The 115,343-nt window shown below is 48.7% G+C and carries 115 protein-coding genes and 1 pseudogene (2 of these 116 only partly in view); 18 read left to right on the top strand and 98 right to left on the bottom strand.

Annotated elements, in window-relative coordinates:
• The 8 genes from HZ996_12115 to recR all read right to left on the bottom strand — a co-directional run.
• Window positions 1–3,102, bottom strand: partial view of a T9SS type A sorting domain-containing protein gene (locus tag HZ996_12115; GenBank protein QTN39858.1) — the 5' portion only. It extends 2,193 nt beyond the left edge of the window; the window shows 3,102 of its 5,295 coding nt (coding positions 1–3,102); it begins with the start codon at window positions 3,100–3,102; its stop codon lies off the left edge, out of view.
• 115 nt (window positions 3,103–3,217) lie between these two features.
• On the bottom strand, window positions 3,218–7,630 hold the full coding sequence (locus HZ996_12110) for an immune inhibitor A (GenBank protein QTN39857.1): 4,413 nt from the start codon (window positions 7,628–7,630) through the stop codon (window positions 3,218–3,220).
• Window positions 7,631–7,737: 107 nt separating this feature from the next.
• Window positions 7,738–13,023, bottom strand: coding sequence for a T9SS type A sorting domain-containing protein (locus tag HZ996_12105; GenBank protein ID QTN39856.1), 5,286 nt, complete (start codon window positions 13,021–13,023; stop codon window positions 7,738–7,740).
• 87 nt (window positions 13,024–13,110) lie between these two features.
• A complete protein-coding gene (locus tag HZ996_12100) occupies window positions 13,111–13,716 on the bottom strand; it encodes a fumarylacetoacetate hydrolase family protein (GenBank protein ID QTN39855.1) in 606 nt (201 codons plus the stop codon).
• The gene (locus HZ996_12095; protein QTN39854.1) at window positions 13,713–14,486 is read right to left on the bottom strand and encodes a 3'-5' exonuclease; all 774 of its coding nucleotides are present in this window, start codon (window positions 14,484–14,486) and stop codon (window positions 13,713–13,715) included. Before HZ996_12095 ends, HZ996_12100 begins: the two co-directional genes overlap by 4 nt.
• A 34-nt stretch (window positions 14,487–14,520) precedes the next feature.
• Window positions 14,521–15,855, bottom strand: a complete 1,335-nt coding sequence (locus tag HZ996_12090; GenBank protein ID QTN39853.1) for a 2-oxo acid dehydrogenase subunit E2 — start codon at window positions 15,853–15,855, stop codon at window positions 14,521–14,523.
• Between the two features lie 71 nt (window positions 15,856–15,926).
• On the bottom strand, window positions 15,927–17,909 hold the full coding sequence (locus HZ996_12085) for a glycosyltransferase (protein QTN39852.1): 1,983 nt from the start codon (window positions 17,907–17,909) through the stop codon (window positions 15,927–15,929).
• Entirely contained in the window at window positions 17,906–18,526 is a 621-nt protein-coding gene (gene recR / locus HZ996_12080; GenBank protein ID QTN40050.1) for a recombination protein RecR, read from the bottom strand. Before recR ends, HZ996_12085 begins: the two co-directional genes overlap by 4 nt.
• A gap of 39 nt (window positions 18,527–18,565) precedes the next feature.
• Between recR and HZ996_12075 the strand changes: the two genes are divergently transcribed.
• From HZ996_12075 to HZ996_12050, 6 genes are all read left to right on the top strand, one after another.
• Window positions 18,566–20,008, top strand: a complete 1,443-nt coding sequence (locus HZ996_12075) for a sodium:solute symporter (GenBank protein ID QTN39851.1) — start codon at window positions 18,566–18,568, stop codon at window positions 20,006–20,008.
• A gap of 3 nt (window positions 20,009–20,011) precedes the next feature.
• Window positions 20,012–22,138 (top strand): S9 family peptidase, encoded by a 2,127-nt coding sequence (locus HZ996_12070; protein QTN39850.1) that lies wholly within the window; start codon window positions 20,012–20,014, stop codon window positions 22,136–22,138.
• Between the two features lie 29 nt (window positions 22,139–22,167).
• Window positions 22,168–24,582, top strand: coding sequence for a TonB-dependent receptor (locus HZ996_12065; GenBank protein QTN39849.1), 2,415 nt, complete (start codon window positions 22,168–22,170; stop codon window positions 24,580–24,582).
• A gap of 21 nt (window positions 24,583–24,603) precedes the next feature.
• Complete coding sequence (locus HZ996_12060; protein ID QTN39848.1) at window positions 24,604–26,322, top strand: glycosyltransferase family 39 protein; 1,719 nt, start codon at window positions 24,604–24,606, stop codon at window positions 26,320–26,322.
• Window positions 26,319–26,942 carry a LysE family transporter gene (locus HZ996_12055; protein ID QTN39847.1) on the top strand — a complete coding sequence of 208 codons (624 nt, stop codon included), beginning with the start codon at window positions 26,319–26,321 and terminating at the stop codon, window positions 26,940–26,942. Before HZ996_12060 ends, HZ996_12055 begins: the two co-directional genes overlap by 4 nt.
• Window positions 26,943–27,133: 191 nt before the next feature.
• Window positions 27,134–27,565, top strand: a complete 432-nt coding sequence (locus HZ996_12050; protein ID QTN39846.1) for an Hsp20/alpha crystallin family protein — start codon at window positions 27,134–27,136, stop codon at window positions 27,563–27,565.
• A 31-nt stretch (window positions 27,566–27,596) separates the two neighbouring features.
• Here HZ996_12050 and HZ996_12045 read toward each other — a convergent pair whose 3' ends face one another.
• Complete coding sequence (locus tag HZ996_12045; protein QTN39845.1) at window positions 27,597–28,955, bottom strand: alpha/beta fold hydrolase; 1,359 nt, start codon at window positions 28,953–28,955, stop codon at window positions 27,597–27,599.
• Between the two features lie 93 nt (window positions 28,956–29,048).
• Here HZ996_12045 and HZ996_12040 point away from each other — a divergent pair, with 93 nt between their 5' ends.
• Window positions 29,049–29,255: a hypothetical protein gene (locus HZ996_12040; protein QTN39844.1), complete on the top strand. Its 207-nt coding sequence runs from the start codon at window positions 29,049–29,051 to the stop codon at window positions 29,253–29,255.
• Between the two features lie 183 nt (window positions 29,256–29,438).
• Here the strand turns inward: HZ996_12040 and HZ996_12035 are convergent, their stop codons facing one another.
• The 4 genes from HZ996_12035 to HZ996_12020 form a co-directional block, all read right to left on the bottom strand.
• Complete coding sequence (locus HZ996_12035) at window positions 29,439–30,035, bottom strand: Crp/Fnr family transcriptional regulator (GenBank protein ID QTN39843.1); 597 nt, start codon at window positions 30,033–30,035, stop codon at window positions 29,439–29,441.
• Between the two features lie 76 nt (window positions 30,036–30,111).
• Window positions 30,112–31,623 carry an NADP-dependent isocitrate dehydrogenase gene (locus HZ996_12030; protein ID QTN39842.1) on the bottom strand — a complete coding sequence of 504 codons (1,512 nt, stop codon included), beginning with the start codon at window positions 31,621–31,623 and terminating at the stop codon, window positions 30,112–30,114.
• Between the two features lie 109 nt (window positions 31,624–31,732).
• Entirely contained in the window at window positions 31,733–32,587 is an 855-nt protein-coding gene (locus HZ996_12025) for a pirin family protein (protein QTN39841.1), read from the bottom strand.
• On the bottom strand, window positions 32,584–33,486 hold the full coding sequence (locus HZ996_12020; GenBank protein QTN39840.1) for a hypothetical protein: 903 nt from the start codon (window positions 33,484–33,486) through the stop codon (window positions 32,584–32,586). The genes HZ996_12025 and HZ996_12020 overlap by 4 nt, the downstream gene beginning before the upstream one ends.
• 186 nt (window positions 33,487–33,672) lie before the next feature.
• Here HZ996_12020 and HZ996_12015 point away from each other — a divergent pair, with 186 nt between their 5' ends.
• Complete coding sequence (locus HZ996_12015) at window positions 33,673–34,986, top strand: MFS transporter (GenBank protein ID QTN39839.1); 1,314 nt, start codon at window positions 33,673–33,675, stop codon at window positions 34,984–34,986.
• On the opposite strand, the gene HZ996_12010 is transcribed toward HZ996_12015, so the two are convergent.
• The 12 genes from HZ996_12010 to HZ996_11955 all read right to left on the bottom strand — a co-directional run bounded on the left by HZ996_12010 (window position 34,983) and on the right by HZ996_11955 (window position 47,379).
• Complete coding sequence (locus tag HZ996_12010; GenBank protein ID QTN39838.1) at window positions 34,983–36,119, bottom strand: hypothetical protein; 1,137 nt, start codon at window positions 36,117–36,119, stop codon at window positions 34,983–34,985. The two genes, HZ996_12015 and HZ996_12010, sit on opposite strands and share 4 nt — an antisense overlap.
• On the bottom strand, window positions 36,116–36,508 hold the full coding sequence (locus tag HZ996_12005; GenBank protein ID QTN39837.1) for an SRPBCC domain-containing protein: 393 nt from the start codon (window positions 36,506–36,508) through the stop codon (window positions 36,116–36,118). The genes HZ996_12010 and HZ996_12005 overlap by 4 nt, the downstream gene beginning before the upstream one ends.
• A 55-nt stretch (window positions 36,509–36,563) precedes the next feature.
• Window positions 36,564–37,313, bottom strand: coding sequence for a methyltransferase domain-containing protein (locus HZ996_12000; protein QTN39836.1), 750 nt, complete (start codon window positions 37,311–37,313; stop codon window positions 36,564–36,566).
• The gene (locus tag HZ996_11995; protein QTN39835.1) at window positions 37,313–38,470 is read right to left on the bottom strand and encodes an acyltransferase family protein; all 1,158 of its coding nucleotides are present in this window, start codon (window positions 38,468–38,470) and stop codon (window positions 37,313–37,315) included. The genes HZ996_12000 and HZ996_11995 overlap by 1 nt, the downstream gene beginning before the upstream one ends.
• A 42-nt stretch (window positions 38,471–38,512) precedes the next feature.
• Entirely contained in the window at window positions 38,513–39,163 is a 651-nt protein-coding gene (locus tag HZ996_11990; GenBank protein QTN39834.1) for a DUF2490 domain-containing protein, read from the bottom strand.
• Entirely contained in the window at window positions 39,160–40,053 is an 894-nt protein-coding gene (locus HZ996_11985; GenBank protein QTN39833.1) for a DUF302 domain-containing protein, read from the bottom strand. The genes HZ996_11990 and HZ996_11985 overlap by 4 nt, the downstream gene beginning before the upstream one ends.
• 26 nt (window positions 40,054–40,079) lie before the next feature.
• On the bottom strand, window positions 40,080–41,831 hold the full coding sequence (locus HZ996_11980; protein ID QTN39832.1) for an arylsulfatase: 1,752 nt from the start codon (window positions 41,829–41,831) through the stop codon (window positions 40,080–40,082).
• A gap of 91 nt (window positions 41,832–41,922) precedes the next feature.
• Window positions 41,923–42,690 carry a T9SS type A sorting domain-containing protein gene (locus HZ996_11975; protein QTN39831.1) on the bottom strand — a complete coding sequence of 256 codons (768 nt, stop codon included), beginning with the start codon at window positions 42,688–42,690 and terminating at the stop codon, window positions 41,923–41,925.
• A gap of 10 nt (window positions 42,691–42,700) precedes the next feature.
• Window positions 42,701–44,113 (bottom strand): DUF1501 domain-containing protein, encoded by a 1,413-nt coding sequence (locus HZ996_11970; protein ID QTN39830.1) that lies wholly within the window; start codon window positions 44,111–44,113, stop codon window positions 42,701–42,703.
• A gap of 16 nt (window positions 44,114–44,129) precedes the next feature.
• The gene (locus HZ996_11965) at window positions 44,130–45,848 is read right to left on the bottom strand and encodes a DUF1800 domain-containing protein (protein QTN39829.1); all 1,719 of its coding nucleotides are present in this window, start codon (window positions 45,846–45,848) and stop codon (window positions 44,130–44,132) included.
• A gap of 196 nt (window positions 45,849–46,044) precedes the next feature.
• Entirely contained in the window at window positions 46,045–46,953 is a 909-nt protein-coding gene (locus HZ996_11960; GenBank protein ID QTN39828.1) for a hypothetical protein, read from the bottom strand.
• A gap of 9 nt (window positions 46,954–46,962) precedes the next feature.
• Window positions 46,963–47,379 (bottom strand): DUF1801 domain-containing protein, encoded by a 417-nt coding sequence (locus HZ996_11955; GenBank protein QTN39827.1) that lies wholly within the window; start codon window positions 47,377–47,379, stop codon window positions 46,963–46,965.
• 88 nt (window positions 47,380–47,467) lie between these two features.
• Here HZ996_11955 and HZ996_11950 point away from each other — a divergent pair, with 88 nt between their 5' ends.
• The gene (locus HZ996_11950) at window positions 47,468–48,388 is read left to right on the top strand and encodes a HAMP domain-containing histidine kinase (protein ID QTN39826.1); all 921 of its coding nucleotides are present in this window, start codon (window positions 47,468–47,470) and stop codon (window positions 48,386–48,388) included.
• 40 nt (window positions 48,389–48,428) lie between these two features.
• Here the strand turns inward: HZ996_11950 and HZ996_11945 are convergent, their stop codons facing one another.
• The 4 genes from HZ996_11945 to HZ996_11930 form a co-directional block, all read right to left on the bottom strand.
• Window positions 48,429–48,965: a DUF4442 domain-containing protein gene (locus HZ996_11945; GenBank protein QTN39825.1), complete on the bottom strand. Its 537-nt coding sequence runs from the start codon at window positions 48,963–48,965 to the stop codon at window positions 48,429–48,431.
• Window positions 48,966–48,968: 3 nt separating this feature from the next.
• Window positions 48,969–49,148 (bottom strand): hypothetical protein, encoded by a 180-nt coding sequence (locus tag HZ996_11940; protein QTN39824.1) that lies wholly within the window; start codon window positions 49,146–49,148, stop codon window positions 48,969–48,971.
• 49 nt (window positions 49,149–49,197) lie between these two features.
• A complete protein-coding gene (locus HZ996_11935; GenBank protein ID QTN39823.1) occupies window positions 49,198–50,181 on the bottom strand; it encodes an SDR family NAD(P)-dependent oxidoreductase in 984 nt (327 codons plus the stop codon).
• An 84-nt stretch (window positions 50,182–50,265) separates the two neighbouring features.
• Window positions 50,266–50,721: a helix-turn-helix transcriptional regulator gene (locus HZ996_11930; protein ID QTN39822.1), complete on the bottom strand. Its 456-nt coding sequence runs from the start codon at window positions 50,719–50,721 to the stop codon at window positions 50,266–50,268.
• An 86-nt stretch (window positions 50,722–50,807) separates the two neighbouring features.
• On the opposite strand from HZ996_11930, the gene HZ996_11925 reads away from it, so the two are divergent.
• Entirely contained in the window at window positions 50,808–51,824 is a 1,017-nt protein-coding gene (locus tag HZ996_11925; protein ID QTN39821.1) for an aldehyde reductase, read from the top strand.
• An 88-nt stretch (window positions 51,825–51,912) separates the two neighbouring features.
• On the opposite strand, the gene HZ996_11920 is transcribed toward HZ996_11925, so the two are convergent.
• The 3 genes from HZ996_11920 to HZ996_11910 all read right to left on the bottom strand — a co-directional run bounded on the left by HZ996_11920 (window position 51,913) and on the right by HZ996_11910 (window position 55,780).
• Complete coding sequence (locus tag HZ996_11920; protein QTN39820.1) at window positions 51,913–54,291, bottom strand: arylsulfatase; 2,379 nt, start codon at window positions 54,289–54,291, stop codon at window positions 51,913–51,915.
• 68 nt (window positions 54,292–54,359) lie between these two features.
• Complete coding sequence (locus tag HZ996_11915; protein ID QTN39819.1) at window positions 54,360–55,421, bottom strand: hypothetical protein; 1,062 nt, start codon at window positions 55,419–55,421, stop codon at window positions 54,360–54,362.
• A gap of 14 nt (window positions 55,422–55,435) precedes the next feature.
• Window positions 55,436–55,780 carry a helix-turn-helix transcriptional regulator gene (locus tag HZ996_11910; GenBank protein ID QTN39818.1) on the bottom strand — a complete coding sequence of 115 codons (345 nt, stop codon included), beginning with the start codon at window positions 55,778–55,780 and terminating at the stop codon, window positions 55,436–55,438.
• 112 nt (window positions 55,781–55,892) lie between these two features.
• Here HZ996_11910 and HZ996_11905 point away from each other — a divergent pair, with 112 nt between their 5' ends.
• The 4 genes from HZ996_11905 to HZ996_11890 are packed head-to-tail and all read left to right on the top strand — an operon-like array spanning window position 55,893 to window position 58,785.
• Entirely contained in the window at window positions 55,893–56,756 is an 864-nt protein-coding gene (locus tag HZ996_11905; protein QTN39817.1) for a type 1 glutamine amidotransferase domain-containing protein, read from the top strand.
• A 53-nt stretch (window positions 56,757–56,809) separates the two neighbouring features.
• Window positions 56,810–57,418, top strand: a complete 609-nt coding sequence (locus HZ996_11900) for a hypothetical protein (GenBank protein ID QTN39816.1) — start codon at window positions 56,810–56,812, stop codon at window positions 57,416–57,418.
• Between the two features lie 9 nt (window positions 57,419–57,427).
• A complete protein-coding gene (locus HZ996_11895; protein QTN39815.1) occupies window positions 57,428–58,051 on the top strand; it encodes an NAD(P)-binding domain-containing protein in 624 nt (207 codons plus the stop codon).
• Window positions 58,048–58,785 (top strand): SDR family oxidoreductase, encoded by a 738-nt coding sequence (locus HZ996_11890; protein QTN39814.1) that lies wholly within the window; start codon window positions 58,048–58,050, stop codon window positions 58,783–58,785. Before HZ996_11895 ends, HZ996_11890 begins: the two co-directional genes overlap by 4 nt.
• A gap of 55 nt (window positions 58,786–58,840) precedes the next feature.
• Here the strand turns inward: HZ996_11890 and HZ996_11885 are convergent, their stop codons facing one another.
• From HZ996_11885 to HZ996_11810, 16 genes are all read right to left on the bottom strand, one after another.
• Window positions 58,841–59,389, bottom strand: a complete 549-nt coding sequence (locus tag HZ996_11885; protein ID QTN40049.1) for a carboxymuconolactone decarboxylase family protein — start codon at window positions 59,387–59,389, stop codon at window positions 58,841–58,843.
• Between the two features lie 102 nt (window positions 59,390–59,491).
• Window positions 59,492–60,082 carry a Crp/Fnr family transcriptional regulator gene (locus HZ996_11880; GenBank protein ID QTN39813.1) on the bottom strand — a complete coding sequence of 197 codons (591 nt, stop codon included), beginning with the start codon at window positions 60,080–60,082 and terminating at the stop codon, window positions 59,492–59,494.
• Window positions 60,083–60,132: 50 nt separating this feature from the next.
• A complete protein-coding gene (locus tag HZ996_11875; protein QTN39812.1) occupies window positions 60,133–61,140 on the bottom strand; it encodes a hypothetical protein in 1,008 nt (335 codons plus the stop codon).
• 16 nt (window positions 61,141–61,156) lie between these two features.
• Window positions 61,157–61,591 (bottom strand): cupin domain-containing protein, encoded by a 435-nt coding sequence (locus HZ996_11870; protein QTN39811.1) that lies wholly within the window; start codon window positions 61,589–61,591, stop codon window positions 61,157–61,159.
• A 9-nt stretch (window positions 61,592–61,600) separates the two neighbouring features.
• Window positions 61,601–62,626 carry a hypothetical protein gene (locus HZ996_11865; GenBank protein ID QTN39810.1) on the bottom strand — a complete coding sequence of 342 codons (1,026 nt, stop codon included), beginning with the start codon at window positions 62,624–62,626 and terminating at the stop codon, window positions 61,601–61,603.
• Window positions 62,623–63,813 carry an MFS transporter gene (locus HZ996_11860; GenBank protein QTN39809.1) on the bottom strand — a complete coding sequence of 397 codons (1,191 nt, stop codon included), beginning with the start codon at window positions 63,811–63,813 and terminating at the stop codon, window positions 62,623–62,625. The genes HZ996_11865 and HZ996_11860 overlap by 4 nt, the downstream gene beginning before the upstream one ends.
• Before the next feature lie 3 nt (window positions 63,814–63,816).
• Window positions 63,817–64,875 (bottom strand): serine hydrolase, encoded by a 1,059-nt coding sequence (locus tag HZ996_11855; protein QTN39808.1) that lies wholly within the window; start codon window positions 64,873–64,875, stop codon window positions 63,817–63,819.
• Between the two features lie 5 nt (window positions 64,876–64,880).
• Entirely contained in the window at window positions 64,881–65,168 is a 288-nt protein-coding gene (locus HZ996_11850) for a hypothetical protein (protein ID QTN39807.1), read from the bottom strand.
• 10 nt (window positions 65,169–65,178) lie between these two features.
• Window positions 65,179–66,063 carry an alpha/beta fold hydrolase gene (locus HZ996_11845; protein ID QTN39806.1) on the bottom strand — a complete coding sequence of 295 codons (885 nt, stop codon included), beginning with the start codon at window positions 66,061–66,063 and terminating at the stop codon, window positions 65,179–65,181.
• A 45-nt stretch (window positions 66,064–66,108) separates the two neighbouring features.
• A complete protein-coding gene (locus HZ996_11840; protein QTN39805.1) occupies window positions 66,109–66,501 on the bottom strand; it encodes a DUF1801 domain-containing protein in 393 nt (130 codons plus the stop codon).
• 50 nt (window positions 66,502–66,551) lie between these two features.
• Entirely contained in the window at window positions 66,552–67,754 is a 1,203-nt protein-coding gene (locus HZ996_11835; protein ID QTN39804.1) for a PAS domain-containing sensor histidine kinase, read from the bottom strand.
• 116 nt (window positions 67,755–67,870) lie between these two features.
• A complete protein-coding gene (locus tag HZ996_11830; GenBank protein QTN39803.1) occupies window positions 67,871–69,151 on the bottom strand; it encodes a sterol desaturase family protein in 1,281 nt (426 codons plus the stop codon).
• 144 nt (window positions 69,152–69,295) lie between these two features.
• Window positions 69,296–69,757: a hypothetical protein gene (locus HZ996_11825; protein ID QTN39802.1), complete on the bottom strand. Its 462-nt coding sequence runs from the start codon at window positions 69,755–69,757 to the stop codon at window positions 69,296–69,298.
• Between the two features lie 10 nt (window positions 69,758–69,767).
• Window positions 69,768–70,688 (bottom strand): AraC family transcriptional regulator, encoded by a 921-nt coding sequence (locus tag HZ996_11820; GenBank protein ID QTN39801.1) that lies wholly within the window; start codon window positions 70,686–70,688, stop codon window positions 69,768–69,770.
• Window positions 70,689–70,694: 6 nt separating this feature from the next.
• On the bottom strand, window positions 70,695–71,663 hold the full coding sequence (locus tag HZ996_11815) for an SDR family NAD(P)-dependent oxidoreductase (GenBank protein QTN40048.1): 969 nt from the start codon (window positions 71,661–71,663) through the stop codon (window positions 70,695–70,697).
• Between the two features lie 95 nt (window positions 71,664–71,758).
• Window positions 71,759–72,346, bottom strand: coding sequence for a hypothetical protein (locus tag HZ996_11810; protein ID QTN39800.1), 588 nt, complete (start codon window positions 72,344–72,346; stop codon window positions 71,759–71,761).
• Between the two features lie 160 nt (window positions 72,347–72,506).
• On the opposite strand from HZ996_11810, the gene HZ996_11805 reads away from it, so the two are divergent.
• Window positions 72,507–73,211, top strand: coding sequence for a CPBP family intramembrane metalloprotease (locus HZ996_11805; protein ID QTN39799.1), 705 nt, complete (start codon window positions 72,507–72,509; stop codon window positions 73,209–73,211).
• Here the strand turns inward: HZ996_11805 and HZ996_11800 are convergent.
• The 19 genes and pseudogenes from HZ996_11800 to HZ996_11710 form a co-directional block, all read right to left on the bottom strand.
• Window positions 73,184–73,969 carry a PhzF family phenazine biosynthesis protein gene (locus tag HZ996_11800; GenBank protein QTN39798.1) on the bottom strand — a complete coding sequence of 262 codons (786 nt, stop codon included), beginning with the start codon at window positions 73,967–73,969 and terminating at the stop codon, window positions 73,184–73,186. The genes HZ996_11805 and HZ996_11800 overlap by 28 nt on opposite strands.
• Complete coding sequence (locus tag HZ996_11795) at window positions 73,969–74,358, bottom strand: YccF domain-containing protein (protein ID QTN39797.1); 390 nt, start codon at window positions 74,356–74,358, stop codon at window positions 73,969–73,971. Before HZ996_11795 ends, HZ996_11800 begins: the two co-directional genes overlap by 1 nt.
• Before the next feature lie 18 nt (window positions 74,359–74,376).
• Entirely contained in the window at window positions 74,377–74,886 is a 510-nt protein-coding gene (locus tag HZ996_11790) for a hypothetical protein (GenBank protein ID QTN39796.1), read from the bottom strand.
• Window positions 74,887–74,895: 9 nt separating this feature from the next.
• The gene (locus HZ996_11785; protein ID QTN39795.1) at window positions 74,896–75,288 is read right to left on the bottom strand and encodes a DUF1428 domain-containing protein; all 393 of its coding nucleotides are present in this window, start codon (window positions 75,286–75,288) and stop codon (window positions 74,896–74,898) included.
• A gap of 85 nt (window positions 75,289–75,373) precedes the next feature.
• Window positions 75,374–76,597: a GTP-binding protein gene (locus tag HZ996_11780; protein ID QTN39794.1), complete on the bottom strand. Its 1,224-nt coding sequence runs from the start codon at window positions 76,595–76,597 to the stop codon at window positions 75,374–75,376.
• 153 nt (window positions 76,598–76,750) lie between these two features.
• Window positions 76,751–77,131, bottom strand: coding sequence for a hypothetical protein (locus HZ996_11775; protein QTN39793.1), 381 nt, complete (start codon window positions 77,129–77,131; stop codon window positions 76,751–76,753).
• Window positions 77,132–77,141: 10 nt separating this feature from the next.
• On the bottom strand, window positions 77,142–77,855 hold the full coding sequence (locus HZ996_11770) for a hypothetical protein (protein QTN39792.1): 714 nt from the start codon (window positions 77,853–77,855) through the stop codon (window positions 77,142–77,144).
• Between the two features lie 83 nt (window positions 77,856–77,938).
• Entirely contained in the window at window positions 77,939–78,391 is a 453-nt protein-coding gene (locus HZ996_11765; GenBank protein QTN39791.1) for a hypothetical protein, read from the bottom strand.
• Between the two features lie 26 nt (window positions 78,392–78,417).
• A complete protein-coding gene (locus tag HZ996_11760; protein QTN39790.1) occupies window positions 78,418–79,287 on the bottom strand; it encodes a hypothetical protein in 870 nt (289 codons plus the stop codon).
• Between the two features lie 205 nt (window positions 79,288–79,492).
• A complete protein-coding gene (locus HZ996_11755) occupies window positions 79,493–79,981 on the bottom strand; it encodes a hypothetical protein (protein ID QTN39789.1) in 489 nt (162 codons plus the stop codon).
• 122 nt (window positions 79,982–80,103) lie between these two features.
• Window positions 80,104–81,012 (bottom strand): helix-turn-helix transcriptional regulator, encoded by a 909-nt coding sequence (locus HZ996_11750; GenBank protein ID QTN39788.1) that lies wholly within the window; start codon window positions 81,010–81,012, stop codon window positions 80,104–80,106.
• On the bottom strand, window positions 81,012–81,959 hold the full coding sequence (locus tag HZ996_11745) for an SDR family oxidoreductase (GenBank protein ID QTN39787.1): 948 nt from the start codon (window positions 81,957–81,959) through the stop codon (window positions 81,012–81,014). The genes HZ996_11750 and HZ996_11745 overlap by 1 nt, the downstream gene beginning before the upstream one ends.
• Before the next feature lie 121 nt (window positions 81,960–82,080).
• Window positions 82,081–82,176: pseudogene (locus HZ996_11740) on the bottom strand (VOC family protein).
• Between the two features lie 52 nt (window positions 82,177–82,228).
• Complete coding sequence (locus HZ996_11735) at window positions 82,229–82,849, bottom strand: DUF523 domain-containing protein (protein ID QTN39786.1); 621 nt, start codon at window positions 82,847–82,849, stop codon at window positions 82,229–82,231.
• A 50-nt stretch (window positions 82,850–82,899) separates the two neighbouring features.
• Entirely contained in the window at window positions 82,900–83,436 is a 537-nt protein-coding gene (locus HZ996_11730; protein ID QTN39785.1) for a hypothetical protein, read from the bottom strand.
• Between the two features lie 105 nt (window positions 83,437–83,541).
• Entirely contained in the window at window positions 83,542–84,453 is a 912-nt protein-coding gene (locus tag HZ996_11725) for an AraC family transcriptional regulator (protein QTN39784.1), read from the bottom strand.
• A 7-nt stretch (window positions 84,454–84,460) separates the two neighbouring features.
• Complete coding sequence (locus HZ996_11720; GenBank protein ID QTN39783.1) at window positions 84,461–84,946, bottom strand: SRPBCC domain-containing protein; 486 nt, start codon at window positions 84,944–84,946, stop codon at window positions 84,461–84,463.
• Window positions 84,943–85,821, bottom strand: coding sequence for an alpha/beta hydrolase (locus tag HZ996_11715; GenBank protein QTN39782.1), 879 nt, complete (start codon window positions 85,819–85,821; stop codon window positions 84,943–84,945). Before HZ996_11715 ends, HZ996_11720 begins: the two co-directional genes overlap by 4 nt.
• 190 nt (window positions 85,822–86,011) lie before the next feature.
• Window positions 86,012–86,965 carry an aldo/keto reductase gene (locus HZ996_11710; protein QTN39781.1) on the bottom strand — a complete coding sequence of 318 codons (954 nt, stop codon included), beginning with the start codon at window positions 86,963–86,965 and terminating at the stop codon, window positions 86,012–86,014.
• Between the two features lie 205 nt (window positions 86,966–87,170).
• Here HZ996_11710 and HZ996_11705 point away from each other — a divergent pair, with 205 nt between their 5' ends.
• Both HZ996_11705 and HZ996_11700 read left to right on the top strand, forming a co-directional pair.
• Window positions 87,171–87,926, top strand: a complete 756-nt coding sequence (locus HZ996_11705; protein ID QTN39780.1) for an SDR family oxidoreductase — start codon at window positions 87,171–87,173, stop codon at window positions 87,924–87,926.
• Between the two features lie 86 nt (window positions 87,927–88,012).
• Complete coding sequence (locus HZ996_11700; protein ID QTN39779.1) at window positions 88,013–88,594, top strand: TetR/AcrR family transcriptional regulator; 582 nt, start codon at window positions 88,013–88,015, stop codon at window positions 88,592–88,594.
• 14 nt (window positions 88,595–88,608) lie between these two features.
• Here the strand turns inward: HZ996_11700 and HZ996_11695 are convergent, their stop codons facing one another.
• The 28 genes from HZ996_11695 to HZ996_11560 all read right to left on the bottom strand — a co-directional run bounded on the left by HZ996_11695 (window position 88,609) and on the right by HZ996_11560 (window position 111,144).
• Window positions 88,609–89,454: a carboxypeptidase-like regulatory domain-containing protein gene (locus HZ996_11695; GenBank protein QTN39778.1), complete on the bottom strand. Its 846-nt coding sequence runs from the start codon at window positions 89,452–89,454 to the stop codon at window positions 88,609–88,611.
• 115 nt (window positions 89,455–89,569) lie between these two features.
• Window positions 89,570–90,268, bottom strand: coding sequence for an alpha/beta hydrolase (locus HZ996_11690; GenBank protein QTN39777.1), 699 nt, complete (start codon window positions 90,266–90,268; stop codon window positions 89,570–89,572).
• Between the two features lie 8 nt (window positions 90,269–90,276).
• On the bottom strand, window positions 90,277–90,864 hold the full coding sequence (locus tag HZ996_11685; GenBank protein QTN39776.1) for a TIGR00730 family Rossman fold protein: 588 nt from the start codon (window positions 90,862–90,864) through the stop codon (window positions 90,277–90,279).
• A 112-nt stretch (window positions 90,865–90,976) separates the two neighbouring features.
• On the bottom strand, window positions 90,977–91,372 hold the full coding sequence (locus tag HZ996_11680) for a VOC family protein (protein ID QTN39775.1): 396 nt from the start codon (window positions 91,370–91,372) through the stop codon (window positions 90,977–90,979).
• 63 nt (window positions 91,373–91,435) lie between these two features.
• Window positions 91,436–92,104: an HAD family hydrolase gene (locus HZ996_11675; protein QTN39774.1), complete on the bottom strand. Its 669-nt coding sequence runs from the start codon at window positions 92,102–92,104 to the stop codon at window positions 91,436–91,438.
• Entirely contained in the window at window positions 92,101–92,577 is a 477-nt protein-coding gene (locus HZ996_11670; GenBank protein QTN39773.1) for a GyrI-like domain-containing protein, read from the bottom strand. The genes HZ996_11675 and HZ996_11670 overlap by 4 nt, the downstream gene beginning before the upstream one ends.
• Window positions 92,574–93,116, bottom strand: a complete 543-nt coding sequence (locus tag HZ996_11665; protein ID QTN39772.1) for a GNAT family N-acetyltransferase — start codon at window positions 93,114–93,116, stop codon at window positions 92,574–92,576. Before HZ996_11665 ends, HZ996_11670 begins: the two co-directional genes overlap by 4 nt.
• 4 nt (window positions 93,117–93,120) lie before the next feature.
• A complete protein-coding gene (locus HZ996_11660; protein QTN40047.1) occupies window positions 93,121–93,774 on the bottom strand; it encodes a phosphoribosylanthranilate isomerase in 654 nt (217 codons plus the stop codon).
• Between the two features lie 70 nt (window positions 93,775–93,844).
• A complete protein-coding gene (locus HZ996_11655; GenBank protein QTN39771.1) occupies window positions 93,845–94,621 on the bottom strand; it encodes a TlpA family protein disulfide reductase in 777 nt (258 codons plus the stop codon).
• Window positions 94,618–95,139 carry a GNAT family N-acetyltransferase gene (locus HZ996_11650; protein QTN39770.1) on the bottom strand — a complete coding sequence of 174 codons (522 nt, stop codon included), beginning with the start codon at window positions 95,137–95,139 and terminating at the stop codon, window positions 94,618–94,620. Before HZ996_11650 ends, HZ996_11655 begins: the two co-directional genes overlap by 4 nt.
• Window positions 95,136–95,558: a VOC family protein gene (locus tag HZ996_11645; GenBank protein QTN39769.1), complete on the bottom strand. Its 423-nt coding sequence runs from the start codon at window positions 95,556–95,558 to the stop codon at window positions 95,136–95,138. The genes HZ996_11650 and HZ996_11645 overlap by 4 nt, the downstream gene beginning before the upstream one ends.
• Window positions 95,555–96,535 (bottom strand): carbon-nitrogen hydrolase family protein, encoded by a 981-nt coding sequence (locus HZ996_11640; GenBank protein QTN39768.1) that lies wholly within the window; start codon window positions 96,533–96,535, stop codon window positions 95,555–95,557. Before HZ996_11640 ends, HZ996_11645 begins: the two co-directional genes overlap by 4 nt.
• A 60-nt stretch (window positions 96,536–96,595) precedes the next feature.
• Complete coding sequence (locus tag HZ996_11635) at window positions 96,596–97,336, bottom strand: hypothetical protein (GenBank protein ID QTN39767.1); 741 nt, start codon at window positions 97,334–97,336, stop codon at window positions 96,596–96,598.
• Window positions 97,337–97,417: 81 nt separating this feature from the next.
• Window positions 97,418–97,771, bottom strand: coding sequence for a hypothetical protein (locus tag HZ996_11630; protein QTN39766.1), 354 nt, complete (start codon window positions 97,769–97,771; stop codon window positions 97,418–97,420).
• 128 nt (window positions 97,772–97,899) lie between these two features.
• Window positions 97,900–98,520 carry a hypothetical protein gene (locus HZ996_11625; GenBank protein QTN39765.1) on the bottom strand — a complete coding sequence of 207 codons (621 nt, stop codon included), beginning with the start codon at window positions 98,518–98,520 and terminating at the stop codon, window positions 97,900–97,902.
• Window positions 98,521–98,569: 49 nt separating this feature from the next.
• A complete protein-coding gene (locus HZ996_11620; GenBank protein QTN39764.1) occupies window positions 98,570–99,487 on the bottom strand; it encodes a helix-turn-helix transcriptional regulator in 918 nt (305 codons plus the stop codon).
• 21 nt (window positions 99,488–99,508) lie between these two features.
• Window positions 99,509–100,264 (bottom strand): SDR family oxidoreductase, encoded by a 756-nt coding sequence (locus HZ996_11615; GenBank protein ID QTN39763.1) that lies wholly within the window; start codon window positions 100,262–100,264, stop codon window positions 99,509–99,511.
• A 211-nt stretch (window positions 100,265–100,475) separates the two neighbouring features.
• Window positions 100,476–101,165: a hypothetical protein gene (locus HZ996_11610; GenBank protein ID QTN39762.1), complete on the bottom strand. Its 690-nt coding sequence runs from the start codon at window positions 101,163–101,165 to the stop codon at window positions 100,476–100,478.
• A 94-nt stretch (window positions 101,166–101,259) separates the two neighbouring features.
• The gene (locus HZ996_11605; GenBank protein ID QTN39761.1) at window positions 101,260–102,417 is read right to left on the bottom strand and encodes a helix-turn-helix transcriptional regulator; all 1,158 of its coding nucleotides are present in this window, start codon (window positions 102,415–102,417) and stop codon (window positions 101,260–101,262) included.
• Between the two features lie 249 nt (window positions 102,418–102,666).
• Window positions 102,667–103,962, bottom strand: coding sequence for a serine hydrolase (locus HZ996_11600; protein ID QTN39760.1), 1,296 nt, complete (start codon window positions 103,960–103,962; stop codon window positions 102,667–102,669).
• Window positions 103,963–104,136: 174 nt separating this feature from the next.
• Window positions 104,137–105,228 (bottom strand): hypothetical protein, encoded by a 1,092-nt coding sequence (locus tag HZ996_11595; protein QTN39759.1) that lies wholly within the window; start codon window positions 105,226–105,228, stop codon window positions 104,137–104,139.
• A gap of 246 nt (window positions 105,229–105,474) precedes the next feature.
• Window positions 105,475–106,338, bottom strand: coding sequence for a tyrosine-protein phosphatase (locus HZ996_11590; GenBank protein ID QTN39758.1), 864 nt, complete (start codon window positions 106,336–106,338; stop codon window positions 105,475–105,477).
• Window positions 106,339–106,700: 362 nt separating this feature from the next.
• Window positions 106,701–107,207: a hypothetical protein gene (locus tag HZ996_11585; GenBank protein ID QTN39757.1), complete on the bottom strand. Its 507-nt coding sequence runs from the start codon at window positions 107,205–107,207 to the stop codon at window positions 106,701–106,703.
• A gap of 324 nt (window positions 107,208–107,531) precedes the next feature.
• Window positions 107,532–108,344, bottom strand: coding sequence for a hypothetical protein (locus HZ996_11580; protein QTN39756.1), 813 nt, complete (start codon window positions 108,342–108,344; stop codon window positions 107,532–107,534).
• A gap of 123 nt (window positions 108,345–108,467) precedes the next feature.
• Window positions 108,468–108,755 (bottom strand): type II toxin-antitoxin system RelE/ParE family toxin, encoded by a 288-nt coding sequence (locus tag HZ996_11575; protein QTN39755.1) that lies wholly within the window; start codon window positions 108,753–108,755, stop codon window positions 108,468–108,470.
• Entirely contained in the window at window positions 108,718–108,996 is a 279-nt protein-coding gene (locus HZ996_11570) for a type II toxin-antitoxin system ParD family antitoxin (GenBank protein ID QTN39754.1), read from the bottom strand. Before HZ996_11570 ends, HZ996_11575 begins: the two co-directional genes overlap by 38 nt.
• Window positions 108,997–109,036: 40 nt before the next feature.
• The gene (locus tag HZ996_11565) at window positions 109,037–110,245 is read right to left on the bottom strand and encodes a tyrosine-type recombinase/integrase (GenBank protein QTN39753.1); all 1,209 of its coding nucleotides are present in this window, start codon (window positions 110,243–110,245) and stop codon (window positions 109,037–109,039) included.
• A 65-nt stretch (window positions 110,246–110,310) separates the two neighbouring features.
• Window positions 110,311–111,144: a class I SAM-dependent methyltransferase gene (locus tag HZ996_11560; GenBank protein ID QTN39752.1), complete on the bottom strand. Its 834-nt coding sequence runs from the start codon at window positions 111,142–111,144 to the stop codon at window positions 110,311–110,313.
• A 49-nt stretch (window positions 111,145–111,193) separates the two neighbouring features.
• Between HZ996_11560 and HZ996_11555 the strand changes: the two genes are divergently transcribed.
• Window positions 111,194–112,078 carry a flippase-like domain-containing protein gene (locus HZ996_11555; protein QTN39751.1) on the top strand — a complete coding sequence of 295 codons (885 nt, stop codon included), beginning with the start codon at window positions 111,194–111,196 and terminating at the stop codon, window positions 112,076–112,078.
• A 2-nt stretch (window positions 112,079–112,080) separates the two neighbouring features.
• Here the strand turns inward: HZ996_11555 and HZ996_11550 are convergent, their stop codons facing one another.
• The 3 genes in view from HZ996_11550 to HZ996_11540 are tightly spaced (each overlapping or abutting the next) and all read right to left on the bottom strand, a layout consistent with a single transcriptional unit that may run on beyond the window.
• Window positions 112,081–113,715, bottom strand: coding sequence for a glycosyltransferase family 39 protein (locus HZ996_11550; GenBank protein ID QTN39750.1), 1,635 nt, complete (start codon window positions 113,713–113,715; stop codon window positions 112,081–112,083).
• Window positions 113,712–113,951, bottom strand: coding sequence for a hypothetical protein (locus tag HZ996_11545; protein ID QTN39749.1), 240 nt, complete (start codon window positions 113,949–113,951; stop codon window positions 113,712–113,714). The genes HZ996_11550 and HZ996_11545 overlap by 4 nt, the downstream gene beginning before the upstream one ends.
• On the bottom strand, window positions 113,948–115,343 hold the 3' portion of the coding sequence (locus HZ996_11540) for a TonB-dependent receptor (protein QTN39748.1). 1,052 nt of this gene lie beyond the right edge of the window; 1,396 of the gene's 2,448 nt are visible here — the last part of the coding sequence; its start codon lies off the right edge, out of view — the gene reads right to left on this strand; its stop codon occupies window positions 113,948–113,950. Before HZ996_11540 ends, HZ996_11545 begins: the two co-directional genes overlap by 4 nt.

The following is a 115,343-nucleotide window of genomic DNA, read 5'->3' as shown; positions in this document are numbered from 1 at the left end:
TTGATGGCGCACATATGGATTGATTTCACTAGTTTGTATCTGACCGGTCAAAGTATCTACCGTGTTCCAAACTCCTCCAGAATATACCTCGATAAACACATCAGGCAGTTGGAATCCGAAACGGTGTATATGAAATTCGACTGCTGGGCTTGATAAGTTGGCAAAGTCGACACATGGGCTTGTAAGAGTTGCTTCGTCAAAGGTCACCCCACCATTTGCTTCAGTGTAGAGGTACTTTCCAGAACCGTTTTGTCCAGGGGTGTTGTCACCACTGGGTCCAGTTCCAAAACTACCCGTTGGTCCAACTTGTACCAACCACCCGTAGTCGCCAAACTGAGTTGGCTCAGGGCTGCGCTCCCAATCATTGGCGAGCACTCCCGGAACTGTTCCATTTCCTCCACCAGCTGTAAAAGATTCAAAGTCCTCGAGGTGAGGGAAAGCAATGATCGAATTCGGGTTAAAGATGGAATATCCAGATAGGGTATCATTGACCGTGTTCTGATCGTTTGGAAGCCCTGTGAAGAAATCAAAGTTGTAGGTCGTTCCAGTCACAGACAAGTCTGCGGTAGTAGAGAACGTGAAGATGACCGTATCGCCGGGGTTCAGCGTCGTGTACAATGTATCCCAGACCGTTGTATTGGCGTCCAAGTCGTATCCAACCGGGATGGTGTCCTGAGTGAGTGTTCCAAAGTTCGATACCATAACACGAACGCTGTCCGCTGCTCCGTAGCCACAGCCGTTCGGGAAGGGCTCTACTACACCAGCAAGCACAACGTCATTCGGTTGAGGCTCAAAGATGAAAATGTCATCCAAAGCTGTCTCGCCACTAAATGCGACGTTCGTTCCGATGAATCTAATCTTAGTGACCTGACCGGCATAAGGAGCGAGGTCGACTAGGGCCTCGTTCCACTGATTCCCTTGATCTCCGGATAAGCTCCAAGCGGGAACCCATACATTGTTTGTGTCTCGGACTTCAACCGTCAAGGTTCCGATACCCGTTCCCCACATGTGGTACCAAAACGAAAGTTTTGGCGCCAACGAAGTACTGAAGTCTAAACAAGGAGAGGTCATCGTGGCTGTTTGCTGGGCGAAGTTCTCGGGTAGGTAGACATAGTTTCCTCCAAAGCCCGGAGTATGGTCACCTGAAGGTCCAGTGTTAAAGCCTGGACTGGTACCTGTGCCTACTGTCCATAATGTTCCGCTAGCGCTGTTTTCCCAGAAATCACCAAACACTGTTCCAAGTGCCCATCCATCGATGTCCTGTGTAAGTGGAACACCTGTCAATGTATTCTCGATTACCGTAGTGGCTGAATCGTTGAAGAAATTAAAGTCTCCGGGAAGATCCGTCCAAACGGTAAGTGTGTAGGATTGTCCTCCGGTACTGACGTCAACGGTGCTGTTAAACGTATATGGAAGTGTATCTCCTGCCGCCACGAGCTGATAAATGGTGTCGGTTACTTGTGGTCCATTATCAAAAATGTAGTGCACATAGATGGTATCCTGGTCATCCGTACCATTGTTCTTCAGCAGAACTTCAACGGGTTCCGCTGCAGAAAGCCCACATCCGCCATTTACGGGATTTTCTATGGCTAGAACACCAAAGTCCTTTGGTTGAGGGCTTCCGATGTTGAATCGCATATTGGGGCGATTGTTGGACTGTTGAACAAATCCATTCGGATTGGTACAGAGGGAACCATCAGTATCGCTGATGTAAAAAATGGTTCTTGTTGCGCCATATCCGGTTTGGTTAACAATGGCATTGTTCGTGAAACCATTGGGGAAGTTGTTAAAACATACTTCGACAATGATGTTGCTAACACCGTCCCACTGGAATGGAGTTTGGAAGGTGTGGGTATTCCAACCAAGAGTTTCCGTATATGAAGTGGTCGAAAAAACACTGGTCATTCCTGCCGTGACAAAAGAGTTCAGGGCTGTGCCAGAATAGTTCCCCATTTTAATCTCAAAATCTGTCAAGGCAACTCCGTTGACCTGGACGACATCGAAAGCTAGACTTTGAAAGTCTATGGATCCATTAACACCAGCTGCAGCCATCTCTGTCGCCGTGATTAGCATTTGATGTCTTGCGCCGTTAAACCAGTTTCCATAGGGTGCGGGATAAGACGTATTGGTGTTTTGAATGGTTCCTGTCCCCAATGTGATTTGGCTAGGCGCAGGTACAACGATGAATTGGTTGCATCCTGTGGAAGGGGCAAAGGCCTCATTCAATGCAGGCGAGGCATCAACCGCACGAACTCGATAGCAGAAGGTGTCTCCAATTACGGCAGCAGGAAGAATACCTTCAAACGTAGATCCCATGGTGTTGGTCATGCCAACCGTATCATCTGGAGCACCATTAAAGGAGTAGATGACCATCGCAGTATCAATTCCAGAGGCATCAGTTATATCAGCCGAAACAGTGAACGGTCCCGTATTACTGACACCCCCTAACAGTACCGGGGCATTCAGTGTGACTACTGGAGGGTTCAATTCTGAAGGAGCAGCAGTTACTTTAATGTCGTCAATCAACCATCCGTAGTTACCAGAAGCACCGGAATTGTTGCCGTCTTGAAGTTTGAAACGAACTTTTGCCTGGGCCGTATTGGCAAGTAGTGTTGAAACATCAAAGGTTTCATTTTGCCACCATGTATTGGTAGGTACGGTTCCTGGATTGGCTGGATCCCAGACTAAATAAGCATTGGACGCGAATTTATTTCCGGATTGGCAGAATGTTCCTGTTCCCAAGTACTGGGGGCAAGTAAGCTGAGTCCAAGTAGTACCTCCGTCATCGGAAACTTCAATGGTACCCGCGTCAAAGAATTCGATTTTACAAATGTGACTGAATTCTAAAATGACGAAGGTGTTACCTACCGTTGAGAAGGTATTCGTTTCCAAGAAATTTGAAGTAGACAATCCAACTTGATTCCCCATGCTGTTGGGTGTGCTTACGCTCAGCGTATTGTCGATTGCCCAAGCAGGTGAGCCTGTTGAGGTCACACTGTCAGCCAAAGAGGGTGGATCAAAGTTTTCTTGAAATACGATGGTTTGGCCAAAAACAGCCATTGAGGTCAAAAGCGTTGCAAAGGAGAGTAGTAGCTTTTTCATATAGTGAACTCAGGTTAAGGTCGTAATCAACAAATATAACAGTTAGGGGGCAATTAAGCCGAAACAAAAAGCCCGGTCCAAATTGAACCGGGCTTCTGTGTATGATCAGGTCTAATTATTTAGATATCAGCAACTTGCGTGTGGTTCTGTGTTCGTCAATGTGAATATCCACGTAGTATATTCCATTGGCGATGTCTTCCATTCGCAGATTGATCTCGTTTGTTCCGCTTACCCCGTCAAGTGCTCCAGAAAGGACAACTTCCCCAAGCGTATTGACAACGGAATACCCAATAGTCTTGGCAGCATCCAGTTCAATACTAAGTACGGATGATCCGTTTGATGGGTTGGGCCAGAGACCAATCGCGTAGGCCGATGGAGCTTCCTCGATGCTTGTTGGCGTACAAGATCCGATGTTTTCAATACAGATGTCGTCTATGGCCCATCCTTCCGTTTGTACCGAGAAGTCAGCTCCAAAACGCCAGCGAATTATTGTAGTTCCTGCCTGCGGGAACTTCACGGTGCGTTCAGCGTATTCCCAACCATTGGAAGTTCCCGTCCACCCGGGATTTCCTGGAGATTGATTTGATAGTCCAATGATGAACCATTCATTGTACCAATTGGCACCAGGGCTACCTATGGAAGTCCATGTGACCCCGCCATCTTGACTAAACTCGACGGCTCCACCGTCTTGATAGGGTTCTGTATGGTAGGCATGGAAAAAGCTGATTTTGTAACATGAATCAGGATTTACATTGAGCACAGGAGAAAAAAGTGCAGAACTATCTCTTGATCCGTAATCTGAATTCAGCCCCGTCATCCAAGCGCCTGACCCACTGTAAGCTCCATTGATAATGGTCTGATTCGGCGTACCCGATTCCCAGAGGTTTCCTCCGGGTTCATAAGTGATGTAATTCAAAGCGACCAGTGGAGCTTGACCCCCGTCAAAGTCATTACAATAAGGGAATGAGCTTGTTGAATCGAATACGGTTGCCACATAACAAGTAGTGTCATCTGATGTGAATTCATCAAGCACACCTGAAGGATTAGAAGAATAGGCACAAATGGTGTGTGCACCAGGGTCGGCTTGCCAAGTTGAACTAAACGTGTGGGTTGTGCTCGAACCTTTCGCCAATGGAACTGCAAAATACAGCGAGTCCGTGACAATTGTGTTGTTATCGATTTCCAGTGTTACCAGCACGCTGCTCAAATCTTGTTCCCCAGTATTAGTAACGTCTACACTCACAGGGCTTGCCGCGGGAAGGATGAAGAAGTTACTCGGAGAAACGACAATATCAGAAGTGGCCGCTGAGAATTGAACAGGAACTTCAATTTCGAAGTCATCGATTCCCCATCCATCACCGCCTATGACGGATCCATCAGAAGTATACTCATATCGGAATTGAACCAGACCAGTGACTCCATTCAATTGCGATAGGGGGTAATAGGCATCAAGCCATCCATTGGAGGATCCGGTCCAACCCGGTTGGCCGGATGACGTAATGATGTCATCGTTGTACCAAGTTGAATCTTGGAATGCTCCCAGAACGGACCACGTTTGGCCGCCATCGGTTGATATATCCAATCGACCTCCATCCCAGCTATTCTCGGTACTGTACCAATGCTTGAACTTCAAGGCCGTATTGATTAAAGTTCCGAAGTCAAAGTAGGGAGAGAAGAGATAAGCCTGACTATTGTTGACATAAGGCGCATCCAAGTCCGTAACCCACGCGTTTGTGGGGGAGGCTGCAGCATTAATTACGGCTCCCGTGGGTTGACCCAGTTCGAATAAATCGGTATTCCCCCCGGTAGTCCAGCTTCCTTGACCGTTTTCAAAGTCGTCAACGTAAGGCGGCATAAAGGTTTGGATCCCTGTAGCGGTAGTGCAAAGAGAGTCATTGGATTGAAGGCCATCTCCTGCCAGATCGGTAAAGGCACAAACATCAAACGTACCTCCAGGCACCGTGAAGTTTGTAGTGAAAGTGTAGGTAGCAGACGTGCTCGGAGCTAAGTTTCCGGTCCATGTCTCTATTACCGGTGCAGAAGTCCCAATGATGTATCCCAAGTCTAAACTGGTGATGTTGTTGGAGCCATTGTTAAAGAACTCCACTTCCACAACTTCAGAAGCCCCTGCAGCGAGCTGCGGGAAAGGCTGGATGATGTTGTTCATGATTGCATCGTCCGCCGCAGATTGATAAATAAAGATATCATCGATTGCTAACTCGCAACCAAACCCTGCGGTCGTATGTGAGATTCGAATTTTGCTCACTTGGTTGGCCAACGGGGCTAAATCGACAATGGCTTTTTGCCAAGCTGTTCCTTGCTGCCCCGAAAGGGTCCAAGCATTCACCCAGGTTCCCGTACTATCCAAATAGTCGACCGCAAGCGTTCCGATACCGTTCCCGTTCATGTGATACCAGAAATCCATCTTCGGATAGGTATTCCCGGAAAAGTCCAAACAAGGAGAGATTAAACGGGCTAGAACAGCAGTAAAGGTGTTTGCCGTATACAGGTAGTTTCCTGTTCCAGAAGTGTGGTCACCATTTGGACCGGTGTTGGCTCCTGGAGAGGCCCCTGTACCTACGGTCCAATTGTAATTGTCTGTAGGATCCTGCTCCCAGAAATCTCCAAGTGCTTGACCACCTGCCACCCAGCTGTCAAAGTCCTGGGTTAAGTTGGTCGCATTGGTCAGGGTATTTGTGATCGAGTAATTAGAAATGGTGTCATTGAAGGCATTGTTGTCTCCAGGCAGAGATGTCCATGCCTTAAAGGTATAGGTAGTGCCCCCCGTACTCAAATCCGCTGGTGTTGAGAAAGTATGAGAAACGGTGTCACCTGCGATTACGGTTTGGTAAACAGTGTCCGTAACAACGGGATTTGCATCTAGTTGATAGTTGAAAATAAGGGTATCCTGATCGACCAAGCCAAAGTTTTTAAAGACCACTGTTACAGGTTCCGAAGCTGTGAGATCACAACCACCTTCAACAGGAGTTGTGAACGACAGTGAGCCAAAGTCATCATCTTGTGGCAAGGCAAGATCGAACCGCATGTTGGGCCGATTATTGGAGGTGGTAACAAAAGCAGAATTGTTGGCGCAAAGGTTACCGTCCGAATCACTCCGATAATATATGGTTCGCGTTCCACCATATGAGGTTTGTTGAACGATGGCATTGTTCGTAAATCCATTGGGCCAGTTATTAAAGCACACCTCTACGATGATATTGCTTACACCATCCCATTGAAAGGGCGTTTGGAAGGTGTGTGTATTCCATCCAGCTACCTCCGTGTATGTCGGCGCATAGAATACACTGGTCAGACCAGTAGTTACCCAATTTGTCAGCGTGTTGCTGGAGTAATTGCCCATTTTGATCTCAAAATCACTCAAGGCTGTTCCGTTCACTCCGGTAACATTAAAGGCGAGAGATTGAAAGAAAATGGGAATGGATACACCGGCCGTATTCATTTCGGCCGCAGTGATCAGCATCTGATGTCGTGCTCCATTAAACCAGTGCCCGTAGGGGGCCGGATAGGATGTTCCGGTGTTTACAATGGTTCCATTGCCCAGTTGAATCTGAGGTGGTGCGGGAACAATAGTGAAGGTGTTGCAGCCGATTGTTGGTTCTACTGCCGAGTTTGCGGCAGGGCTAGCGTCTACAGCGTAGATGTGATAGCAAATGGAATCTCCAATCACGGCACTTGGGATGGTGTCTTCGTAAGTGTCTCCGACCGTGTTGATCAATCCGATGGTGTCGTTTGGAGCACCGTTGAGTGAGTAAACACACATCACGGTATCAATTCCCGATCCGTCAACAACATCAGCAGAGATCAAATACGGTCCAGGACTTGAAGTGGGTCCCAGCCAAACTGGGGCGTTCAGGGAAATAGTAGGAGGGAACAGTTCTGAAGGGTCCATGGTGACCTTGATATTGTCTACCAGCCATCCGTAATTGTTCCCAGCGCCGTTGTTATTGTTGTCGGCCAATTTGAAGCGGACCTTTGCAGTCGCGGTGTTCCCGAGCCACTGGGAAACATTGAAGGTCTCTGTTCGCCACCAGCTCGCTTGAGGAGGAGTAGTAGGGTTGGCTGGATCCCAGTCCAAGTAGGCATTCGAGGCAAATTTGTTCCCGGAGCCGCAGAAGGTTCCTTGACCAAGATAGACGTCTCCTACAGGGTTGGAACACTGCAGTTGAAACCAGGTAACTCCGCCGTCGCCGGACACCTCGATGGTTGCGGCGTCGAAAAACTCAATTTTACAGATGTGATCAAACTCGAGGATTACGAAGGTATTTCCGACTGTAGAGAACGTGTTGGTTTCGAAGTAGGTATTGCTTGCAAGAGGAGGAGTGTTGAGGTAACTCTGGGTAGGGCTAGAACTATAGGCTGTGGTTGTCGCCCAGGCTGGAGTACCCGTGAAGAAAATGCTATCCGCTCCAGATGGTAAGTCAAAATTCTCTGTAAAAGCGACCGTTTGTCCAAAGCTAAATGACCAACAAAGGGACAAAATTATGAGTAGTAAAGATCTCAATCGCATAGGTTTAGGTTAAAGAGTAACTACCAAATATAGCGAAATAGAATTGTGACCAATAAAAAAGCCGGCACCTCGGAAGGGCCGGCTTTGTGTGTTATCTAGACCAGGTGTTATCGCGAAATCACGAATTTTTCGCTCTGGTGATAGCGTCCTTGGCTGATTTGGATGAAGTAGACTCCCGCTGCCCACTGACGAACATCGAGTTGTACATCACTCATCGAGCCGTTAGGCTCTAAGGCAAATTCCGTAACCAATGATCCGTATGCGTCCACAACTTGTGCGGTCACGGGTTCGGTCAGATCGGGAACGGTGATTTGGATTTGATCGGAAGCAGGGTTCGGATAAATACTGACCGCAAGCAATGCTTCTTCTTCGACGCTTGTTGGATTACAAGAGCCGATGTTTTCGATACAAATATCGTCGATGGCCCAACCCTCATCTTGAATAGAGAAGTCAGCTCCAAATCTCCAGCGGAAAATTACTGGGCCTCCAGAAGCGAATTGGACAGTGCGTTCAGCGTACTCCCATCCGTTTGAAGTTCCGGTCCATCCCGGATTTCCAGGGGTGGTGTTCGACAATCCGATGGTGAATTGAGTGTTGTACCAATCGGCTCCAACGCTTCCAATAGAAGTCCAAGTGGCTCCGCCATCCGTAGAGTATTCTACAGCTCCACCGTCTTGGAAGGATTCCGTTTTGTACGAGTGATAGAAGCTAATTTTATAGCAGCTGTCCGGATTAATGTTGAACAGGGGAGAGAATAGAGCTGAGCTATCACGAGGCTCATAATCGGCATTCAGTCCAGTCATCCAAGCATTTGGTGCACTAAACGCTCCGTTGATCACGGTTTGGTTTGGCGTACCCGCTTCCCAAACATTTCCTTGAGGTTCGTAGGTGATGTAGTTCAAGGCTACCAAAGGTTCTTGACCACCATCGAAGTTGTTACAATACGGGAAGACTGATGTAGAGTCAAATACTGTAGCAACGTAACACAAGGTGTCATCACTAGGGAATCCGTCGATCTGCAGGTTCGGTTCCTCAGTGAACACACAAATGGTGTGCGCCCCTGGATCTGCTTGCCAGATCTGGCTGAAGGTATGTGTTGTTGTCTGTCCTGGACCAAGAGGAACAGGGAAGAACAAGCTGTCGGTAACAATGGTGTTGTTGTCAATCTCAAGAGTCACTTTAAAGTGATCCAAATCCAATAATCCGGTATTCTCAATCTCTGCACTTACGGGGCTTGCCTGCGGCAAGATGAAGAAGTTGCTCGGAGAAACAGTGATTTCGTTGACTCCAGCACTTGGATATACAGGATATACATTGATGTCATCCAAGGCCATATCTCCAGATGTGAATCCAGTTTTCTGGGCACGGAAGCGCAACTTCACAAATTGTCCTACATAAGCACTCAAGTCAATCGAGTTTAGCTGGTACGGATCCTGCTCGCTTGTTTGCTGCTGTCCGGCCAATGTCCAGAGGTTGGTCCAAACACCTGTGGTGTCCTGGATGTCCAAGAACATGATTCCGGTTTGAGCCCCAAACATGTGGGTGTAGAAATCTACTCGGGCAGAGTACCAGTTCAAATCAAGACAGGGCGAGGTCAAGGTCGCCACTTCACCGGTTCCTCCAAAAGAGGATTCTACATACATATAGTTCCCGGTTCCCGTAGTGTTGTCTCCATTCGGTCCTGTGCCAAAGCTTCCAGTAGGACCTGATTGAACGAGCCAATTGTACCCACCGTCACCTCCGGTCGAAGAACGTGTCCAGAAGTTATCCAGTGTTCCTGGAAGTGCTGGAGTACCTCCACCTTGTGTAAATGTGGTGAATGGCTCTACGTACGGAAGAAGCTGTAGGCTGTTCTCAACCACAATACCACTGATGGTATCGTTCGAAGGAACTTGATCACCTGGTAAATTGGTAGATCCACTTACGTTGTAGGCCGTGGCTGGTGTACTCATATCAACTGTTCCTGGCAGCGTGTAGAGTACGGTATCGCCTGGGTTCAGTGTACCCGTCCATGTTCCAGTAACCGTTGGCTGTCCCGCAACAGTAACCTGAACAGGAATGCTAGTTTGTGGATTGAGTCCGAGGTTCACAATTTCGACGATGACAGCTTCAGTAGCACTCAAATCACATCCTGTAGAGCTCGGAGAGACTATGGCGCTCATCGAGACATCGTTTGGCTGTGGTTCGTAAACATTAATGTCATCAATGGCGATGTCTCCTGCACAACAACCGAGAGATTGTGCGCGGAAGCGGATTTTGGTAATGGTACCAGCATAAGCGGTCAAATCGACAAATCCTTCGCGCCACACATTGCCTTGGTCTCCTGAAAGGGTCCAAACCTGGTTGTATACACCATTGGTATCCAGGATATCAACGGATAGGGTTCCAATTGTAGTTCCCCACATGTGATACCAGAAGCTCAGTTTAGGTGCAATCAGATTCGTAAAGTCAATACAAGGGCTAATCAGATTAACCACTTCACCATTTCCGACAAGGCTTACTTCCATGTAGGCGTACATACCCAATGCAGTTCCCAGTGTATGGTCGACGGTAGGCCCGGTATTGGCACTCGTGGTTCCACCGGCTTGGAACGTCCAGTCGTCATCGTCTAGATTGTCCTGTTCCCAGTTGTCCGAAGGAACCTGGCCAGGGCTGAAGGATTCAAAGTCTTGAATGAAAGGAGGAACCAGCAAGGTATTCACTACTGTATATCCGTTTATACTGTCATTCAAGAAGGTTTGTTCCGTAGGAAGATCGGTCCAAGTATCCAAGTTGTATGTCGTTCCTGGTGTACTCAAGTCAATGGTCGTGGCAAAAGTAAAGGCCACAGTATCCCCTGGATTAAGCGTGGTAAATAATGTATCCGTTACGACTGTTCCATTATCCAGGACATAACTGACTGGAATGGTGTCCTGAGTACTGGTACCGTAATTGGTCACTTGCACGGTAACAGGTACCGCAGGCCCAAGGTCACATCCGAAGTCCAGAGGCGAAAGAATATCTGCAACACCTACATCATTCGGTTGCGGTTGGAAGATGAAAATATCGTCAATAGCGATATCTCCTGCACAACATCCTAAGGATTGAGCACGGAATCGAATTTTTACGTTTTGGAAGGCATAAGGGGTAAGGTCCACCAAAGCACTGGTCCATTGATCTCCTTGATCACCACTGAGGCTCCATTCATTCACCCAAGTACCTGAGGTGTCTTGTACATCCAAATTCAAGGTTCCAATTTGAGGTCCGAGCATATGATACCAGAACTCCACTTTCGGCGTTGGGGAAAGTGAGAAGTCCAAACAAGGTGAAATGAGTTCTACCGTTTCACCATTGGCTACTTGAGATACCTCCATGTAGGCGTAAATCCCTGCAGCCGTTCCTGTGGTATGATCGAACTGAGGTCCTGTTCCGCCAGAGGTGGTGGATCCTGAAAGGAAGGTCCAGTCGTCGTCGTCCGTAGTACTCTGAACCCAACCTTCAATGGCATTTTGTGATCCAGAACTGAAGTTTTCAAAGTCCTGAATGTAAGGTGGAGGAGTCAATGAGTTCAACACATTGTATCCGTAGAGGGTGTCGTTACCAACTCCTTGTTCTCCGATGAATTCAGTCCAAGAAAGGATGTTGTAGGTAACCCCTCCTTGACTCAAGTCAGCACCTTGGCTAAAGGTGTGAAGCAAGGTGTCACCCGGCAATAGGTTTTGATAAATGGTATCGCGAATGATTACACCAGACCCATTAATGGTATAGGCCACAGGCAGTGTGTCCTGGGCTGTTGTTCCCGCGTTGAAGACTTGTACAATGACGTCTTCATTCGTGCTGAACCCACAAGATTCTACAGGTGGAGCAGTAATGCCGATAATTGCACCGTCAATCGGCTGTGGTTCAAAGACGGAAACGTCGTCAATAGCAATGTCTCCAGCAGTATTCGTTGTCGCTGTTGTGCGGAATTTGATTTGTACGATATTTCCTGCGAAGAGGAAAAGAGGGATATTCACTTTAGTCCAAGGACTGGTGGTGGTAGGTTGCTGCTGACCTTGAATGGTAAACACATTCGTCCAGGTTACCCCGTTATTCACCAGTACTTCCAAAGTACCACATCCTGAACCAGTCATATGGTAGTAGAATTCCATTTGAGGAGCTACCATACCGTCCAAATCCAAGCATGGGCTTGTCAAGGTCGCCGTATCCCCACCTGAGCCGAAAGGAACCTCCGTGTACATGAAGTTTCCATTTCCAGAGGTGTTGTCGAAATCAGGACCTGTACTAAAGCTCGGTGTGCTTTGAGCACGAACACACCACCCATATCCCGAAGATGCGCTCGCTAAGGGGAATCGCTCCCAGTTACAGCAGATGGATCCCCATACGCCTGCCCCGAAGTTGGCCGTTCCAGGAACAAATGCCTCGAAATCATCGGTCCATGGGAATGTTGAAATTGGAGCGCCTACACAGTTGGGGGGTGGGGCATCGCTGATGTAAAAACAGTTGAAACCTGGATTCGGTGTCTTGGTGATGTTACCACAAGCTGAAGAATCCCAAGCCACAACTTGATAGCACACTTGATCCAAAAGCAATTGAGCTGGAATGACCCCGTTGTAGATGCCACCTGCTCCGGCAGTCATCGGAATAGTATCGTTGGGTCCGTTGTTTACGTTATATACCACAACTGCGGAATCAATTCCTGAAGCATCAGTAATGGTTGCTCCAATACTGAATGGCCCGGTGATGTATGCTGTATCCTGAAAAACCGGTGAGTTCAAAGTGACGACTGGTGGAATGAGCTCACATGGTGCTACAACCACGCGAATATTGTCTACAAGCCATCCGTAGTTACCTCCTGAGCCGTTGTTATTCCCATCTGTAAGCTTGAAGCGAACCTTTGCCGTTGCCGTATTGGACAAGAAGGTTGACATGTCAAAGGTCTCGGTCTGCCACCAAGTGTTGTTGGGTTGCGCCGATGGGTTGGCAGGATCCCAAACGAGATAGGTGTTACTCGCAAATTTATTTCCCGATCCACAGAAGGTTCCAGTCCCTAGGTATTCTGTACAAGTGAGCTGGGTCCAAGTAGCCCCACCATCACTCGAAACCTCAATGGTACCGCTATCGAAGAACTCAATCTTACAAATGTGGTCAAATTCGAGGCGAATAAAAGTATTGCCAATGGTGCTGAACGTGTTCGACTCCAAGTACGTTGTGGAGGCCGTTCCAATGGTGCCGAGCATGCTCTGTACCCCTTCGGACGCATAGGTGGTGTTGATCGTCCAAGCAGGTGTACCGACAGAGGACACACTGTCGGCGCCTCCAGGTAATTCGAACTTCTCAGTGAATGCCTGGGTCTGTGCGTTGGAACAAAGGAATGCACCGACCGCGACGGCCAAGAGTAGAATCTTTTTCATAGATGTAGTCTTCTTTTCAGGATAGGATGCCAAAAATAACGATTTCAGCGTCCAATTAAAAACGGGAAATATCGCGCCAGCGTTGGGTCACTTAATCCGCAACCTGAGGTTCTCATCGCCGGCCAAGAAAGCAACCAATTCGTCGCCAATTTGCACGGGACCAACGCCCTCCGGAGTGCCCGTGAAAATAAGATCTCCAATTTTAAAGGTGTAGAATTTGGAGAGGTAGGAAATGAGCCGGTCAATAGAGAAAATCATGTCTGAGGAACTTCCCACTTGAACTTCCTCACCGTTTTTCTCCAAGCGAAAGCCATACGGCTCCTCCAAGGTGTCCTTATGAACAAAGCTTCCAAGAGCCGCACTTCCGTCAAAGGCCTTGGCTTTTTCCCATGGCAGCCCTTGCTTTTTACATGCGGATTGAATGTCTCGTGCCGTAAAGTCGATGCCCAGGGCAATTTCGTCGTAGTACTTGTACGCAAACTTCTCTTGAATGTGCTTTCCCACTTTCTTGATGCGAACGACCAATTCACATTCGTAGTGAAGATCTGACGTGAATTCGGGGTAGAAGAGGGGTTGATTCGGGCGGAGAAGCGAACTATCTGGTTTTCCGAAAAAGACGGGTTCAGTAGGTACCTCGTTGCCCAATTCTGCCGCGTGCTTGGCGTAATTCCGTCCGATGCACAGGATTTTCACGACTGACCGAATTTGCGCAGTTTAATGCGCGTGATGGTCTGCTTGGTATACAGCGGGAAATCTGCATCCTGCAACCAGGCGAAATATCCCGGATTCTCGTCGAGCACTTCCTCTACAGCGCGTCCTCGATACTTTCCGAATCCAAAGACTTCACGCCCATTCTTGTCGTAAACAATAAAACCTGCCAAATCCGCTGGTGCGTTCTTGCGCTGGCTGAAATCACTGAGGAACTTTACGTCGTTCTCCAATTCATCATAACGCTCCAATTGTCCCAAGAGGACTTCATAAGTAGCTCGAGTATCCGCGTCTGCACTGTGCGCGTTCGACAAGTCTTTCTGACAATAGAACTTATAAGCGGCAACCAGCGTGCGCTGCTCCATTTTGTGAAAGATGTTCTGGACGTCCACGCTGCGAAACTTACTCATGTCGATATCTTGTCCCACACGAAGAAACTCCTCAGCCAACAACGGGATGTCGAATTTCATGGAGTTATACCCAGCCAAGTCACTGTCCTTAATAATGTCCATGACCCTGGGTGCCAGTTCTTTAAACGTCGGAGAATTCTGAACATCTTCATTACTGATACCATGAATGGCGGTGGTCTCCGCAGGAATCGGCATTTCTGGATTTACCCTCCACGTATAGCTTTCTTCGCTGCCGTCCGGAAATACCTTCAAGATGGCCATCTCGACAATACGGTCACGGGCAATTTGCGTCCCGGTCGTTTCGAGATCGAAGAAACACATGGGGCGGTGGAGGTTCAGTTTCATAGGCGTTCTAAGAATGTGGCCCTGCGGGCCGATGTTAAATTTCGCGGTTCACATCAAACTGCTCCAAGTAGTCCGCCACTCGACGCACGAATTGGCCACCTAAAGCACCGTCTACAACACGGTGGTCATAGGAGTGAGACAAGAACATCATGTGGCGAATACCAATCATATCACCGTATTCGGTCTCGATAACCGCTGGCTTTTTGCGGATGGCTCCTACCGCCATGATGGCAACTTGGGGTTGGTTGATGATCGGAGTACCCATCACATTTCCAAAGGTTCCAACATTGGTAATGGTGTAAGTTCCTCCTTGAATCTCATCAGCGCTGAGCTTATTGGCGCGTGCTCGTGACGCTAAGTCGTTGACTTTCGCCGTAAGACCTACCAAATTCAATTGATCCGCGTTTTTGATGACCGGAACAATCAAGTTTCCGCTTGGAAGGGCAGCAGCCATTCCAACGTTGATGTCTTTACGCTTGATGATGTTCTCTCCATCTACAGAGATATTGATCTGAGGGAAGTCTTTAATCGCCTTGACAATGGCTTCAATAAAGAGTGGGGTAAAGGTCATTTTTTCCCCTTCGCGAGCCAAGAAGTCATTCTTGATCTTATTTCTCCAGTTGACGATGTTGGTGACATCGGCTTCAACGTAGCTCGTCACATGTGGAGAAGTCTGCACGCTCTCGACCATGTGGTGCGCAATGAGTTTGCGCATGCGGTCCATTTCTTCAATTTCATCTCCGGGGTTAAGGGCAATATTGCCACTCTTTGCCGGAGCTGGTTTGGCTGCTGGGGTTGCTCGGGTTGAGGGCTCTACGGGAGCAGCCGCTGGAGTCACAGGAGCTGATCCTCTGTTGGCCACGTAGTTCAGCATATCCTTTTTGGTCACCCGACCACCTTGTCCGGTTCCTGCAATACCCTCCAGTTCTTCAAATCCAATCCCTTCCTTCTGTGCAATGCTGCGCACCAGCGGAGAATAGAATCGCTCGCTATCTGAGTTCGCTGGAATGTCTGATGCCGGAGCAGTCGCAGCTACGGCTTCGGCCACGCGCTCTTCAACGGCCGCAACAGGTGCTGGTTCTGGAGTGGATTCGGCTGCGGCTTCCGGAGCTGCAGAGGCGCCGCTGCCTTCGGTCTCGATGACGGCGATCGCTTGACCTACTTGAACGACATCGTCTTCGTTAAAGAGTCTCTTAACGAGTACACCTTCTACCGGAGAAGGGACTTCGGAGTCAACCTTATCTGTAGCAATCTCGAGAACGGGCTCTTCCAGCTCAACCGTTTCTCCTTCTTCTTTTAACCATTTGATGATCGTTGCCTCGGCAACACTCTCGCCCATCTTGGGCATGATCAATTCTTCTTGAGCCATGGATGTGTTTCTTCTTTTTGTGCAGGCCGCAAAATTACGCTTTCTTTTTAAGGACCTAAAACCGAAATGGTTCACCCTCCGGGCTTTCTTCCCAGCTTTTTCAGATTGCGGAATATCATGCTTATATCCAGCCAAATACGGTAATCTCGTGCGTAAAGGGCATTGAGTTTTTGCACAACCTCAATAGACTTTTCCTCGGTTGTCGGTTTTCGATCTCGTACGTCGAGTATCCCAAGGGGAGTCGCGCTAATTCCTTGAACAGGAGCTACACCCACCCAAGAGTATGAACCGCGGAGGACACCAAAAATGTTTTTGAATAGCCCTGGACCGGCAATAAAGACGAGTACAGGACTAAGTAGAAGTGCTACAAGTCCAATGAAGAGGTCCAGAAGACGCTTGTTGCGTCGAACGGGATTGCGAAGAAGCGAGCTGAGATCGACCGAACTCAAGTCATCTGGCGTAATGATTTGCTGGCTTCCGATCATAAAGTCGGTTCCCGAAGGAACTATTCGAAACTCTACTCCAGGGCGTCTAAGCCGTTCCATGTAGTCGATAATCTGACTGTGGCTCAAGTCTGATCCGCAGAAGACTAGCTCTTCAATATCAAAGACCTGGACAATTTCTTCGAGTTGATGGAGGCCGCCGAGGTAATGGTCGTCGCGTAATTCCGTGGACAAGGAGTCTACGGCCACGTAGCCCATCCATCGTTGATGCCCGTCTGCGTGGGAAAAGAGACCTCTCACGCGCTGGACCTCCGCCGGGTTTCCAATGGTCACCATGCGTTTTTGATCATTTTCGAAGGCAAACCCTTTCATTTTCAGTGCATGGAAAAGCCAGCGACTGAGCGGGATGCCCAAAATAGCCCAAATACTACCCAGTAGAATGAGTGCTCTAGAGGTCCGAAGACTTTCGGGTAGGAGGGAATAAATGACCAGAATAGCCAAAGAGCCACCGACTAGGCCGCGAATGATTTTGGCGATGCGTACCGGTTTGTCATAGCCGCCGGCCAGGAACATACTCACAAGCCAAAAGGTAATATATACGGGCATGTAGATATAGTCGTATTCTGGTGGATAACCCCCACCATCCACGAAACGGTGGTTCACTTCCCAGTATTCCTTTTGGTACTGCATCCCGCCGTAAAGTAAAAGAGCGTCAAAAAGAGGCAAGGCAATGCGGTCGAAGAATCGGCGAACAACAGCGAGTCCAGCACGGAAGTAGATGGCAGTGTTGATCAATAAAGAGTATAGTGCGGCGTTGCGAGAGCTAAAGTGCTTTTTGGCGAAGATGATCATCGCCTGATAAAAAACGAAGACATAGTTTAAGGAGCCCTTCTTGGTGCTCTCGCCTTTGTAATGGATGATTTTCGAATCGGCGAAGTAGGCATTCTTTTTGCCATCGAGAATGATACGATAGCTCAGATCAATGTCCTCGCCGTACATGAAGTAGTCCTCGTCCAAGAGTCCTATTCGGTCAAGGACATTCTTGCGCATGAGCATAAAGGCTCCGGCCAGAATCTCAACTTCGTGATTTTCGTTCTCGGAAAGATGCCCCATGTGGTATCGAGAGAAGGTAGGGCTCTTAGGGAAGAGGCTGGACAATCCAAATATCTTGTAGAAGGCGGTCATCGGTGCCGGGAGACCGCGCTTGCTCTCACGCAGGAAGTTGCCTTGTCCATCGAGCATTTTAATTCCGAGGCCTCCGACGTCTTCGTGCTCCTCCATGTAATCCAGTACCGCGTAGAAGGTGTCCTCTTGAACTACGGTATCCGGATTGAGCAAAAGAACGTATTCTGCTGAGCTCTCTCGAATGGCCTGGTTGTTCGCTTTGGAAAAGCCCGGGTTGTCTGAATTAGCGATGACACGTACCTGGGGGAATCGATCACGAACCATGTTTAGAGAATCATCCTTGGAGTTGTTGTCCACCACGAATACGTCTATGTCGTATTGTGCGTTGTGGGACTTCGCCGCGTCAATAGCTACATAGACCGAGCCGAGGCACTGCTCCAAAAAGAAGCGCACATTGTAGTTGACAATGATGACGCTTAGTTTCATAGGCGATTCAGTGAATTCTCATAGGGTATTCGATGCTGCAAGGAGCGGCCGAGGGTGACTTCGTCTGCGTATTCCAAATCATCCCCTACAGAAACCCCTCGAGCCAAGGTCGTCATCTGAACGTCTAAGTCTCGCAGTTTCTTGTACAGATAAAAATTCGTGGTATCCCCTTCAGTCGTGGCACTCAAGGCCAGGATGACTTCTGAAACATCGTTTTCGGCGCATCGCTTTACCAATGATTCAATATTGAGGTCGCTGGGTCCGATACCGTCCATGGGCGAAATGAGTCCTCCCAGCACGTGGTATCGACCTTTGTATTGAGAGGTGTTCTCAATAGCCATTACATCGCGTGTGTCTTGCACCACACAGAGGACTGATTCCTCGCGGGAGGGGTTGGCACAGATGGCACAGATATCAGCATCGGATATGTTGTGGCATTTGCGGCAAAATTTGACATCGCGCCGTAGGCGCAAAAGAGACTCCGAAAGCTGGGCCACCTCGCGCTCTTCACGCTGGAGCAGATGCAGCGCCAGACGCAAGGCAGTCTTCTGTCCGATGCCCGGAAGCTTGGCGATCTCGTGTACCGCGTCCTCGATGAGTTTTGAACTGAAGTTCACGAGGTAAAGGTAATTCATCCTTTTTAACATCTTTGCACCATGTCACCGCTCCTCGTATTGAGTCTTTTACTCGGCTATTTTGCCGTCCTGATCGGAATTTCCGCGCTGACTGGGCGCAAAGACGACAACAACACGTTTTTCCTCGGGAATCGCACCTCTCCATGGTATGTGGTAGCCTTCGGAATGATCGGAGCCTCGCTTTCTGGAGTCACGTTTATTTCGGTTCCGGGCTGGGTGGCGGACAGTCAGATGAGCTATATGCAAATGGTCCTGGGGTATTTGGTGGGGTATGCCGTCATCGCTCAGGTATTGCTCCCCTTGTATTACCGCCTTCAGCTGACGTCCATTTATACCTATTTAGATCAGCGTTTTGGTTTCTGGAGTTACAAAACCGGGGCCTTCTTTTTCTTGGTTTCGCGAATTATTGGGGCGTCGCTGCGGCTCTTCGTTGTGGCCACTGTTTTGCAAATCGCCTTGTTTGACGCCTTTGAGATTCCTTTTGAAGTCACCGTGATCGTGACCATTGCCTTGATTTGGATCTACACCTTTCGCAGTGGTATTAAGACCATCATTTGGACCGATACCTTGCAGACTGCGTTTATGCTGCTCGCTGCCGTGATAACTGCTGTGCTTTTGGCCCAACATTGGGATTATTCCTTCAGTGAACTCGTGGCGGCGGTGGACGGGGATGCCCGAAGTCAAATCTTTTTCTGGGAAGACTGGAAAGACGGTCGTCATTTTGCCAAACGCTTTTTGGCCGGTGCCTTTATCACTATTGTGATGACTGGATTGGATCAAGATATGATGCAAAAGAATTTGAGCTGCCGCTCGATTGGTGACGCGCAAAAGAACATGTATTGGTTCAGCGCCATCTTGGTTTTTGTCAACCTGCTCTTTCTTTCCCTTGGTGTCTTGCTGTATCAATACGCGGCGGAAACGGGAATTGACGCAACGGGAGACGATCTGTTCCCGACTATTGCCACACAAGGTGGTTTGGGCTTGGCCGTAGGTATCTTCTTTTTGTTGGGGTTGATTGCCGCGGCCTATTCGAGCGCGGATTCCGCACTGACATCTCTGACCACGAGTTTTAGTGTTGATTTCTTAGACATCGAAAAGATGGATGCGGATCGCCAACCTCGATTGCGAAAGATGGTCCACATCGGATTCAGCGCTGTTCTGGTCATTGTGATCCTTATCTTTAAGCAAATCAATGATCAAAGCGTCATTGCTGCGGTCTTCACGGCGGCTGGATATACCTATGGTCCCTTGCTTGGTTTATACGCTTTTGGCCTCTTTACCAAAAGAACGGTGATCGATCGCTGGGTCCCCGCTATGGCTGTAGCTTCGCCCGTGCTTTGTTATGTCATGAATAGCAACGCGGACCGCTGGTTTGGATTCTCCTTTGGTTTTGAACTACTCATCATAAACGGTGCGCTGACCTTCCTGGGCCTTTGGATGCTTAGCCGCCGTGTTAATACTTAGACTATGAATCGTTTTTTATTCCTTTGCGCGATTTTCGGCCTCACGGCCGGATGCAGCCCTACTGTTGATCCCGCAAATCAATCCACTCAAGACATGAACGCACCCGTTGCAAAGAAGATCAATAAAGACCTCACCATTCACGGCGATACGCGAGTTGACCCTTACTATTGGCTCAATGAGCGCGAGAATCCCGAGGTGATTGCCTATCTGGAAGCGGAGAATGCCTACACCCAATCCGTATTGGGGCACACAGAGGATTTTCAAGGAGCACTCTACGAAGAAATGGTTGGTCGTATACCGAAGGCCGACGCGTCGGTTCCCTATTTCTTGAACGGTTACTGGTACTACACCCGTTTTGTGGAGACTGGAGAGTATCCGATTTACTGCCGTAAAGAAGGTTCTCTGGACGCCGAGGAAGAAGTCATGTTGAATGTCAACGAGATGGCGGAAGGCTACGACTACTATCAGGTGACTGGGCTCAGTATGTCTCCGGACAACAAGATCTTGAGCTATGGTGTCGACACGGTGAGTCGCCGAATCTACACCGTGTATTTCAAAAACCTCGAAACCGGAGAGCTCTACGAGCATTCCATTCCCAATACCACGGGACGCGCCACTTGGGCCGCTGATAATGAGCACACCTTCTACGCCATTAAGGATGAAAGCTTGAGAAGCTATAAGATCTTCCGTCACCGCTTGGGTTCACCAGCGAGTGATGATGTAGAGGTCTTTCACGAAGAGGACGCCACTTTCTACACCTACGTGTACACGACTAAATCCAAAGAGTACATCGTTATTGGAAGCGGTTCAACCGTTTCGGATGAGTATCGCGTACTGAAGGCGGACGATCCAACAGGAGAGTTCCGCGTTTTGCAGCCTCGTGAACGTGATCTAGAGTTCCGCATTGCTCACTTTGAGGATCATTTCTACGTGTTGACCAATTGGGAAGCCAAGAACTTCCGATTGATGCGCACCGGGGTGGACCAAGGGGGTAAAGATACTTGGGAAGAAGTCGTGGCCCATAGAGAAGAAACGCTGCTCGAGGGCATCGAGATCTTCAAGGATTACCTGGTACTCGAGGAGCGCACCAATGGGCTCAATCAAATCCAGATTCGTCCATGGGAAGGTGAGGCTCACTACATGGCCTTTGACAGTGAAACCTACACGGCTGGGGTTGGAAACAACCCTGAATTTGACTCTCAAACGCTGCGTTACGGCTATGGTAGCTTGACCACGCCGAACAGTGTGATCGATTACGACATGGTTACGCGCGAGCGAACCGTCAAAAAGGAGCAACGCGTGCTCGGTACATTCAACAAAGAAGATTATGCTGAAGAGCGCATATGGGCGACCGCGGATGATGGTACCCAAATTCCGATGAGCGTAGTCTACAAAAAAGGCGTTGAGAAGAATGGTGCTAATCCTACCTTGATCTACGGCTACGGTTCTTATGGAGCCACGATTGATCCGGGCTTTAGCTACAGCAGGCTTTCCTTGTTGGATCGTGGGTTTGTCTTCGCTATTGCCCACATCCGAGGTGGCCAATACCTCGGTCGAGATTGGTACGAGAACGGAAAGATGCTGACCAAGAAAAACACCTTTACGGATTTTGTGGCCTGCAGCCAACACCTGATTGAAGCGGGGTACACCAGTGCTGATCACCTCTATGCCTTGGGTGGTTCAGCAGGAGGTTTGTTGATGGGTGCCATCATCAATATTGCTCCAGAGACCTACAACGGAGTCATTGCGGCCGTTCCTTTTGTGGATGTTGTGACAACCATGCTGGACGAAAGCATTCCGCTGACGACAGGGGAGTACGATGAGTGGGGGAATCCGAACGACGAAGAATACTACAACTACATCTTGAGTTATTCACCCTATGATCAAGTAGAGGCCAAGGGCTATCCACACTTATTGGTGACTACAGGACTTCATGACAGTCAGGTGCAGTATTGGGAGCCGGCCAAATGGGTAGCCAAGTTGCGCGAGATGAAGACGGATGATCACAAGCTTTTGCTGCACACCAATATGGAGGCGGGTCACAGCGGTGCATCGGGCCGATTCCAGCGCTTCAAAGAGACCGCTATGGAGTACGCATTCATTCTTGATCTAGAAGGGATTACCGAATAAGCGGCTTGGTTTTTGTTTAAAAAACGCCAATGAAACAACTTATCGCCATAGTGCTGGGCTTGGTGGGCTTCGCGCATCTGGCCGTAGGCCAAAGCATTCAAATTCTCGATGCTCAAAACCTTGAGCCCATCGAGGATGCCTATGTCTACAGCGATTCGGTTTCGGCGATTTCAGACTTTCAGGGCAAGGTGCCGTTTAAACTGTTCAACCGTGCCTCTTTGAGTGGCGAGGCCAAGCAGCTTTTTGTGCAACATGCCAGCTATCAGGCCACGACCATCAGTTTGGATGAGGTCGTGAATGCGGGCTATGTGGTTTATCTGCAGGAGAGCAAAGTGAATCTGGATGAGGTAGTGCTTTCGGCGAATCGCTGGGAGCAAGACAAGGCCGATGTGCCGATCAAGATTACTCAAGTATCCTTGAAGGAGGCACGATTGCAAAACCCACAAACCGCTGCAGATTTGCTGGGCTCCTCAGGAGAAGTATATATCCAGAAAAGCCAGCAGGGTGGTGGTTCGCCGATGATCCGCGGCTTCAGTACGAATCGAGTGCTCTTAGTAGTTGATGGTGTTCGGATGAACACGGCCATCTTTCGAGAGGGGAATGTGCAAAACGTGGTTTCCTTAGATCCGTTCGCCACACAAAACACAGAAGTCATTTTTGGCCCTGGATCCGTTATTTACGGTTCAGATGCCATTGGTGGCGTAATGGATTTTCACACCCTGGATGCCGGGACTTCACCCAACGAGGCATCATATCTGTACGGCCATGGCGCGGCGCGCTTCTCTTCCGCAAATATGGAACAGACCTACCACGGGGATATTCGCTTGAAGAATGATCATTGGGGCTTTGTGACCAGCTTTACCTCCAGCACCTTTGGAAACTTGAGGATGGGTTCTGAGGGTTCTGAGTCACTGCTTCGGCCAACTTGGCAAGCGCGAATCGATGGAAAGGATACCGTCATCACCAACGAAGATGCCCAGGAGCAGGTCCCTACGGCCTACGATCAGTGGAATTTCATGCAGAAGCTGATCTACGAGCCCGGTGAAGACTGGGATTTGACCTACGCCTTTCACTATTCTGAAACCAGTGAGGTACAGCGCTATGATCGCTTGATTCAAAAAGAAGACGATGGTTCGTTCACCAATGCAGAATGGTACTACGGTCCGCAAAAATGGATCATGCATCATTTGCGCGCTCGTTTATCGAAACCCACTGCGCTTTATGAAGAAGCGCGCTTTACGGTCGCTTACCAGCATTTTGAAGAGAGTCGCCATGATCGCAAATTTGGAGAGGACCTCTTGCGCGAGCGCTTTGAAGAAGTAGATGCGTATTCCATTAATGTCGATTTTGAAAAGGCGCTGAGCGATAGACATCAACTCTATTACGGTGGAGAGTATGTCTTTAATCGGGTGAACTCCACGGGTCGTAGCTTGAACATTGTCAGTAATGAGGTTGATGAGGTTGCCTCTCGCTATCCGGATGGTTCGAGTTGGAAGACAGCAGCGCTGTACGCCAGCCTTGAATACAAGGTCAGTGAACGGCTCTCGATGTTGACGGGTCTGCGGATTAACTACGTAGGTCTTTATGCGGAATTTGACTCCGCGTTTTTCCCTTTTCCCTTTAGTCAAGTGGAGCTGAACAACAACGCATGGAACGGGAGCTTTGGATTGGCCTGGCGCCCGACTGAGGCGTGGCAGTTCAATACCAATCTAAGCAGTGGATTTCGCGCTCCGAACATCGACGATATGGGTAAAATCTTCGATAGTGGGGATGGAATTGTAGTGGTGCCCAATCCGGATTTGCGTCCAGAGTACGCCTACAACCTCGACCTGATCGCTACGCGACGCCTTGCGGATCGTTGGAAAGTAGAGGCGGCTGGATTCTTTACGTTTCTGGATGACGCGATGGTCCGAGACGACTATACCTTCAATGGTCAAGACACCATCATTTACGACGGAACGCCCAGTCAGGTACAAGCCCTTCAAAACGCGGAAAGTGCCACGGTTTATGGGTTTCAGCTTAGTGTTATGGGTGACCTTAACCGCAATTGGTCTTTAGAGGCTCATTACAATTTTACACGGGGTGAAACCAAGGCTGGAGATGCCTTGAGGCATGTTGCACCAAGCTTTGGATCGGTTCACGTAACCTATCAGGCGAAGCGTTTCAAAGGCGATCTCAACGCGCAATTCAATGGCGAGATGCCCTGGGACCGATTGGCGCCCAGTGAGCGTCGTAAGCCAACGATTTATCAGTTGGACGAGAACGGAAACCTCCACAGTCCTTCGTGGTATACGCTAAATTTTAAGGCATTTTATCAAGTGCACCCTCGGGTACAGATCAACGGAGGAGTGGAGAACCTATTTGATCTCCGGTACCGAACCTACAGCTCTGGTGTAGTAGCTCCGGGTCGAAATTGGATGGTGGCCCTTCGGGTCGATTTCTAAAGGTTTGGTAACTTGGTTCCAATGCGCCTAATGTCTTCACTACCCAAATCCACTCCTTGGATTCTATTGAGTTGGTTCCTGCTGAATTTGATTCAGGCAGGGACAACTGGGTTAATGAACGATGAGACCTATTATTGGGTCTACACGCAATTTCCCGATTGGGGCTATCTCGATCATCCGCCGGCTATCATGGTGATGATTGCCATTGGTGAGCTCTTGGGTCATGGCCCTGTGTTCACCCGACTACTCACAGCAATTTTGTCCACGGCTAGCCTATCGATGCTGATGCAGCTCATGCCGGGCAAATCGCTGGACTTGCGGTTGTTTCTGCCACTCTTTTTAAGCCTTCCCCTTTTTCATGTCTTTGGATTCATCACGGTTCCAGATGCGCCCTTGCTCTTCTTCACGACACTTTACTTTTTGGCCCTCAAGGCCTTTCTGGAACGGGAGGATTGGCGCTCTACACTCTGGCTTCTGGTCGCTGTTACGGGAATGATCTACGCCAAGTATCACGCCGTCCTGATTATCTTCTTCACCCTCATAGCTCTGCCAAGGCTCTTTGTGCATCCTAAGTTCTACTTCATCGCAGCAGTCTCTGCTGTACTCTATGCTCCGCATATACTTTGGCAAGTACAAAACGACTACCCGAGCATTCAATACCACCTCCTGGAGCGGGCGGATGTCGACTACCGCATCGATTTCACTACAGGATATCTCTTAACCCAGATCCTAGTCTTGGGCCCGCTGAGTTTTTGGATCGTATTCCGGGCGGCTGGCCATTTTTTAAAGCGATTCCCGACCTACAGCAATGACCCCGCAAAGCGATTCCTCCGGGTGATGCAGGTGCAGTTTTGGGGCTTCTTGGGTTTCTTTTTACTCATGAGCTTTCGCGGCCTGGTGGAAGGGAACTGGACGGCACCCATGCTCATCCCGGCCGTGGTGCTGACCTACGTTTATTTGAGCAAAGAGCGGAGTGCCAAGCTCCGCCGCATAAGTATTCCCTTGTTTTGGGGTTCCACTGGATTTGTAATGTTGCTGCGGTTCCTGGTCGCTGTACCTCTGGGTGAGTTTTCCACCCAAGGGCAGCTCAAAGAGTTTCACTTCAACAAGCAGAAGGCTCTAGAAATACAGCAAGAGCTTACCGAATACCCCATTGTTTTCTACGACGGATACAAGCACCCGAGCCGCTATTGGTACTATACAGGCATTCCGGCACATGCCGAGAGCAGCATCCGCTATCGTTTGACCCAGTACGATGCCTGGCCCTTGGACACCCTGCATTGGGGTGAAACCGTTTATTGGGTTGGGGGCATGCCCAAGAAAGAGAAGTTTGGCTTCCAGCACAGTTTTGGAGACAGCACCCGATATATGATCGACTCCGCTTATTATTCTTTGAATACCCTACGGGTCGATGTCGAACTTCCCGCCGAGTGGTCTGCCTCTTCCTCGTTGCCCCTTGTGGTTCAGGTCACCAATGAATCAGCCGATTCTGTGCATTTCCCAGATGCTTACCCTGTTTGGATCACCTCAAGCCTCAAGGTGAACAAAGCAATCATAGATACCGTAAAGCTCGCTCGAATGCGCCAACTCGATTGGGGGCCGGGAGAAACGCGTAGTTACGAAGTCGTTGTGGACCGTTGGCCTGAGCCCGGCGCCTACCTGGCTCGTGTAAGCCTGCAAAAGGACTATTTTCATCCGACACTCACTGGCCCTGCCGTCAACATGATTCTTACGGAATGATGTTGGAGCTCTTGCTGCAGGGAGCTTTGCTCGGAATCCTTCTGGCCTTTCTTATTGGCCCGGTCTTTTTTGTGTTGTTGGATACCAGTATTTCCAAGGGGCCACTTGCTGCGGCAGTTTTGGACTTGGGAATACTGACCAGTGATCTCTTTTGCCTAATCCTGGCCTACCTAGCCTCGCGTCAATTGGAGCATCTAGTACAGGACAACCCTTGGTTTTTCATCGTCGGGGGAGTAGCCATCATGGCCTATGGTGTCTATCTTTTTGTCAAGCCCTTTCGCTATCAAAGACCTTCTCAAAAGCACATACCCAGTACTCGGAAAATGCTGGGCTTATTCACCAAGGGTTTTTTACTGAATATCGTGAACCCCGGAGTCATCTTGTTTTGGGTGACTGTGGTTCTTCTCGTAGGAAGCCGATACAACATGGAGCCTCGGACACTAGGGCTTCATTTTGGTGCTACTTTCTTCTTTTTCATTCTGGCCGACGCCTTCAAAATTCTCGGCGCAGAGCGGCTTAAAAAGTTGGCTCGACCACGACAGGTCTTTCGCTTCCAGCGACTCTTAGCTGGAGGGCTTGTTCTATGGGGTGCGCTGGTCTTGCTCCGCGGACTTTGGTAGGGGCAGGACTCCTGAAACCGCCAAAAAGGCATATAAATCGAGCCAAAAACGCCATAATGACATGTAAATCGGTCATTTTATCGGACCGTGAGGCCCAAAAACCCACTGGCACACATCTTGACTTAAGGAGGGGGAAGACGCGAACAAGGGTCTTCAACAAACCAGATAATCAACGATTAAAACATACAATGATGACATTGATCAAACACAACCGCAAACCGGCTTTCCCCAGCATCTTCGACGACTTTTTTATGCGTGATCTTTTTCACGACGACTTCGTGACTCGCGCAAAAGGAACGTCACCTGCTGTGAATATTGTCGAGCACGACGATGCCTTTGGATTGGCTTTTGCGGCCCCAGGACTCAAGAAGGAGGACTTCAAAATTGAGTTAGAAAACGAAACATTGGTGGTCTCTGCCGAGGTTAGCACGGAGGAGGAAACCAAGGGCAAGTTTGCGCGTAAGGAATTTAACTATGGAAGCTTTGAGCGCCGTTTTAAACTTCCCAAAAGCGCAGACATGCAGGAGATCGGAGCCACGTATGAGGATGGAATCTTGAATATTTCGATTCCTAAGAGAGAAGAAGCGAAGGTGCAGGCTCCGCGTCAAATCAGTATCGCCTAAGCACAGGCGTCTATATATCCCCAAAAGACCGCTACTGGACTCCAGTGGCGGTTTTTTTATGAATGAAATCGATGATTTCCTCGTAGACCCCAGGAGCAACGCGATCAAACTTGTAGTAGGAGGGTTTGAACCAAAGGTCAATATCCAATTCAACTTGACGATCCCCGTGTTCCATTCCGTGACTCGCCTTGGGCATTATGACACAACGAGCATACGGATTATTGGCCATGACTTCCATGAATCGAGCGCTGTTGGTTTCCCAGGGTACCACAGGATCACTGCCGCCCAAGAGGCTCAAAACAGGTATCTGAAGACTTTGGAGATCTGGTCCAGGATCATAGCTAAAACGCTGAACCCAGAGTTCCGAAATGGCCTCAGGACTGGAGGGAATATCGGTGTCCTCAAGCCAGTTCAACCAAGATTTACCCTGACCTTCATCGAGCAATCTGCGCATTTCTTTGTAGGTCTTGGAGGGGTTGCGGGTTTCGAAGGTCAAATTCGTATAGCGCTCAATGGCCAGGGAGTCCGCTTGTGAATAGCCGTACACCTTTCCAAAGGCTCGAGCTCCGTCGAGTTGTTGTCCTTTCACCGAGGTTGCCGGCCCCACTACGGTTATTAGAAAACCGGGTTTCGGATTGCATTTGGCCGAGGCCGCCGGACTGATCCAGCCGCCTGCGCTGTAACCGATAAATCCAGAACGTCCGGGCGTAAAGGCCTCTTGACTGGTCAGGGTGTCGAAAACAGCTACGGCGTCAGCCACCAATTCATCGTGGACGGCCAGTGCGCAATCTCCGGTGCTTTGCCCGGTTCCTCTCTTGTCGTACATAAACACGGCAATTCCCTGCTTGCTCAAGGCTTCCGCTTTACCGATAAATCCGGATCGATCGCCGCAACCTCGTCCATGGATGAGAATAGCGAGGGGTAGCGGTTCTGTACTCGCGGGAACCCAAAGCTCTCCGTTTAGTTGAACCTCACCTCGATTGATGGTCCAATCTGTCTTTTCAACGGGATTGTTTTTTCCCGGACGAACGACGGCTTTCATATGGAAGTCAAGGCGACTTAAGTCGTAGTCCACATGACCAATCCACTCTCTGTATACGGAGTCGAATCGGGCCGTTGTCTTCCCCCAATAAGTATTGAAGGTATAGAGGCCAACGCTGTCCCTTTGCATTTCACTTTCGAGGAAGCCGTAATCGGTCCATTCCGGGATACGCGAACGGATCATAAGGGCGTCTCCTTCTCGATATATTTCAGCATCGATAAACTGCAGGGAATGCTCCCATTGGTAAGCTCCTCGGTAATGTCCTTCCGGCTCCGTTTTCCAGTGCAGGACTTGGCCTGAAACAAAGAATGAGGATAGGAGGAGGGCTAGGATTCCGACAATACGCATGGTCTAGGGTTGAAGGTTGACCAATAAGGTATTCTTTTTCAGAGAACTAACTGCGCCGATGAACCAATAAAACCTCGCGGATGTTCACTGAATATGGAAAACGTCAAAGGCCCGATTCTCCTGGCCACACTTTACTTAGTACTCTATGCCCTTTCTCCATTCCTGGGTATTGTACCCCTAACTTCGCTATTGTTTTTCTTAAGTCCGATTCCGGTCTTTTGGATGGTCTATAAAGTCCTCAAAGATGGTGTCGAAAGCGATAAGCGATGGGAAGACGGTCATTTTTACGACCACCCCTGAAGTCCTCAGGCCGCTATGGCGTGCCCAATGAGGTACATCAATGGAAAGAAAGTGGCGCAGGCGATTTTGATGAGAAGTTGTTGGGTGCGCGGGGTGGTGAAGCGGTTCATAGTGGGGATTTGTTTGTTCTACGAAGCAAAACAAGGGCAAATCGTCGGGAACCGAATTAACGTCTGTTAATTCTCAATCATTTTCTTCTTCTTTGAGCCGGTTCTTGATCCGCGAGAGCGATACTGGCGTCATTCCGAGCATAGACGCCAAGTTCTTCTGAGAAACGCGATCCAATAATTTGGGATGACGTTCGGCAAAGACTTTGAAACGCTCCTCCGGTTTGTATAGGATGTGGAATTGAACCAAGTCGATCATCTTATCCAGAGCCCGTTCCATACCCCGAACCTTGAACTGTTGTAATCTTGGATTCCTTTTCTCGAGCTCGTCCATTACTTTGGAATCGAACTGAAGGCACTGAATGGGCTCCATGACCTCCGCGTAGAACAGACCGGCTTCTCCACGAAGTACCGTTTGAACCGAAGCGACGTGATCACCGCGCTCCATGTAGGCCAGAGTTTTCTCTTCTCCATCGCTCTGCATGGTATACAAGCGCACAAGTCCACTCATTAAAATACGCACGTCTGTTTCCTTTTCACCTTGATGCAGCAATAGGGTCCCCGCTTCATACTTCCGGATTTTCGAGGCCTTAACAATCTCCGTGAGGTCGTTGAGGCTGACCGTGGTGAAGGTGTCTTTTAAAAACCGTACAGTGGATGCCAAATCGGCCATAGGTGGGTGTACTGATGCTGTTAAAATAAAAAGGCCCTGCGGAAATCGCAAGGCCTTCACTTATGCTAAGAGCGTTTTACTCGCCTTGTCCAAGACTAAAACCGCGATCTCCGTCAAAGAAGTACAGGTTTTCCGTTTTGATGACATCAAAACCATGCTCAGTCAGCGTTTTCTGAAGCTCGATGACTTCAAGGGCGTGAACAGGTCGGTAATCCGGTGGAGATACTTGAATATTGGAGTCCAAACTCACAAAACGGCATCGCCAGTGGTCCGTGCAGAAGGTCTCAGGATTGCCATTCGGGAAAACCTTTACCCCGCGGTTTGTAATCATCTTCAATTTCAGTGGCGCGCCTTCTAAAGAACTCAAGGCCTCTCCGAGTTTTTGAGCATCCTTATTCGCGTGGTCTAAAAAGACATCCACTCCCATTAACTCCTTGCTCGGAGTTGGAAGCGATTCTTCTACAACCTCGTTTTGCGCCTCACGGCGCGATGAAGCAGCGTACTTCGCAGGCTCGAATGTGCTGGGGCGTTGACCCAATCGAGCAATGACTGCGTCGGCAAATTCTTGAGTGCCAACTTTCTCGGTACTGAAGTTCTCGCTGAAGATGTCCGCAGTGTGAACCCCGTCTTCTAAGGTCTTCAACCAAGCGTTGGTAATATTCTCTGCGATGTCTGTGGCGCCGATGTGCTGGAGCATCATCACTGCTCCGTTGAGCAGCCCGCTGGGGTTGGCGATGTTTTGCCCGGCAATGTCTGGGGCCGATCCGTGAATCGCTTCAAACATGGCGAAGTTCTTTCCGATGTTCGCCGACCCAGCAAGTCCAACAGATCCTGCAATTTCTGCCGTGATGTCTGAAATAATGTCTCCGTAAAGATTAAGGGTGACCACTACGTCGTAGTTCAGTGGATTGGAGGCCAAGCGCGCCGCGCCGATGTCGATGATTTGAACTTCCTGTTCGATATCGGGATACTCGGCGCCAATTTCTTTGAACATATCGTGGAAGGCGCCATCCGTTAATTTCATGATGTTGTCCTTCACCATGCAGGTCACTTTTTTGCGACCATTGGTTCGGGCGTATTCAAAAGCCTCACGGACAATCTTGCGACTTCCCGGGATGGTGATGAGCTTCAAGCATTGAAGCACTTCTGGCGTTTGGCGGTGCTCGATTCCCGCGTAGAGGTCTTCTTCATTCTCGCGAACGACCACCACATTCATATTGGGGTGAAGACTGGGAACAAAGGGCGTAAGGGAACGACAGGGTCGAATATTGGCGTAGAGGTTTAGCGACTTCCGCAGGGTTACATTCAAACTCTTGTATCCTTTACCTTGAGGAGTGGTAATAGGCGCCTTGAGGATGAGTTTGTTTTTGTTGATGGTTTCCCAGGCATCTTCGCCAATACCCGAGGCGTCTCCATTCAAATAGGTTTTCTCTCCAATCTGAATGAATTCAGGGTCAATGGGGGCTCCTGCAGCTTCTAGAATCCGCAGCGTAGCAGACATAATCTCCGGTCCAATCCCGTCGCCTTGTGCAACGGCGACTTTCGTCAATGTTTGGGTCGGAGGAGGTGTAGTTTGTGTAGTGCTCATGATATAATAGTATTACTATTGATAAGACAAAAGTAACTATTATACGGTCAACTCAATTAAAGGTTCTTGATCCTCAGAAAAATGTCGATTTGAAATCCAGTAGGCCTTCTTACTCTTCAATTAGGACTCCCATTTTCCCCATCTGGTAGTCGCGAAGCGCTTCCATAATTTCCGTTTGTGAATTCATCACGTAAGGCCCCCATTGGGTCACTTTTTCACCAATGGGCGCTCCGGCCAAAACAAGAAATTGCCCAGATTCAACAGCTTCTATACTTAATTGATCGAGCCCCTCCTGTGCAACAGCGAGGGTGCGGGCATCCACCCGTCCAAAGCCTTCTATAGAAATGCCGCCTTTGATCGTGTAAATCGATGCGTTCATCTCGGTGGGGATGTCGAGGGTCCACGTACTTCCGGCTTCCGCTTCAACCCATAAAATCAACAGTGGGCTTTGCGTCTCTGTAGCTATCTGATGTCCGTCGTACGTTCCGGCTACAAGCTTGATACGGATACCTTCTTCGGCGGACCATGTAGGTATTTCTTCCTCGGCCAAGTACTGATACGTTGGCGTTTTCATCTTTGCGGAAGCAGGAGAATTGATCCACAGCTGTATGATCTCTTGGTGACCTCCGGATGCAACTAGTTCTGGGGTTGGTCGCTCGCTGTGCACAATGCCCGCACCCGCGTGCATCCATTGGACTTCACCTGCCCGGGCAATTTGGTTATGGCCTCGACTATCTCGATGGTGAATTGCACCTTCGATGACAAAGGTGACGGGAGAAAAGCCGCGGTGGGGATGCGGCCCGACTCCCTGGTGCATGGCGTCTGTCAGCGGGTTGGTGTGGATGACGCCATGATGTAGTAGCAAGTAAGGGTCTACTTGCTCCACGCGTTGCGTGGGTAGTGCTTGTAGGATGGGTATGCCACCCATGTCTATTTCCTGTACAGGAAGGAGGTATCGGATCATTTCACGAATTTACCAACCAGCTCGTCAATTTCCTCTGGTTTGGCTTTCGGATCTACCTCATTCAAGTGTTGGGTGAGTGTTTTTGCATCGACCTCTTCACGAAGAATAAGGTCTTCGTGCTTGGCGTAGTACTGCTCCCATGTGGTACGAACATGACTCCACATATCCTTATTCTGTTTCCAGTATTTTCGCGCCGCTTTGCATCTGTTAGGGTCCGTCAATCGATAGGTGTTGTATCCTTTCTCTTGTGCGACGATGAGGTCCTCTTCACCTTTTGTGCGGATAATTTTATCGTTGTCTTGATCGTGGATCCACCCTTCTGAAGTTACCTCGTGGCGATTGCGGCGGTAAGTGACATTGTAATCATCCCTAATGGTGTATTCGCGTCGAGGAAGAGGCGCTGAGCATTCCGCTTCCCAATAACTGCGGCCGTCAACATGGACCCAAGAGGCACTTGCGCTATAGCGTGGACGGTCATCAGTTTGATAAACCCGCTGGGTCCATTGACCAACCACTTCTTCCGGAGTGCGCTCAAGGTGTACCCACTCATTATCCGCGTAGTAGTCGTAGAAATCGGTGTTCTGAAAGAGCCAGTCCTGACGCCAATGTTTCACGATGGTTGGCGCGTGAGGAGGTCCTACAATGAGCAAGTGCTGTAAACTCAGCTTGTCGTCCGTATCTTCAATAAGCTCCACCCATTCCAGTGCAGACGCTTGTTTAACCGGGCTAGAGGTATAGGTGCTGTCCTCAGCGTAGACAAAGGTTTCAGCGAAATTGAATTCAACTTCAAAACAGCCACACATGCCTTTAATGGCTTCGGCGTCTTGATCTTGATGAGAGGTCTGAGCGAATGATGCAGTAGTGATTGACAGAAAGGAAAGGAGAATGAATCGTTTCATATTCACCGCAGATTTTTTAGCTTATTGAAGATTAGACTAATTCTAAATAACGATGCAAAAGTGATGGTTTCTTTTTACTTCCGCAAGACCCAAATCGAAATTTTAGTAAGAATTAACCTTGAGCCGATGGATGTATTATTATGAGTTCGAAGACTCTTTTCACTGTTGGGAATTGTATCTTGGAGCATGTCCGATTCTCCAAGTCAAAATAGATTACTCCCCATATTAATGGTCAATTTTATTGGGGTCTTGGGTTACAGCGTGGTCATGCCCATTCTCATATTCATGGTGCGCGACTTGGGCGGAAATGCCTTGCTCTATGGAGCTCTGGGGGCTGTTTATCCCTTTTTTCAATTCTTTGGTGCACCTCGCTTGGGCAAACTGTCTGACCGAATCGGTCGAAAACGAGTTCTTTTGTTGAGTCAAGGGGGGACACTGTTGGCTTGGATCTTGTTTATCACGGCATTGCTCTTGCCTAAATGGACCTTGTGGGAAGGAGGGCAGTCCGATTCCTACGTTATGACTGTTCCGCTTGCCCTGATTTTCTTAGCCCGAATGCTGGATGGATATACCGGAGGTAATGTTTCGGTAGCCAATGCCTATTTGGCTGATGTGACGGATGAAAATGATCGTGAGGCAAATTTTGGAAAGATGGCATCGGCCAGTAGTTTAGGAATGGTCATAGGGCCGGCCTTTGCAGGTTTATTGGCTTCCACGGTACTGGGGACTTTGCTCCCCGTGATAGCCGCTGCGGTCATTTCTCTGATTGCTCTATTTGTCATTCAATACCGCATGTACGAAAACCGGCCATGTGAAGGACCCATCCGCGAAGGAAAGGCGAAGTCCATCCGTCAATTTTTCCAAGTAGAGCAGAAGGATTGCTATACCAATAATGAGGCTTCTGAGGCGAAAACGACTTGGTCAGAGGTGTTGGCGATCAAAGGCATGCCGGTCATGTTCGCCGTATATTTTTTAACGTGGTTGGCCTTTAGTTTCTATTACCTAGGAATGCCCTTGTACGTCAGTGATGATCTGGGCTGGACTACTACAGAGCTTGGTCTCTTTTTAACCGGGACAAGTCTGATCATGATCCTGTTTCAGGGCCCTGTACTCAGATGGCTCAGCAAACATCGTTCGCCGCAGTGGATTCTGATTTCTGGGGCTGTCATCTTGACCATTGGGTTTGGGGTCATCGCAACCGGAAAGCTGCCTTTAATCATTCTGGCGGGCATCTTGTTGGCTGCGGGTAATGGGATCATGTGGCCCACCTACCTTTCTCAGCTATCGCGCATGGGAACTCCCCAAGTTCAGGGAGCCGTTCAAGGGTATGCCAGCAGCTTGGGAAGTGTGGCATCGATGATCGGAATGCTCGGTGGCGGCCTGCTTTACGCGGAGCTTCATACACAATTGTTCGCCTTGAGCAGTTTGCTCTTTGCGATTCTCCTTGTTCTATTGTTGTTGCCCAAGGATCGGACCCCAAAGCTGACTCAACCCGTTTAAGGGTTCCAGAAGAGATCCTCGGTTGGAATCTCCTTGTCGAGGCCAAGGGCAAAAGGATTGAAGCCGCGAAGCGCAAATACGTACCACGCTCCCGGGGAAATTGCGATTTCCGTATCGGCACCTGCCCAATAAGGATCAGAGCCATAAGCTGTTCCCGGATTGGAAGCATAGGGGAAACCCCCGGCGTCCTCATGCAGTGTGCTCAAGACATAGCCCTTATCGAGCTCAGCCATAAAGCGATCGTATTGGAAGGAATTGCCGGATATCTTCCAAGCCACGGCCATTTGTCCAGTTCCTTCCATGAAGATGGCATCTCGATCTTCGTCAATATCATACCCCTCTATTGAGGCGCCGGTTAAGGTAGAGGTCTGTGTGTTGATGAATCGCTGTGCTCGACTCAGCGTGGTGTGGGGGTAGCCTGGAAACGCGCAATACGCCCAACTAAAGCAATCCACAGCGTATTTATAGGGAGGATTTTCCGGCCAGGACATCAGAGCTTGATCTGGCTCGTTCCAACGATGGGCGTCAAAGAATCTCATCAAGCGAACGTGGAAATCGGTGTAGCCATCTATGGCGTTGAAGGCGTCGAGATTGCCTTCCGTGACTTTGTAGGCGAGCAATTCATCATCGGCATTGTATCCCGCCCACAGCCCACCGTCGACGGTATCCTGAAGGGAGATCAACCAAGATGACAGATCGGCGATGAGGGCATCGTAATCTGATCGGCCCGTGAGGGCCTTGTGGTTATTCAAAGCCAAGAGGAGCCAAGCATTATCCCCCATCCATCGATGATTTCCGGGAACCCCATTGCGATCTCTGAATTGCGAGAATCCTCCAACGCCCGAATTGAGCTCCGAGGCCCGGCGGCCTTTGAAGAAATCAAAAATGGCCTCTGCCCGCTGGAAATCGTCATGCAACATGAAGCACATCGCGGCCAGGCTTTGGTCATAGGTCGAAACAAAGTTGTTGTTTTCAGTGCTTTCCAAAAGCCCGTTGGGCAGTTGTTGCTGTTCCAACCAAGACATGATTTGCAGCTCGCGTTCGGTGGGCTCATAGGGAGCATTGCCCGTGGGTTCATCTTTACCGCAGGCAACGATCATAAGGGCCAAGAATAGAATCCATGCCGTTCTCATGAGCTGAAGTGTTTTTTCATGGGCGTGAAGTAGTGTTCTATCCAGCCTTTTCGGTAGCGTTCTCCATCGCCCGTTGGGATATCTGTATGGCTTAAATGGAGCCGGGTTCCCGAGCCTTCAGGAGTTAAGGTGATGGTCACGACGGAGTCTTCCTCGTTGGGCGCAAATTCGGTCGATCGCCAGGATTGAACGATGCGTTGATCTGGAACTAGTTCGAGGTGCTGCCCCCAGATGTATTCATCCCAAGCCGTGTAATCCGTTCCCACTTCAGGTACAGACTCGGCGGCTCCTCCGGTCATCGCTGCATGCTCTTCTCCAGTCAGCCAAGCGGTGTACAGCGCAGATGGGCTAATGTCAAAGTATTCGTCTAGTTCAATATGATCCCGCATGACCTTCTTTTTTGCGAAGGTTAAGATACGGAAATCAGGTCGTGCTATGGGGTGGTCAGACCTTTTGTGCTATGTAGAATCCGTAGCTGTAGTAGGCCTGATAGGTACGGTAGAATTCAATCTCGTCCCGGTGGAGCTGAACAACTTGAAGAGCTTCTTTTGAATGCTGGTGTCGATCCAGAAAGCCCTCAAAGCTTTGCTCCAAAGGAAGATAGTATTCATCGAGCCAATCGGAAGGAGGGAGGAAGAAATGCTCCAGGACCTGGTACCCCGCCGCACGGAGATCGGCCATTTTCTCTTCAGCAGTCCCCACTTCAGGATATTCCGCACCCCAGAACTCCTCCAATGCTTGGGGTCGATCCGTTGTGGTCCACGTGATTTCGCTCACCGCCAAGACGCCATTGGGACGCAGGAATGGACGCCAAGCCTGGAGCCCCGCTTTAAAGCCCATGCTGTAGATGGCCCCTTCCGACCAAATGAGATCCACGGATTCCGATTCCAAGGAAAGGGCCTCCATAGATTCATTAGCCGTTTTGATGGAGTCATGAAACCCTGCGCTTACGGCGCGATGATTCAGTTCTTCCGTAAACTCAGGAAACAGGTCCACGGCAACTATATCCGCCTCGAGCTCCTCAGCCAGTACTAGGGTTTGCGCCCCTGAACCGCAACCGATATCCGCTACCCGAAGCCTTTGCTCGCGAGGAAGGCCACAGGCCTTTAAGGCCCTCAGCGTACTCGCTGTGCTTCCCGGTCCTTGACGAGGATTGCCTCGATGCAGGTCGATCAATAATTCCATTTGGTCCATTATCGAGGCAATTTACGTTCGTACCGACGTCCGTTCAAGAAAGCGCCGATAAAGGTGGCCCGTACGATGTAGTGGTAGGTCACAAAGCAAAAGACGGATGTGATGGCGGCCACGGTCAAAAACTTAACCGTAGAAGGAACAGCCCAATCCGCCAGTAGCCCAGGCAAGAAGGCCGTCCAGCTCAGGTGCACGAGGTACACCCAATAGGAGGAGTCGCTCACATAGCGCATAGTGGGGGAGTGGTCACTTCCGTATCGAATAAAGGCTCCCGTGATTCCGAAAATCAAGCCCCATACCATCAGCGATTTTATTGCCACGTGCTCCCAGAAGCTCCACGAATCATACAGGAAGAAGTGAATGCAAAAGAGCACCATACCTAGGGCGAAGTTCCAGCCAAAGCCCCGCTCCATCTGGCCTAGGAGGTCCTTGGATTTGAAGAGGACCCAGCCGATGAGATAGAAAAAGAGGTAGTATACGATGGACAAAAAGTTTGGAATGAACGATCCGGACACCGGAGCGGACCACGTATTGATGCTCCCGTAGACGCCCATGGTCAATAGCCCCAAGACGAGCAGGCGTAGCAGTGGTCGCTGTAATACGAAACGAAAGCCCTGATGGATTTTAGAGGCCATCTTCTTGAACCGCACAAAGAAGAAGGCAAAACCAATGCTGAACATAGTGATCCAGATCAAGGTGTACAGGAACCACAGGTGGAAGGTGTTGTTGGGGAGGATCGAGCCGAGGCTCCAAAGATCAGTCACCGCAAGGCCCCAGGATTCAGGTTCTCCAGAAAATACCGACCCTGTATAGACAAAACCGAATTTGATGCTTGGCCACAGAACAAAGAGAAAAACGATAAAGGGAAGGGCAATGCGCTTCACGCGATTTTGAATCATGCGTCCTGGCGATCGATCGTAAAAGAGCAGGGCGCTAAAGAAGCCTGAAACCAAGAAGAAGATTTGCATGCGAAAGGCGTGGATAAAGGCAACGATAAAATCATTGGACCAGTGATTTACGGGATCCTTCAAACTCCAAGCACTCCCGTAGTCGACTGTTCCATAAGTGATGGCGGAATGAATGACGATCCCCAAGAGCATCATGATGGCGCGCAAGGCGTCTAAGGCGTGAAGTCGTTCCGATTTTGAAGGGTGTGCCATATGGACTTGAATTTGCGCCTACGGCGCGATGCCTCATTTCCCCTAAAAGGTCAAAAAGGAGTTGATGTTGATTTGATCCCGATCCAATCCCGGTAGGTATTGGTTCATGTAGCCTACTTCTAAACGGAATTTCTTGGAGAACTGATGTCCCAAGGCTACGTACAAGCGGTTACGGTCAAACACATTTTCTCCCGTATTCAGGAAGATTTCATTGTACACCGAACCGTACCAACTTCCGTCCGTGATGGGCTTTCTGTTGAGTGGAATATTTAGGGACAGGAAGTAGCGAAGACGCATCTTGAAATCGGACTCGACCCAGCGTTGCTCAAAGCGATATCGGTGCTGTACGTTGACCACGCCGATCGCATGTTTGGTGATGAATTGCTGAAAGATTCGGTGTTCGTTAACACTTTCTTTTTCCTCTTCGCCCACGTAGTTTTCACTGAGGATATATCCATATCCAAGCAAAACGTTGTTGTTGCCCTCGGTCAGGTTGTAACCCACACCCGTTCGGATCAGAAGCTGTTCTAGATCACCAATAGCGTTATAATTCCGGTATTGGACCTCGTTATGCCAATTCCACTGTTCGTTGATGACCTTGTTTCCGAAGTAATTGATCCAGTTTCCCAATGGACTGTCTTGTGCCACGGACCAAAGAGGAAGGCAAAGGAGTAGGGCGAGGAGTTTTTTCATTCTTCGGTATTGCGGGTTATGGCACTCGTAAAGGTAGCCTCCAATCGCTGACGGATGAGCTCTTGAGGCTTGGTTTGTAGACCGTAGTAGAGTTGGGCAAAGGCCGGGATGTCGTTGTAAATGACATGGACGTGACCGTCTTCTGCTTCGTATACGAGTAGCTTTTGGCAAAAGGCATCAAGACCAATGCGCGGTGTGGTCATCATTGCCTTTCCACCGGGTGCGGGTCCTCCAAAGAGGAGCAAGGTACAAGGCTGTATGCTGTCCCCAAGGGCCAGGGCATCGGCTCGATAGTCTACCTCCCCAAACCACCGAGTGTCGGATTGAGCATTGACGATGGCCTTAAGTTGGGCCACCGTTGTATCAAAGTTGTAATCCGATTGCAGCTCTACAATTCCGAAGTTGAGTCCTACGGAGTCCAAGTCCGTTTCGCGAGGCTCTAAGCCTGTGGAATCGAGCAAAGACTCAAGCGCCGCGTTGTGGTCGTTTGCGGCTTCGAAAGGCACATCGTGCCGTAGGCACAAAAACGCACCAGAAGTTTCGGCTACAAATACCTCGTTGGTGTCGGGTTCCGAATAGATGAGAACTTTGAGCGGGAGGTCCAAACCGGTCCTCGGGTTGATCTTGATGAGCGGGGTGTTGATTTCCGGATCTGAATACAGATGTAAGATGGCCGGAGGCGTGTACACCCCTTCCTCAGCCGCCATTTTGTGGTGATCGAGAACCGCTACTTCTCGGTAGTTTTCAGCCGATTGGCGCAAGATTTCACTCTGTTCCAGGACTTGCTGCGCAATCGGAGCTTCGGAGGTTTCTTGACTCGAAGAATTGTCGAGGAGGAGGCATGAACTCAGGCCAAGACTTAAGAAACTAAGAAGAATTGTGGTTTTCATAGTCGGTTATTTTGAGCCCCGCTCAATTAGTTTCCTTCGCTCGCCGCTTGGAAAGCATTCCATTCAGAATCCACTGCAACCAGATTGTGCTCTGCTTCGTAGGCGGTGTAGAGAGCCATCATTTCATGAAATCGCTCAGGAAGCTCCTCTTCGAGTGGGTGTTGTTCAGAAGGGTCGTCCACAACGTTGTACAGATGCCAAATGCCATCTCCGAACATGCCAGGACGAACTTTCATCAACTTGTAATTGCCTTTCATCAAGTATGCGTTTCCGAACAGTTCAAAGGCGTACCAGTCATCCTCAGAGCGAACGATATCTGAAGTACCTTCCAAGTAGGGGCGTGCACTGATACCGCTCGGAGCGGCCACGGTTTTACCGTTGTATTCACTGCCCGGATGATCAATTCCCGCGTAGTCCAGTATAGTCATGGGAAGATCCTTGACCGACATCACGGCATTACTCATCTCTCCCGATCGGTCGTAATCGCTGCTGAAGGCGCCAGGAGGTACAATGACCATAGGAACGCGAACGCCTCCTTCGCCAACAAACCACTTCCACCAAGAAAGCCCGCCAGTCGCGGCATTGGCCCAAGAAGTGCCGATGTAGTTGCTCGAGTTAGCGGTTCCAATCCCTTCAAAGGAAGTGTCGTAATTGTTGGCGATCCACTGACCGAACTCTGCATTTCCTGTGTGCGGATTTTCCGCCTCCATTCCTTCCGGACCGTTATCCGAGATGTACACGATCATGGTGTTGTCCAATTGACCCGTTTCAGACAAGTAGTCCAAAAGCTGGCCAATACGATTGTCTTGGTCCTCAATTTCCGCGGCATAGGTAGCAAACACTCGTGCTTGAAAACGCTTTTCCTCCTCGCTTAATTCGTCCCATTTTTTCACCAGGTCGTTTTCTGGAGAAGGGTCTGCCTCGGTTGAAATCAAGCCGTTTTCTTTGAGGCGTTCGTAGCGGAACTGCTTGAGACCTTCATATCCTTTCTCAAGGTAGAATTCGTAGTGTTTGTCGATAAGTTCGGGCGGTGCTTGAATAGGGAAGTGCGCCGTGGTAAAGGCCATATAGGCGAACCAAGGGTTGCCGGCTTCTCTTCCCTCCTCAATGAAGTCGATCATTTGATTGGTGTAGAGTTCTCCGGAGTAGATGCCCTCGGGCCGGTCGTAGTGCTCCCCATCGAGGGTCCAGTGCTCCTCAAATTTCTTGTTCATATAATCCGGATCCGTGAAGTCCGGAGTCATTCTCAAATTATTCCAGTGGTTCGATCCCCCAGAAAGAATCCCAAATTCACGGGTGAAGCCCCAATGGAGCGGTCCGTAACCGCCGGCGGCCTCGCCTCCCAAGTGCCATTTACCCGCTTTGTAGACTTCGTATCCAGCATCCTTAAAGAGCTGTGTTATGGGAAGCGCGTTGTCTGTTAGATAGCCCTCGTATCCCGGTTGTCCTTTTGACGGTGGATAAAAGGAGTAGTCGAACGAGCCTAGACCAACTTCTATGTTGTTGCAACCCGTAAGCAACATGGACCTCGTGACTGAACATACAGGAGAGGCATGAAAATTCGTAAAGCGAACACCTGATTCCGCTAGTCGACTAAAGTTCGGTGTGTTGATTTCAGACCCGTATATGCCGAGATCTCCAAAGGCAATATCATCCCCAACGAGGAGGAGAACGTTCATCGGGGTCGCCGCTTCGGCTTCCTGACTTTCTGATTCTTGTGGGCTTCCGCAGCCAACGACCAAACTAGAAATCACTAAAAGTGCGAGCAACTTTTTCATAGAAGAGGGTTTAGGTGCCCTAAGATAATATCTTTTTGACCCTACGGGCCGATATGTAGCCCTCGTGGATTTGCCGTTCGTACCGAAATGCCTAGCGATTGACCACTAGTTTTCCCACAAGCGGCTCCTGATCGACATGAACATGTACGGAAACTACATAGATCTGACTGGCCCAACCTTCTACGGGTAGGGTGTATCTATTAGGCCCTTCAAAGACCTCAAGGTCAGCACCGAAGACTCTTTGTCCCAAGAAGTTGAACACCTGAATATACCCTTCGCCTTGGGTGGCGGATTGGAAAACCAGCGAAGCTTGATCTCGAGCAGGATTGGGGTAGATGAGTAGGGCATCCTCATCCTCCATGGCGCTGAAGAACTCTGTCAGAGCATCGTCGTTGTTCCGCATCAAATTGAACTTGACCTCAGTCAGTCCCGAACATGCACCACCCCAGTTTTCGTGAGCATATAGAAGGACGTACCGTGCAGATTCGCCGGCGAAATCCGCTCCTTCAAACCCTCCGTAGATGTTGGAGCCCGAAGCCATAGGCCAAGAGTAGGTCCCGAGCTCGGTCCAATGACGCCCATTGGAAGAGAAGTCTACAGAGACGCTTTTGAATCCGTGGTTCACGATGGAGGTTTCATTGATGTTCCAAACGTGCATTTTTGAAATCCGTCGCATTTCTCCAAAGTCGTACATGATCCAATGACCATCGGCCCGATTGCGATTAGGACATTGCTTCACTTCACAGGATTGCCACGGGTTATCCCAAATGGAGGCATCCGGTTCCACACATTGGCCTTGAGCCCAGCCGGTGACGAGCATAACACAGAGGAAAGTGACGATAAACTTGTTCATTTTCATGGGAGGGGGCTTAAATATTCATGAATCCAATGGGCGGAGTGGAACTCGGTAAATAGAAGTTAGATAGGTTCGGAAAAATGGAAAGCAAGTCGCTGTTCGATACGCCAAACCACTTGGCCAATTCAGCGAAGTATTCGTCGGTCGAAAGGGTGGGGATGAGCACCCCGTTCCCAACATCAAGAGAACTACCGATGGCTAAATCTGGGTACTGGCCATAGATTTGACCGCCGTTTACTTGATTGCCGCCCATGACCATGACATTGCCTCCCCAGCCGTGATCGGTCCCATTTCCATTGGAAGTAAGGGTTCGGGCAAAGTCAGAAATGGAAAAGGTGGTCACTTGGTCCCCGACCCCCAATTCTTGAAGAGCAGATTCAAATTCGCCCAGTGCCTTGCTAACGACGGTGAGCATGGCGTTTTGATTGTTGAGGAGTTCATCGTGATGGTCCCATCCTCCGTAATTGATGAAGAAGGTCTGGCGCGAAAGTCCCAGCGTGTTCCGAGCCCCGATGGTTTTGGCCACCATGGCTAAGTTTTGGGAGAGTTCATTTTCAGAGAAGGCCGTGCTGAGTTGTATATTACCTGTAGCCGAACTAAAGACTTCATGCGTATCCTGCGCGTTGCTCACTACATTGGCGTAGGTGTTTTTGAAGATGTCATTGTAGTGATGGTCCATCAGGCTGTCCACGGCAGCGGTCCCCACTTCGTGGATGAAATCTGGCCCGTTATATCCCTCGATTCCCACGCTTCCAGTCCCGCTGTTGGTGATGGTGTATTCCGTTGTGGCATTACCTGCTTGAAATACATTCCGACCTGAAAGCGAAATATTCATAGAGATGTTCTGGTTCTGATTCATGCTTTGAAGCATATCGGCCAGTCTTCCTCCCCAACCGAGTGCGCCTCGTGATTGTGGAACGGAGGTTTGCCACTGCTGAATCTGGTCGGCGTGTGAAAACAAGCCTAAGGGCATTTGAGCCGAGCCATTCAGAAACTGTGATAAAGTCGTTGGTTCTACCAAGGTGCCGACATTACTAATGAACGCTAGCTTGCCGGAGTTAAAGAGTTGTTGCACCTCGATCATTGCGGGATGAATGCCCAATGCAGGGGAGTTCCCGCCCAGAGGATTCAAGCTGAGCAGGCTGTTCAGGGCCAATGCCTGATTCGAGCGCGTGTGGGCATACGCTTGATAGGCCGGATTGTCCGTCGGTACCAGCATATTGAAGGAATCATTTCCCCCTTCAAGTAAGATGCAGACCAAGGCTTTGTAGTCATTCATTCCCGCACGCGGTCGAGGAGACTGTGCGGCGGCAATATTGGTCATGCCTAAATTGAACAAGGTCGAGTAGAACGTGGTGGAGCCGATGGCCGCACAACTCATGGTGCCCAGGAATTTGCGACGACTCATTTTTCTTTTTTCGGACATGGTTTCGGTTTCAAGATTATTTCAAGACAGCGTAATCGGGGGCGATCATGGTCAAGTATAAGGCCATGTTCAGGCGATCTTCTGGGTCATCGAGTTGAGATATGGCGTTGAGGATGATGTTCTCTGTTCGCGCACTTAGCTGACCACAAGCGAGGATGAGATTGAGTCGCTCTACCAAGGCAATGGGGTCATTGGCGAGTGTCATTTCATCCGAATAGTCCATATAGGGGTTAGCCCCAGGGATATATTCCTGATCAAAGTGCCAAGCACCCACTGCGTTTACGAAGGAGACGGAAGTAGTGGAATTGTGAATTTGGAAAACTGGGCCCACCAGGCCAGCCGCCGTCATATCACCTTGAGGTTGAAAGTCAGGCAAGAAGAAGTTGAATACCGTTGGGGAATACATGGGGACCTGTCCGATTTGCTCGCTGAACAGTTCCATTTGATCCAAAATGACGTCCGTTTGATCCCACTGCGGATTAAAGGCTCGCAAGAATCCCGTGTAGCGCAACAAGGGTTCCCGAAGCTTTCCAGATTGGGTTTGTGATTCTGGATTGCAGGTACGGGCCTCGGGATCAAGCAAGACTGCCGACACGAGCGCCTGCATATCTCCCCGTGCCCCATTCGCATTCGCAACGAAGGCGTCATTGACCCGTTGTACATAAGCTGGGCTGGGGTTCGAGGATACGAGAAACTGAATCAAGGCCCGACCAAAAAATGGCCCCACATTAGGGTGATCGAACAAGTTGTCCAGAGCGTCATTAAAATCTTGAACTCCGGACTGACCCGCGGGAACAACAAGTCCGTTCAACAGGTTTTTAGGTCCCGGTTCGTGGTAATCCTCGTACATCCTCATGGGGTAGATGGCAAAGATGTCTGGGTCTTCGTCTTGTGGTCTTCCCCAATAGCCATCGGGTGCCCCATCGCCCCAACCCGTAAAGATTTTGGCGAATTGTCGAATGTCTTCATTGTCGTAGGTGGGAATCTCATTGCCGTTCACATCCAGCTTTCTTGTCCCATCCGGATTCAGCTCATATAGGCCAATAGAAAAGAGCTGCATGATTTCGCGGGCATAGTTTTCGTCTGGGTGAATGTTGTTGATTGAATCCGTCTTTGGGTTATGCATGTGGCTGAGGTAGACCCCCATGGAAGAATTGAGGCTGACGTCTTCCAAGAGTTCTCGGTAGTTGCCAAAGGCGTTTCGCTGCAAGACGTCGTAGTAAGCGCCAGACAAGGTTCCGTAGTCTTCAAATAGATCAGAACCAAAGCCAGATACTACAAAGAACTCGCTCAAGTTGTACGCTAGACGTTGACGGAGCTGGTCAGGAGTGGTCAGACTGTAGGTCAGCCAAGTGGAACGGAACTCCGCGATCCCTAAGTAATCATCAGCTGCCGTTTCGGCGATGTATTCGCCAAGGGACAGAAAGGTTTGATGCGGGAGGGAGAACTGCTCCTCTATCCAGGCCTCAAACCCCATCGCCGCGACCATTTGCATGGTTTCGTAGTCATATCCCAAGGTGGCTTGCGCCAAGAAGCGTGAAGCATCTGCCAAGGCCACGGGATCTGAAATCTCGAATCCGTCAATGGTACCGTATCGGCTCGATACTCCAGCGGCATCATCACTCGACAATACGCGAATACCCTGGTCGTGGCCAGCGCCTAAAAAGTCTAAATGGGTTTGACTACTCAGTCCCAAACTGAGGCATACAGCAAGAGCAGTGATCGTCCGATTCATGAGGTTTAGAGCGGTTTCATTCATGACCGTCATCCCTGTGGATGACATCCGGGACCAATGCGAAATAGACGGGTAAGGGTTCGGGTTAATGGACTCTTTTTGAACGCATTAGTTTCGAACCTTCGTATAATGCAAAGGGAATATTTGGAAAATGACCTGGCCCTACGGGCCGATAAGTGGCCTCAAGGGCCAGGCTTTATCGCTCGAGTTGGGATCGGTCCCAGCCGAGGGTATTTGCAGCGGCCAGATAGGTCGATTGCAAGAAATCGTACAGGGTTTGATCTGGGTTTTCAGAACTCTGAACGTCTTCGTACGTCAGGAAGAATTCTCCCATATCATCGCTCCAAAAGGCCTGCTCCGGTTCAATGGGCTGATCCTTGAAATCATCCGCCGTCGGATAACTGTAGGCGTAGAAGGCCGGATGCGGAGACTCCGGGGACCCCAACCAAAGACCGGCACTGCTTACCTCTTGCGAATACGCTTCCTGCATCACTTCTAGAGGCATGTTGGGCATTCCTCCTGGGTGGAGTGGAGCCGATTTTCCAGAGAATCGGGTCACCGCTAGGTCAAAGGCGCCCCAGAACAAATGAACAGGGCTTGCCTTGCCGACGAAATCTGTTCGAAAACGGTTGAATACATCATTCGCGGCCAACATTGCCTCCCAAATAGTCCGAGCCGCTTCTGGATCATAAGCCGATTGATCCGTGTTTTCAGCGAAGGGAATGGCGGGATCCATCTCATTCGGACGGGCATAGATAGAGACTGGGAGATCAATCGCTTCCAGTTTCTCCATGATCTGAGCATAGAAATGAGCCACGCTCATGGGTTCCAATTTAATTCTTAGTACATCGGTGTGCGCACATTGAAGGAGCAGTTCGTGGTGCTTGAAGTCGAGATCGATTTGAAAAGTGGTTCCCTTGTACGGTATGGAATGGGTAGAAAATCCGTTGTGCGTAATGTACAAGGCTGTGTGCCAGGAGTGGTTTTGCCAAGGCATGGTTTTGAGCCGAATCTTCCCGATGATTTGAATCCACTGATGGAGCGTGGCGAGGGTAGGAGCAATGTCTTCAAATACAATTTTAGGCCAGTGGTGAGTGTTGCGCATAGGAGTGCATTATGGTGTCGTGCTTTTGGCAATAAGCTTTTTCAGGACTTCAATGTTTACATCAGCGAGTTTGTTGAGGTAAAGACAGCCTTTGCCAAAGGTGCACTTGCCTAATTCTTTAAGTAGATCCGTCTCTTGACTTACATCAAAGTTCAGGTAGATGGTCATTTTGGTTTTTCGGGCCGCAAATCCAACGGGGAACCAGGTGAATTCTTCTTTTCCCCCTTTACGTGTATAGGTGTATTCACCAAATCCAATGAGGAAATCGGGTACTTTTTCATTACCCCATACCACGGCTTTCTGACCGGTGATCTCCTCCATGAGCTTAACCAATACCCGGCTGTCCGATTGCTTCGATGCATTATTTATGGATTGAATGAATCCCTCAATGGGGCGATTGGTTGGTTGCGTTACAAGACCGGCCATGGTAGTTGTATTGAGCCCCGTTTGCGGGGCGGATTACTCTAAGGTACAAAGAGATATGCGTATATTCGTCAGGTACGCACTGCGGTTCATGAAAGAGTTAAATAAGCGAGACGATTTATTGACCAAACCCCTTTGGGTGGCCCTTATATCCATAGGGGCATCGGCGATCTCCTACGGGATCATTTTGCTGTTTGTCGATGTGCCTGACCCTCGGATTGGGTGGGTCCTATCCTTGAGTATTCCCGCCTTTGTAGCGCCCTCTATTACGTTTATTATTCGTCGTTACGTGGTGATGATTAAGAAGCAGAATCAAGAGCTCGAGGAGTTGAATGCGCTGAATAAAAAGCTCTTTTCATTGATTTCACACGATGTTCGCAGCCCAATTGCGTCTTTAAAGAGTTTAATAGAACCCTTGCGAACGGGGCAAATCTCCTTGGACGAGGTACAACCATTACTGGATCATCTGGACGCTCAGACGGATGAGCTCTTGACTTTTTTAAACGAGCTCTTGGTTTGGTCCAAGGACCAGCTCGACCCTGAGGACCAAAAGGAGGGGCTCTTTCGCATTGCTCCGGCCATTCAGCGGACCATTCGGCTTTTTGACGAGCACCGCAAGGACAAGAAAATCAAGCTTGAGCTCGGAACCATTGACCTTCAGGCATACGGACAGGCGGAGACCTTTTCATTTGTCTTTCGCAATCTATACCAGAACGCCCTCAAGTTTACGCAGTCGGGTGGCCAGGTGACTGTCCATGCTGCGATCGAGAATGGTCATTGCCTCGTGCATATTGCCGATTCGGGGCCGGGAATGAGCGAAGAATCCATGCACAAAGTGCTTAATCCTGCAGAGCACTACAGTACCCTTGGCTCCAACGGAGAGAGAGGTACGGGATTGGGTATCAGTAGTTCGATCAACTATTTACGGGATCATCGAGGAGAGCTTCGCGTAAAGAGTGAGCAGGGTAAGGGGACAACCTTTACGGTGGTACTCCCGATAGCGGCGGCCTAGGTTGGCGAAGCAAAGCATCGCGCCGTAGGCGCTGAACCTTTTATTCAGACGTCTTTCCGTTTCGCCGTTTTCTCTTTTCTAGGTAATAGGCTTTGTTAGCCACGTAGAGCACTTTTTGAACCCGGGCAAAAGTGCGATTTCCATCCTTGTCTTGGAGGTCAATAGATTTCTTGATTTCAATCTCGTTTTCCTCCGCGATGCGCTGTTGGATTTCTAGTATTTCCGCCGCCGTGTACGTGAAATCCGCATATACATCGGACTTGGCCGGAATGCGAAAAGTAATCTCGGCGGATTTGTCCCAAACTACGTAGTCGTCGCCGAGAATATTGATGAGCTGAACCATGTGAATGGGGTCTGTTGCGGAGAACAGACTCCCTCCAAAGATGGAATTGACATAGTTCCGGTTCCGGAAACTGATAGGAATCCGGACCCGAACCATGTGGAGATCATCAGAAACGTGGACAATGCGACCGGTACTTCGCCGATACATCGGGGAGAGGTTGAAGCCGTGTTTAAACAGCTTGTCTCGACCGATGAATTTGGTGCCGATCTTGGCCACCTTCTGATAAATGGACATGTATTAGCCTTGGTTTCGGTAGTACGCCCAGATGCCGCCCATTGCGATAAAGCCAACGCCCATACCAATGGCGCCTCCGATGTGAATGGCGTGGTAGATGAAGCCCACACCGGCACCGATAAACATACATCCGACGAATACTACACCGCCTATTGCGGATCCGCTTTTTGGTTCTTCTGCCATGCTAAATAGGTTAGGTTTTCAGAAGAAATGTACGAAAGTTCCGGCGACTTTAGGCGATCTCAAAGGGTCCAACGGCCGCTTCACATGCGGACCACAGAAGCTCTATTTGACCGGGGTCCGATAGGTTCTCTTCAGGCTCAAGTTTGTCGGGATAGCCTTGCCACCCGGCCGTAGGGCCATAAAAATCACCGCTTTGAGCTTCGGGGTCAATACTAGCCCGAACGATGCCTCCGGCGCCGTCCTCTGCAGATTGTGCACGACTCATGAAATCACTGTCGCCATCCATACCGCCAACCGCAGCTGTAGTCACCTGTAGGTTGGTAGCCGAAAGTCCCGGATGAGCAATCATACATAGGATGTTGTTCTTTCCAGCGGCTTCTAGCTTAGTTTTAAGGCCATAGTTGAAAACGCAGTTGGCTAGTTTAGTTTGGTGGTAGCGCGACCAACGCGGTCCTTGGAATTGGTCGTTTTCCTCTTTTGTTCCATCTCCACCCAGATCTCCTCCGCGAGCTTCGAAATACATGCTTTCCAATGGCGGGCCTAAACGGGCCATAGATGTGTGATTGACAATGCGCGCTTGTTCGCTTTTCTCGAGCAAGCTTAGGAGATCTCGAGTCAACAGGAAGTGCGAAATCACGTTGGTTTGAATCTGAACGTCGTAGCCGTCTTTGGTGGCCAAGTCTTGTAGTGCCATAACACCGGCATTGTTGACCAAGATGTCGAGGCGGTCGTGTTTTGTGCGAATGGCTGCGGCCGCATCCCGAACGGAAGCGAAATCTTGAAGATCACAAGCTACAGCTTCGAAGGATCCGTTAGGAACGGCTTCTTGAAGTTTTGCCAAAGCCGCAGCCGATCGATCACTTTCACGATTAAGGAGAATGACGTGAGCTCCTAGTTTGGCCAACTCTCGAGCGCAAACAAAGCCCGTTCCGCTTGTTGTTCCGGTTACGGCCGCTATTTGGCCACTCAAATCTCTTTTGTGGTTCTGAATGACTTGAGGGAGGTGAAGGGTTTCTGGATTGTATACAGGCATTTTAAGTCTAGTTTTTTAGTGAACACGTGTATACGAGTTCTTGAAATTAGGAATGAATCGTTTTTGCAGGTAAAGCCAATGTCATCATTGCTTCATGAATAATTCTTCATCGGTCAGTTCCTTTGCTTGACTTCTATAGCGTTCAATGACGCGGGCAAAAGTCTCTTCCTTATTCTTACGGATGTCCGTTAAGTCGTATTCGTCGTTTAAATTGGGATGTACATCTTGCAGATGATCCCGACTCCAAAACGTCAATTCCATAATAATGGGAGTTAAGGAAAGCCCTTTTTCTGTGAGCACATAAAGCTTGCTCTTTTTGTTGTTGGGCATGGAGAGCTTTTGAACAACACCGAATTCCTCAAGCATTTTTAATCTAGAAGACAATATGTTGGTGGCAATTCCTTCATCTCCTTCGGTAAAGTCCTTGAAGGTGAAACGCCCTTCCAAGAGCATTTGCTTTACAATGACCAATGACCACTTGTCCCCGACTAAATCGAGGGCAGAGGTGATGGGACATCGAGTGCGAAAGAAAGACTTCATGAAAAAACTCTTTACGTTTTACTTGCAATACAAAAGTAATTATTTATTTTTGCTTTCAAATTAAAAGTAAAAAAATATCTCCCTATATGAAAAAGGTATTACTCACAGGTATTTCAGGATACATTGGACAGCACTGTGCTGTCGAACTTTTGCGTCATGGTTACGCAGTCAAAGGGTCCGTTCGAAACTTAAATAAGGCCGAGAGCATTTCGGCACATATTGAACGCCATGTAGATCCAAAGGGAAATTTGAGCTATGTGGAACTTGACCTGCTGTCCGATAAGGGATGGGACGCCGCTCTTGAGGGCGTTGACTTTGTGATGCACGTTGCTTCGCCATTTGTATCTCGTGAACCCAAGAATGAAAATGAATTGATCAAGCCGGCAGTAGAAGGCACCATGCGTGCCCTTCAAGCGGCTAAAAAAGCAGGCATCAAACGCGTGGTGCTCACCTCCTCTATGGTAGCTATGTTGGGCGACCTCAATGGAGACATGCACATCAACGACAAGAGTTGGACAGAACTCAATGCCAAGCATATCACGGCCTATTTGAAAAGTAAAACCATGGCCGAACAAGCGGCGTGGAAGTTTATCGAGGAGCAAGAAGGTGAGGATCGCATGGAGTTGGTAACGGTTCATCCTGGTCCGGTCTATGGTCCAACGCTATCCGATAATTTGAATGGCGAATCCATGTCTCTCTTTAAAGGACTTATTACCGGTAAGATCCCTCGTCTTATGGATGCGTCCATTAACATGTCGGATGTTCGTGACGTTGCTAAAATTCACGTGTTAGCTCTGGAAAACGAGAAAGCTGCCAATCGACGGTTTATCGTAGCCAGTGAGAAGTCTTATTCGTACAAAGATCTGGCTCAGGTATTGAGCGATAATGACTTTGATCGTGTGGGAACTAAATTGGCTCCAACCTTTTTAATCAAGTTATTAGCTAAGGTGAGTTCCGAATACCGCGGGTATATGCCGTATGTCGGAAAGGCCTACCAAGGGAATGTGCAACCAACGATGGAAACTTTCGATTGGACGCCAATGCCTTTTGATAAGATGATTGTGGATACCGGTCAATCGGTACAGCGGGTGTTAAGCGCATAACTCAGAGAAAAGGAATAGTTAAAGCCCCACGCCATATGGTGTGGGGCTTTATAGTATACGGTGTAGTTATGGGTTTAGAGGTGCCCTATTATTCCGGAATACTAATCGTCACGGAATTAACATATCCCGTAAACTCGGAGTCCTCAATATCCGTAAAGACGAGATCGGCGACTTGCGTGGCATCGTCTTTACCCACATCAGCCGTTTCATCCGCTGAGAAAACAGCAGGCTGCGTTTTTTCAACGCGACCCTCAGCTACCAAGGCACCATCCACGTACAATTTCGCTGTACCTCCCTTTCCAGTTCCATCTCCGTCGTAGTCGAATTGTAGCTTGATTTCGGCTTGATCCCCTTGAATCGCAGAGGGCGCAGAAATAGTGTAGCGCTCTAAACCAAAGTAATTGTAGGTGTAGGCAGGAACTCCATTATCCATGTACAGCGCCCATCCACCGAACTTACCTCCTTGGCATAGGATGACTCCTTTGTCGTTTCCGGAAAGATCGACGTTAGCTACGATGGTTTTCGACGTGTTCTTAACGTTCAGGAACGTGTTCTCCAAGATTCCATCCATGCCCTGTGCTAGGGTCAGTGTCTTGCGATCACCCATTAAGTCAGGGCGACCAGCGATGCGGGCGTTAAAGCGCTCATACAGACGATCGTCCAGAGGATATACGTGATTCTCGATGGCCTCTTTTTCGAAGAGTTCTTTGAGCTCTGCAAGTTTTTCTGGGTGCTCATCGGCAATGTTGTTCACGAGGCTGAAGTCCTCTTCAATGTTGTAGAGTTCCCACTTCTCATCGGCAAAAGGAGCTTCGGGCTTGCCCACCCAAGGAATCATGTGCACCACCCGGGCCAACCATCCCTCGCTGTAAATAGCGCGGTTCCCAAACATTTCGAAGTATTGTACCGTGTGTTGATCCGCAGCATCAGCATTGTCCACTGCGTAGAGCATACTCACCCCATCCATGGGAATTTGCTGAACACCATTGATAGATGTTGGTGCCGGGAGATTGGCTGCTTCGAGGATGGTTGGTGCTACATCATTGACATGATGCCATTGTGTACGTACTTCTCCTTTGGAGTCAATTCCGTTAGGCCAGTGCATGACCATCCCGTTTCGTGTTCCTCCAAAATCTGCGGCCATCTGCTTGGTCCATTTGAATGGAGCATCGGTAGCTACCGCCCAAGCAGCAGTCATGTGCGGGAAGGAGTTAGGGCCTCCCCAATCATCAGCGTGCTCAAGCATGCCCTCAACAGTCTCTTCGGCAAACAAACCGTTCAAGTGAACTAGTTCATTAAAGGTGCCTTCAAGTCCTCCTTCGGCACTAGAGCCGTTGTCTCCCATCACGTATACGATGAGTGTGTTTTCCAACTCCCCAATTTCGTCAATCGCGTCGACCAAGCGGCCCACTTCGTTGTCCGTGTGCTCCGCAAAACCGGCAAAGGTTTCCATTTGAATAGCAAAAAGTCTTCTTTCATCATCGCTCAAGCTTTCCCATTCTTTAATATCTGAAGGCATAGGGGCTAGTTGAGCATTTTCTGGGATCACACCCATTTCTTTTTGTCGAGCAAACGTCGCTTCACGAAGGGCCAACCACCCATCATCAAATTGCCCTTTGTACTTGTCAATCCACTCTCTTGGCGCGTGGTGAGGTGCGTGTGTCGCACCTGTTGCGTAATAGATCATGAAGGGCTTATCCGGCGTCATGGCTTGTTGGAACTTCACCCATTTGATGGCCTCATTGGTCATGTCCGTGGTGAAGTGATAATCCGGATCGTCTTTCTTAGGCACTTTGGTCACCCCGTCAAAGATGACCGGATCCCACTGGTTGGTTTCTCCTCCGATAAAACCGAAGAACTTATCGAATCCCGAATTGGTCGGCCAACGCGTGTACGGGCCAGATACGGAGACTTCCCAGGTAGCCGTTTCATGCCATTTTCCAAAAGCCGCCGTGGAGTAGCCATTCTGGCGCAAGGTCTCCGCGAAGTATTTGGCGTTGTCTGGACGAGTTCCTTGATTCCCGTAGAATCCTGTGGCAACCTCCATAACCGAACCCACATTGACATTGTGATGGTTTCGACCGGACAAGAGTGATGCACGAGTAGGGGAGCAAAGCGCTGTGGTATGGAAACGATTGAATTTCAAACCATTGTTCGCCAAGCGATCGAAAGTCGGCGTGTTGATGGCTCCACCAAAGGTGGTGGTTGCACCGAACCCAATGTCGTCAATCATAATGACGAGGACATTTGGGGCTCCTTCAGGGGCACTGACCGTGAACGGCTCTGGCTTTTCGGCATTTCGCGCATCCATTTCCGTAATCTTTGGACTTGCCGGAGGTTGGATGGGCAGTACCGTACGGTCTATTTCCCCACTATTATTGGCTGTATTGGCGTCTGTTTCCTGTGTTGGGCCTGCGCAAGACCACAGCAATGTAGTCAGGGTCAGGATCGATAAAACTCTAGTCATGAATTGAATATTGGGTTATGTTGCTTTGTAAAGTGGGTCCCTAAGATAAGGGATGAAGCGCAATGCATCTACATCTGTGTGTCGTTGATGACTTCAAATTGATCCGGAATTTCTTCGCCTGTCTCGCCCAGGTTCTGACGAAGATCAATCTCGATGCCCCGTGCAATGGTCGAAATGGGAACGTCGTTGGCTGATCCTTCAAAGGGATTTTCGCCCGTTCTTCCAATCCGCTCCATCGTGTGGAATACCCAAGCGACTATGACGTAGAACGGCATGGCCAGCCAAATAAACTGGTTTCCAACGATGGGGTGATGTTCGGCAATTTCAGCGCCTATTTCGGCAAATTGAGGAACGATCGCGAAGGGGAGGAGCCAAACAAAGATCCACATGAAGTAGTGATTCAATGTGGCAAAGTGACGAGGATATGGGAAGTTCTTGATCCGCTCACTCTTTCCTTGGAGGGTAAAAAGTTCCTCCAGGACTCGCTCCAACTGTAGAAAGGCGAATTCCCAAATCAGGCCGCGCTCCTTTAAAGCCCGTAGGTGATGAGATTGGCAATAAAGAACAGCTGTTTGCTTGTTCCCCTTGCCCATGACGTACTTAAGATCTTCTTTTCCCAAATAGGGCATTAAATCATCTTCAATGTAGACGTCCCATTCGGGAGGGTGGACTATTTGAGTCCACTCTCTATTCGACTTTTCGTTCAGTACGGTTTCCCATGGTTTAGAGGCCCGCATGGAGTGCCGAAGAGCCGTCATCCAAGCAATGTGTCGATACGTCAAGACGCGCACCTCTTCTTTAAGCTCATCTGGATCAACACCTTCCTTTGCTCGTTCGGCAGTGACCATATCTTGGACGAACATCCCGAAGGTGCGAGAAGTATTGACCACACCACCCCAAATTTTACGGGCCTCCCATATCCGGCCGTAGGCCGCGTTATTCTGAAATCCAATAACAAAGGCAACAGCAGTACCGATTAATGCTAAGGGCGTCCATGGAATTTTGAGCCATTGAATATCGAAGAAGAAGTAGACGGAGGTGATGACGACGACGTAGATAGCGAAGCCGTAGATTTCGAAGCGGGTCCATCGCATCATGTCGCGGCCGCGAAATACTTTCTGAGTATACATAGGTTAGGTTTGATTTAGTGATGGATACCCTCTTCATCAATAAGGAAGAGGCCATAATTGCGTATGGTTTCAATAATGGGAATACAGGTTTTTCCCTTTTCGGTCATAGAGTATTCCACCTTTGGAGGTACCACGGGATAGACTTCTCTGTGGACAAATCCTTCATCCTCAAGTTCCCTCAATTGGGAAGTGAGCATTTTGTCCGTGATGTGTGGAATATCTCTTTTTAACTCACTGTAGCGCATTACTTGATCTTTTAAACGCCACAGAATAGGCATCTTCCAAGTACCGCCGATTCGGTCCATGGCGAATTCTACTGGATTGTAGTAGAGCTTGTTCTTGTAGAGAAATTCAGGCATAACGTATTGATAAACAGTATACTTTCTAAAAAGTGAGTACCTCTATTCGGGGTAAGTATATTGTCAAATATACGGTATAGTCGGAATTTTGGGTCATCAAATTAGAATGATCATGAAAGCAATTAAATTATCCTTTTTAGCCGTGGTTTTGGTGTTGGCTGCGTGCGAATCTAAATCTCAAACACCCGAAGTACAAATAGAGCAAGAGGAGACTTTAAACATCGTCGAGAAGCAACACTATGTCCATGCACATGGCATGCCGACAAAGGGAAAGATTTTGATGGTGGCCAGCAGTCCAGCAGTTTCTGAACAGACTGGTTGGCCTATAGGATTCTGGGCAGCAGAGCTGACTCATCCATTGCATGTTTTTCAAGAGTCCGGGTATGAGGTCGTTCTCGCTTCTACGGAAGGAGGAGCCATTGTTATGGATGGGTATTCCAATCCAACAGACCCAAGCGGGTATTCGGCGCATGACGTCGTATCCTTGGGCTACATGCAGCAGGACTGGTTCAATGAAATGCTGCAAAACACACCCAGGTTGACGGATATTAACCCTGATGAGTACGACGCGATATTTTTGGTTGGAGGTCAAGGGCCTATGTACACTTACCGAGGTAATGAGGACCTAGAAAACCTGTTTGCCACGTTCTACGAATCTGACAAGCCGAGTGCTGCCGTCTGTCATTCCACGACCTTATTGCTCGAAGCAAAGGGCAGCAATGGAGAATTATTGGTCAAAGGAAAAACCTGGACCGGGTTTGCCAATGCCGAGGAAGATTTTGCGGATCAAGCAGTAGGCATGAAGATTCAGCCTTATCGCATAGAGGATGAAGCGCATAAAATTGAGGGTACGAACTTCAAAGTAGCCCAAGCATTTTCATCCTATGCCATAACCGATGGAAATCTAGTTACGGGTCAACAACAAAACTCGGGAGCTGCCGCCGCGCGTATGGTGGTCAATCTCTTGGGAGAGTAAGTTTCTCCAAAAGGCGGGTGGCATTTGCCACCCGCCTTTTATTTATAAGAACTATGAAATCATTTTTCACCTTTTTGGGCTTTTTCCTTGGGACCTTTTTCCTTTCGGGGCAAAGCTTTGAGCTAATGCCAGGAACCGAGCGCGTTTTCGTCGACGCACAATGGCTCAAAACCTTTGATGAGGACCGGCATTGGTCGCTCTTCAGCCGCTCCCGAGCCACCGTTAATTACGATGAGCAAACGAATCTTTTTATGGGGGCGTATGCCAACTACACGACGAGCTCTGGATTTGGAGGTACCGTGGTTGGTCGAATATCCTCAACAGGAGCCGGTGGAGACCTCGGGATTCACTTCTTTAAGGCCAACAGAACCTTCTTGGTTTATGCACTGGCATCTGTGGAGTTGCAGTCAGAGATTGGGCTATCTTGGTTTTCAATTCTGAGGTATACCGCCCAAATTAATGATCGGTGGCGAGTATACTCGAGTCTCGAACTCTTCTCTAACTTTAGTATCGAAGGGCACGTGGCCAGTGTACAACGCTTGCGCGCAGGACTGGATCGAAATGGATACCAATTTGGTTTGGCCTTGAATATGGCAGGGCTTGGACCAAACTACGAGACTCGCGATCAGAATCCTGGGGTATTTGTTCGGAAGCAATTTTAATTTACAACCATGAATATTGCCATAATTGGGACGGGAAATGTTGGAGGGGCGCTTGCCTATAAATGGGCTAAGGCCGGGCACCATATTCACCTAGGATTGCGCTCAAGGGAGTCATTTAAAAGAAAGCACTTGCTCCAATTGAGCGAGGTTCAGGCGCATTCGATTAAGGAGGCCGTTGCTGTTTCAGAAGTTGTGCTTATTGCAACTCCGGCTACAACTGTAGAATCTGTAGCCAAGGGGTTGGGAGACACCAACGGAAAGGTTTTAATCGATGCGATGAATATTGTCCGGGGAAATGGGCCTGAGGGATTTCAAAATACGGCCGATGCACTCAAACACTATACGGAAGGAGCGGAGGTAGTTAAGTGCTTCAACACAACGGGTTTCAACAATATGCTCAACCCCTTGTACGGCGATCAAAAGCTTGACGCCTTTGTGGCTGGTGATAGCCAAAGGGGGAAAGACCTGGCTTCGCAATTGGCTTTAGATGCAGGTTTCGCTGCTTGCTATGATATTGGCGGAGATGCGAATTTCAGTATGATGGAACAGTTCGCACGATTCTGGATCAACTTGGCGATGGTCCAAGGTCATGGACGGGAAATTGGATTTAAACTATTGAAGCGAGAAGAATGAAGACAGCATTGGTGACTGGAGCAAGGAAGGGATTGGGGTTTGAATGGTGTCGTCAACTCGGCCAAAAAGGCTATCGGATTGCCTTAACTGCACGTAGAAAGGAACAGGCTAAAGAAGCTGCTGAGATCCTAGCGAATGAAGGTATTGACGTCTTGCCCTATGGTGTTGATGTGACAAGTGAAAAAGAGCTCCAAGAATTGGCCCGTCAAGTCCAAGAGGACTTTGGACATCTGGATGTATTGATCAATAACGCGGGTATTAATTCGAAATCTCGAGCCGGTGAAGATCGAGAGTTGTTGCTCAAGAACGTCGCCTTGGATCAACTAGCAAAGGAAGAATTATTGAATATGCTGGATGTAAACGCCCTCTCTCCAATATTGGTTGGACGCGCCCTAAGGCCTTTGCTAGCCCGATCTAAAGAAGCAAAAGTGATTCAAATTGGATCTTGGTTGGGGTCCATTTCCATCAAGAGAAATGGTGGGAACTATAGCTACGCCGTCAGCAAATCCGCTTTGAATATGATGAACCGGGCTTTCGCTTTTGATGTGATTGAAGACGGTATTGTCTCCGTCGTGGTTAATCCCGGATGGGTTCAGACGGATATGGGTGGTCAAAAAGCAACCTTTACTCCTAAAGAATCCGTGACTTCCGTTATTGAGCATGTCCTGGAACGAGTAGGGGACCAGGACGCGGGCGAGTTCTTCAACTTTGATGGCGAAATCCATCCCTGGTAAATTAAAAGGAGCGGTGACCAAAAGGCCCCGCTCCTTCATTTTTTGTGTCATTCGATCACAATTCGGCGGCCAAAGGAAAGTCGATGTCGAATTGAGTGAGATTATGAATGTAGTTGCTGATGGTTTTATCTCCAACAACGATGATTACGTCGATGAGATTTGCTTCCGTATATCCGGCTGCAAAGAATTGATCAACCGCTATTTCCGAAGCGCGACCGCGATTTTTAACCACGGAGGCTGTGAATTTGGCCAAGGCATCAAACTTGGCGTCGAAGCTCGCAGTCCCGGACCGAAGTTCTAGGATTTGCTCTTCAGTGAACCCATTCATTTTTCCCAGTGCTGTATGTGCTGATTGGCAATATCGGCATCCATTAACCTGACTGGTAACGAGGTTTACGATTTCACGCTCTTTAGCACGCAAGGTACTTTTGCGGTTTTGAAGGGCTAAATAATCCCCGAGCGCCGTATTGTTCTTGGCGTAATAGGCATAGAGGTTCGGAACAAAACCCAGTCCTTTTTGAAGATTGTCGAAAATCAATTGGTTATTCTCGGACACTTCTTCACGAGTGGGCACGGTAAAAGTGTGTTCTGTAGTTGCATTCATGATATTCTGCGTTTTATTCTGTGTCATTATTGACAAGACAAAGTTGCGCCGAATACCTTCTATCCTTCAATGAAGTAGCTTAGGAAAAATGCTTGAAGTAGTTCAACTTTTGCGCTTGACCTTATGGTTGCGAATCTTTGAAAGGAATTCAGTGGTCATACCCAAATAGGAGGCCATTGCATACTGAGGTACACGTTGGACAATTTCCGGATAGGTCTGAAGAAAGTGGTCGTAGCGTTCTTCTGCATTCATGGTAAGGTTCGAAATGATCCGTCTTTGATAAAACGCCAATCCTCTTTCCGCCATTTTACGAAAGGCCGTTTCAAAGTTGTGCCTTCCTTTCTTAAGCTGTTGCTCTTGGGCAAAGCTCAAGCGCATGATCACCGAATCTTCCAGGGCCACCACAAACATAGTGGCCGGCCTTTGAAAAATATAGCTGTTGTAGTCCGTAATCCACCAATCGTCAATGGCAAAAGATATGGTGTGATCGGTCCCTTTTTCGCCAACCACGTAAGCGCGAAAAGCTCCGTCTACAACGTAGTGTCGGTGGGTAGCTGTAAAATTTGGCTGAACCAAAAATTGACGCTTTTTCACGCGCACCTCTTCAAAGGCTCCGACAAACTCGTCCACTTCTTCAGTCGTCAACTCACTGAACTTTTCGATGTACTGCCTGAGTCGCTCTGCTCCAGTCATAGAATCCTTTAATTATGAGTATTGCGCCTACGGCGCGATGCCTTTACCTGCTATAACTTCAGTCCCAGCCCTAGGTTTCCACCAATCCAGAATATACCAACACCATCATCGAATTCTGATACGGTGAGCTCGTAAGGAATATCCAAGGTTCCGTATTCACCTTCGACCAATACTTCCGTTACATAGTAATTCACTGAAGGCCCAACCATTATGGAGAACTTGGGGGTGATGGCAAATTCATAGTTGAGGTCTAGTTTTCCTAGGATGTTGATTTCAGAGTCCCATTCGTTGTCGTACACCACTTGATTCCCTGTTAAATCGAGCATGAGTTGATGACGCTCGGACTGAATCAAATAGCTTCCAAAACCAATACCAAAACTGTATACGGAGTTGTCCAAGTAGGAGGAGAGTCCTACATGGTAAACCGTGTAGAGTCTTTCCACCCCCATTTTGTAGTTCAAATTCGCAAAGAAGACTTCGCTTCCGTAAGCTTCGAATTTGAACAAACCGCCCTTAGCAATGCTCACGAGTCCAATGGGAATGGCTGTATTGTCTCCCTGATAATTGATAACGCCCAGTTGAACTCCATTCGCGGTTGAAGCGTAGTTGACCACACCTCCTTGGAAACCGGTGAACGAACTTCTGGCGATGTTGATCGTGGACAGGTGGAAGCCGCTAGCCTCATCATTCACATAGTTTCCAACACCACTAATTAAGGCTCCTTTTGAAGTTCCATTAACAAGATTGGCCACCCCGGAAAGGGCTACTCCGTCAACGGGACCCCAGTTCATGTTTCCGACTCCGCTGAGCTGGAAGCCCTTCATTCGGCCATCGTTGTAATTCACCAGGGCTCCGATTTCGGCGCCGTCGACACCGCCGTTCAACCCAAAGAGTAGATTGAAGGAGAACTTGTTTTCATAGTCCATGGATTCCTGACCATGGGTCCCTAAGGGATAAATGAAGGTGACTTGAGCATCACTTTCTTGCTTTACATCGGATTCTTGTGCGAGCGCTCCAAAGGCCGAAAAAACCAGAACAAGGGGTAAGAGTCGTTTCATTTTTATTGAGGTCGTTTTATGATTCGTAAATATCGAACTCTGCCGAGACAGCTGCCATTTTTGCCTCGTCTGCAAAGTCGGCATCGGACAGCTGCGACAAGCGCTCCAGGTAGACATCGAACTGCCCATTCTTGAAAATGGTCAACATCTTTCCACCGGCTTCACAACGTGCAGCGTGCCATACGTTCGGTGGAACGGTAATGGTATCCCCAGGTTTCATGATGACTGTTTCATCGTCGAAGATTAAGTGGACTTCTCCTTCAATGATGTAAAACACTTCGGTCATGATTTTGTGGTGATGACGACCCAAGTAGAATCCAGGTTTTAGCGTGTCTTCAACAAAACAGAGCTCCCCATTGGTCTCTCGGGAGCTGAGCTTCACAAAGCAATGGTCTTGGCTGTAGTTGTAGTTCTCGCCGTGTCCCTGAGGAATGTATTGAAAGTTGTCCATGATATGAGCTTAGGGAATGTATAAGTTGATTTGCGTTGCCGTGGTCACAAGAGTTTCAGGGGTAACCTGAACCATCCTACTAATGTTGCACAGATCCCCGGAAGATGGGTATTCATTGCCGTCAAAGTCGGCAAATATGGTGACGTAGTAGGTGTCCGGGTGCACATAGGTAGCGGTGTACTCGTCCTCATTGGATTGGATGCTGATCGTCCGGATGACCTTGGTATCCAGTGCTGAGTAATCCACACTGCCTTGAGCATCAACGAGTGGTTCGGTGCTGAGGTACAGCATGAGGATGAGGTCTTCGGCGTCATTCGACCGTTCAAAGTCGATCTTCAAATCGCTTAGATGGCCGTGATCGCTTTTGGGAAAAGGATCGTCTGATTCTTCCAAGAAAAGAGCGGAGTTCGTATCGATGAGTGAGGTGAAGGCCCCTTCAAGATTCACTTCCGAAACGTCTTGAGGATAGGCGAATAACTCAGTGGCTTCTTGAGCCAATGAAGGGTTTACATTGATGCCTTTGAAGCCCATATGGTGGACCGGAAGATCTAGACTGCCGCTATCGTCTTTGTAGGCATCGAAGAAGAGGGAGTCCCTTTCAAAGCGAAACTCCATATAGGCTCGTCGTTCTCGGCCAATGGCATCTACGAGCCGGTAGTACTGCATGTTTCCACTTTCAAAAGCACTGTCCAGAACAAAGTAGGTCGCTCGGTATTGCGGACCTAGCCAGCCGCCATTTCGGGCCATGATTCGGTGTTGCCCGTCAAAGTCAGCGATGAACAGAGAAGTGATGATGTTCTGATTGGTACCGCCTTCATAGATAGAATGCAGGTGGGAAGGTGAGATTGGTCGAAAGTCAAAGGCGAACCAAGCATAAGGTCCATAAACGGTTTCGTTGCTCCCAATCCAATGCCCTTTGAGGGCTGTGAGTAGTGCATATCCTTGAACGTCACTGGGGTCCTCATTTCCGTTCTTTTTGCATCCCAACCACGTCAAAGCCAAGATTAAAATCCAAAGTAGGTTGCGTTTTCTCATAGCTTTTTCATTTCGCCTTGCTCCAAGTTCGACTTTTGTCTGGGATATTGGAGGGACCACAAACCGAATATCGGGCCGCAGGCCAAAATCCAGTAAACATAGGGCATGTCCCAGCGGGTGAGCAGCATGCTCAAGGTTTGAATGCTCACAATAGTCACGGCAAATCCTATGCTGTTGACAATGGTCAAAGCGGTGCCCTTGATTTCCCCAGGAGCCCTTTGAGCCACGAGCGTTGAAAATAGGGGGGAGTCTGCAATAACGGCCATACCCCAGAGCAAAAGGAAGCCCAGAAATAGAGGGGTTGAGGGTTGAAGGAGTACAAAGGGGATAAGGAAACAGCAGATTCCCGATAGTCCAAGACTTAAGGCCACCACGCGTTGTGGACCATGTCTTTGACTTAAGTACCCGCCCAGAGCACAGGCGACTCCGCCGATGGCGATGATGCCGAAAGACCAGGCTGAAATACTAAACGATACATTGTGCCGAATTTGATACGTCTTGAGCAGGACCGGTACAAAGGCCCAAAAGGCGTACAATTCCCACATGTGACCGAAATAGCCGAAAGCTGCGGAGCGAAAAGTCGGTTTGCGAAAGACTTGAAGAAAGGCCGATAGCTGAACGGCGGAGGCTGCTTTCCGGTAAGGCCCATCGGGCACGCTGAAAAGGATCATGGTTCCACCTGAGATGGCGAGAAAGGATGTGCCATATACAACGTAGCTCCAGGGAAAGGTGGCGGATAGGCTCTTTAAAAGATGAGGAAAGGCGGTGCCGAGCACTAATGCGCCGACCAAGAAACCGAGGGACTTGCCCAGTCCTTCACGGAAATAATCTGCGGCGATTTTCATGCCGACGGGATAGATGCCGGCCAGACAAAAGCCGGTCAGAAATCGAAAGCCGATAAGGGACTGAAGGGTGTTTTCCGGCCAGAGCATGCCGAGGTTGGTCAGTGCTCCGGCCAAGGCACAAAGGAAAAAGACACGTGAGGGGGAGAATCGATCCGCAATGGATAGAATGGCAAAGCAGAGGGTGCCCAGGATGAATCCGAATTGAACGGACGAGGTCAAGGTCCCAAGCTCCTGGGGGCTGATGCCAAAGGTCCGGACGAGGTCTCCCATAACGGCGTTTCCGGCGAACCAAAGGGAAGTACAGCAGAATTGAGCCAAGACAATGACCGGAAGAACGCGCATGGTTTAGTCCGTTATTCGCGAATTGAAGACGTAGGCGATCATTCGGTAGAAACTGCCTTCGCTGTAGTCCGTTTCGACTTCCGTATTGACGCGGTGCACAATGACCATGTTCAAGTCGGGATAGACCCCGAGCATGTGAACGCCAAGTCCTGTGTGGAAGAATGAGTTTCTAATCGTCTCGGCTCCGGGCACCCGAACGCGCCAGAGCATGCCGTAGGCACTTCCGTACTTGGGGCTGTAAATGGAGTAGGGTTGTGTGCTCGCATCAATCCAAGATCGCGGAACAATTTGTTCTCCATTCCACTCCCCGTAGTTCAGGTAGAGTAGGCCGTAGAGCGCCATGTCTCGGGCCGACATGCGAAAGTGGTAGGCCGGAAAATTTGAGCGGCTCTGCTCGAGCTGGTAGAAGGCATCGGTATCGGGAATTATCAAGGAATCCGCCTCTCCGTCAATCCGCGTCCACTGTCCTTCATAATCCTGCATGCCTAAGGGTCGAGCCACCCGCTCTGTATACAAGTCGAAGAGTGAAGTCCCGTAGGCCTCTTCAATGATATAGCCCAGGGCATTGAAGTCCCAATTGTTGTAGTAATAGTGCTCTCCAGGGCCGTAGGTGCCGCGTTCGGGCCGGTCGCGCAACATGCCGCCATGGACGGCTGCCGCATCGTGATAGACACCGGAACGCGAGCGCAATAAATCAGCCACGCGTGCAGTGCGCTCGGCATCGGTCAAATCAGGAGCAATATCGTGCAGGTCGAGATCCGCCAGAGTCGCGGAGGTGTCGATTTTTCCTTCAGCTACGGCCATTCCATAGAGCGAGTTCAGCATCGATTTTCGAATGGAGTGGATCAGGAGTTTTTGATCCGTAGCACCCCAATCAAAGATGACTTCACCGTCCACCAAGATCATCATAGCGTGGGATCCAGAGGTTTCGAGGTGATTCGCCAATTCGGCGAGTTTTTCACTGGAAAATCCCTTGGATTCTGGCTCAGCTGAAGGAAGATTGGATTGCCCTAGAGAAGTTAATGCGCAGAGGGTAAGTAGACAAAGGAAAATGGAGCGCATAGGTCTTAGTCTCTCAATTGAAACAACACGTTCATCAACTCTATCTGGGGTGGTCCTTTAATCTCATAAGCCCCCGGAATGCTCTGGGCGAGTTCTGAACCGCGGAACTTGACCATGGACTCAACGTTGTCCCAAATATAAATACCGCCGTACATGCCGTGTTCTTCGAGTCGAACGTAGTATTTCTGGAGCAGCCCTTCTAAGGCTTCAAAGCGGGGTGCTCGCTCATTGGCTCTACGCAATAGTTCCTCTTCGGACAGGTCGGACCTCAGTTTAATGACTTGAATGATCATAGCGTGTTTTTTAGGTGATGGGTGAATTTATCATAAAACGCTCAATGTGAGCGGCGATCTCTTCTCCCTTTTCCTCCTGCAAAAAGTGACCAGCGCCCTCGATGGTAATCCGGGGTTGATCCGCTGTGGTGGGGATCAGTTTATAGAAGTACTTCTCTAGGCCGCTGAACACGCGGTCCTTATCTGAAAAGAGCACAAGGGCCGGTTTGTCCCAATTTCGCAGGACTTCGCGGGCGGTATTCATTCGATCGACGCCACCTTGCGTTGGACGCGATGGAACGAGTTGGGGAAAGGCTCGAGCCCCAGCTTTATGTTTGGCTGTTGGGAAGGGAAGATTGTATGCGGCAATGACCTCTTTGGGAATCTTGGTGGCCGAGGCGAATTGGACGATTCCTCCTACGGGCAAGTTTGGGTGATAAAGGGAGAACAACTGCCAAATCCGAAAGGGTAGTGGTAGCTTGTTGCCTTTGGGCAGAAATGTATTCATGATGACGACCCGCGCGAAGCGATCGGGATGCGCACCGAGTAGGCTCAAGCCCAGAAGGCCGCCCCAATCTTGGACGACGAGGGTAATGTTTTGTAAATCCAAGCGGTCAATGAAGTTCTCCAGCGACCTAAAGTGCAATTCGAAGTCGTAGTGCTCGTGCCCCACAATCTTGTCGGACTTCCCAAAGCCAATTAGATCAGGGGCCACGAATCGATAATTCTTCAAGCCTGGAATGAACTTCCGATACAGGTAGGACCAGGTAGGCTCCCCATGCAGGGCCAGAATGGTCTCCCCAGAACCCTCGTCGATGTAGTGCATCTGCATGCCCTCGAAATCAACAAAGTGCTCGCGGTAGGGAAAGTCGGTCAGATGCTTAAAGCGGCTGAGGTCAGTCTTGAGAATTTCCATTTCACTGTGAATTTGCGCCTACGGCGCGATGTTTTTACTTCCGTCTTACACACCTGACGAATCCAAAATTTCAGCCCTTCGAAAAGCCACCATCCGTCGAATTAGATCTTCCGGCAGAGGCTCGTTCAAAGGAAACTGAACAGAACCCTTTCCTTGCTTGAAGCCGGACAGTTCCGAGGCAAAGTGGTCCATAGTCGTGGGAAAAGGGTAGAAGCCGATAAACTTATCGTACCCAGCCATCATCAGTTGATAGTCTCGTTTACCTTCCGGTACTAGAGCAAACGTAGGGACTTTGTAGTTCAGCTTTTCTTCGGCATCAGGCGCCGCTTCTAGGATGATGCGACGAAGATCATGAAGATGCGATCGGACATGTTCGGGCTGAGCGACAATGTAGTCATCGATTGTCGCATAAGTGGGCATTGCGCCTTTTTTCGCCATGGTTCAGGTCTTTGACTGAAAATTAGCGAAAAAGCTTTAATCGCAGATTTTTACCTTTCGCATTCAGCTTCCCCAGAGATTGGGAGGTGAAACGTAAATGAACTGCCTTCTCCCAGAACACTCTGAACGCCAATGGTACCTCCGAGCCGATCAATGAAATCCTGACAGAGCATTAGGCCAAGACCGGATCCCTTTTCATTCGCTGTGCCTCGGACAGATTTGTTAATCCCATGTGCGAATAAGCTGTCGGACTGTTCTTCACTCATGCCAAGACCGGTATCGGTAATGGTTACCCGCAGTTCAGTTGCCGACTTTTCCGAGGATAGGGTAATGGACCCTCCGGATTGTGTAAACTTTATGCTGTTTGATACCAGGTTGAGCATAATGGTTTCCAGCATGTTCCTGTCTGTACATAGTTGAACGTCGACCAGATGGGCGGCCCTCAGCTCAATCCCTTTTACTTTAGCAGAAGTTCTAGAAATGGACAGAACTTCCTCTACCGCGTTGAGGAAATTAAAACTGGTACGATGTACTTCGATTTGACCTGATTGGCTTTTCGCCCAGCCCAGAAGGTTGTCTAAGAGTCGAGACGTGTTGATGATGGACGTGTGAATCATCGCCATATACTCTTGTTCGTCTTCTGGAGTAACCACGATTTGTTTGTTGGTCAAGAGCTCTGATAAGCCCATCATACTGTTGATGGGACTTCGCAAGTCATGGGAGATGATGGAGAACATTTTGTCCTTGGTGGCATTCAACTCTTTGAGCTGTTGCTCACTTTCTTTTAGGGCCTCCTCTGATCGGATGCGCTCGGTCAGGTCCCGAATGATGCCGACAAGGTATTTGTTACCGCTGGGGCCAATGAATCGGGACTTTTTGGTAGCAATGATTCTCGTTTCGTTTTCATTGACTGTTAGCGTCTCTTCATTGACGTTCTCAATTCCATCGGCGATGACTTGACGGTCAATGGCTAAGAAACTGTCGCGCTCTTCGGGAGGCACGTTCTCTGCAAGGGTTTTGCCTATACACTCTGATCGAGACATGTGAAACATCTCGCAGAAGGCATCGTTGACCAGAAGCAAACGACTTTCGCTGTCTTTGACGAATACCGGGTCTCCCATGGTATTCAGTGTGTTGGTCAAAAAGTCGTTTCGTTCTTCTTCGTTTAGCTTGAGTTGTTCTTTTAGGATTTGATTTTGACGTTCAAGCTCCTGGACACGAGCCTCTAGGTTGGGTTGCTCGTGATTGTTCATGACTTAGGTTTGTTTAAAGGTGCAAAACCCAAGGCATAAAAAAAGTGATATATATCACATGGTTTTGGTACAATATACTGGAAGTCAGAGGGCTTACCTCTGGATTTGGCAAGCGGCTAGGGAAGGGGCTTATCGAGCCGTAGGCTCATCGCTCTGGGCTTCACTTCGGACTGAACCAAGTACCCCACTACCACTACGGAAAGGGCAAAATAGGCCATGGTTAAGAGTGTTCCGCGCGGGATCAGATCGTCGATCAAGAAGAAGTCGCCAACGATGTAGATGAGGTAAAGGCCCAGGCAAGATTTAATGAGTTCCACCCAGAAGGCGCTGGCTTCATAGTCCATAAGTGAGGTGAAGCTGTAGACCATCACAAAGATGAAGGCTCCGTACATCAAGAGCTGATCGGTTGGGTAGTCCGCAATATGGATCAATAGGTTAGTTAGAAATAGAATCATGACGACGAATTGTACCCAACTCCAAGCGGTCAAAAGCTTGGATGGCTTGGTGTCGTACTTGACGTGATTCCGATAATCGGCGCTGGGAACGGGAAAACGTTCTGCGACGTCATCGGGCCGCCAACCGGTGGGCATGAACCAAATGCGCAATTTGTCTTTCCAGCTTTTCGCACGCCAGGCGTCCTGAACCAAGAGCCAGAGGTGCTGGAAGTTGATCTTAATAGGGTTCCAGGTATTGGCCTGTCGGGTTACACCATAGACACAAGGTACTTCGTCCAACTCCTCCTGGAAGGTGCCAAAGGCGCGATCCCAGATGCAAAAAATGGCCGCCAAGTTTTTGTCAATGTAGATGGGGTTGATGGCGTGGTGGACGCGATGCTGGGATGGGGTAACAATGATGTACTCCAAAATGCCCAGCTTTCCGATGTGTTCGGTGTGGTACCAGAACTGAAGGAAGAGGTGAAGCGGGGCGCTCACAGCGATGACTTCGGGTGGAATACCAATCAGCGCAGCCGGAAAGAGAAAAATAAAGCCCAAGCTCACAATCTCTGAAATGCTCTGACGCAAGGCGGTGGCCATGTTGAAATGCTCACCACTGTGGTGAATCACGTGTCGATTCCAGAAGTAATTGATGCTGTGATTCAGTCGATGGGACCAATACGCCGCAAAATCAATGGCCACAAATCCGATGAGGTAGAGCCACCAGGTCGATTCCATGCTTGTCAGGGCCACGCGTTGATAGACCCAGTCATAGCTGATGATCACCAAAGTAAGTCCAAGAATATCCTTTAGAGTGTTCGTGGTGCCCGAACTCAAACTGGAAATAGTGTCCATAGCCGTAAAGGTCTGTCGACCTTTGAAATGCCCGTACAGAGCTTCCAGAATAATCAGTCCCACAAATCCCGGGATCGCGTAAAGCAGAACGTTCGCGTAAGCTTCCATTGTTTTGCTAAGGAGTGATACATCCAAATAGTTCAATAAGGATGGACTCCTCTACAAATATCTCATATTCTCGAAAAGGATGAAAGCGTATGAAAGCGTATGTCCGCGCCTGAAAGCGTATGTCGGCGCCTGCGGCGCGATTTTTTACCAAACCATGATGATGTCCCGCTTCCCGAGGACTCTTGAAAATAGCCAAGTACCGCGCTCCAGACTTTCGCCATCTTCCAAACAGATATTCACGGTATACTGGTCCAATACGCGCGATGCTTGCTTGGCCAGTGTATGTCGTTTCTCTTCTTCCATTTCACGGCAGTACTGATCCACAAAGCGAATCATGACCTCTTCAAACTCGGCCTGTGAGAGCTCAATGCTGGTGTCTGGGCTGCAGTCATGAAGGATGCCTGGAAAGGTCGAATACACGTGGTTCCGCTCATCCGTATTCATTTGCAGGATATTAAAAGCGTCTAGTCCTAACTCCTGCGCTTCCGTGAGCTCTTCAACGACCTCATTACTGCTGGGTACTACTGGTCTGCTTTGCGTTGGCTCACCCTTTCTTGGGGTGCAGGAGAACAAGAGGAGGGTGCATGCAATAAGGACCTGACGCATTGTGGGAAATTTAGTTGACCTGGCGGTATTCGTTTGGACTCATTCCGGTTTTCTTCTTAAACATACGCGTGAAGCTCTGCGGGTACTCGAAGCCTAATCCAAAGGCAATTTCACTGACCGATTGATTGGAACTGAGTAATATATTCTTTGCCTTCCGGACGATGTAATTATCGATGTGCTCCTTGGTGCTCTTGCCAGTCTCTTTCTTGAGCATATCGCTCAAATAGCTGGCAGACATATTGAGCTCTCGTCCAAAGTAGGAGGTAGAGGGTAGACCGTTTTCAACGATCAACTCGGAACCGAAGTACTTCTTCAAAGTTGATTCAAATTCACTTACAAAGTCACTGTGCAGGTTGGTTCGCGTGTAAAACTGACGGTCGTAGAAGCGCATGCAGTAGTTGAGCAAGAGCTCCAAGTTGGAGAGAATCAAGCCCTGACTATGTTTATCTAAATTTTGAGAGTACTCCGTTTTAATCTGCTCCATGACTTGAACGATGAACCCTTCTTCCTTGCTGGAAAGGTGCAGCGCTTCAGTCACTTCATAGGAGAAGTAGGAATACTGATCCATCTGCTCACCGAGGTTCGATTTCGCCAATAGGTCTGGATGAAAAAGTAAGGTCCAACCTTCTTTACCTTGAATCTCATCTTTGGTCGGAGAAGTAAAGACTTGACCTGGACTACCAAAAATCAAGGTGCCCTCTTGATAGTCATAGGAGTTTCGCCCGTAGCCCAAAGAACCGCTAATCTTGTCCTTGTACATGATGGAGTACATATCGGAAGAGAAACGAATCCCATAAAGGGACTCGTCAATCTCCGTATGAAAGTCAACATCACGATCGTTTATGAACGTAATCAAGGGGTGTTCTGGGGCAGGCAATCCAAGAAGTTCATGGAACTGCGAAACGCTTGATATGTTGAAAATATCTGTCATGAGTACTTAGTTAAGTCCTACGCGCTGGCGACCCACTTCGACCAGTTTTTTCGCGTCGTTCATATCCCGGGCATGTGGATTAGGTGATTTCATTGGCCATCCTCCTTTTCGGCACTCTTTGTCGCGGTACAGTACACTGTGCTGACTAAAGTAGGCTCCAGAATGTTTGGGCGCTTCATCCGAGATAAGGCAATGTAGGGAGGTTTGAGCAGATTCCCAGCTGCTGTCACTGAAGTTCAATAGGGTAAAGATGGGCTTGGTCAAACTCATTAAGGTTCGCATGACAGCGTTTCCGCCCCCACCGAAATTGGATCGAGCCCATCCTGGGTGTACGGAATATGTACTTACTCCAGTTCCTTGAAGACGATCAGCAAGCTCCATAGCATATAGGACTGAGGCCACCTTTGCTTCTCCGTAGGCGGCGAAATTATTGTAGTCTCGGTTTTTCCAGTCAAGGTCGTCGAAGTGTAAGCGATAACGGTTCTTAGGGCTTCCAGCGTGAACCACAGAAGAGAGAATCAACATACGTGCACCTTCGGTATTCTTCAAGGTATCTAAGAGTAGTTCCGTCATCAAGAAGTGACCATAGAAGCTCGCGGCCATGGTGATCTCAAATCCGTCCTTAGTGTACTTTGGTTTGTTGTCCATATTGACCATGCCGGCATTGCACGCCAGTCCATCAAGCCGATTGTGCTTGGTGAGGAAAGTGCTGACAAAGTCACGTACGGATTGTAGGTCGGCGAGGTCGCATTTAATGACTTCATAGGAGCCGCTGAAGGAAGTGAAGCCGCTGGCGACTTCTTCTCCGGCCTCTACACGGCGACAAGCCATGACTACATGGGCGCCTTGTTTGACGAGTTGCTGAGTGGTTTCAAACCCGACTCCGGAGTTGGCTCCAGTGACGATGTAGGTTTTGCCACTGAGGTCTTTGTTCAAGGTCGTGTCGTCTGCGAAAATGACATTTTTATTGGGCATGATTTCTTCGAATTTGTTTGAAGCAAAGATGAGGTGCTTCATTTCCTGGGACTTAACCGTTTTCCAGAAGCCCATAACGAAAACCCAGAATCGATCTAATTCCCTGCTCTAAGGCTCCCGCAAGGGATCACTAGGCACTGGTCTCCCGTTTTCAGGCGTAGGCTTAAATTCGACGCCACCCCGTCGGCGCCGCGGAGAAGTAAACATCCGGACGTGTCCGTTTGCGTTTCAAATCCCAATGTCTTGGGCAAGAGACCTCTTGAAACGGCGGGTTTGGGATAGACTGCCCCAAGCCCAAAAAGCGCTTCCTCGCCTGGGTCGAGAGTTAAACTCATTGTAGGTTGCAGTACCGTTGGCCAGAGTTCCGCAATCATGGCTTTGGTGATGTCCACTCCATTCACAGCCCACTGGCGTTCCAATGGAATCACCCGAAAACCCTCATCTTCAAAGCCGCTCAAATAGCCCTTCGGAAAGTACAGGTCTATAGTGATGGATATCGTTGTATCGTTCTGAACCCGGACAGGGATGTACCGAAGATTAAAGGATTCTCCTTCTGGATTTTCAAAACTGACGCCCCGATTGATGTCGTTGGAAAATTGAACTCCTGAATTCAGCAAAGGGATTTCCGAACCTCTTGGGGAACAGGAGAACAGGACCAACATACAGGGAATGAGCCAACGCATTTGAATCGAAGATAAGGAAGATGTGGGCATCGCGCCGTAGGCGCATAGGATGGATTAACTTTCATTCACCCGCTCCTTTCGACCGTTCACCGATCTGCACATTGCCCGAGTTCCGAGCTTTGCGTAGTTTGCTAGAGTCTTCGGAATCTAAACCAACCCTATGCTCGGAGTTCTTGTCCTCATCGTACTGAATTACGGCCTTCTTTGGCTTGTTCAGCGTCAACACATCACCGCTTTGGGAATCGTGCCCAATGGATCGAGGGTCAAGCTTCTTTTCGGCGGGATGATCGCTATGGCCCTTTTTTGCTGTGTCAACTTGTTGGGACAGGCCTATTTGACGGATGTGCGGTATGTCCGAAACCCCTCCTTCGGTTGGTCTTCAGCGCTTTTCGCTACTTGGTGGACCTTCAAAGCAGCACTTTTTGAGGAGCTCGTCTTTCGCGGGGCCATACTCCACATTGCCCTACGTAAAATCGGAACCTGGAAAGCTTGCCTGATCAGTGCGATTGCCTTCGGAATCTACCATTGGTTTAGCTACGAAATGTTTGACCGAGGTGTCATTCCAATGATCTATGTTTTTCTCCTGACGGGAGCTGCGGGCTACATGTTTGCCTATGCCTATGCGCGCTCGGGTTCTATTTGGGCACCTTTTGGACTTCACTTTGGATGGATCGTGGTGAGCATTGTGTTCCTGTCCTCGGGTCCATTAGGGGAATCGATGTTCGTTCCGGATGGAGAAGGATCGCCCATGAGCGGGTGGGGAGAACTCGCTTTCTTCCTCTGGCAAACCGTAGCCGTTCCCGGCCTGGTCCTTTGGTACTACGTTAAAAGAGTTCCTCAGATGAAGACGGAACCTTTGAGGTAGCGAACCGCACGTCCACTGATACCTATGCGATCGCCGAGGTAGGTGCACCGGATTTGGCCACCGCGCCGCGATCGCTGAGCGGCACTCAATTCATTTTTGCCCAGTCGATCTGCCCAATAGGGGGTTAGGGTTGTATAAGCGGAACCGGTGACGGGATCTTCGTCAATTCCGACTTGAGGCCCAAAGAACCGGCAGACGAAATCGACTTCTTTTCCGGGGGCTGTTGCGATCATTCCACGGGCATCGATCCGTGCAATGTGACGTAGATTAGGCGCGAGCTGGAGAATATCGTCTTCACTTTCGAAAACAAGGGCTACATCCGTTTTTCCACGAATGGCCGCCTGCGGCGCGATGTTAAAGCACTCCTTCAGTTCATCCGTCAAGGCCGTTGGAGCTATCGCATCCGCTGGAAAATTCAAGGTCAATTCCTCACCTTCTTTTTGAACGCGCAACTCGCCGGAGCGAGGGGATTGAAAGACAATCGTGTCGCCTTCAAAGCCTTCGTGCTCAAAGAGGACGTGTGCTGTGGCAAGCGTGGCATGGCCGCACAAATCGACCTCGACGGCTGGAGTGAACCAGCGGAGCTCAAAGTATCGTCCCGTAGGGACATAAAAGGCTGTTTCGGCTAAGTTGTTCTCCGCGGCAATGTTCTGCATAACCTCGTCTGGAAGCCATTCTTGCAGCGGACAAACGGCCGCAGGATTGCCTCCAAAAAGCTCGTCCGTGAAGGCGTCCACTTGGTATAGCGTGAGTTCCATCAGTCTTGTATGTCAATGATTTCTCTTCCGAAGGGCGTCAAGGCCAAGGTGGCCAATTTGAAGTGCTGACGAGCGAAGGGAATTCCGATGATGGTGATGGCCAGGATAACGCCGAAAATGACGTGAGATAAGCAGATCCAAATTCCTCCCAAGAAGATCCAGAGAACGTTCATGAGGGTCGAAAAACAGCCTTGGGCTTCGACCGTTGTTCGGGTATCTACGCCGAATGGGCTCAGGGCCACAATGGCCAGTTTCAGCGTTTGAAGGCCAAAGGGGATTCCGATAACGGTGATCATCAAAAGTATACTGGAAATCAGGTATTCTAAGGCAATGAAAATGCCGCCGAAAATCAGCCAAATGATGTTGCCGAGAAGGTTGGTGCTGCTCATGTTATTCTGTGTTGTCCGTTAGTCGTCTTGGGCTTCCCAGGCCTTTAGTTCCTTATGGTACTCCACCATGCGCTGGCTGGAATTGGTGTCGATGAGTAGGATGACCACCATCAAGGCAATGGTTACAATGCCAATGGCGCGCCATCTTGAGGACTCGATAAAGAAGACCAGTAGGGCGGAGGCGACGATAATCAGCGGAATGGCCTTGAAGACGACATTTTGAAACTCCTTGATGGTCTTTTCGGCCCGATCCAACTCTGACTGTACAAAGGCCGTTCGGCTTTCTTCATAAGCTATCGGAAAGTTCGCTGCCCGTGACTTGTTGGTGAAAAACAATCCAACGCCAATAATCATGAGTAGGAGTCCGGCCACCAGCGTGGGAATGACATAGGCCTTGGCCAAGTCGGTTCTGCCAATCTGCCAGAAGCCGACGCTTCCTAAAATGAACAGCCCTCCGAAAATCATGAAAAAGGTGGAGGAAAAGATTTCGTCTTTGGCCCACTCCAGGGCGACTTTTAGAATATCCATAGGGTTTCGTTAATCAGTTTGAGAATGCTCGCTGTTGATGAGTTCGCGAAATCCGCCAAAGACCATCCGGCTCGGATCAAATATGGGGGAATCTCCCTGCATCAATGGCTTTTCCAACGCCCGCATTCGAGGATCATCCAGGACTTTTTGGAAGGCCCCGTCGCGTGCGGCTTTTGACGGGAAGATGGTCAGTCCAAAAATGACAACTTCACCCTCTTTAACCTCGGCCACGTCGGTGAAGGACCGCGTTCCTTCTAGTCTGAGGTCGTCGCCATAGAATTCCCGATAGGACGTGGCTCCGTGCTCCACCCAGATGCGCGCAACTTGGTCAGCAACTTCCTTATAGGCCTCGAGCTGAGCCTCGGCAATGGGAAATACGAATCCGTCGATGTAAGAGGACATGGGAAAAGTTTAGGTGAATTTAAGCTTTTCGCCAAGAGTACTCCATACTCTTTCCTTTTGGGAGAGGATGATTGACAAAGTGTTTTTAGTTCATGGGGTAAGCCCTTTGGATAGGCCAGCGATCCGAATATCCTTCACGCCATTTGCCGTCCATAAGTTCTTCGTGTGTGGATAAGCACGCATCTAAACCAGCTCTGATCTCCTTTTCATTCATATTGACCCCGATAAAGACGATTTCGTTTTTGCGATCCCCGAATTTCGGATCCCAATTGGATTCAATGCTCTTTTGGTTTTCGATAAAAGCCATGTATTGAATTCTCTGATCAAAAGGCATGCTACTCCACCAAACACCAGCGCTGTCGGCTTGCAGTGATCCTCCGGCTTGTCCCCATACCAGGGCTTGGTCGGGTCTTGAAGCCAACCAAAAGAGCCCTTTGCTTCGAATGATGGTGCCGGGGAAGCCGGATTGAATATAGTTGGAGAAACGCTCGGGATCAAAAGGTCTTTGACTTCGGTATACAAAAGAGGCTATTCCGTATTCCTCTGTCTCAGGAGTATGCTCTTCTTTATTCAGTTCCTCAATCCAACCGGCGCTTTGTTCCGCTTCTTCAAAGTCGAAGAGTCCAGTATTTAAAATAGAGCTGGGGTCAACTTTACTGTAACTCGATTCAATAATCCGGGCTGATGGGTTCAATTTATTAATGATTGAACGCAATAGGCCAAGTTGCTCCCGGTCAACCAAGTCTGTCTTGTTGAGCACAATGACGTTGGCAAACTCAACTTGATCAGTCAAAAGATTGACAATGGTCCGGTGATCCCCTTCAATATCCGTGAGTTCACGATCCATGAGGGTTTCCGGGCTGCCAAAGTCTTTGAAAAAATTGAAGGCATCTACGACGGTAACCATGGTGTCCACATAGCTAAATCTCGATAGATCAATTCCGTTCTCCTCATCCACAAAGGAAAAGGTTTGCGCCACAGGGACAGGCTCGCTGATCCCAGTGCTCTCGATCAGCAAGTAGTCAAACCGTTCTTCTTTCGCCAAGCGCTCGACTTCAATCATGAGGTCTTCACGTAGGGTGCAACAGATACAACCGTTGCTCATTTCCACGAGCTTTTCTTCCGTCCTGGAAAGGGTGTTTTCACTTTTGACAAGCTCGGCATCGACGTTGACCTCGCTCATATCATTGACTATGACGGCAACTTTCAAGCCTTCCTTATTGTGCAAGACATGGTTGAGCAAAGTCGTTTTACCGGCCCCGAGGAAGCCACTCAATACGGTTACTGGAAGTTTCTTGGTATTGGACATAGTTAAAACTGCTTAATGAAGGTGATTTTGGTGATGACTTGCTGCTCTTGATAGAGGCCAAGTCCATTTTGTATTTGAGTATCGCTAAAGACGATTTAGACGAAGGAGAGAGGTTGGTATTCCCAGCTAAATCGAACATTCCAGCGGCCTTGCTTAGTTAAGACTAATCTCAGAGTAGCGATCGTTTACAAAGGCGCTGTGAAAAGTTCGGAATGAGCGACTGTAGATTTTGGTGTTTATGCGCAATTGGGTACGAACTTCTTCTTTCAAGTGTGTATTAAGTTCCGTGAGTCTCTTTCTCAGGTGAATCATTAAAAGATCTTCCTGTACAATGCGATTATCATCCGAAAGCAATAGGGTGATTTCATTTATCTCCTTTTCTTCAATAAACCTTTGAATCTCTCCAATTTCAAGCGCGTCCATCGGTGCTGCATTGCCAAGGGAAGAAATGAAGTAGTGCTGACCTTCAAAGGACTCTCGAACAACGGACTCCAAGAAATCAGTCGGACAAATGAAGAAAAGATGCTTTCTCACCTTGGCTGAATCAAAGATTTGCTAGTTCGATCACCTCGAAGTTTCGAGCATCGAAATAATCGTCAAGCCCGTAATCCGTATTGATAATGATTCCACCGAGTAGAGTTACCTTATCTACATGAAATTGATCTTTACAGGTCGCAAGATGCTCGTGAATCTTTTGATCAATGATCTTGTATGTCGCCTCTGTAATGGCTTTAGCCTGATTGTCGCTTGAAACGATCTCGTCTCGATAAGGGATCAAGCTTTCCTCCAGCTTCATTTGCTGGTAATCGTGTTCGCTGATGACCGGGGTATAGTCCGAATCTTGAAATCGGCTTAAGGCGAGCATCAAGGCACCACAAGAGTTTCCCGTTTCTTCCATACGAGGCCGATACATCTTGCCCAGCTCACCTTCGAGGGTTATTCCAATATGGGGTCCGTAAAAAATGAAGGCACTTCCCTCATCCGGAATATGATGGGCAAAGGCGGTCATCCCAGTCTGGCCAACAAAAGGAAGCCCCCCCAGTCCACCCATCACAAAGGGACCAAATAAAACGTTGAAGAAAGTCGTCGATGGAACATTAATATCGTCCGAACAAACAGAGGTAGCCATGAGAACCTTGGATACATCGAGCTCATGCTCAATTTGCATTTTACCCAAGTAGTGAATGGAGGTATCCTTTGCATCACGTGCATTTGGAAACACCTCTTTTACGAGTTTTTCAAACTTTCTCTGTAACATGTCGGCTTATGTTTAGGTCTATGCGGTTATAGACGTAAATGTAAACTAAGTTCCCGAAATGCAACAGAGTTGCAAATAGAATTTTATAAGATGGAGGCGAGGTCCATTCGACGAATCAGTCCTCCGAGATGTGCCGTGTATAGAATTACAGCTGTGTTCACCCCGAGGAGCAATAAAAGCACAGAGGCAATCCTCTTGTCCGGTGTTTCTTCCTGAAGAATACTGGCCCAACCCATAACGCCGAGAAGGGCGCCGATAACTTGAATCACGAAGGCCACTCGGCCTAATAAAGCGTGGTTTTCGACGAGGTCTTGAGGGTAGTTGTCCAGGATTTCTTTCGTCCAATCCGCAGCTCGCGGCCCCGTGAAATAGGCAACACTGGCAATCACGCCAAGAATCAACAATCCACTAAAATTGACCTTCCAAGCGGCGCCATCCATAGGCAGTTTCCTCGCAATCCAGATGCGGTAGAGCAACCAAGGGGTTCCGATCACCGCCAAGTGAACGATCATGACGTGTATCCAATTGGCGATCATCCTAACTAATCTGTTTTATGAGTTGCTTATTCCGCACCCGTTTTAATGGCTTCCTTAGGGTCGATTCCTTGATCCACTTGTTCGTAGTCCAAGGTAGATCCTCCCATGCTGTGTGGGATGAGGTACACCACGGTCATTACGGCCGCTGCGGCAATAATGGCCATTCGGGAGACGCCTTCTTTTTTCTTGGTTTTGAATCCTACCACAGCGAGGGCAAGGGCCCAAGCCAACCACATAATCAGCATCTTGTTGTCTGTAAAGTCTCCTCCGTAAGGGAATCCAGTCCAGTATTCACCAAAAGCGCTTTTTTGAACCAAAGGCCCTAGAATCATACCGCCCACGGTCATCGAAACAAATGCGACTATGGTCCATTTGCGCATGGTGCCATCATTGAAAATGGCCCCTAAGCCGGCGCGAATCCCAAAGATGATCACGATAATCATCATGGTCACGTGAGGAACCAAAATGAAATCCGATACCGGGTCTTTGTAGCGCAGGACAATGTCTTTTTCGCCTTGCTCCGGAATGCTAAAGGCCTTTCCGTCGATGCTTCCCGTAATGTAGTACTCCATTTTTCCAGCAGCCGGTTGTACGGGCAACTGAGCCGTCAATGCATTAGCGCCATTGGCTTCAAAAGGAAGTATGGTGATTTCATCCTCGGTTTGATAGCGCTTGTAGTGAAGGGTAGCGGAGTAGTCCGCACCGTCAATTTGAGGGAGTGAGATGACTGCGCCATCGGTGGTTTCGTGCGAGCGCAGCAGTTCGTACTTGTACTTCTCTCCATTGTGCTCCAAGTACCCCTTAAACTCATAGGTAGGACCTGTACTTCTTTGGTAAATCATAGCCGCGAGAGCCAAAACAAGGGCGAGTACCCACAACAGAATCTTCTTGATCATCTTCTTAAAATAAGTTCTTAATGACTGTACCCATCGGACCGTCGAAAAGTTCAATGAGCGAAATGATTCTTTTTAGCCGTTTCGCGCATTGCGTGGCAAGTTAAGGATGAATCCTGATTTATCGTAAACCAAAGACGAATTGGATATGCGCCTTACGGCGCGATAATGCGCTGTCGAACGCACCTGAAGTTCCCGTATTCCAAGCCTACTTCGTCAGGATCATAACACAGGACTCTGTGGTCGATGTCCACTCTAGGTCATATTCAAAAGTGCAACTACCATCGTCCTCAAGGATACAAGTTCCGCTTATCGGGAATCCGTCAACCATTTGACCAGGGTCTACGGTGCATGAGCGTCCATCAGAGCTTAGCGTACAAGTCGTTTCTTCTCCGGCTTCGTAAATGTTTGTCCAAGTTACCGTTGAACCTTGTGTTGTCGCTGAAACTGTAAATCCAGTATACAATCCAGTAATACTGCAGCTATCTCTAGCCGTATAGTCACCATCGAAACCGCTATTCTCAGGGACGCAAACATTATCAGAGTTCTTTACATATCCGTCATTACATACGCAAGCTCCTTCAAGGCAGGCACCGTTTGGTCCGCAATCCACGCCTTTACAAGCATCTTCGCATGCGACTATAGAGAATAGTCCAAAGCTTACACATAGTAGTTTTAAAGCAGATGAAATTTTCATGGGGAGGTACTAGGTTTAGGGTCAGGAAGATAATATTTATGATTGAAAATAGGCTTTATCTACTCTGGGACGATGAAGGCCTAAACCTAGTCCTCTAAAAACCATCGCGCCGTAGGCGCTTCTTAATTCAGATTGGCTTCGATGTATGACTTGGGACTCATGCCGGTCCGCTTCTTGAAAAGTCTAGAGAAGTATTGCGGGTACTCGAAGCCAAGCTCGTAGGCTACTTCAGAGATAGATGCGTTTGGCGCTAAGAGCCGATTCTTTGCCTCGTTAATTAAGAAGAGTTGAAGGTGCTCTGTAGAGCTCTTCCCGGTTTCTTTCTTCAAGGTATCGGACAGATAGCGTTGTGATACGGAAAGTTTTTCGGCGATCTCTTCTATTTTGGGAATGCCGTGATCTTCGATGGCCTCGGAAGAGAAGTGAGATTCAAGTTGCAAATTGAAGCGCTCCAGAAGGTTGGTCGAGTGCTCTTTGCGATTGATAAACTGACGTTCGTAAAATCGATTCGCATACATCAAGAGCGTACTCAGGTGCGCAATGATAATGTCCTTGCTGAACTCATCTTGGTTGTTTTGGTACTCGGTTTCAATACTCTCAACGATGCTTTCAATTTGCCGCTCTTCCTTTGGAGAGAGATGAAGGGCCTCGTGGACAGAGTAGGAGAAGAATCCATACTTCTTAATCTCCTGAGCCAAGTCTGTTCCCTTGATGAAGTCTTCGTGAAATTGAATTGAGAACCCTTTTTGGTCAACAATGATTTGGTTGTCCCATTGAAGGACTTGCCTTGGGGCCAAGAACACCAAAGCTCCGTTGGTAAAGTCAAATTTGGTACGTCCGTAATTCAATTCTCCATGGACAACCTTTTTTAGACTAATGGAATAGCATTCATTGGTTATAGGCGGAGAGCTGTCGATTGGGCAAGGGAGGTAACCTTCGCCCGATGCTACGGATACGTCGAGCATTGGATGCTCTGGCGGCGGCAACTCCAAATATTCCAGGTACTCCGAGAGGGTCTTAAAATGTCGCATCACAAATCCCATTTAACGCTGGTTTGTTCCTCGGATATGGTCCAAAGACGCTGGGCCAACTCTTTGTCTTGAGCATGGGGTTGAAGATCACATGCACCAACCGGGCCTTTCCAATTCATAAAACCAGTGGGTCCATAATACTCTTTTTCAGTCAAACCCTCTTGAGTGGCACACATGACTTCTGGGTACGCACCTTTTTCAGCTGACTGAACCAGTGGAGAGGCAGCCATGATGGAGAAGATGATTCGATCCCTAAGGCTCGCGCTGTTGCGAATCAGAGATGTTTTTGAAGCTCCCGGGTGGCATACATAAACCTCGACGTTCTTTCCCGAGGCTTTGATGCGGTCCTGCAGTTCATATGCAAAGATCATTTGTGCCAACTTACTATGGCAATACGTGTTCATGGGATGGTAGTTCTTGTCCCAATTCATATCGTCGAATTGCATGGTCTTGATGCCCATTTTATAGCCTTCGCTACCGACGACAACAATACGTGCCTTTGACTCTTCGAGATGGTCGAACAACAGGCGGATGAGCAAGAAATGACCGTAGTGATTGACTCCTAATTGGCTTTCAAAGCCATCCACAGTCAGAACCTGCTTGGGGACCTGGGCGATGGCCGCGTTGCACATGAGCGCATCAATGTGCGGAACGGTTTGTGTGATTTTCTCCGCGGCCTCGCGGACTGATGCCAAGTCCGAAAGATCCATCTGTATGAAGGAAACCTTGGCATGTGATCCAAATTCATCCTTCAGCTTTTCAATTGCGGCCTGAGACTTCTGCTCATTGCGATTGAGCATGACCACTTCAGCTTCTTTGTTGAGGAGAATTCGAGCAGCCTCGAAGCCCGCTCCTGTATTGGCTCCACTGATGAGGTAGGTTTTTCCCTTGAGGCTTTTTATTTGATCTGGGGTCCATCCTTTAGGACCGAATGCACTTGCTTTCATGATTACTTTGTTTTTCTGGGTATCTCCAGGTTACAAGGCAAAGGTCCGGCAAGCATGCCATGAACCACTTAAACGGATTTTCGCAATGTGTATACTTTTTGGCGAACCATTCGCCCATGCCCTAAGACCCATTCAACAGCCCGCTGTGAAGCTCCGTAGGTTGTATGAAATCCCACTTGTTTCCATAGAGGTCTTCAAATACAGCTACTGTTCCGTAGTCGCGGACGACTAAGGCGATATGGGCAATTCTCTGGTGCACAGCGATTCGTTTAAGTTTTGAAGTAGGATTGAAACCACTCGGTCTCGTCATGGTCTAAGGCATCTTTTTGAGCCACATGTTTAGGATCCAATTTGGCGAGGAGCAGGTCTAGGGATCGATAGTCTCGTTGACTGATGATCTTAAATCCATGCCGATCCAACAAGGCGGCACATACCCCCATGCCGATTTGATATTTGGGTTCGGAAGAAAATCGATGTCCGTCGTAAACCACTTGACTTCCGCAAGCGGCACTGATGTCCATCAAAACAGCGAGCTCAACGTCATGCTCCTGAGCGGTTTCCAACATTTTGTAGGCCCCGGCCAGCATGCCCTCCGTAAGGTCTCGGCCCGATTCATCAATCACGCGTGCCTTCCCATCCAGCACATCCGCGCCATGCCCACCTTCAAGGTCCGGCGTAGTTCGAGGCGTTCCAAAAGCGAAGTCCTCCGGGCAAAAGGAAGTGACCTTCACATTGGGTCGCTGGGCTAGCTCAACAATATGCGGATACGAGCCATTACTGCTGCCATCAACGCCGCAAAGGACCCCGACCAAGCAAGCGCTCATGAGCACGCGAAGAGGATCCGTTTCCGTAGGTTCCCGCAGCTTCTGTAGATGCTCCTTATCGGTCATTGTTCCTTTCCTTTTTTTGCGCCTACGGCGCGATGCCTCATTTCCACCCATTACTCTCCATCCAAAAAGGGTTCAACATGAGGAAAGTGTATCGAGTAAACCACATCGGTGATTAACCAGGTCTCCTGGTCTTTCGCCACATTCCAAATCTCGTGTCCCCACTGAATCATCTTTGATCCAGAATGAAAAGAATAGTCAAACCGAACCGTCCCGACGGCTCCATCTGCGTCGATCTTCACATGATAAAACCGTTCTTCCTGGGGGCCGTCGGCCTTGCAGATGTCGCGAATAAAGCTCCGGTGATCGGATACTGCGATCCCTTCAAATTCCGGGTAGCCTTCTTTAATGGACCATTCCGTTTTCTCGGACATAATACCGGTAAAATCAACCGAAGGACTAAAGAACAGGGCGTTGAATGCGGTGCTGTCTTTGTCTTTGATTGCATTTTTGAAATCGACCGTGAGCTGTTCTAGAGCTCTTTGATCTGAATCCGGCAATTGCGCCGTTGCAGGCAAGGAGACAATAAGGGCTAAGCCAATTAGGTATAAGCGTTTGAGGCGAAAGCCAATCTTTCGAGAAAGTGTCATAGGGGCTGATCTTGAAGGACCTAGCCTTGAAAGTACAAAGTTTGAATTGAAGACATCGCGCCGTAGGCGCAAAAACTTAGGGCATCTAAAATCTAATGAATGGAATTAGTTTTGACTACGGTACTGGTTCGGACTTACACCCACTCGAGCCTTGAAAATTTTATTGAGGCTTTGTGGATAGGCGTACCCGAGGTCGTAGGCGATTTCACTGACACTTTGATTGCTTGAAAGCAAGCGGTTTTTGGCCTTTTCTATGATAAAGTCCTGAATATGATCCTTAGCTGATCGGCCCGTTTCAGCCTTCATTAAATCGCCAAAGTAGTTGACGGATAAGTTCAGCTCATCGGCACACTCCTTGACGGACAGGATGCCAAAAGCGGCCGGCTTATCTGAAGAGTAGTAGGCTTTTAATATTCGTTGAAAGGAAGCCAAAATGTCCTGATTTAAATTGGACCGAGTGTAGAACTGCCGATCGTAGAACCGCTTACTGTACTTCAGTAGCATTTCAATATTTCCGATCATGAGCTCCTGACTGTGTTTGTCGATATTCTGCTGGTATTCCTCTCTAATCTTCTTCACTAAATCATCGAGAGATTGAATTTCCTTTTCGGAAAGGTGAAGAGCTTCATGAATATCGTAATGGAAGAAGGAGAAGTCATCAATAGAAATACCGAGGTCGGATTTTCGGATAAGATCGGGGTGGAACAGTAGCGTCCATCCAGACCCACCTTGGACTGGATCGTGCAGCCGTTCCATCTGAATGACCTGGCCGGCCTTTATGAAGGTCAAAGAACCATCTTCAAAATCGTACGAATTCCGTCCATAGAGCATGGAACCAGCAAAACCGGATTTCAGGCTTACTTGATAAAAGTCGAACAAAAACTTGGTTTCTCCGTAGTCGTAGTTGATGATTCGATCATTGAGTTCGACAACAGAAATGAGTGGGTGCTCAGGAACGGGAAGGCTCAAAAAATCATGTGCCTCCCGTATCGATTTGAGGTGAACGATCTCTTTCATGCTGGGATTACTTGGTGCTTTCTACGCGTTCTTTTAGGGCTTCGTTCAAACGGGCGTACGCCAGTTCAACATTTTTTGGGTTCCAAAAATGTACGCCTATACCTCGATATTCTTCATGAATCGTAACCCGAGTATTCGAGTTTTCAGAATCCAGAATATAAGAGTGATTGAAGGTAAGAACGAGCGGAATTCCGCCTTTCTGATTAAGTAGCTCGTTGGGGATAATTCGGTGGACTCGGGCGCCTATTTCGCTCTTTTCTCCATCTACTTGTGTAAACTGATACTGAACTTTGGCTCCTTCTTTGACAGATCCCGACAGCAACAGCATGGTTGGATTCCAAATAGCGAAATCATCGGGTTTTGTCAGAACGGTCCAAACCTCCTCTGGTGTTGCCTCAATAACGATTTCGTGATGTACAGATTTACGCCCTGTCAAAGACAAAATCACCAATAGAGCGACAGCTAGCCCGCCGATAATCATGAGCCTCTTCATTTTAAGTGTTTGTTAAACCAGCCAAGGACAGGCTCTGGATTTTTGCCGATCCAGTCGTACGCCGCCGCTCGTTTCTTATCTAGATCCAACCAGAGTATGTCCTTTTCCACCGTGAGGTCATTAAAATAGCGCTTCACCATGTCCAAGTCGGTCATCGGATCGTTCGAATTTTGAATAACTAAGGTAGGAACGGAAACGTCTTGGACATAAGGTAAGAAGGAATCGCCAGTTAGATCCGTGTCCCGTTTGTTTTTGCTGTATTTACTCCCTGAGTTTACCAAGAACATGGGCAATCCCATATTTGCAACGAAGTAGTCATAGGTCAGTGGTTGAACGGAGATCATAGCCTTGATCTGTGGGTTTTCCTTCATTTTTGGCTCCAATCCGAACGCAAAAGTGCTGGCTGCTTGTCCCATGCAAATGGAAAGCAGTCCGATGTCCGCTTGTCGATAATCCTGGTGGTTCAGAATGAAATCAATCGCAGCAACAGTGTCTTTTCGCTCTTTAAGCCCCCACGTTATCCATCCGTCTTGTTCACTTTCTCCGTGGTTGCGCATATCGTACATGAGAACGGAGTAGCCGGCTTCGACTAAGTACTTCGCTTGGTTAAGGAAATGGATGTCCTTGTTCCAAAGAGACTTTTCCATCCGATTTTTACCTTCAACGGTAAATCCAGACCGTGAGCATTGAACTCCAAAATGAGATTGAATAATGACACGATCAGTTCCTCCTTTAATGAGCCAACCTGATAAGGTCACTCCATCATCGGTTCTGAACGTGACATCTTCATAATCTAGTTCGTATTGCTCAGGGGTTTCGAAGACCGGAGATTTCCCCGGCTTGATCATCATATCTGAAATTTGCTTTCCTAACATATGGTTGGTTTTTACATGTTTCAAAAGCAAATGTATTCTGCGATGGCCTCCCAGAATAAATCATAATACTGATTGAATAAACCATATTACAGAAAGGCTAAATTTTCCTTGAATTGTCGCTTATGTGCTAGTAAAAAAAGTATTTGGATGGTGTCCGTTCAGCCGAGGCAAGTGCCCCAAGAGGGAGTGATTACTCATCCCACAAAGTTTTAACGGTATATCCCTTTTCGGGGGCAACAAAGAAAGAGCCGTCAACTATACGCTTGTGTTGATCGAGTAAGGCTAAAGCTTCCATGTCTTCATCGCTGAGCGTTACACTCAAAGTGTTGAAATTTTCTTGGAGGCGCTTCGGATTCGTGGACTTAGGAATCACGGAGACTCCGCGCTGCATTTGCCAACGAATCAAAACCTGAGCAGGGGATATTCCATTTTGCTCAGCGATTCGGACCACGACTTCACTTTCAAGCGGAATGGGTTCTCCTTCTTTCTTAAAGGAATCGGGTCGATCCATTGATCCCAAAGGCGAATAGGCCATGGCGTGAATTTGACGCTCATGGCACCAATCGATCAGTGCCTGCTGTTGCAGATAGGGGTGGAGTTCTACCTGATTGAGCTCGGGCTTTTGTCCACCGACATCAATCAGTTGCTGTAGTTTCTTTTCTGTGAAGTTAGAGGTGCCAATATGCCGAACCAACCCTTCATTTTGTGCTTCCTGAAGAGCTTTCCATGTTTCGGCCAACGGGGCTTCTTCTAGGGATAAATAATCCTCTGGCCCTGAAGGAAAGGCCAGTCCATTTTTAAAGGCAATCGGCCAGTGAATCAAGTACAAATCAAGATAGTCGAGCCCAAGATCGTTCAGTGTTTTTTGAAGGGCAGGGCGTACATCCTGGGAAAGATGGGCATCGTTCCAGAGTTTGGAGGTAATCCAGAGCTCTTCTCTTTTCACCAGCCCACGCTCAAAGCACTCTTTGAAGGCTTCCCCGATCTCAGCTTCGTTGTTGTAAATGGCCGCACAATCGATGTGCCGATACCCAATTTCAATAGCCTTAATAATGGCTGCTCCAACGACGCCGGGCGCGGATTTCCATGTGCCTAGGCCTAGAATAGGCATTTCATCTTGATTCAAAAATGGGAGTGTATGCATGTCTTAAACTTAGGTTATGGAAGTTAGGGTATTCTATACGATACTTCAAAGATCCCACTGAAGAGCAGGAGGAAGTCATAGATGCTCAATTACCCTACTGAAAGGGGCAAAATCAGAAAACGAACTTTTATTTGGAACAATCGTTCTATTATCCTTACGTTTGCAAACAGAACGAACATTCCAAAATAAACTTTAAATAAAACCAATGAGTGATTTGAATGGAAAAGTGGCTGTTGTTACCGGAGGTAATAGTGGCATTGGCTATGCATCGGCCAAAGAGTTAAAAGATCAGGGTGCAACAGTAGTGATTACAGGAAGAGACAGTGCAAAAGTTGAAGCTGCTTCTAGTGAACTCGGAGTAAAGGGGATTGTGGCTGACGTCGGAAATTTATCTGCCATTGATGATTTGGTCGAGCAAGTAAAGAGTCAATTTGGTCAAGTAGACGTGCTCTTTGTGAATGCGGGTATTTTTCAACCGGCTCCCATTGGCCAAATCTCAGAAGAGATGTTTGATCATCAAATGGGCATCAACTTCAAAGGAGCCGTTTTTACGACTGAGAAGTTCATCCCCGTCTTGAACGATGGAGCATCCATTATTAACCTGAGTTCTGTGAACGCCTACACGGGGATGCCGAACACGGCCGTATACGCGGCGTCGAAAGCGGCGTTGAATTCATACACACGTACCGCGGCAACAGAACTGGCCCCACGAAAAATTCGAATCAACGCCGTAAATCCTGGGCCGGTCTACACTCCAATTTTTGGAAAGACTGGTATGCCAGAGGAGCAATTGAACGGCTTTGCAGAAGCCATGCAGAATCGCGTACCGCTTAAGCGCTTTGGACAGCCCGAAGACATTGCCAAGTTGGTGGCTTTCCTCGCTTCAGACAATGCCTCGTTTATCACAGGATCTGAATACAATATTGACGGAGGAATCAATGTCAATCCGCTCCTGTCCTGATCTCTTTTTTTGAACCATTTTGGAATGAAAGTTCCAATAACCTAATTTTGTGGAAGTGAGTAAGATCACTTCCACATTTTTAGCTCATGCCTAGAGTAAAACTATTCGACGAACAACAAACCCTGGAGCGGGCCATGAACCTGTTTTGGAAGCAGGGCTATTCTGCTACGTCCGTTCAAGATCTCGTCGATCACTTAGGCATCAATCGAGCGAGCATTTACGATACTTTCGGAGACAAAGAGCAGCTTTTTCTCAAGTCCTTCGAGAATTATCGAAAGACCAACTCCGCCTTTATAGCGCAATTCTTCGAAGATGAACCCCAGGTCAAACAAGGCTTTTACAAGCTCTTTGAAATGGCGGTTGATCAATCCTTAAGTGATGCAGAAAAGAAGGGCTGTTTTGTTGTCAACACCACTACAGAATTAATCCCAGGAGATGAACGGATTTCCAGGATTCTAGAAGAGAATAGAATATCCTTTGAACAGCTATTTGAAGAATATCTTCAAAAAGGGGTATCACAAGGCCAGATCCCTGAAGGAAAAGACCTTAAAGCCACGGCGTCCTTGTTGTTCACCTACTACAGCGGGCTCCGCGTCGTTTCCAAGGTCAATCCGAGCAAAAGCGACTTGATGAATTCCGTGAAGGTCATCTTAAGCGTACTGGATTAAAGAAGCCTTCTAAATCAATCCCCCAACAAACGCCCATTGACAAAAATGGCCACGGGCGGCTTTTCATTCAGCTTCCACGAGTCGAAGCTTGAACCCTTGCTAAACGTCATCCCCTTTGGAGCTTTCTCGGCGTGCGTGAAGTAGAGGTGGTTTTCTCCATCTTCGCTGTACCAGATTCGGATGACTTCGTAGGTGACAATGAGGTCCGAATCTATGATGAGGTGCTGCTCGGCAACATCCGCTGCAATCCACTTTTCCTTTTTACGGGCCGTTACAAAGATGGGCTCATGCAGGATAGAAGGGCCGGGAACATTTGCCTCTGCGGAATAGATATTGACCCGAAAAAGCACGCTGTCCACCGTGTTGAAACGCAAGTGAAACTGAACGTCTTGGAGCCAATAGCGCTGCCCTTGGTTCCCGATCTTCAGCCCCCATTCACCGCCGAAACCAAATTCATCAGTCCCGCTGTGTCCCGTAGTCGTCTTGCTCGGTTTGGTGACGCCGAACTTCTCAAACTTGGCCCGTTCCTTATCCGAAACCTCAATGGTGCTCAACTCGTAGGAGGTGGGTTGCAAGGCCACTTCACCCTTTTCAAAGTTCAGGTTACCGACCACAACGTAGAAGGGAGCATACCCAATCATGGAAAACGCCAGACTATCAGATGGATCGGCTAGGGACAGATCAATTGAAAATCGTCCATCGGGCCGCGAAATCACCCCTAAGTTTTTGTTCAATACCCCAATATTTGCGTAGGCGATTGCCTCCTTGGATTGCCCATCCACCACCATCCCGGAATAGGTTTGCCCCATGGCCCAGATTGAAGTCAAGCCCAATAGAATGGTTAAAATAAGAGCCTTCATAAGCAGAATTTTTGCGCCTGCGGCGCGATGCCACTACACCCAGCCAACACTCGTCCATGCAAAGTACAACGGAATCGCCTCCGTTTAAAACTCACTTTTCGCGTAAATCACGTTTCTAAGGGCCGATGAGAAATGCTTGTACCTCCTTTGAAAGTGCTTTGGAATCGACGCGCTCGATGGGGTGTACATATCCATTGAGCTCGAGTAGTGTCCCCTGGGATAGGTGTTCTGCAGCGTTCTGACTCTCGGCTAGGGTCACCATTTGATCTTCCGACCCAATGCACACGAGTACGGGACAACTCACTTCGGCAAAAGTAGAATTCGTCAAACGAGGACGTTGGCCAAGGTCGAGCATCATGTCAGCTGTTTTCGCCAAAACATCTCGCCAGTGATCGGGATGATGAGTGGCCTTCAAATGCGCGGCAAACTTAGGCACCTTCTCTTCAATGACATCGGGGTTCAGCATCCGCACTTCTTTGGCAGAAGCCTCTGGACTCCAGTCAAGCTTAGTTCCATAGGTCACAATCTTCTCCACGCGTTCTGGATGAGATCGAGCCAATTGAAGGGCAACGTATCCACCCATACTGTATCCAAAGATGTTTGCGCTTTTTAAGTCGTTTGCATCCAGGTAGGCCAGAACATTCTCGACAAAACCCTCCATGGAAAATGGACGGCCCGATGGCGACCCACCGTGTCCTTCAAAATTCAAGGAGTGAACGTTAAAGGAGGATTCCATTTCACGACGAAGTGCTGTTAGTTGCTGTTCACTGCCCAGAGCGCCGTGAAGGAGCAGTAGGTGGGGTAGGCTGTTCATCAGGGTGATTATTTATTGGTGGCGAAGCTGAGTGGGTCGTCATCCCAGGCTTGTGCATTCTCCAAACTTGGCAGCACATCCTCAACGCGGTCAACGATATCCCACATCGCCAAGTGCTTTTCGTGCATGAATTTTTGAGAGACGCACATCTCCAGTAACTCTTTTAAAGGATCGTAAAACCCATTGGTGTTGAGCACCACAATGGGTTTGGTGAATTGCCCCAATCGCTTCAAGGTAATGGCTTCAAAAAATTCCTCTAATGTGCCGCTTCCGCCGGGTAGGGTTATGAGTCCGTCGATACCTTCAAGAAACTTTGCCTTCCGTTCATGCATCGTGTTGGTGAACTCAAAGTCCGTGACGTCTTTATGCGCCCATTCCACCTCGTTCATGAACTTGGGCATGATGCCTTTGATCCGGCCGCCTTCTTGAATGACGGTATCCGCAAGTGTACCCATCAGTCCAACCGCACCTCCTCCGTAAACGACGTCGATATCCGCCGCGACTAAAGCCCTAGCCAATCTCCTCGTTTCTTCGAAATATACAGGGTCAATCTTAGCACTTGAAGCGCAGTAGACGCAGACACGTTTAATGGTCATAGTGTCTTCAGGATCTTGAGTGGAAAAATCAGAATTTTGTTTAGGTAAAGCTGATTAAATTACTGGATAACAGAACTTAAACATATCCTATAGTTATTGTCTATAGGCTGAATTAAAGGTATTGAACCAGTTGAATGTTGTTTCCGCAGGTGTCGTCGAATATGGCAAACTTCACGGTCTCCATAGCGGTCGGTTGGACGCTGAATTCGACCCCCAAATCCGTTAATCGTGCGTATTCCGCTTCTACGTCATCCACGTCCAATTGGGTCCAAGGGATGCCGGCATTTTTCAAAGCTTCTTGGAAAACTTTAGAAGGTTCAAAGTGATTGGGAGCAGGTTCTAGAAGAAGTTCTGGACCGTCTTGCCAGTCTTTGGCGACCAGGGTCAACCACCGGTTTCCACCACCGACGGGTTCATCTTTTTTCTTCACAAAACCGAGGATGTCGGTATAGAATTCTAATGCCTTTTGCTGGTCGCGAACAGGGATACTTACAAGTGTAACTCTCATGGTTTTCGGTTAAATAGGAAGTACAATTTAAGGAAGATGAGCGGGCTTTCGCAAGCTCGAGATTCAAGCAATTCCCAAGGCTGATTCCATCACGCTTAAGTCAAACGAAGTCCAATCCTCGATGTGGAGTTCGAGACCGTGTTTATTGAAGTCCTCCAAATTCTTGGTTCCAATACCCATAAAGTGCAGTCCCAAGTTTTGAGCAGTGGTCAAATTCCAAAGCCCATCTCCCACAGAGATGATGTGCTCAAAGTCTTGGACACTGTAGTGAGCTCGAGCACGCTCTACAGCTTCGGAGACTATGCCTTCGCGTTCAAAAATGGTGTTGGAACCGACAACCAATTCTGGGGAATGATTGATCTCTGCTTGTCTCAATTTCAGGAGTGCGGGTTCCAATAAAGAGCCAGTAGCAAAGGCAACAGCATAGCCCTGAGTTCGGATGAAATCAACGGCTTCTCGAGCACCGGGGACTTCGGATACCGGTGGCTTGGTCTTAATGAGCTCATTCATGCGCGTTTCAAACGGACCGATAAATGAAAAATCAAAAGGGCCCGGAAGATTGCGTTCATAGTTCACACTCAAGATGTAGCTGTCCGTATGGTGGAGGTAGCCCTTCCAATTTTCATCAATGTCCGTTATTCCAAAATCCCGCATGGCTTGGGCATAGGAGGTTTGATGCTGGGATTCACTCCGGGTCAGGGTATCGTCAATGTCAAATACAAAGAGCTTCATTTCGGCCTAATGGGAATCCAGATTTCCTCTTCCGAGCTAGGGTCGTTATTCTTGTATTTGGCCCCGAGAACCTCGAAATGTGGTCGGTCGTCCACTAGGTAGTCAGAGTTGGGAATCCATTCATTGAAGATGTATTGAAAAATGGAAGGATCCGCGCTAGAGCCCACGTAGTCGAAAACCGCGTATAACCCGCTATGAAGTTCTAGCGTATCCAGCCCATCGGGTACTTGAGACCAATCCACTACCTCGACGGCCGCCCATTTCGTAAAGAGCTTATCGGGCCGAAAGGCCCTATAATAATCCTCCGGATAGATCTGCAGGGAAATCTTGTCCTCAGAAGTGCGGTTTCCAATTTCCTTGATCCTTGGTGCAAACTGAGCCCAAAGAGGTCCGGTTCGGTTCTCGACCAAGCTCATTGAGAGGTGGAGACCGATCAGTTTTTTAGGTGGTAGTTCTTCGATTCTAGGGGTCATGCGCGACGAGGGTTATTCATTTCGTACAAGAGGCAGCGCGTCAGTTCGGGGGAAGAGGCGAGTAGGGGGTGGTCAAAGGCGGCGACCTCCGACATGCCGATCTTCTGCATCACACGCTCCGATTTGCTGTTGATTTTCGGGCACACCGAAACGACTTGCTGCAGCTCGACCACTTCGAAGGCGTATTCCAAGCAGCGCTTTGCACCTTCCGTGGCGTAGCCCTTGCCCCAATATCGAGGATCGAGCCGCCAACCGATGTCCACGCTCGGGTTAAAAAAGGCCTCATAGTGCTGTTCGGACAGCCCAATAAAGCCGATAAACGCCTTGCTCTCCAGTTCCTCGACGGCGAAATAACAGAACCCAAGTCGAGCCCACTGATCCTTCATACGACCAATAAAATCCGCGGTTTGCCGTTCATCTTGAGTCGAAGGGAAGTACTCCATAACCTCGGGATTGGCATTGATGGCCGCCATGGGAATCAAGTCCTCATCCTGCCAGTTTCGAAAACCCAATCGATCGGAAGTAAAGGCGTATTCCATAGGACTAAGTATTCACAGCTTTAAAGAATTCCTGGAGTTTTTGTGGATCAAGCGCACCATCGGTCCGTACGCCACTGCACAGATCCAAACCAAAAGGCCCTACGCTTTCGATGGCCTCACGCGCGTTTTCAGCACGTAGCCCGCCCGCCAAGAAAACGGGTACCGGAATTTCAGCGCGGATACGACGGCTTAGGGCCCAATTGTGGGTCTTTCCGGTTCCGCCCAATACTTTGACGTCTAAGTTCGGATTACCGCTGTCCAGCAGAATAGCATCGACGTGCGGGGCAACCGATTGGGCCTCCTCAACCGATCCTTCATCCAAAACATGAATAACTTGGACCAGCTTGACCTGCGGAAGCGCCTTCCGAAGTACTCCGTAGTCCTCCAAGGGAAGTGCGTCAACGAGTTGAATGGTCGAGGTTTGAACGAGCCTGTGGCGCTCAATAACATCCGCTGCTCGGGTCTCGCTGGTCAAGAGAAAGGTGGCGATAGGAGGGGGAACCATCCGCGCAATCTCCGCAATAAGGGCGTTGTCAATCACCCCTGGACCACTCGGCATTGGCCCAACAAGCCCTAGTGCAGAAGCCCCGGCATCAATAGCCAGTTGCGCTTCATCAAGACTGCTGATGCAGCAAATTTTCACACGAGGGTTACGGATCGCCTTCACAAAGACGAATATAGGCGAGACTTTTGGATTTTGCGCCTACGGCGCGATGCTTCTCTTTGCTCTATCCAGCCAGCTCCAGTCCTTCCAAAAAGGCCATCATTTCGGAGGCCTTGTTTACGACCTTCAGAATGACTCCGTCCCCGTCTACAATGATATGGGTCGGATAAATCCGAAGTCCAATTTTCCGAATGAAGGGTCCTGCCTCTGGGACAACGGTATAGGCGAATTCTCTTCCAATCAAGAATTCTTCCAAGGCAGGTGCTCTGTCGGTAGCCAGGCTGATGAATAGGAGATCCTTTCCGTCCTCATTCTGCTCCACAAATTCATTGAGGTCCGGAAACTCCGCAATGCAAGCGCCGCAGTTGATAAACCAGGTCTTGAGCACCAAAACCTGGCCCTTAGTGCCTTCTTTGGTGTAGGTCATGCCGTCCAAGTCGGTAAAAGAAAAGTCAGGGAATTGGGTTCCTTCCAGCCGGAAGTACTGTAAGAAGGTCTGCGCTTCATTCGCCATGGTTGGGCCTATGTCCGAATCCGCTTTTGGCCCCAGACGATAAAGCTGATAAAAGGGCTTATCCGAGGGAGATTCCCTTTCCAAGGGGATGTAGACCTCGGTAGTCAATGCCTCGAGAAAAGCTTCTTTGGTGATGGTGCCTCCGTCCTCATCAAGCGCTTCAAATTCGGCAGACAGAACTAGGTTTTCATTGTGATACGTCCACCAGTCATGGAAAAGAACTTCTAATTGAGCTCCGGTGACTTTTATATCCTCCGTCCCTTGAGGCGCACAGGATATGATGAGGAAGGCTGTAGCCATGGTGCTTACATAGCTGGAAATTTTCATGGTCGCGAGTTAATGAAGACATCTACGGAAATGGAACGGCCATTCTTAACCTCATGGTCTAGGAGGGTCTTTTCTTTCTCAAAATCTAGCTTGGCCATGGCTCTCTGGCAGTTCATATTATCCGTTTCGACATAGCCTTCAATGCGTTTGAGCCCCAACTCCTCAAACCCGAATGCGCAGAGCAAAGGCATGGCCTCATTCATGATGCCCATGCCCCAGTATTCCGGGAGCAGCCAGAATCCTATTTCCGCTGTTTCCTTCGGCTTGGAAATAGCGTTAAATCCACCTGCACCGTAGAATTCACCTTCAATTGAGCAAACGGCAAACCACATCTGTTCCGGTTGGGCAAACCACTTCATTTGCTCTTCTGTTTCTTCTAAGCTCGAATAGCCTACGCCGTAGTGCTGGATCACTTTGGGATGTGAGAGCCCACGAAATATGTTTCCCACATCCTCGGACTCAATGGCTCGAAGGACAATTCGTGGCCCTTTTATTTTGGCATCACTTTGGGCGCTCATTTGGCGAATAGCTGGTTCATGTCCTTGAAGGCCTTAAACTCAAGGGCATTGTTTTCGGGGTCCATGAAGAACATAGTGGCTTGTTCACCCACTTGGCCTTGAAAGCGTATATGCGGTTCAATGACAAAGGTGATGTCCTGTGCCCTGAGCCTCTCTGCTAAAGCTTCCCAGTCAGCCCAGTCGAGGACAACACCAAAATGGGGGACAGGGACGTCGTGACCATCCACCGGATTTGAAATGGCCCGTTCATCCTGAGCATCAGCGGGTTTTTGATGTATGACCAATTGGTGTCCGAAGAAATCAAAATCGACCCAATGGTCAGAGCTCCGCCCTTCAGCACATTGCAAAACTTCCTTGTAAAAAGCTCGGCAACGTTCGAGATCTCGTACTGGAATGGCTAAGTGAAAAGGGTTGGTCATTTTTGATCAGTTTCATCAGGAATATGTGAACGTTCTTCACCCAAAACAGACTGGCGCTCCCGGTTAACGATGAGGCGTGTAACATCGGGCCGAGAATAATGTCCAACGGGGTCAAAGTTCTGCCGTTCCTCGAGCACGCGGTTGAAGTCAATGGTCGTCGTGATGAGGCCTTCCTTTTCCGTAACGGGCTCCAGTATCCATTCCCCGTTGGGGCCGGCGATTCCAGATCCTCCGTTGGCCAAGGTGGAAGGCGCTTTTTTCAAAATTTCGTCTAGGTGAGGCGTGTTGGGAGGAAAGTCCTCTACACGCATCAAGCTGGAAACGGAGACCACAAAAGAGCGTGACTCCCGCGCGATGAATCTCGTAATGTCCTTGGTGTTGTCTAGCGTGCCCGGCCATACGGCTATGTGTAGGTTTTCACCCATGGCATACAGCGCTGTTCTTGATAAGGGCATCCAGTTCTCCCAGCAGTTTAGTCCACCTACGGTAAAGGCCTTCAGTGGATGTACCTGTAATCCGTGTCCATCTCCAGGTGCCCAAGTAAGGCGCTCTTCATAGGTTGGTTGGAGTTTGCGGTGAACGGATTGAATTACCCCTTCGGAATCAATGTACACCAAGGAGCAATACAGGCTATGGCCTCCTCGATCCAGTGCTCGCTCAATAATGCCGAGGTAGATCGCCATCTTATTTTTTCTTGCCAACCGGCATACCTCGTCGAGGTCACCCGCTTCGGGTTGAACGGCATTTCGCAAATAATGGGCGTGGAGTTCTTTTTGGATGGTGGAGTCAAAAGCGGCTCCATCGGTCAGCGAAACCCAAAACGGATACCCGGGAAGCAGCCCTTCTCCAAAAACTAAGAGCTCGCAGCCCTGATCCGCCGCCTTCTCGATGTACGCAAGGACTTTCTCAAGCGTCTTTTCCTTGTTCAGCCAAATCGGGGCGATTTGGGCCATGCCAATGTTGAGGGTGTTGTTCACCGATTAGAAGTATTGAGGTTAAAAATGCTCGGGCGGTAGAGCGCCGTATACAAGATAGTCTTAATCTTCCAACACTGTCTGAAGTACGCTATAGTATCGGCTAGCGATAAAGTCCGCGCCCGTTTCGTTGTAGTGAACTTCGTCTGCTAAGTAGCTGTCGTCGAATCCTGTGAACATATCGACCACAATAACTTGAGATTCGGGAGTGCTTTGATTCGCAGCAATATTCACCACTTCTTGCTGCATTTGATTAAAAAAGACCTGGAGCACACCAGTCATGATGTCCGAACGACCCGGAGCCATTTGCTCAATAATAATGGTCACATTGGGATTATCACTTTGCAAGAGGTCTATGATGTCATTGACATTCTGAACCGCGGTGTCGTAGGACTTCCCTTGAAGAGCATCATTTCCTCCTGGCGAGCTGAAAAGCACGATATCTGGAGATCCCGTTTCTTCAAGCCAGTCATCCAGGTTGTTTAAAATCTGTCCAGAAGTCCATCCTCCTCGTCCTTCGTGGTCTCGGTCAAACTCCTCTCCATCGACCAAGGGATAGGAAAAAGGATCCGACACGGTGCCGATAAAGTCAAAAGCCCATTCCCCTTCCTTCAAGTCTTTCCAAAGCTCGTATCGATAGCTTTCAAAAGCAGGCCTTGCGCCTTGGACTCTCGAGGCTCCCAGAGGAAGAATTTTGTTGCTGGAAGTGCTTTGGGTATTGGGGTTTTCGTCCTCATCTTTTGCACAAGCCGTGACAAAGACCAAGAACAAAGACAGGCCTAAAATTCTCAGAAGAAGATTCATGATCGTTGGGTTATGGTCAAATATCTAACGACCGAAGAGAAGTCCGGAGTATGTCAAGGCCTAGACCTGCGACAGAAAGGACTAATCCTCCATCTTCTCGTAGTCCACAAGGGCCCGTGCCACACCCTCTGGATTGGGATCCAAGAAAAGCGAGTACCCCTTCAAGAGCTTCACCTTTACGAGTTCGTCTTTCGCAATGGAGATTTCCTCAACAATTCCTGTCCCTTGCTGAATTCTGATGGAGAATGCACGCTTTCCAATATTCTCGACTAGTGCATAGCAATCCTGACCGTAGTATGGGTTGATGGTTGCATCTTGACCGGGGCCCTTTCCCGTCATGACCATGCTTTGAGAAGGTTCAATGACAAATTCGGTCTGAGCACTGCTATCAAAGCAAAGAAAGAGGGTAATCGAGAGAGCAAGGAGTAACTTCATAAGTATCGTATTGTTGGTCGGTTTATGACCAGTACTTATGGTTTACGAGTGAAACGAGTTTTTGTTCTCCACGACTAGTCACCGTACGTTTTATCATTTCCACTCTTCTAAGAGGCCGCAATATCCCATTAAAATGGCGCAAATTCATCTTTTGGTGCCGTTGGTACTTGCCAGCGTTCTTGGGCTGAGACTTCTTGAGGAATAGCTACTCCAGGCGAGGCTACGCCAACACCTCCGTAACTACTGGAATGCCCTCTTGGTATTTGCATGCGCTCACCGTAGAGCCAGGTGACCGGGTTGCTGCGTTGACCACTGGTGATGGGATGTGTTGCATGAGGCACATTTCCGCGGTGAATAATGGCTAGGCCCGGCTTGAAAACGGTCCGCACGGTTCTGCCCGCTGAATGGTTTTGAAAGTCGACCTCCGAACCGGTAAAGGACTCATTGGGAAGATTGATGTTGATGTTCAAGGTGGCCGCGGAGGCGTCCGTATGCGGATTTAGATCCTTGTCCTTGTCCGGGTTGTACTGAATGGAAAAGCCGAAGGTTTGTTGGTCATAGCCGTAGGTGCCGAGCAACAAGCGGGCTACTGGCCGCATGTATCGGTCCATGATCATGTTGTAAAACGCTTGGAAATGAGGTGCGGCCAAGTAGCCTTCGGACCGTAGGTCCAGCATCATGCCAAAACGATTTAACTGAATGCCGTAGGGCGGGCGAATAGGAATTTGAGCCTCGGCGGCGTTTTCCAAGTACGTGCGCAGATCATGTAGGCGATTGGGGTCGAAGAATTGCGCAGCGTCAATTATAAGCCTTCCTAAATTCCAAGGGCGACATATCGGTTTTGTTCTTGAAAAGCTTGGTGAAAGATGCTGGATGTTCGAATCCCAGACCATAGGCTATTTCACTGATGGATAGGGGCGTGGTGGAAAGTTGTTCCTTGGCCTTTTCGATCAACTTGTCGTGGATGTGCTGTTGTGTGCTTTGTCCCGTTAAGGACTTGAGCATTCCGCTCAGATAGTTGGGAGACAAGTTCAGTTGGTCCGCTACCCCTTGCACAGTCGGTAGCCCTTGTTCGACTAATTGATCGGATCGGAACAAATCGTTCAATATCGTTTCAAGCTGTGACAGGATCAGATGATTCGAGATCTTCCGAGTGATGAACTGACGGGCGTAAAAGCGCTCCGCAAAGTTCAGCAAGAGCTCAATTTGAGAGATGACGATCTTCTGACTGAACTGGTCAATATTCGATTGATACTCCTTCTGTATGCTCGTCAGCAGATCAATGATCATTTCTTCCTCCTTCTCCGATAGGAAGAGCGCTTCGTTTACGTTGTAGCCGAAGAAATCATACTCGTTGATGGTGGCGCCAAGGGCGGTGTTCCACAAGAAATCGGGATGCACCAGTAGCAGCCAACCAGAAGGCTGACTGCTATTGACATTGGGGTTGTTGGCAAGGCCCATAATTTGGTTGGGCGCCACAAAGGTCATCAGGCCTTCATCAAAATCGTAGTCTTGCTGGCCGTAGAACATCTTGTGCGGAACGTTGCGCTTAAGCCCGATGGTGTAGTAATCCTGTTTCCACCTGAGAGAGGCAACGTCATCGGGATACCGCACTTGACTGTAGTCCACAAGGCTCACTAAAGGATGTTCGGGTGCCGGCAGTTTTGCCAATTTATGATAGTCGCTGACCTTCTTAAAGTGTCTTAGTTCTGCCATGGTTATTCCTTGAAATCTACATCAAACTAACATTCCTCCTGAAACTTCAATGCGCTGTCCGTTGATCCAACCGGCTTTATCCGAACAGAGGAAGGCAACGGTTCCACCTACATCTTCAGCCTCTCCTACGCGTCCAAGGGCCGTGATACTGGAGATAATGGCTGCTTTCTCTTCATCTTTATTGCTTCCACCCGCAAAATCCGTTGCAATGGCGCCAGGGGCAATGACGTTCGCTGTGATTTTGCGCCCACCTAGTTCTTTCGCCAGATAGCGCGTAAATACTTCAATGGCGCCCTTCATTACGGCGTATGCGGACATCCCCGGCAAGCTGAAGCGAGACAATCCACTCGATATATTGACGATCCTTCCGCCATCATTAAGATAGGGCAAAGCAGCTTGTGTCATGAAGTAAACACTCTTGAGGTGAATATTCATCATTTCATTGAACTGCTCCTCTGTTGTATCGGAGACTAGGTTGAACGTACCCGTTCCCGCATTATTGATTAGAAAATCGAATTTGCTGTTGCCGTTTTCCTTCTTCAAATAATCCGAGGCCTCTTTAATGAACGCTTGTCCACTGGTGTAGTCATTGGCATCAAATTGAAAGGCCACGGCTTTCTGGCCCATAGCGGTTATTTCCGAGATGACTTCCTGTGCCTTCGCTTCATTTTGATGGTAGGAGAAGATGATGTCAACACCGTCTTTGGCCAGGTTAAGGGCCATATCTCTTCCTAGTCCGCGACTACCTCCTGTTATAATTGCTGTCTTAGAACTCATGTCTTTGATTTTAAATTCTAGGACAAAATTCAGCAACCAGGACTGGAGCTATTGTGCTAAATCTACGGATGTCTTATCCAAATCTATTTTTGGATGGGATAGGGTAGGACTCAAGGCTCTGAGGGGAGAACTGCGGGGCGTGCGCGTTCTATCGAGTTTTCCGAGAATATTCTAAAAAGCTGAATTGGTTATCCCCTTAGTAGTCCTCATCTTAGTTTAGCCTTTGGGCTTTAGACTCTTTTTCCCAGCCAAAGCTATACCCAATACTGATGTTTACAATTAATGGAGTGTTGGAAATACCAACTTGAAGGGCTTCGTGCGTGACATTCTGCTCCAGAGCTTTGCTGTAAAACTCGAGTTCATCGTTTTCTAAAGATGAAGAGACTCTGGGCCACCAACGAATACTGGGTGCAATCATGAAACCTTTCAAGAAGTTATTCTGTCGTTTGAAGGGCTGAATGTTCGCGTAGGCGCCTATCCCAAAGGTGAAGGTGGTGTAAGAATCAATCAAGTTATCTTCGATTTGAGCTTCGTCCATATGGTACAATTCAAATTTGTGCCATTTTGGTTCAGCTCGAAGATTGAACCAGTCATTGAATCGATAACCTACCCCAAAACCTGTGGTCCATGGAATATGGACGTCAATCCCAGTAAGTTGGTTTTCTTCATCTAGGTATTCATTGTCTAGATTGAGCGATACGCCATGGGAATAGTCAAAGGCTAGCCTGTGGTAGAATAGATTTCCTTCGATATTGAATCCGCCCAAAAGAGGCTGATTTAAACCGAACAATAAATTCGCTTTGATCTCCGTGAATTTATCATCCGTATTTTCCTGTCCTACAACTTCTGATGAGATCAACAAGAGGGACAGTACCCACATCTTTAATCCGATCCTTTTCATTCTTTTACTTGATTTGAAGATTAACTGAGTGCAAATCTGAGCCAAAGCAAGTAGGCAATCGCCTCATCCGATAGAATGAGACCAATTTTAAGGACTATCCGACAGATTGAGACTTTTGATCAAGGTACTGTTTTGGGGTTAAGCCACTGATATTCTTGAATATACGATTCAGAGAAGCTTTTGAGTTAAATCCACTATCTAATCCGAGCGATAGAATAGTAAATGAGGAATTTGATGGGTCCTTCAATAGATTTTTAAGATGATCAACCCGATATCTGTTTATCAAATCGTAGAAGGATCTATGTTCTTTTGAGTTGATCACCCTTGATACTTGGTGTCTGCTTTTTCCTAAATGACCAGCTAATTCATCAAGACTAAATTTTGGATCAAGGTAAAGCTGATGTTCCTCTATTTGCTTCAATATTTCCGCTTCAAGTTTCTGTTCTTCATCCGTTAACTGAATTGACTTCGTTTCAGAATGATCAGTGTCATCACTATTGGCTTTCTTTTCGGTCGGCAAATCATTGATGGAGCTACCTGAATATACCTGCGAAATCGTGTAATGCTGGATTCCTTGATAATTCATGTAGAACATGGAAACAGTCAATATCCCGTATACTATCCCGAACACTTGATTGACTTCGAAAGGAATCAAGCCGAGGTTTTGACCCAAGAATAGGATAAAGGTGATGGAAATCGACCCCAAGTATATCCATGTAAAGTGCCTTAACCAGCGCACATCTATGGTCTCGATCGTCGAAAATCCCTGCTTCAATTCCTCTTCAAATTGGTTTAATAATCTAAGGGTATAGATAAGTACCGCTATAAAGGTCAATTGGGAGCCTTTAAAGATCAGCTGATACCAAATACTCGGTGCGTTGAAATGCTCGCTTATGCTTTCGGCCGATTTATAATTCTGTAGGAGGTAATGGTCGATAAAGCAAAGCGCACAAAAAAGGACAAATGGTAAAAAGAGTAGGTACCAAGTCTTTGCTAGGTGCTTCTTTGCATGTGTAAATTGAAGGAGGTAAAACACGAAAACCGGAAACAAGAGGAGCGGAATGGCATTCTGAAAGATCACCGTTTCCGATGTCAGCTTCCAGTTGACCAGAACATCAGCTAGTATAAAGCAGCCGATAAGAAGGTTTACAAGAATAAGCAGATAGTCCGCAATTGCTTTCTTCCTCTTCTTCAGAATCAAAAAAACAAAAATGGCAATGATTGCGCCCGAAGCGGCGTATACATAGTTCATTTCTCGAAGATGCGTTTATCAACTATTTGCAAGCAAGGGCAAGCGCCTTGCCATATTGAAGGGAAGATAAGAAAGACCGGAGTAAAGAAATGAAGTCTCAGGCCTGTATGACGCGCTAAATAAACGAGATTCAGAATTTGCGCCTACGGCGCGATGCTCAAGCGCCCACCCAGTTGCAAGCTGTTGGGAAGGGACTGGCATCATCGATCTCAGCTAAACAGCGCTTAGATTATGTTGTGCCTTTAGCTTTCATTTATTCATCAAGTATTCCGCAACTGCTTGGTAAGCGGGCAAGCTGGTCGGGTCAATTTTCGAGTTTTTTGCCTCCGGATGGGAAGCAAACCTCACAATGACCATTTCTGCTTTAGGGTCGATGTATATGGTTTGGCCGTAAACACCTCTAGCAGCAAATGCCCCGTGTGCATTACCTGTATGCCACCACATATTTCGATAACTCCAGTTTTCTAGCGAAGTCCCATAGGACGATTGGCTAAAGGCCTCCTTGCTCCCTCCATTCATTATGTCCTCGACAAGACTGGCTGGAAGGACTTGTTGTTTGTTGAACTTCCCATTATTCCGAATCATTTCTCCAAACATGGCCATATCCCTCAGGTTTGCGCTAAAACCGCCTCCTGCAAAAGGAATTCCAGCGGCATCTACTTGATAATAGCCATCGACACCGGTGCCTAGAGGTTGCCAGATTCGTTCGGACAAAAGATCGGTGATGCTCTTTCCCGTAACACGAGATATTATCCACCCCAACGCATCGGTATTGATCGTTTTATAGCCAAATACCGATCCGTGCTCGCCTTCTTTTTGAACCGTTACCAAATAGTCATAGTAATTTGTTGGTCCTGAATATGTCGAGGGCTTAGGGAACGGATTGCCTGCCGCAGAAAAAGCCCAGATTTCGGCTTTCGGGTCAGAATAGTCTTCGCTGTATTTTAATCCTGTGGTCATGTCCAGAATCTGTCGAACGGTTGCATCACCAAAGGCAGAATGGGCTAGTTCAGGAATATAATCGGCCCCAGTTTTATCTTCATCAAGAAGACCTTCCTCAACGAGCAAAGCACCCAGGGTACCCGTGAAAGTTTTACTCACCGACATAGCAGCATGAACCCCCTCGGGTTCTAATTCACCGAAATATCTTTCGTATACAATTTTCCCTTTATGCAAAATGAGAATTCCGTCTGTATAATTCTCGGAGAGCGATTGTTCCCATGTCATAGGTTCAGGGCTATTCCAAGGGGTAAAATTTATGTTGTCAATATTTTCATCTGGCTTTTGGCTAAAGGTGTATTGTTTATCACTTGAGGCCTTCACAACCGCTGTAGGCATGAATTCTCGCATGTGGCAAACGCTATAACGCAATGCTGGAAACTGAAAGAAGCTTCCGTCTATTGCCGATATGATGCTGTCTTGAGGCGGGGGAAAACCCTGCATCCATCCCATTGCTTTGGGATCTGAATCTTCTGCGTTCAAATGATTTTGAGCAGAGACCTGAACGCTGAAAACAAATACCAGGGTTAAAATTATAATCTTCATGTCAAGTATTTTTTTTAGCTAGTACACGATGGCCACTTGAATCTGTTTAACTATGAGCCATTGAAACCTGAGCCTCACTTATACATACAAGAACATTTGTTGACCAGTTCAATACCATACATGGGCCATGAGCTATCGAAGTACGCCCTTACCACTTAATAGCCACCGTTTTCTTTACTCTTCTGCGTAAAGCACTTTATCCGAAGTAGCCATTTCATACCGTCCCAAAGCCTCTTCCTGAGTAAGGTCTTCCGGTAAATTTTCAACAAAGGTCATCACCGAGGTGAACAGAAAAGGTATGTCGCTTCTGGACATGAATTCAGATTTGGTGGCGATGTCCTCTAATTGATCAGCATTCCATTCTCTTCTTACTTCATTAGACCGCTCATATTCTTCCACATTCAACGGGACGAGCCATATTCTGTCATTCAGAGAATCCGGCAACAAGTGATGTCTGTATTGCCAAGTTGGGTAAGCTTCAAAATGTCTCTTATCCTCATCATTTTGGAAATGGAGGTAAGAGATTGCTTGTTCCGGATCAAATCGCCCCTCGTTTACGGCCTTGCAAAAAATGGGCTCAAGATCAATGATGCTCTTATCCTTACTTCTTCTTTGAGATGTATGAACCAATACCACGTCATGATTTTGCCCGCGTAAGGATCTTTTAAAACCGAGTTCTATTTGAGAAGGAAAGCCAACAGAATCCGTTATGGAGAGTATCCTATTCAAATTGACCCTTCGATTAGCTTGAATGGTGTCATCATGAGTATCGTACATGGGCCTGAACATCTGATCTCTTTCCCACATTGATTTGAATTCACTTCTTAATCGTGAGTCATAGTCGATCGTTCTATTCTCTACGAGGGAATCCCAGAGGTTCTCATCTACATAAGTGCTGACGAAAATGGACTTTATCAAACTCAAATCATCCGAATTATTGACCAGTAGTTGAAGGTTCAGATTCCTTTCATCTAAGTTATTGGAGAGATGATTTGAAAGCGCAGCATTATAAACATCAGGACCAAAAGGTTTTTCGATTTCCTGAAAGGCCAAGGAGTAATTTTTAGATGCTGTGTCGAAATCACCATCACAAATGGCCAATTCGGCCTTGTTCGTTAGAAGATAATACCGAGTAATTGCTTCGTTATTGTAGTCGCATTTCTTCAGTTCTGTACGAGCCGAATTATCAGACGCTGAATTAGACTTACTACTGAAGGTGCAGCCAACTAGAATGGCCAGAATAACGATGAAGGTGGTTATTCTCATTTATTGAACTTTATCGTGACGAGCGGTTAGCTGGCAAGAACAGGCGCCTTGCGATTCACTTACAAGATAAGAAGGCTGCCAAGATTCGAGGTCTTTCAAGAATGTATAAAAAAGGAATGACGGCCTTTATGCGCCTACGGCGCGATGCTCAAGCGCTCACCTAGTTGGATGCTGTATTGGAGGGATTGCTCCCAACGGTGGGTATAAAGGGCATATTAATCCCCTTAGTACAATGCCTGCATGCAGCTATTCTTCTAATAGAATATTCCTGATCTGTTCAAGCTGTTCTTGGCTGATATCTGCGGACTGTAAATACGATTCAAATGAACCATAGTTTTCTAGAATGTATGATTTTGTTCCGTCAATGTATTCTGGTTGAAGGAAGTAAAAAGCCTCAATATTCTTTCTGTTGATTGCCTTATCAGTAATACTAGGATTGTCCTCTGCAATTGCTGATAACTGATCAACTCTCCTTGTACTTTCAGCTAATCTGTATTCATTAGAAAGCATGTAGTCATCGCTGATGGTTTGCCAAGGAACACCAAGTATGCTAAGAATTAAAGCGGCTGCAGTTCCAGTTCTATGCACGCCATGAGAACAATGAAAAACAATAGGATAATTGCTTTCATCAGCAAGAACACTAAAAAGTTCCGCATAGGATTGTTTGCCTGTGTTTGGTAAAACCTGATGAATACTGTAGTTCAGATCAGCAGGAATCTTCGAAAAGTCGCCTGTTTTTCGGGCGACGATTAAGTCATCAACTTCACTTCCGAAACCTTCGATTGGCAGATTGATTGACTTTACGTTCTGCGGTAATCTGTCAGCTCCTTGATTTTCTCTTTCAGACTTCGTCAAGAAATTAATAACCGTTTTTATGCCTCGTTCTTCGAGTATCTCTATGTCGTTGTCCGTTAGTTTATGGAGTGTACCCGAACGATATAGCAACCCTTTTTTAATCGCTTGGTTATCTGTTGTTCGGTAAGCTCCAAGATCTCTGAAGTTATGTTCTCCTTCGAGCTCTACTTTCCTATTATATTCATTTGAATGTTGAAAACTGCATGCGTAAAATGCAAGAAACAAAACGACCAAAAGTGAGTTCCGAAACTTCATTAGTCTAGATGTATAGTCGGAAGGTTAATCCAAATCATGTTATAGTGCATGTCAATGGTTTGCAGGAAAAGAAAGACGCCCTGCGATATAGTAGTGAAGATAAGAAGGCTTCCGAAATTCGAGTTCTTCGATGAATATGCGATCAAGAAATGACGACCTATATGCGCCTACGGCGCGATGCTCAAGCGCTCCCACCCAGTTGGGTGCTGTCGCGCAGCGATTGCACTCAACGGTTTACAGGCAAGGACAGGCGCCTTGCGGTTTAGTTCACAAGATAATAAAGCTGAATAGTTTAGTCGAGGACTCGAGAGTAGGAGAATTAGAGCGCTTGGCTTTGCGTGTTGTTAGGCAACGTAGAATCCTTAGCCCGCTTTCTCCTTTTCACCAAGTTCATATTTTATCCCTATTTGAAAGTACCGAGCCCAATCCCATACGAGCGGTCTTTCCGGCAGATTCGGATATCTATCCACTACTATAAATCCTAAGCCTCCTTCGGCAAAAAGATAAGTTCTCTTCAAGAATTTTGCTTCAACTCCAATTCCGAATAGAGTTTCTAAGTTAAAGAGTGGATCGGTTAACCATTCTGAGGTCTCATAGGATGGAAGAGAAATACTTGTTCCCGTAAGTCTTGTTTTATTGACTTGAACATCCAGTTTAGTGTAGATTCGAGAATAGGGTAGGGTTTGAATTACAGTCATGTCAAGGGATGCAAAGACCCCAAGGTTTTCCCATATATCTACTCCAGTAAATTGGCCGAAATATGCGTACCCCTTTTCGCTATTCTGATATAAATCCTGTCCGTCTAAATATTTGAGGCCAACTTGAACATGCCACTTGCTTTTAAATTGAAGTTCATATCCTATTCTCAAATGATTGCCAGACGCGCTGTGAGAGTATCCTGTAACTATTGACGATTGGGATTGACTAAACACTCTTGGAGACAAGAGCAGCAAATTGGCTAAGAAGAGGAAAGTAATTCGGGTTTTGAAGCTCAAGGGTATCCCATTTGCGGTATTAGCTATTCTTGAACGGAAGACTCAAACCCTATGTTGCCTAACGGTTTACAGGCAAGGACAGGCGCCTTGCGATTAGATCACAAGATAAGAAAGCTGAATAGTTAAGTTGACGTCTTGAGAGGAGGGAACACAGAGCGCTTGGCTTTGCGTGTTGTTGGGCACAGTAAATACAAAATTCTACTTTATCATCTGCCATGATAACCCAAAGTTGATTTGGCCATACGGTTGGTCTTTGTCAAATGTTGTAGTAAAGCTTAAATCAAAAAGCAGAGTTGAGCTAAGCTGATGACTAATACCAAAAGTTGTTGGTGAAATATCTCCGAAAAAAGGTCTCTCTTCTTCGTTCAACACAATTGAATACCCCCAGTCAATCGTCACGAAAGCATTCGTGTTTTTGCTGATAATAAATACCGGGGTAACTCGAATAGGGAAAAGCGCTCTGTCATATTCAGTGTTTTCCGTACCAATAACTGGTTCGATCAATTGTTGCCGATGCATTGCAGTCGCATTGGCGAAGATTTTTAACCATCCAAAATCATAGTGACCAGACAAGGTCAAATAGATGCTTTGACCTTCAAGTCTGTAAGGGTGAGTTTGATAACCCACGATTCCAGAAAGACAAAACCTTTTCTCTCGTATGATTTGACCACGAAATTGAAAATCGAGATCAACTACGTTGAACTTATCACGTGTATTTATCCATGAATCCATTCCAACACCGATTTCTAACCTTTTAGCAAAACCAAACCTGAAGTATTGATTCAATCCAAAGGTAGAAACCGTATCAGCTATTCCGGATGCCGGAAGATTGGAAGAGTACAATGTTTCTTTTGGGTACAATAAAAACCCACTTTGACTTTGCAGTATTCCACTTGCGACAACTTTACTATCGAAATAACTTATTCTATCCGTATGAATTTTTGACTGCCCTTTAAGTACGGTATTCCCAAGTATTAGAGTGAAAAAGAGAAGGAGGATTCTTGAAGTCATACCAACCGAGAAAGTCCGAAGTGAGAATTATTGTGCCCAACTGGTTATTAGTTGTGGGAAATTAGTAAAAATATAGGTGGGGTGCCCGGATAACCCCGGGAATTCGGGGTTGATTATCGGGGATTAAAGTGGCCGCATTCGTTGATGGAGAATCCGAACAACAAGGATGGTTTTGTCCAAAGTCGAAACACGATAATAGATGAGGTGACGTTCATAGGAAATCAATCGAATCCCCTTAATGGGCCCAGGGTATGGTTTGCCGATTCGAGGATTCAAGGAAATCGACTCGATGGTTTTGATCAGTCCGTCATAGTACCGTTTGGATTGCTTTTGGGACCATTGCTTCAAAGTGAAGTTTACGATTTCTTCAAGGTCAAGTAGTGCCTTTTGACTGATCTGGTAATGACCCATAATTTACTTTGTTTTGGGTCTTTTGATAGAAGTCTTGAGGATCAAAATCAGCGACCGCAGGGCTGAGCAGTCCTTCTTCTAGAGCCTTGAGGACTGCCTTTTTCTTTTCGTCTCGTTCCTCCAATAGCCGTAGTCCAGCGCGAATAACTTCGCTCACATTTTTGAATCGACCGCTCTCGATTTGATCGTGAATAAAGGAATCGAAGTGAGGGCCTAGTGCTATGGAAGTATTCTTGCTCATATCTACAGATTTACTCAAAAGTACCAATAATTAATATGATTTAGAATCGAAGTTTGGGGTCACCGCCTTGAAGCAATCGTTCCGAGTCTTGCTGGTCGAATTGCTGATGTCGCTGCAAGGCGGCGTCGAAAGGGCTCCTAATTTGTACGAGTTTTTTGGTGCTCACATGGGTGTAGATCATGGTTGTTTCAGGTTTGGAGTGACCGAGGAGTTCTTGAACGTGACGCACGTCCACGCCTTGGTCCAGTAGGTGTGTGGCGTAGCTGTGTCGGAGGGTGTGCGGGGTCACTTTTTTGGAGATGCCGGCGCGTTGGGCCGCTCGGTGAATGATCTGCCGAACGCTGGAGCCACTGTACCGTCCGCCGCCTTGACCGTTGAAAAGATAAATCTGAGGATGATAATCGCGGAGGTAGTTGACAAGGAGAATCTTCAAGGATTCAGAAAGACCAATGACCCGGTCCTTTTTGCCTTTGCTTTGCACGATGTGGATCATGTTGCGCTGGAAGTCGATGTGCTTGAGTTCTAGGTTCAAAGCTTCACTGATGCGCATGCCGGTGGCGTAGAGCGTGGCGACGATGGTGCGGTGCTTGAGTTGGGGAATTTGCGCTATGAGCTTCATGACTTCCTCCTCGCTGAGGACGGTGGGTAATCGCTTCTGCTTATCGGGCCGTTCGAGTTTGTCGGCGACAATGGGGAAGTGGGGGCGGAGTTTGAGGTATATTTTTAAAGCTCCGATGAATTGCCTCTGGTAGGATACACTATAGCCAGAACGCACCACGTGGTCGGAATTGTAGTCGTTGACGAGTCGGAAATTCAGTGCCGTATGTCGGTCAAATTCTATGGTGGCAAAGAAGACCGAAAGCAGATAGCCATAGGTCTTGCGCGTACGCTCGCTGTATCGGCGCATACTCAAATAGCGGTCTACGGCTCGGAGCTCCTGCCGGGCAAAAGGGGATAGTGAACTCAGGTTACCGCCTTTGTGGTTGACCTTGAGTTTTTGTTGCTCCAGATAATTGCGATGGCTGCGGTCAAATTCGGCGGTGCGCAGAATAACGGCCTCGTGAAAGAAGACACGAAGTTTCCGATAGTTCGCTTCGGAATAGGGGAGGTTCCAAAGGCGGTGGGCGGAGCTCCAGCGCGCTTGTAGTCGCCGACACTGATGTATCAGCGCCTCGTTGTAGTCGAATTCAAGGCCGAAGTGGACGCGGCCTTTGAGAACCAAGTGTCGGAGGGTGATGCTGGGCTTCATGAGCCCAAGTTCGTCGGAACCAGGGCCTAAACGTGGCACTTAGGGCCAGAGGTGGTGAGGGAGGATTAATCCCGCTTGCGCGCTACCACAAATAAACTTCCACCAAAACCGATGGATCGTTGACGAGAAAGACGGTTCAGTTCCCAGTCCCAGAGTTTTTGAGCGAGCTTGACGAGGAAGCCAGATTTTCCGCTGTGCTCGTTTTGCGTGGTCTCCATGTTTTTCTCTTTGGGCCGGATTCCAAGTCGGCTCGGCAAGGAGCGAAAGATTAAGATGGGAAGCGGCAGCAGGGAAAAGAAATAAGTGGAAAAGGCAATGTCATAGCCCAGACCGCGCAAGAGCTTGTTCATGCGCTTGCGTGTGTACCGGGTGTAGTGCCCGGCGATATCGTCTTCGTTGGACCAGAGCCAGCGGTAGGTCGGGACGGTCAAGTACACCAGCCCTCCTGGCTTGAGGTAGGTGTGGATGTTGCGCAAGAATGCGGCGTCATCTTCGATGTGTTCCACCACGTCAAATAGGCCTGCACTTTCCATCTGTGCGGGCAGGAATTCGGCATCTTCCAAGGTGGAACAAAGGACCTGCTCAACCCCGCGGTCATGGGCGTTCTTGGCGCCACTGGGACCGGGTTCTACAAGCACCACACTGCGTCCGTCGTCTTGGAGTCGTTTGGCGACAAAGCCGTTTCCTCCGCCAATGTCAAAGAAGGTGGCCGATGGACTGAAGTGCGCCACGTTGGCCGAGATGACATTGTTTCGATGCTTGAACCAGAAGCTGTGCTCTTCAACCTGCATGCAGCGCTGATTGCCCTCATCCGGATACGAGATGGCCGAAGCGGAGCGCGCCTCGTAAATGCCCGATTCGGAAGGAGAGATGTTTTGAGCGATGTCTTCTAAGCGCATAGGTTTGGTCGGAAAGTCGATTTTGTACCTTGCGGCAAATTCGACGTTTTTGAAGGTCAACAAAACTATAAAATTACTTCTGCGCATCATCCTTAGCGGTGCGGCCATCTTCATGGTTCTGCGCAAGGTGGACTTGGAGCAGGCTTGGGAATACCTTAAAGAGGCCCGCATTCCGTTCTTGTTGGCGGCCGTCTTGGCCTTCTTCCTGAGCAAGGTGATTGCCGTTTACCGCTTGAACTACTTCTACCGTACCCAGGGCATTCAATTCAAGGACCTTCAAATCCTGAAGCTGTCTTGGCTGTCCATGTTTTACAACCTTTTCATCCCCTTCGTGGGCGGGGAAGGTTACAAGGCCTATTGGATCAAAAAACGGTCCGTTGTCCCCTTGAAGTCCCTCGTCTGGAGTGCGCTCATCGACCGCGGATCGGGCCTCACCGCCCTTGTATTGGTCACCGGAGTGTTCTTCTACTTCAGCAGCTTTGCTCCACCCAATAGGGCGCTCTTCTATCTGCTCATCCCCTTGGCCTACATCGGCAACTGGGCCGTAACGCGCATCTTCTTCAGGAGCTTCCTACCCGCATGGGGCATCACCCAACTGCTGAGCCTCCCCGTTCAATTCCTTCAAGCCGTGACGGCTTACATGGTCATGCTTTCCCTCGGGATCGATACCGCGGTCTTAGACTACATCTTCGTCTTCATGCTCGCCACCTTCGCCTATATTGTTCCGCTGATTGGAGCACGCGAAATGGCCTTTGTCTTTGGGGCCGACGCCTTGGGCCTCAGCATGGAAGTCAGCCTTGCCATCGGCTTGCTCTTCTACCTAAGCCTCGCCTTCAACTCCCTCTTGGGCACCTACTTCATCTTCAATCCCAAAGCGGTGGGTGAAGAGGTCGGATTCCGACTCAACATCGGCGAAGAAGCAAAAGAGGATTGAGCCTACGGCTCGATGAGCACATACCACCGTCCCTGCCAACGATCTTCGAAGCGGTACAAGGGTGGATAGGCCACCGTATCGGTCACCGCCACATCGGCCACATAGTACACACCTGAACGCAATTCCGTTTCAAACTGCATCACCGCTCCCGTACCTCGCGTCACTGTGTACGGTAGGGCGTAGGGGATGAGTGGTGCCGTGGTCAACTCGACCTCACCGAAGTTCAAAGGCCCTAGGGAGGCATCGCTCTTAAAGGTGTAGGGCGTTCCGTAGAGGTGGATCGGAGCACCATCGGTCAGTCGAACCAGGTCGGCCCCAATTTGGGCATTGCGGTTGACCGAGGCATCGGCCCTCCAGGCCCGGAGGTACAATTCGTTATAGCCGATGCGCGCCACAGCCATAAAGAGCACAATCCAAAGGACACTTCGTCCCCCGCGGAAGTAGCCCACAAGGACACCAATAAGCCCTAAGAACACCAGAGTGGCCCTGAGGGCCAGGTGGGGGAGTTCGGCGAAGTAGTCGAGCAAGAGGACCGCAGGGGCCAAGAGGAGTGCGGCAAAGAGGAATACTCGTACACTCCACCATCGGGCCGTGAGGCCCTGAGGGAAAAAGAGCAGGGAAAGCACAAAGGGGAAAAACATGTACTGGTAGCGGGCCTTGAAATCGGGCGTGAGCCAGTAGAGCCAGACATTGGCGGCCACGAAAAGGACGGAAAAACGAATAAAGGCGTTCTCGCGCCAGGCACTAGAGATTTGTTGGCGCATTTCCTTGAGGCGAAACAGGGGAATGAGGAGTAGGGACCAGGGCAGCAGTAGCTGGGCAAAGCGGAGGGGGTTGAGCAGGGTCTGGAGCAGGGTATCGGTCCAGTGGGCTTCGAGTCCCGTTCGTTGGGAGGCCTCTTTGTACTGACGTACTAGGAAGCCGAGCCAGTCTTCGCGCTGTCCGTAGGGGACAAAATAACTGGCGAATAGGGCGGCCAACAGGGCAATGCCCACGAAGTGGGCCGGGTGGAAGAGCTTTTTCCACTGGCGGTTGGCCAGGAGCCAAGCTAGAATGGTGAGGGCTTGGAAGGCGAGGGATGGGAGGCCCTTGAGCATGAAACCGACAAAGGTGAGCACGTAGCTGATGAGATACATGCGCCAGAAGTCGCCTCGTTGTTGGTAGTGGAAAACGGTGATGGCTTGGAGGTAGACCACCCAAGCGTAGAGCAGATCAATTTCGCCGGAGTTGACTGAGGCGTAGAAGAGGATGTCCATCGTGGTCAACAGGGCCAGGGCGCTCCAGAGGGCGCGGTCACGGCCGAGGTAGCGGCGGCTGACGCGGAAATGGGTGTAGGACAATCCGAGAAGTCCGAGCAAGCTTGGGAGGCGCACCACCCAGGGTTCGGCGCTGCCGGTGAGCTGGTAAAATCCCGCCATGATCCAGTTGAACAGGGGCGGTTTGTTGTAGTAGGGATAGCCGTTGATGTGGGGAACGAGGTAATCGCCGGTGAGCCACATCTCCAGGCTGACAAGGGCGCGGCGGGGTTCTTCGGCCCGAAGATTCAGGACGTTTTGCCACCCCAGCAGGGCAACCAGAAGAACGAGGAGCACCCCCAGCAGCAGGCGACGATCGGGGAGTGCAGCAGACGCTTTCATTTGGCGTCCAGTTGTTTTTTCAGGGCCACATACATGGCGTTGAACTGTTGACGGACTTCTTCGAGGAATTCCGGTGTGAGGAGCTTCTTGACGGCCTCAGCATCGGGCCGTAGGCCCTGAGGAATCTTATAGGTCTGCTCCATGGGACCCGCCTCAAACTTCAGGATGTAGCGCTCCTGATGGTGGTACAGGTTGATGGTGAAGTTCTTATTCGGGATGTTCTCGATCCATCTCATAGCTCGGCCACGATTTTAACGTTCAGCAGGCGGTTGGTCAGGTAGTTGGGAACGGCGTAGGGTCGTCCTTGAACGTCTTGGACCCAAAGATAGCTGACCGTGTTGCGAATCCCCAAGAGGTTGAAGACTTCAACGCCTACCCAGAGGTTTTTGAAGGGCGAGAAGATGCCGCTTTCGTACTGTTTGTCGGCGCTGACCAAGATCTTGGTGAACCCGATGTCCACGCGGCGGTAGGCCGGGATACGAGCCGTTTGCTGGTAGCGTTCGCTTTGTGGAGCGCCGAAGGGCAAGCCCGATCCATAGACGAGGTTGAGATTGACCTTGAGGGTGGGGTCGTTGGGCAGGTAGTCTTGGAAGAAGATGTTGAAGGTCACGCGCTGATCGGTGGGGCGAGGGATGTAGCCCGGTTCTTGGCGCTGACCATTTTCGTCGATGAAGAAGTCATCGAGGATGTCTTCTTGAATGGTCATAACGCTCATGGAGGCCCAACTCTCGATGCCCGGGACAAACTCTCCGTTGATGCGGAAATCAGCCCCGAGGGCATAACCCACGGCGTTGTTCTCCGCGGAGTAGCGAATCCGAACATTGTCGATGTAGTAGGGGATGAGGTCGTCCATGTACTTGTAGTACAGCTCAGTGGTGAACTTAAAGGGACGGCCGAAGGCTTCAAACTGGTAGTCGTTTCCGAGCACGAAGTGGATGGACCGCTGGGCACGGACGTTGCGGTTGACGTTTCCGAAATCGTCCCGAATCTCCCGGTAAAATGGGGATTGATAATAGACTCCTGTCGAGAATCGGAAGACCATGTCCTTTTCCCAGTTGGGCTCCCATGAGATGGAAGCCCGAGGGCTGAAAAGCAGTTGCTTGTTGACCGTCCAGTAGTGGAGGCGTGCTCCGGCGCTCAAGCTCCAAGTTTCGTTCTGGGCATTGCGCCAACGGGTGGTGTATTGTCCGTAGGTCTGATAACGCCAACTTTCGACGATGTTGGCCGCATCAATGGTTTCAAAGAGGACCACACTGTCGCCCGGAAATTGAGGGATGCTGTAGCCCGCAGAGTCGATGAGGTTCCATTCTTTCAGGACGTCGTCGATGTATTCGTTCTGCGCTTTGATTCCCCAATAAAGGGTCGAATTTCCGTCCTGACTGCGGTGATCGCCCTTGTGGGTCAAAGTGAATACCCGCGCCTGCAAGAGGTTCCGCGCGTGGTCCAGGTAACCACCCACTCCGCGTTCAAACTTCTCTTCACCGAAGTCCTCGGATCCCAAGTCGTTGTCGAGCTCACTGAGTCTGTACTGCCCCAGAATATCAAAGTACTCCTGCTCGTCTGTCAAAAATCCACTAACGATGAAGCGCAGGCGGGTTTGATCGGTGAGTTCGTGTTCCAAAGAAAGC

The organism is Cryomorphaceae bacterium, from assembly GCA_017798125.1.
GTDB lineage: Bacteria > Bacteroidota > Bacteroidia > Flavobacteriales > ECT2AJA-044 > ECT2AJA-044.
This window is presented reverse-complemented; position numbering and strand designations above follow the sequence as displayed.

Coding starts and splice junctions, on each gene's coding strand:
- HZ996_12110 (QTN39857.1), bottom strand. CDS start 7,630: ATGCGATTGAGATCTTTACTACTCATAATTTTGTCCCTTTGTTGGTCA.
- HZ996_12105 (QTN39856.1), bottom strand. CDS start 13,023: ATGAAAAAGATTCTACTCTTGGCCGTCGCGGTCGGTGCATTCCTTTGT.
- HZ996_12095 (QTN39854.1), bottom strand. CDS start 14,486: ATGAAACTGAACCTCCACCGCCCCATGTGTTTCTTCGATCTCGAAACG.
- HZ996_12090 (QTN39853.1), bottom strand. CDS start 15,855: ATGGCTCAAGAAGAATTGATCATGCCCAAGATGGGCGAGAGTGTTGCC.
- HZ996_12085 (QTN39852.1), bottom strand. CDS start 17,909: ATGAAACTAAGCGTCATCATTGTCAACTACAATGTGCGCTTCTTTTTG.
- HZ996_12075 (QTN39851.1), top strand. CDS start 18,566: ATGTCACCGCTCCTCGTATTGAGTCTTTTACTCGGCTATTTTGCCGTC.
- HZ996_12070 (QTN39850.1), top strand. CDS start 20,012: ATGAATCGTTTTTTATTCCTTTGCGCGATTTTCGGCCTCACGGCCGGA.
- HZ996_12065 (QTN39849.1), top strand. CDS start 22,168: ATGAAACAACTTATCGCCATAGTGCTGGGCTTGGTGGGCTTCGCGCAT.
- HZ996_12060 (QTN39848.1), top strand. CDS start 24,604: ATGCGCCTAATGTCTTCACTACCCAAATCCACTCCTTGGATTCTATTG.
- HZ996_12055 (QTN39847.1), top strand. CDS start 26,319: ATGATGTTGGAGCTCTTGCTGCAGGGAGCTTTGCTCGGAATCCTTCTG.
- HZ996_12050 (QTN39846.1), top strand. CDS start 27,134: ATGACATTGATCAAACACAACCGCAAACCGGCTTTCCCCAGCATCTTC.
- HZ996_12045 (QTN39845.1), bottom strand. CDS start 28,955: ATGCGTATTGTCGGAATCCTAGCCCTCCTCCTATCCTCATTCTTTGTT.
- HZ996_12040 (QTN39844.1), top strand. CDS start 29,049: ATGGAAAACGTCAAAGGCCCGATTCTCCTGGCCACACTTTACTTAGTA.
- HZ996_12035 (QTN39843.1), bottom strand. CDS start 30,035: ATGGCCGATTTGGCATCCACTGTACGGTTTTTAAAAGACACCTTCACC.
- HZ996_12030 (QTN39842.1), bottom strand. CDS start 31,623: ATGAGCACTACACAAACTACACCTCCTCCGACCCAAACATTGACGAAA.
- HZ996_12025 (QTN39841.1), bottom strand. CDS start 32,587: ATGATCCGATACCTCCTTCCTGTACAGGAAATAGACATGGGTGGCATA.
- HZ996_12020 (QTN39840.1), bottom strand. CDS start 33,486: ATGAAACGATTCATTCTCCTTTCCTTTCTGTCAATCACTACTGCATCA.
- HZ996_12015 (QTN39839.1), top strand. CDS start 33,673: ATGTCCGATTCTCCAAGTCAAAATAGATTACTCCCCATATTAATGGTC.
- HZ996_12010 (QTN39838.1), bottom strand. CDS start 36,119: ATGAGAACGGCATGGATTCTATTCTTGGCCCTTATGATCGTTGCCTGC.
- HZ996_12005 (QTN39837.1), bottom strand. CDS start 36,508: ATGCGGGATCATATTGAACTAGACGAATACTTTGACATTAGCCCATCT.
- HZ996_12000 (QTN39836.1), bottom strand. CDS start 37,313: ATGGACCAAATGGAATTATTGATCGACCTGCATCGAGGCAATCCTCGT.
- HZ996_11995 (QTN39835.1), bottom strand. CDS start 38,470: ATGGCACACCCTTCAAAATCGGAACGACTTCACGCCTTAGACGCCTTG.
- HZ996_11990 (QTN39834.1), bottom strand. CDS start 39,163: ATGAAAAAACTCCTCGCCCTACTCCTTTGCCTTCCTCTTTGGTCCGTG.
- HZ996_11985 (QTN39833.1), bottom strand. CDS start 40,053: ATGAAAACCACAATTCTTCTTAGTTTCTTAAGTCTTGGCCTGAGTTCA.
- HZ996_11980 (QTN39832.1), bottom strand. CDS start 41,831: ATGAAAAAGTTGCTCGCACTTTTAGTGATTTCTAGTTTGGTCGTTGGC.
- HZ996_11975 (QTN39831.1), bottom strand. CDS start 42,690: ATGAAAATGAACAAGTTTATCGTCACTTTCCTCTGTGTTATGCTCGTC.
- HZ996_11970 (QTN39830.1), bottom strand. CDS start 44,113: ATGTCCGAAAAAAGAAAAATGAGTCGTCGCAAATTCCTGGGCACCATG.
- HZ996_11965 (QTN39829.1), bottom strand. CDS start 45,848: ATGAATCGGACGATCACTGCTCTTGCTGTATGCCTCAGTTTGGGACTG.
- HZ996_11960 (QTN39828.1), bottom strand. CDS start 46,953: ATGCGCAACACTCACCACTGGCCTAAAATTGTATTTGAAGACATTGCT.
- HZ996_11955 (QTN39827.1), bottom strand. CDS start 47,379: ATGGCCGGTCTTGTAACGCAACCAACCAATCGCCCCATTGAGGGATTC.
- HZ996_11950 (QTN39826.1), top strand. CDS start 47,468: ATGAAAGAGTTAAATAAGCGAGACGATTTATTGACCAAACCCCTTTGG.
- HZ996_11945 (QTN39825.1), bottom strand. CDS start 48,965: ATGTCCATTTATCAGAAGGTGGCCAAGATCGGCACCAAATTCATCGGT.
- HZ996_11940 (QTN39824.1), bottom strand. CDS start 49,148: ATGGCAGAAGAACCAAAAAGCGGATCCGCAATAGGCGGTGTAGTATTC.
- HZ996_11935 (QTN39823.1), bottom strand. CDS start 50,181: ATGCCTGTATACAATCCAGAAACCCTTCACCTCCCTCAAGTCATTCAG.
- HZ996_11930 (QTN39822.1), bottom strand. CDS start 50,721: ATGAAGTCTTTCTTTCGCACTCGATGTCCCATCACCTCTGCCCTCGAT.
- HZ996_11925 (QTN39821.1), top strand. CDS start 50,808: ATGAAAAAGGTATTACTCACAGGTATTTCAGGATACATTGGACAGCAC.
- HZ996_11920 (QTN39820.1), bottom strand. CDS start 54,291: ATGACTAGAGTTTTATCGATCCTGACCCTGACTACATTGCTGTGGTCT.
- HZ996_11915 (QTN39819.1), bottom strand. CDS start 55,421: ATGTATACTCAGAAAGTATTTCGCGGCCGCGACATGATGCGATGGACC.
- HZ996_11910 (QTN39818.1), bottom strand. CDS start 55,780: ATGCCTGAATTTCTCTACAAGAACAAGCTCTACTACAATCCAGTAGAA.
- HZ996_11905 (QTN39817.1), top strand. CDS start 55,893: ATGAAAGCAATTAAATTATCCTTTTTAGCCGTGGTTTTGGTGTTGGCT.
- HZ996_11900 (QTN39816.1), top strand. CDS start 56,810: ATGAAATCATTTTTCACCTTTTTGGGCTTTTTCCTTGGGACCTTTTTC.
- HZ996_11895 (QTN39815.1), top strand. CDS start 57,428: ATGAATATTGCCATAATTGGGACGGGAAATGTTGGAGGGGCGCTTGCC.
- HZ996_11890 (QTN39814.1), top strand. CDS start 58,048: ATGAAGACAGCATTGGTGACTGGAGCAAGGAAGGGATTGGGGTTTGAA.
- HZ996_11885 (QTN40049.1), bottom strand. CDS start 59,389: ATGAATGCAACTACAGAACACACTTTTACCGTGCCCACTCGTGAAGAA.
- HZ996_11880 (QTN39813.1), bottom strand. CDS start 60,082: ATGACTGGAGCAGAGCGACTCAGGCAGTACATCGAAAAGTTCAGTGAG.
- HZ996_11875 (QTN39812.1), bottom strand. CDS start 61,140: ATGAAACGACTCTTACCCCTTGTTCTGGTTTTTTCGGCCTTTGGAGCG.
- HZ996_11870 (QTN39811.1), bottom strand. CDS start 61,591: ATGGACAACTTTCAATACATTCCTCAGGGACACGGCGAGAACTACAAC.
- HZ996_11865 (QTN39810.1), bottom strand. CDS start 62,626: ATGAGAAAACGCAACCTACTTTGGATTTTAATCTTGGCTTTGACGTGG.
- HZ996_11860 (QTN39809.1), bottom strand. CDS start 63,813: ATGCGCGTTCTTCCGGTCATTGTCTTGGCTCAATTCTGCTGTACTTCC.
- HZ996_11855 (QTN39808.1), bottom strand. CDS start 64,875: ATGCGCTCCATTTTCCTTTGTCTACTTACCCTCTGCGCATTAACTTCT.
- HZ996_11850 (QTN39807.1), bottom strand. CDS start 65,168: ATGATCATTCAAGTCATTAAACTGAGGTCCGACCTGTCCGAAGAGGAA.
- HZ996_11845 (QTN39806.1), bottom strand. CDS start 66,063: ATGGAAATTCTCAAGACTGACCTCAGCCGCTTTAAGCATCTGACCGAC.
- HZ996_11840 (QTN39805.1), bottom strand. CDS start 66,501: ATGGCGAAAAAAGGCGCAATGCCCACTTATGCGACAATCGATGACTAC.
- HZ996_11835 (QTN39804.1), bottom strand. CDS start 67,754: ATGAACAATCACGAGCAACCCAACCTAGAGGCTCGTGTCCAGGAGCTT.
- HZ996_11830 (QTN39803.1), bottom strand. CDS start 69,151: ATGGAAGCTTACGCGAACGTTCTGCTTTACGCGATCCCGGGATTTGTG.
- HZ996_11825 (QTN39802.1), bottom strand. CDS start 69,757: ATGCGTCAGGTCCTTATTGCATGCACCCTCCTCTTGTTCTCCTGCACC.
- HZ996_11820 (QTN39801.1), bottom strand. CDS start 70,688: ATGACAGATATTTTCAACATATCAAGCGTTTCGCAGTTCCATGAACTT.
- HZ996_11815 (QTN40048.1), bottom strand. CDS start 71,663: ATGCCCAATAAAAATGTCATTTTCGCAGACGACACGACCTTGAACAAA.
- HZ996_11810 (QTN39800.1), bottom strand. CDS start 72,346: ATGCGTTGGCTCATTCCCTGTATGTTGGTCCTGTTCTCCTGTTCCCCA.
- HZ996_11805 (QTN39799.1), top strand. CDS start 72,507: ATGCTCGGAGTTCTTGTCCTCATCGTACTGAATTACGGCCTTCTTTGG.
- HZ996_11800 (QTN39798.1), bottom strand. CDS start 73,969: ATGGAACTCACGCTATACCAAGTGGACGCCTTCACGGACGAGCTTTTT.
- HZ996_11795 (QTN39797.1), bottom strand. CDS start 74,358: ATGAGCAGCACCAACCTTCTCGGCAACATCATTTGGCTGATTTTCGGC.
- HZ996_11790 (QTN39796.1), bottom strand. CDS start 74,886: ATGGATATTCTAAAAGTCGCCCTGGAGTGGGCCAAAGACGAAATCTTT.
- HZ996_11785 (QTN39795.1), bottom strand. CDS start 75,288: ATGTCCTCTTACATCGACGGATTCGTATTTCCCATTGCCGAGGCTCAG.
- HZ996_11780 (QTN39794.1), bottom strand. CDS start 76,597: ATGTCCAATACCAAGAAACTTCCAGTAACCGTATTGAGTGGCTTCCTC.
- HZ996_11770 (QTN39792.1), bottom strand. CDS start 77,855: ATGTTACAGAGAAAGTTTGAAAAACTCGTAAAAGAGGTGTTTCCAAAT.
- HZ996_11765 (QTN39791.1), bottom strand. CDS start 78,391: ATGATCGCCAATTGGATACACGTCATGATCGTTCACTTGGCGGTGATC.
- HZ996_11760 (QTN39790.1), bottom strand. CDS start 79,287: ATGATCAAGAAGATTCTGTTGTGGGTACTCGCCCTTGTTTTGGCTCTC.
- HZ996_11755 (QTN39789.1), bottom strand. CDS start 79,981: ATGAAAATTTCATCTGCTTTAAAACTACTATGTGTAAGCTTTGGACTA.
- HZ996_11750 (QTN39788.1), bottom strand. CDS start 81,012: ATGCGACATTTTAAGACCCTCTCGGAGTACCTGGAATATTTGGAGTTG.
- HZ996_11745 (QTN39787.1), bottom strand. CDS start 81,959: ATGAAAGCAAGTGCATTCGGTCCTAAAGGATGGACCCCAGATCAAATA.
- HZ996_11735 (QTN39786.1), bottom strand. CDS start 82,849: ATGACCGATAAGGAGCATCTACAGAAGCTGCGGGAACCTACGGAAACG.
- HZ996_11730 (QTN39785.1), bottom strand. CDS start 83,436: ATGACACTTTCTCGAAAGATTGGCTTTCGCCTCAAACGCTTATACCTA.
- HZ996_11725 (QTN39784.1), bottom strand. CDS start 84,453: ATGAAAGAGATCGTTCACCTCAAATCGATACGGGAGGCACATGATTTT.
- HZ996_11720 (QTN39783.1), bottom strand. CDS start 84,946: ATGAAGAGGCTCATGATTATCGGCGGGCTAGCTGTCGCTCTATTGGTG.
- HZ996_11715 (QTN39782.1), bottom strand. CDS start 85,821: ATGTTAGGAAAGCAAATTTCAGATATGATGATCAAGCCGGGGAAATCT.
- HZ996_11710 (QTN39781.1), bottom strand. CDS start 86,965: ATGCATACACTCCCATTTTTGAATCAAGATGAAATGCCTATTCTAGGC.
- HZ996_11705 (QTN39780.1), top strand. CDS start 87,171: ATGAGTGATTTGAATGGAAAAGTGGCTGTTGTTACCGGAGGTAATAGT.
- HZ996_11700 (QTN39779.1), top strand. CDS start 88,013: ATGCCTAGAGTAAAACTATTCGACGAACAACAAACCCTGGAGCGGGCC.
- HZ996_11695 (QTN39778.1), bottom strand. CDS start 89,454: ATGAAGGCTCTTATTTTAACCATTCTATTGGGCTTGACTTCAATCTGG.
- HZ996_11690 (QTN39777.1), bottom strand. CDS start 90,268: ATGAACAGCCTACCCCACCTACTGCTCCTTCACGGCGCTCTGGGCAGT.
- HZ996_11685 (QTN39776.1), bottom strand. CDS start 90,864: ATGACCATTAAACGTGTCTGCGTCTACTGCGCTTCAAGTGCTAAGATT.
- HZ996_11680 (QTN39775.1), bottom strand. CDS start 91,372: ATGAGAGTTACACTTGTAAGTATCCCTGTTCGCGACCAGCAAAAGGCA.
- HZ996_11675 (QTN39774.1), bottom strand. CDS start 92,104: ATGAAGCTCTTTGTATTTGACATTGACGATACCCTGACCCGGAGTGAA.
- HZ996_11670 (QTN39773.1), bottom strand. CDS start 92,577: ATGACCCCTAGAATCGAAGAACTACCACCTAAAAAACTGATCGGTCTC.
- HZ996_11665 (QTN39772.1), bottom strand. CDS start 93,116: ATGGAATACGCCTTTACTTCCGATCGATTGGGTTTTCGAAACTGGCAG.
- HZ996_11655 (QTN39771.1), bottom strand. CDS start 94,621: ATGAAAATTTCCAGCTATGTAAGCACCATGGCTACAGCCTTCCTCATC.
- HZ996_11650 (QTN39770.1), bottom strand. CDS start 95,139: ATGAGCGCCCAAAGTGATGCCAAAATAAAAGGGCCACGAATTGTCCTT.
- HZ996_11645 (QTN39769.1), bottom strand. CDS start 95,558: ATGACCAACCCTTTTCACTTAGCCATTCCAGTACGAGATCTCGAACGT.
- HZ996_11635 (QTN39767.1), bottom strand. CDS start 97,336: ATGAATCTTCTTCTGAGAATTTTAGGCCTGTCTTTGTTCTTGGTCTTT.
- HZ996_11630 (QTN39766.1), bottom strand. CDS start 97,771: ATGAAGTTACTCCTTGCTCTCTCGATTACCCTCTTTCTTTGCTTTGAT.
- HZ996_11620 (QTN39764.1), bottom strand. CDS start 99,487: ATGGCAGAACTAAGACACTTTAAGAAGGTCAGCGACTATCATAAATTG.
- HZ996_11615 (QTN39763.1), bottom strand. CDS start 100,264: ATGAGTTCTAAGACAGCAATTATAACAGGAGGTAGTCGCGGACTAGGA.
- HZ996_11610 (QTN39762.1), bottom strand. CDS start 101,165: ATGAAAAGGATCGGATTAAAGATGTGGGTACTGTCCCTCTTGTTGATC.
- HZ996_11605 (QTN39761.1), bottom strand. CDS start 102,417: ATGAACTATGTATACGCCGCTTCGGGCGCAATCATTGCCATTTTTGTT.
- HZ996_11600 (QTN39760.1), bottom strand. CDS start 103,962: ATGAAGATTATAATTTTAACCCTGGTATTTGTTTTCAGCGTTCAGGTC.
- HZ996_11595 (QTN39759.1), bottom strand. CDS start 105,228: ATGAGAATAACCACCTTCATCGTTATTCTGGCCATTCTAGTTGGCTGC.
- HZ996_11590 (QTN39758.1), bottom strand. CDS start 106,338: ATGAAGTTTCGGAACTCACTTTTGGTCGTTTTGTTTCTTGCATTTTAC.
- HZ996_11580 (QTN39756.1), bottom strand. CDS start 108,344: ATGACTTCAAGAATCCTCCTTCTCTTTTTCACTCTAATACTTGGGAAT.
- HZ996_11575 (QTN39755.1), bottom strand. CDS start 108,755: ATGGGTCATTACCAGATCAGTCAAAAGGCACTACTTGACCTTGAAGAA.
- HZ996_11570 (QTN39754.1), bottom strand. CDS start 108,996: ATGAGCAAGAATACTTCCATAGCACTAGGCCCTCACTTCGATTCCTTT.
- HZ996_11565 (QTN39753.1), bottom strand. CDS start 110,245: ATGAAGCCCAGCATCACCCTCCGACACTTGGTTCTCAAAGGCCGCGTC.
- HZ996_11560 (QTN39752.1), bottom strand. CDS start 111,144: ATGCGCTTAGAAGACATCGCTCAAAACATCTCTCCTTCCGAATCGGGC.
- HZ996_11550 (QTN39750.1), bottom strand. CDS start 113,715: ATGAAAGCGTCTGCTGCACTCCCCGATCGTCGCCTGCTGCTGGGGGTG.
- HZ996_11545 (QTN39749.1), bottom strand. CDS start 113,951: ATGAGATGGATCGAGAACATCCCGAATAAGAACTTCACCATCAACCTG.